Annotated in this window: 104 protein-coding genes and 4 tRNA genes (1 of these 108 running past the window's edge); 55 read left to right on the top strand and 53 right to left on the bottom strand. The window is 43.3% G+C overall.

What is annotated here, in order from left to right; all coding sequences use genetic code 11:
* A protein-coding gene (gene nhaD / locus ABH008_RS07275; protein WP_347989191.1) for a sodium:proton antiporter NhaD crosses the window boundary here: on the bottom strand, window positions 1-344 show its 5' end (the start). Its footprint begins 1,108 nt before the window's first position; 344 of the gene's 1,452 nt are visible here — the first part of the coding sequence; the start codon lies at window positions 342-344; its stop codon lies beyond the left edge, outside the window.
* Between the two features lie 425 nt (window positions 345-769).
* Between nhaD (ABH008_RS07275) and nhaD (ABH008_RS07270) the strand changes: the two genes are divergently transcribed.
* Window positions 770-2,221 carry a sodium:proton antiporter NhaD gene (gene nhaD / locus ABH008_RS07270; protein WP_347989954.1) on the top strand — a complete coding sequence of 484 codons (1,452 nt, stop codon included), beginning with the start codon at window positions 770-772 and terminating at the stop codon, window positions 2,219-2,221.
* A 63-nt stretch (window positions 2,222-2,284) separates the two neighbouring features.
* On the opposite strand, the gene ppdK is transcribed toward nhaD (ABH008_RS07270), so the two are convergent.
* Window positions 2,285-5,017, bottom strand: coding sequence for a pyruvate, phosphate dikinase (gene ppdK / locus ABH008_RS07265; RefSeq protein WP_347989190.1), 2,733 nt, complete (start codon window positions 5,015-5,017; stop codon window positions 2,285-2,287).
* A 308-nt stretch (window positions 5,018-5,325) separates the two neighbouring features.
* Between ppdK and ABH008_RS07260 the strand changes: the two genes are divergently transcribed.
* From ABH008_RS07260 to ABH008_RS07140, 25 genes are all read left to right on the top strand, one after another.
* Window positions 5,326-6,504, top strand: a complete 1,179-nt coding sequence (locus ABH008_RS07260; protein WP_347989189.1) for an NAD(P)/FAD-dependent oxidoreductase — start codon at window positions 5,326-5,328, stop codon at window positions 6,502-6,504.
* 776 nt (window positions 6,505-7,280) lie between these two features.
* Window positions 7,281-8,372, top strand: a complete 1,092-nt coding sequence (locus tag ABH008_RS07255) for a hydrogenase small subunit (RefSeq protein WP_347989188.1) — start codon at window positions 7,281-7,283, stop codon at window positions 8,370-8,372.
* Complete coding sequence (locus tag ABH008_RS07250) at window positions 8,372-10,168, top strand: nickel-dependent hydrogenase large subunit (protein ID WP_347989187.1); 1,797 nt, start codon at window positions 8,372-8,374, stop codon at window positions 10,166-10,168. Before ABH008_RS07255 ends, ABH008_RS07250 begins: the two co-directional genes overlap by 1 nt.
* A gap of 126 nt (window positions 10,169-10,294) precedes the next feature.
* Complete coding sequence (locus tag ABH008_RS07245) at window positions 10,295-10,522, top strand: hypothetical protein (protein WP_347989186.1); 228 nt, start codon at window positions 10,295-10,297, stop codon at window positions 10,520-10,522.
* Complete coding sequence (gene cybH, locus ABH008_RS07240) at window positions 10,519-11,217, top strand: Ni/Fe-hydrogenase, b-type cytochrome subunit (protein WP_347989185.1); 699 nt, start codon at window positions 10,519-10,521, stop codon at window positions 11,215-11,217. The genes ABH008_RS07245 and cybH overlap by 4 nt, the downstream gene beginning before the upstream one ends.
* Window positions 11,218-11,326: 109 nt before the next feature.
* Window positions 11,327-12,010 (top strand): HyaD/HybD family hydrogenase maturation endopeptidase, encoded by a 684-nt coding sequence (locus ABH008_RS07235; protein ID WP_347989184.1) that lies wholly within the window; start codon window positions 11,327-11,329, stop codon window positions 12,008-12,010.
* Window positions 12,010-12,306: a HypC/HybG/HupF family hydrogenase formation chaperone gene (gene hypC / locus ABH008_RS07230; RefSeq protein WP_347989183.1), complete on the top strand. Its 297-nt coding sequence runs from the start codon at window positions 12,010-12,012 to the stop codon at window positions 12,304-12,306. Before ABH008_RS07235 ends, hypC begins: the two co-directional genes overlap by 1 nt.
* Window positions 12,303-12,722, top strand: a complete 420-nt coding sequence (locus tag ABH008_RS07225; RefSeq protein ID WP_347989182.1) for a hydrogenase — start codon at window positions 12,303-12,305, stop codon at window positions 12,720-12,722. The genes hypC and ABH008_RS07225 overlap by 4 nt, the downstream gene beginning before the upstream one ends.
* A gap of 302 nt (window positions 12,723-13,024) precedes the next feature.
* Window positions 13,025-13,870 (top strand): hydrogenase expression/formation protein, encoded by an 846-nt coding sequence (locus ABH008_RS07220; RefSeq protein ID WP_347989181.1) that lies wholly within the window; start codon window positions 13,025-13,027, stop codon window positions 13,868-13,870.
* A complete protein-coding gene (locus ABH008_RS07215) occupies window positions 13,867-14,088 on the top strand; it encodes a rubredoxin (RefSeq protein WP_347989180.1) in 222 nt (73 codons plus the stop codon). Before ABH008_RS07220 ends, ABH008_RS07215 begins: the two co-directional genes overlap by 4 nt.
* Before the next feature lie 2 nt (window positions 14,089-14,090).
* Entirely contained in the window at window positions 14,091-14,552 is a 462-nt protein-coding gene (gene hybE, locus ABH008_RS07210; protein ID WP_347989179.1) for a [NiFe]-hydrogenase assembly chaperone HybE, read from the top strand.
* The gene (locus ABH008_RS07205) at window positions 14,553-15,728 is read left to right on the top strand and encodes a nickel-dependent hydrogenase large subunit (RefSeq protein WP_347989178.1); all 1,176 of its coding nucleotides are present in this window, start codon (window positions 14,553-14,555) and stop codon (window positions 15,726-15,728) included. It abuts the gene before it with no gap.
* A gap of 28 nt (window positions 15,729-15,756) precedes the next feature.
* A complete protein-coding gene (hypA, locus tag ABH008_RS07200; protein WP_347989177.1) occupies window positions 15,757-16,137 on the top strand; it encodes a hydrogenase maturation nickel metallochaperone HypA in 381 nt (126 codons plus the stop codon).
* Complete coding sequence (hypB, locus tag ABH008_RS07195; protein WP_347989176.1) at window positions 16,137-16,937, top strand: hydrogenase nickel incorporation protein HypB; 801 nt, start codon at window positions 16,137-16,139, stop codon at window positions 16,935-16,937. The genes hypA and hypB overlap by 1 nt, the downstream gene beginning before the upstream one ends.
* Before the next feature lie 30 nt (window positions 16,938-16,967).
* Entirely contained in the window at window positions 16,968-17,198 is a 231-nt protein-coding gene (locus ABH008_RS07190) for a HypC/HybG/HupF family hydrogenase formation chaperone (RefSeq protein WP_347989175.1), read from the top strand.
* Window positions 17,195-18,307, top strand: a complete 1,113-nt coding sequence (gene hypD, locus ABH008_RS07185; RefSeq protein WP_347989174.1) for a hydrogenase formation protein HypD — start codon at window positions 17,195-17,197, stop codon at window positions 18,305-18,307. The genes ABH008_RS07190 and hypD overlap by 4 nt, the downstream gene beginning before the upstream one ends.
* Before the next feature lie 46 nt (window positions 18,308-18,353).
* Window positions 18,354-19,400: a hydrogenase expression/formation protein HypE gene (gene hypE, locus ABH008_RS07180; RefSeq protein WP_347989173.1), complete on the top strand. Its 1,047-nt coding sequence runs from the start codon at window positions 18,354-18,356 to the stop codon at window positions 19,398-19,400.
* Entirely contained in the window at window positions 19,400-19,603 is a 204-nt protein-coding gene (locus ABH008_RS07175; RefSeq protein WP_347989172.1) for an acylphosphatase, read from the top strand. Before hypE ends, ABH008_RS07175 begins: the two co-directional genes overlap by 1 nt.
* A 33-nt stretch (window positions 19,604-19,636) precedes the next feature.
* On the top strand, window positions 19,637-20,257 hold the full coding sequence (locus tag ABH008_RS07170; protein WP_347989171.1) for a Sua5/YciO/YrdC/YwlC family protein: 621 nt from the start codon (window positions 19,637-19,639) through the stop codon (window positions 20,255-20,257).
* Window positions 20,258-20,735: 478 nt separating this feature from the next.
* The gene (locus ABH008_RS07165) at window positions 20,736-20,927 is read left to right on the top strand and encodes a succinate dehydrogenase assembly factor 4 (RefSeq protein ID WP_347989170.1); all 192 of its coding nucleotides are present in this window, start codon (window positions 20,736-20,738) and stop codon (window positions 20,925-20,927) included.
* 97 nt (window positions 20,928-21,024) lie between these two features.
* Window positions 21,025-21,399 carry a succinate dehydrogenase, cytochrome b556 subunit gene (sdhC, locus tag ABH008_RS07160; RefSeq protein WP_347989169.1) on the top strand — a complete coding sequence of 125 codons (375 nt, stop codon included), beginning with the start codon at window positions 21,025-21,027 and terminating at the stop codon, window positions 21,397-21,399.
* Window positions 21,400-21,408: 9 nt separating this feature from the next.
* Window positions 21,409-21,786, top strand: a complete 378-nt coding sequence (sdhD, locus tag ABH008_RS07155; protein ID WP_347989168.1) for a succinate dehydrogenase, hydrophobic membrane anchor protein — start codon at window positions 21,409-21,411, stop codon at window positions 21,784-21,786.
* A gap of 2 nt (window positions 21,787-21,788) precedes the next feature.
* The gene (gene sdhA, locus ABH008_RS07150) at window positions 21,789-23,573 is read left to right on the top strand and encodes a succinate dehydrogenase flavoprotein subunit (RefSeq protein WP_347989167.1); all 1,785 of its coding nucleotides are present in this window, start codon (window positions 21,789-21,791) and stop codon (window positions 23,571-23,573) included.
* A complete protein-coding gene (locus tag ABH008_RS07145; RefSeq protein WP_347989166.1) occupies window positions 23,573-24,352 on the top strand; it encodes a succinate dehydrogenase iron-sulfur subunit in 780 nt (259 codons plus the stop codon). The genes sdhA and ABH008_RS07145 overlap by 1 nt, the downstream gene beginning before the upstream one ends.
* Complete coding sequence (locus ABH008_RS07140) at window positions 24,349-24,579, top strand: succinate dehydrogenase assembly factor 2 (RefSeq protein ID WP_347989165.1); 231 nt, start codon at window positions 24,349-24,351, stop codon at window positions 24,577-24,579. The genes ABH008_RS07145 and ABH008_RS07140 overlap by 4 nt, the downstream gene beginning before the upstream one ends.
* A gap of 206 nt (window positions 24,580-24,785) precedes the next feature.
* Here ABH008_RS07140 and ABH008_RS07135 read toward each other — a convergent pair whose 3' ends face one another.
* Both ABH008_RS07135 and ABH008_RS07130 read right to left on the bottom strand, forming a co-directional pair.
* Window positions 24,786-26,378, bottom strand: a complete 1,593-nt coding sequence (locus ABH008_RS07135; protein WP_347989164.1) for a phospholipase D-like domain-containing protein — start codon at window positions 26,376-26,378, stop codon at window positions 24,786-24,788.
* A 21-nt stretch (window positions 26,379-26,399) separates the two neighbouring features.
* Window positions 26,400-27,872, bottom strand: coding sequence for an endonuclease/exonuclease/phosphatase family protein (locus ABH008_RS07130; protein WP_347989163.1), 1,473 nt, complete (start codon window positions 27,870-27,872; stop codon window positions 26,400-26,402).
* Between the two features lie 525 nt (window positions 27,873-28,397).
* Between ABH008_RS07130 and ABH008_RS07125 the strand changes: the two genes are divergently transcribed.
* Window positions 28,398-28,697 carry a PilZ domain-containing protein gene (locus tag ABH008_RS07125; protein WP_347989162.1) on the top strand — a complete coding sequence of 100 codons (300 nt, stop codon included), beginning with the start codon at window positions 28,398-28,400 and terminating at the stop codon, window positions 28,695-28,697.
* A gap of 212 nt (window positions 28,698-28,909) precedes the next feature.
* On the opposite strand, the gene ABH008_RS07120 is transcribed toward ABH008_RS07125, so the two are convergent.
* Window positions 28,910-29,950 carry a glycosyltransferase family 61 protein gene (locus ABH008_RS07120; RefSeq protein ID WP_347989161.1) on the bottom strand — a complete coding sequence of 347 codons (1,041 nt, stop codon included), beginning with the start codon at window positions 29,948-29,950 and terminating at the stop codon, window positions 28,910-28,912.
* 245 nt (window positions 29,951-30,195) lie between these two features.
* Here ABH008_RS07120 and ABH008_RS07115 point away from each other — a divergent pair, with 245 nt between their 5' ends.
* The gene (locus ABH008_RS07115) at window positions 30,196-31,389 is read left to right on the top strand and encodes a glycosyltransferase family 4 protein (protein WP_347989160.1); all 1,194 of its coding nucleotides are present in this window, start codon (window positions 30,196-30,198) and stop codon (window positions 31,387-31,389) included.
* A 107-nt stretch (window positions 31,390-31,496) separates the two neighbouring features.
* Here ABH008_RS07115 and ABH008_RS07110 read toward each other — a convergent pair whose 3' ends face one another.
* A complete protein-coding gene (locus ABH008_RS07110; RefSeq protein ID WP_347989159.1) occupies window positions 31,497-31,814 on the bottom strand; it encodes a hypothetical protein in 318 nt (105 codons plus the stop codon).
* 568 nt (window positions 31,815-32,382) lie between these two features.
* On the opposite strand from ABH008_RS07110, the gene glf reads away from it, so the two are divergent.
* Together glf and ABH008_RS07100 are read left to right on the top strand one after the other, a co-directional pair.
* A complete protein-coding gene (gene glf / locus ABH008_RS07105; protein WP_347989158.1) occupies window positions 32,383-33,495 on the top strand; it encodes a UDP-galactopyranose mutase in 1,113 nt (370 codons plus the stop codon).
* A 19-nt stretch (window positions 33,496-33,514) separates the two neighbouring features.
* Window positions 33,515-34,696, top strand: coding sequence for a glycosyltransferase (locus ABH008_RS07100; RefSeq protein ID WP_347989157.1), 1,182 nt, complete (start codon window positions 33,515-33,517; stop codon window positions 34,694-34,696).
* A 111-nt stretch (window positions 34,697-34,807) separates the two neighbouring features.
* Here the strand turns inward: ABH008_RS07100 and ABH008_RS07095 are convergent, their stop codons facing one another.
* Window positions 34,808-35,431, bottom strand: a complete 624-nt coding sequence (locus ABH008_RS07095) for an inorganic pyrophosphatase (protein ID WP_347989156.1) — start codon at window positions 35,429-35,431, stop codon at window positions 34,808-34,810.
* Window positions 35,432-35,716: 285 nt separating this feature from the next.
* Here ABH008_RS07095 and ABH008_RS07090 point away from each other — a divergent pair, with 285 nt between their 5' ends.
* A complete protein-coding gene (locus tag ABH008_RS07090) occupies window positions 35,717-36,145 on the top strand; it encodes a desulfoferrodoxin family protein (RefSeq protein ID WP_347989155.1) in 429 nt (142 codons plus the stop codon).
* A 494-nt stretch (window positions 36,146-36,639) separates the two neighbouring features.
* Window positions 36,640-37,362, top strand: coding sequence for a DUF445 domain-containing protein (locus ABH008_RS07085; RefSeq protein ID WP_347989154.1), 723 nt, complete (start codon window positions 36,640-36,642; stop codon window positions 37,360-37,362).
* Window positions 37,363-37,436: 74 nt separating this feature from the next.
* Here ABH008_RS07085 and mepA read toward each other — a convergent pair whose 3' ends face one another.
* From mepA to cysM, 7 genes are all read right to left on the bottom strand, one after another.
* Entirely contained in the window at window positions 37,437-38,303 is an 867-nt protein-coding gene (mepA, locus tag ABH008_RS07080) for a penicillin-insensitive murein endopeptidase (RefSeq protein ID WP_347989153.1), read from the bottom strand.
* Window positions 38,304-38,319: 16 nt separating this feature from the next.
* Window positions 38,320-38,934 (bottom strand): DUF928 domain-containing protein, encoded by a 615-nt coding sequence (locus tag ABH008_RS07075; protein ID WP_347989152.1) that lies wholly within the window; start codon window positions 38,932-38,934, stop codon window positions 38,320-38,322.
* A gap of 21 nt (window positions 38,935-38,955) precedes the next feature.
* The gene (locus ABH008_RS07070; protein WP_347989151.1) at window positions 38,956-40,875 is read right to left on the bottom strand and encodes an adenylate/guanylate cyclase domain-containing protein; all 1,920 of its coding nucleotides are present in this window, start codon (window positions 40,873-40,875) and stop codon (window positions 38,956-38,958) included.
* A gap of 77 nt (window positions 40,876-40,952) precedes the next feature.
* Window positions 40,953-41,756: a tRNA pseudouridine(38-40) synthase TruA gene (truA, locus tag ABH008_RS07065; protein WP_347989150.1), complete on the bottom strand. Its 804-nt coding sequence runs from the start codon at window positions 41,754-41,756 to the stop codon at window positions 40,953-40,955.
* Window positions 41,757-41,762: 6 nt separating this feature from the next.
* Complete coding sequence (locus ABH008_RS07060) at window positions 41,763-42,257, bottom strand: L,D-transpeptidase (protein ID WP_347989149.1); 495 nt, start codon at window positions 42,255-42,257, stop codon at window positions 41,763-41,765.
* Window positions 42,254-43,579, bottom strand: a complete 1,326-nt coding sequence (rlmD, locus tag ABH008_RS07055) for a 23S rRNA (uracil(1939)-C(5))-methyltransferase RlmD (RefSeq protein WP_347989148.1) — start codon at window positions 43,577-43,579, stop codon at window positions 42,254-42,256. Before rlmD ends, ABH008_RS07060 begins: the two co-directional genes overlap by 4 nt.
* 203 nt (window positions 43,580-43,782) lie before the next feature.
* Window positions 43,783-44,673 carry a cysteine synthase CysM gene (gene cysM / locus ABH008_RS07050; RefSeq protein ID WP_347989147.1) on the bottom strand — a complete coding sequence of 297 codons (891 nt, stop codon included), beginning with the start codon at window positions 44,671-44,673 and terminating at the stop codon, window positions 43,783-43,785.
* A 111-nt stretch (window positions 44,674-44,784) separates the two neighbouring features.
* Between cysM and ppk1 the strand changes: the two genes are divergently transcribed.
* A complete protein-coding gene (ppk1, locus tag ABH008_RS07045) occupies window positions 44,785-46,854 on the top strand; it encodes a polyphosphate kinase 1 (protein WP_347989146.1) in 2,070 nt (689 codons plus the stop codon).
* 11 nt (window positions 46,855-46,865) lie between these two features.
* A complete protein-coding gene (dnaQ, locus tag ABH008_RS07040; protein ID WP_347989145.1) occupies window positions 46,866-47,597 on the top strand; it encodes a DNA polymerase III subunit epsilon in 732 nt (243 codons plus the stop codon).
* Window positions 47,598-47,929: 332 nt separating this feature from the next.
* Here the strand turns inward: dnaQ and ABH008_RS07035 are convergent, their stop codons facing one another.
* The 3 genes from ABH008_RS07035 to ABH008_RS07025 form a co-directional block, all read right to left on the bottom strand.
* On the bottom strand, window positions 47,930-48,262 hold the full coding sequence (locus ABH008_RS07035) for a hypothetical protein (protein WP_347989144.1): 333 nt from the start codon (window positions 48,260-48,262) through the stop codon (window positions 47,930-47,932).
* Between the two features lie 56 nt (window positions 48,263-48,318).
* Entirely contained in the window at window positions 48,319-49,752 is a 1,434-nt protein-coding gene (dbpA, locus tag ABH008_RS07030; RefSeq protein ID WP_347989143.1) for an ATP-dependent RNA helicase DbpA, read from the bottom strand.
* A gap of 252 nt (window positions 49,753-50,004) precedes the next feature.
* The gene (locus tag ABH008_RS07025; RefSeq protein ID WP_347989142.1) at window positions 50,005-50,691 is read right to left on the bottom strand and encodes a hypothetical protein; all 687 of its coding nucleotides are present in this window, start codon (window positions 50,689-50,691) and stop codon (window positions 50,005-50,007) included.
* 554 nt (window positions 50,692-51,245) lie between these two features.
* On the opposite strand from ABH008_RS07025, the gene ABH008_RS07020 reads away from it, so the two are divergent.
* The 3 genes from ABH008_RS07020 (at window position 51,246) to ABH008_RS07010 (ending at window position 53,991) form a co-directional block, all read left to right on the top strand.
* On the top strand, window positions 51,246-51,860 hold the full coding sequence (locus ABH008_RS07020; RefSeq protein WP_347989141.1) for a tetratricopeptide repeat protein: 615 nt from the start codon (window positions 51,246-51,248) through the stop codon (window positions 51,858-51,860).
* Window positions 51,861-52,288: 428 nt separating this feature from the next.
* The gene (locus tag ABH008_RS07015) at window positions 52,289-52,810 is read left to right on the top strand and encodes a hypothetical protein (RefSeq protein ID WP_347989140.1); all 522 of its coding nucleotides are present in this window, start codon (window positions 52,289-52,291) and stop codon (window positions 52,808-52,810) included.
* Window positions 52,811-52,956: 146 nt separating this feature from the next.
* On the top strand, window positions 52,957-53,991 hold the full coding sequence (locus ABH008_RS07010) for an IS110 family transposase (protein WP_347989139.1): 1,035 nt from the start codon (window positions 52,957-52,959) through the stop codon (window positions 53,989-53,991).
* Between the two features lie 525 nt (window positions 53,992-54,516).
* On the opposite strand, the gene ABH008_RS07005 is transcribed toward ABH008_RS07010, so the two are convergent.
* Genes ABH008_RS07005 through ABH008_RS06990 form a run of 4 tightly spaced genes read right to left on the bottom strand, consistent with a single transcriptional unit; the run spans window position 54,517 to window position 56,004 of the window.
* Window positions 54,517-54,855 carry a nucleotidyltransferase domain-containing protein gene (locus tag ABH008_RS07005; protein ID WP_347989138.1) on the bottom strand — a complete coding sequence of 113 codons (339 nt, stop codon included), beginning with the start codon at window positions 54,853-54,855 and terminating at the stop codon, window positions 54,517-54,519.
* Window positions 54,848-55,258, bottom strand: a complete 411-nt coding sequence (locus tag ABH008_RS07000; RefSeq protein WP_347989137.1) for a nucleotidyltransferase substrate binding protein — start codon at window positions 55,256-55,258, stop codon at window positions 54,848-54,850. The genes ABH008_RS07005 and ABH008_RS07000 overlap by 8 nt, the downstream gene beginning before the upstream one ends.
* A 58-nt stretch (window positions 55,259-55,316) precedes the next feature.
* The gene (locus ABH008_RS06995; RefSeq protein WP_347989136.1) at window positions 55,317-55,766 is read right to left on the bottom strand and encodes a molybdenum cofactor biosynthesis protein MoaE; all 450 of its coding nucleotides are present in this window, start codon (window positions 55,764-55,766) and stop codon (window positions 55,317-55,319) included.
* A gap of 1 nt (window position 55,767) precedes the next feature.
* On the bottom strand, window positions 55,768-56,004 hold the full coding sequence (locus ABH008_RS06990; RefSeq protein ID WP_347989135.1) for a MoaD/ThiS family protein: 237 nt from the start codon (window positions 56,002-56,004) through the stop codon (window positions 55,768-55,770).
* 54 nt (window positions 56,005-56,058) lie between these two features.
* On the opposite strand from ABH008_RS06990, the gene moaC reads away from it, so the two are divergent.
* From moaC to ABH008_RS06975, 3 genes are all read left to right on the top strand, one after another.
* Window positions 56,059-56,556, top strand: a complete 498-nt coding sequence (gene moaC, locus ABH008_RS06985) for a cyclic pyranopterin monophosphate synthase MoaC (protein ID WP_347989134.1) — start codon at window positions 56,059-56,061, stop codon at window positions 56,554-56,556.
* A gap of 130 nt (window positions 56,557-56,686) precedes the next feature.
* A complete protein-coding gene (locus ABH008_RS06980) occupies window positions 56,687-56,869 on the top strand; it encodes a hypothetical protein (protein WP_347989133.1) in 183 nt (60 codons plus the stop codon).
* Window positions 56,869-57,024: a hypothetical protein gene (locus ABH008_RS06975; protein ID WP_347989132.1), complete on the top strand. Its 156-nt coding sequence runs from the start codon at window positions 56,869-56,871 to the stop codon at window positions 57,022-57,024. The genes ABH008_RS06980 and ABH008_RS06975 overlap by 1 nt, the downstream gene beginning before the upstream one ends.
* Window positions 57,025-57,130: 106 nt before the next feature.
* On the opposite strand, the gene ABH008_RS06970 is transcribed toward ABH008_RS06975, so the two are convergent.
* The 16 genes from ABH008_RS06970 to ABH008_RS06895 form a co-directional block, all read right to left on the bottom strand.
* Window positions 57,131-58,393 (bottom strand): Y-family DNA polymerase, encoded by a 1,263-nt coding sequence (locus tag ABH008_RS06970; RefSeq protein WP_347989131.1) that lies wholly within the window; start codon window positions 58,391-58,393, stop codon window positions 57,131-57,133.
* Between the two features lie 2 nt (window positions 58,394-58,395).
* On the bottom strand, window positions 58,396-58,899 hold the full coding sequence (gene umuD, locus ABH008_RS06965) for a translesion error-prone DNA polymerase V autoproteolytic subunit (RefSeq protein ID WP_347989130.1): 504 nt from the start codon (window positions 58,897-58,899) through the stop codon (window positions 58,396-58,398).
* A gap of 118 nt (window positions 58,900-59,017) precedes the next feature.
* Window positions 59,018-59,599, bottom strand: a complete 582-nt coding sequence (locus ABH008_RS06960) for a DNA-3-methyladenine glycosylase I (protein ID WP_347989129.1) — start codon at window positions 59,597-59,599, stop codon at window positions 59,018-59,020.
* Complete coding sequence (locus ABH008_RS06955; protein WP_347989128.1) at window positions 59,599-59,958, bottom strand: YajD family HNH nuclease; 360 nt, start codon at window positions 59,956-59,958, stop codon at window positions 59,599-59,601. The genes ABH008_RS06960 and ABH008_RS06955 overlap by 1 nt, the downstream gene beginning before the upstream one ends.
* A gap of 17 nt (window positions 59,959-59,975) precedes the next feature.
* Window positions 59,976-60,983, bottom strand: coding sequence for a GTP 3',8-cyclase MoaA (gene moaA, locus ABH008_RS06950; RefSeq protein ID WP_347989127.1), 1,008 nt, complete (start codon window positions 60,981-60,983; stop codon window positions 59,976-59,978).
* A gap of 102 nt (window positions 60,984-61,085) precedes the next feature.
* Window positions 61,086-62,711, bottom strand: coding sequence for a POTRA domain-containing protein (locus ABH008_RS06945; protein WP_347989126.1), 1,626 nt, complete (start codon window positions 62,709-62,711; stop codon window positions 61,086-61,088).
* Complete coding sequence (locus ABH008_RS06940) at window positions 62,708-63,499, bottom strand: hypothetical protein (RefSeq protein WP_347989125.1); 792 nt, start codon at window positions 63,497-63,499, stop codon at window positions 62,708-62,710. Before ABH008_RS06940 ends, ABH008_RS06945 begins: the two co-directional genes overlap by 4 nt.
* A 10-nt stretch (window positions 63,500-63,509) precedes the next feature.
* The gene (locus ABH008_RS06935; RefSeq protein WP_347989124.1) at window positions 63,510-65,471 is read right to left on the bottom strand and encodes a putative porin; all 1,962 of its coding nucleotides are present in this window, start codon (window positions 65,469-65,471) and stop codon (window positions 63,510-63,512) included.
* A gap of 97 nt (window positions 65,472-65,568) precedes the next feature.
* Entirely contained in the window at window positions 65,569-66,246 is a 678-nt protein-coding gene (locus tag ABH008_RS06930; protein WP_347989123.1) for a TonB C-terminal domain-containing protein, read from the bottom strand.
* Between the two features lie 15 nt (window positions 66,247-66,261).
* Window positions 66,262-66,666 carry a biopolymer transporter ExbD gene (locus ABH008_RS06925; RefSeq protein WP_347989122.1) on the bottom strand — a complete coding sequence of 135 codons (405 nt, stop codon included), beginning with the start codon at window positions 66,664-66,666 and terminating at the stop codon, window positions 66,262-66,264.
* A 3-nt stretch (window positions 66,667-66,669) separates the two neighbouring features.
* Window positions 66,670-68,460, bottom strand: a complete 1,791-nt coding sequence (locus ABH008_RS06920) for a DUF2341 domain-containing protein (RefSeq protein ID WP_347989121.1) — start codon at window positions 68,458-68,460, stop codon at window positions 66,670-66,672.
* Window positions 68,461-68,933: 473 nt separating this feature from the next.
* Window positions 68,934-79,472: a filamentous haemagglutinin family protein gene (locus tag ABH008_RS06915; protein WP_347989120.1), complete on the bottom strand. Its 10,539-nt coding sequence runs from the start codon at window positions 79,470-79,472 to the stop codon at window positions 68,934-68,936.
* Window positions 79,473-79,704: 232 nt separating this feature from the next.
* Window positions 79,705-81,042, bottom strand: a complete 1,338-nt coding sequence (locus tag ABH008_RS06910) for a transposase (protein WP_347988654.1) — start codon at window positions 81,040-81,042, stop codon at window positions 79,705-79,707.
* A gap of 957 nt (window positions 81,043-81,999) precedes the next feature.
* Window positions 82,000-83,688 carry a hypothetical protein gene (locus tag ABH008_RS06905; protein WP_347989119.1) on the bottom strand — a complete coding sequence of 563 codons (1,689 nt, stop codon included), beginning with the start codon at window positions 83,686-83,688 and terminating at the stop codon, window positions 82,000-82,002.
* Between the two features lie 67 nt (window positions 83,689-83,755).
* Window positions 83,756-84,583, bottom strand: coding sequence for a hypothetical protein (locus ABH008_RS06900; RefSeq protein ID WP_347989118.1), 828 nt, complete (start codon window positions 84,581-84,583; stop codon window positions 83,756-83,758).
* 553 nt (window positions 84,584-85,136) lie between these two features.
* Window positions 85,137-87,197, bottom strand: coding sequence for a tetratricopeptide repeat protein (locus ABH008_RS06895; RefSeq protein WP_347989117.1), 2,061 nt, complete (start codon window positions 87,195-87,197; stop codon window positions 85,137-85,139).
* Between the two features lie 316 nt (window positions 87,198-87,513).
* Between ABH008_RS06895 and ABH008_RS06890 the strand changes: the two genes are divergently transcribed.
* The 5 genes from ABH008_RS06890 (at window position 87,514) to ABH008_RS06870 (ending at window position 89,746) form a co-directional block, all read left to right on the top strand.
* Window positions 87,514-87,972, top strand: coding sequence for a tetratricopeptide repeat protein (locus ABH008_RS06890; protein ID WP_347989116.1), 459 nt, complete (start codon window positions 87,514-87,516; stop codon window positions 87,970-87,972).
* A 6-nt stretch (window positions 87,973-87,978) separates the two neighbouring features.
* Window positions 87,979-89,391 (top strand): glutamate--tRNA ligase, encoded by a 1,413-nt coding sequence (gltX, locus tag ABH008_RS06885; protein WP_347989115.1) that lies wholly within the window; start codon window positions 87,979-87,981, stop codon window positions 89,389-89,391.
* Window positions 89,392-89,422: 31 nt separating this feature from the next.
* A tRNA-Ala gene (locus tag ABH008_RS06880) sits at window positions 89,423-89,498 on the top strand.
* 25 nt (window positions 89,499-89,523) lie between these two features.
* Window positions 89,524-89,599, top strand: a tRNA-Glu gene (locus ABH008_RS06875).
* 71 nt (window positions 89,600-89,670) lie between these two features.
* Window positions 89,671-89,746 (top strand) — tRNA-Glu (locus ABH008_RS06870).
* A 361-nt stretch (window positions 89,747-90,107) separates the two neighbouring features.
* Here the strand turns inward: ABH008_RS06870 and ABH008_RS06865 are convergent.
* A tRNA-Asp gene (locus tag ABH008_RS06865) sits at window positions 90,108-90,184 on the bottom strand.
* A gap of 64 nt (window positions 90,185-90,248) precedes the next feature.
* Here ABH008_RS06865 and ABH008_RS06860 point away from each other — a divergent pair.
* Window positions 90,249-90,896 carry a class I SAM-dependent methyltransferase gene (locus tag ABH008_RS06860; RefSeq protein ID WP_347989114.1) on the top strand — a complete coding sequence of 216 codons (648 nt, stop codon included), beginning with the start codon at window positions 90,249-90,251 and terminating at the stop codon, window positions 90,894-90,896.
* Window positions 90,897-90,913: 17 nt separating this feature from the next.
* On the opposite strand, the gene ABH008_RS06855 is transcribed toward ABH008_RS06860, so the two are convergent.
* Genes ABH008_RS06855 through ABH008_RS06840 form a run of 4 tightly spaced genes read right to left on the bottom strand, consistent with a single transcriptional unit; the run spans window position 90,914 to window position 94,642 of the window.
* Window positions 90,914-91,804, bottom strand: a complete 891-nt coding sequence (locus ABH008_RS06855; RefSeq protein WP_347989113.1) for a 5'-nucleotidase — start codon at window positions 91,802-91,804, stop codon at window positions 90,914-90,916.
* Window positions 91,805-91,823: 19 nt separating this feature from the next.
* On the bottom strand, window positions 91,824-93,557 hold the full coding sequence (locus tag ABH008_RS06850) for an SPOR domain-containing protein (RefSeq protein WP_347989112.1): 1,734 nt from the start codon (window positions 93,555-93,557) through the stop codon (window positions 91,824-91,826).
* Window positions 93,558-93,599: 42 nt separating this feature from the next.
* Window positions 93,600-94,334: a class I SAM-dependent methyltransferase gene (locus ABH008_RS06845; protein WP_347989111.1), complete on the bottom strand. Its 735-nt coding sequence runs from the start codon at window positions 94,332-94,334 to the stop codon at window positions 93,600-93,602.
* On the bottom strand, window positions 94,331-94,642 hold the full coding sequence (locus ABH008_RS06840; protein WP_347989110.1) for a DUF1244 domain-containing protein: 312 nt from the start codon (window positions 94,640-94,642) through the stop codon (window positions 94,331-94,333). The genes ABH008_RS06845 and ABH008_RS06840 overlap by 4 nt, the downstream gene beginning before the upstream one ends.
* A 188-nt stretch (window positions 94,643-94,830) precedes the next feature.
* Between ABH008_RS06840 and ABH008_RS06835 the strand changes: the two genes are divergently transcribed.
* Genes ABH008_RS06835 through ABH008_RS06815 form a run of 5 tightly spaced genes read left to right on the top strand, consistent with a single transcriptional unit; the run spans window position 94,831 to window position 97,247 of the window.
* Window positions 94,831-95,145: a hypothetical protein gene (locus ABH008_RS06835; protein WP_347989109.1), complete on the top strand. Its 315-nt coding sequence runs from the start codon at window positions 94,831-94,833 to the stop codon at window positions 95,143-95,145.
* A 23-nt stretch (window positions 95,146-95,168) separates the two neighbouring features.
* The gene (locus tag ABH008_RS06830; RefSeq protein WP_347989108.1) at window positions 95,169-95,711 is read left to right on the top strand and encodes a septation protein A; all 543 of its coding nucleotides are present in this window, start codon (window positions 95,169-95,171) and stop codon (window positions 95,709-95,711) included.
* Window positions 95,711-96,013 (top strand): YciI family protein, encoded by a 303-nt coding sequence (locus ABH008_RS06825; RefSeq protein WP_347989107.1) that lies wholly within the window; start codon window positions 95,711-95,713, stop codon window positions 96,011-96,013. The genes ABH008_RS06830 and ABH008_RS06825 overlap by 1 nt, the downstream gene beginning before the upstream one ends.
* Window positions 96,010-96,291: a BolA family protein gene (locus tag ABH008_RS06820; protein WP_347989106.1), complete on the top strand. Its 282-nt coding sequence runs from the start codon at window positions 96,010-96,012 to the stop codon at window positions 96,289-96,291. The genes ABH008_RS06825 and ABH008_RS06820 overlap by 4 nt, the downstream gene beginning before the upstream one ends.
* The gene (locus tag ABH008_RS06815) at window positions 96,288-97,247 is read left to right on the top strand and encodes a peptidylprolyl isomerase (RefSeq protein ID WP_347989105.1); all 960 of its coding nucleotides are present in this window, start codon (window positions 96,288-96,290) and stop codon (window positions 97,245-97,247) included. The genes ABH008_RS06820 and ABH008_RS06815 overlap by 4 nt, the downstream gene beginning before the upstream one ends.
* Before the next feature lie 194 nt (window positions 97,248-97,441).
* Here the strand turns inward: ABH008_RS06815 and ABH008_RS06810 are convergent, their stop codons facing one another.
* Together ABH008_RS06810 and ABH008_RS06805 are read right to left on the bottom strand one after the other, a co-directional pair.
* Window positions 97,442-97,726 (bottom strand): Lpp/OprI family alanine-zipper lipoprotein, encoded by a 285-nt coding sequence (locus ABH008_RS06810; RefSeq protein WP_347989104.1) that lies wholly within the window; start codon window positions 97,724-97,726, stop codon window positions 97,442-97,444.
* A 250-nt stretch (window positions 97,727-97,976) separates the two neighbouring features.
* Window positions 97,977-98,414 (bottom strand): regulator, encoded by a 438-nt coding sequence (locus tag ABH008_RS06805; protein ID WP_347989103.1) that lies wholly within the window; start codon window positions 98,412-98,414, stop codon window positions 97,977-97,979.
* A gap of 198 nt (window positions 98,415-98,612) precedes the next feature.
* Here ABH008_RS06805 and ABH008_RS06800 point away from each other — a divergent pair, with 198 nt between their 5' ends.
* Complete coding sequence (locus ABH008_RS06800) at window positions 98,613-99,977, top strand: histidine kinase (RefSeq protein WP_347989102.1); 1,365 nt, start codon at window positions 98,613-98,615, stop codon at window positions 99,975-99,977.
* On the top strand, window positions 99,974-100,633 hold the full coding sequence (locus ABH008_RS06795; protein ID WP_347989101.1) for a response regulator transcription factor: 660 nt from the start codon (window positions 99,974-99,976) through the stop codon (window positions 100,631-100,633). The genes ABH008_RS06800 and ABH008_RS06795 overlap by 4 nt, the downstream gene beginning before the upstream one ends.
* A 101-nt stretch (window positions 100,634-100,734) precedes the next feature.
* Here ABH008_RS06795 and ABH008_RS06790 read toward each other — a convergent pair whose 3' ends face one another.
* From ABH008_RS06790 to ABH008_RS06770, 5 genes are all read right to left on the bottom strand, one after another.
* Entirely contained in the window at window positions 100,735-101,244 is a 510-nt protein-coding gene (locus ABH008_RS06790) for a hypothetical protein (protein ID WP_347989100.1), read from the bottom strand.
* A 117-nt stretch (window positions 101,245-101,361) separates the two neighbouring features.
* Window positions 101,362-103,812: a PAS domain S-box protein gene (locus ABH008_RS06785; RefSeq protein ID WP_347989099.1), complete on the bottom strand. Its 2,451-nt coding sequence runs from the start codon at window positions 103,810-103,812 to the stop codon at window positions 101,362-101,364.
* Between the two features lie 195 nt (window positions 103,813-104,007).
* The gene (locus tag ABH008_RS06780; RefSeq protein ID WP_347989098.1) at window positions 104,008-106,587 is read right to left on the bottom strand and encodes a chemotaxis protein CheB; all 2,580 of its coding nucleotides are present in this window, start codon (window positions 106,585-106,587) and stop codon (window positions 104,008-104,010) included.
* A gap of 844 nt (window positions 106,588-107,431) precedes the next feature.
* A complete protein-coding gene (locus tag ABH008_RS06775; protein ID WP_347989097.1) occupies window positions 107,432-108,061 on the bottom strand; it encodes a response regulator in 630 nt (209 codons plus the stop codon).
* Between the two features lie 240 nt (window positions 108,062-108,301).
* Window positions 108,302-110,632: a PAS domain S-box protein gene (locus ABH008_RS06770; protein WP_347989096.1), complete on the bottom strand. Its 2,331-nt coding sequence runs from the start codon at window positions 110,630-110,632 to the stop codon at window positions 108,302-108,304.
* Between the two features lie 414 nt (window positions 110,633-111,046).
* Here ABH008_RS06770 and ABH008_RS06765 point away from each other — a divergent pair, with 414 nt between their 5' ends.
* Window positions 111,047-111,382, top strand: coding sequence for a hypothetical protein (locus ABH008_RS06765; protein ID WP_347989095.1), 336 nt, complete (start codon window positions 111,047-111,049; stop codon window positions 111,380-111,382).
* Window positions 111,383-111,930: 548 nt separating this feature from the next.
* The gene (locus ABH008_RS06760; RefSeq protein ID WP_347989094.1) at window positions 111,931-112,638 is read left to right on the top strand and encodes a PEP-CTERM sorting domain-containing protein; all 708 of its coding nucleotides are present in this window, start codon (window positions 111,931-111,933) and stop codon (window positions 112,636-112,638) included.
* Window positions 112,639-113,213: 575 nt separating this feature from the next.
* Here ABH008_RS06760 and ABH008_RS06755 read toward each other — a convergent pair.
* The 4 genes from ABH008_RS06755 to ABH008_RS06740 all read right to left on the bottom strand — a co-directional run bounded on the left by ABH008_RS06755 (window position 113,214) and on the right by ABH008_RS06740 (window position 115,308).
* Complete coding sequence (locus tag ABH008_RS06755) at window positions 113,214-113,750, bottom strand: NADPH-dependent FMN reductase (RefSeq protein ID WP_347989093.1); 537 nt, start codon at window positions 113,748-113,750, stop codon at window positions 113,214-113,216.
* Window positions 113,751-113,826: 76 nt separating this feature from the next.
* On the bottom strand, window positions 113,827-114,228 hold the full coding sequence (locus ABH008_RS06750) for a GFA family protein (protein WP_347989092.1): 402 nt from the start codon (window positions 114,226-114,228) through the stop codon (window positions 113,827-113,829).
* A gap of 198 nt (window positions 114,229-114,426) precedes the next feature.
* Window positions 114,427-114,774 (bottom strand): antibiotic biosynthesis monooxygenase, encoded by a 348-nt coding sequence (locus ABH008_RS06745; protein WP_347989091.1) that lies wholly within the window; start codon window positions 114,772-114,774, stop codon window positions 114,427-114,429.
* 117 nt (window positions 114,775-114,891) lie between these two features.
* Window positions 114,892-115,308 (bottom strand): cupin domain-containing protein, encoded by a 417-nt coding sequence (locus ABH008_RS06740; RefSeq protein WP_347989090.1) that lies wholly within the window; start codon window positions 115,306-115,308, stop codon window positions 114,892-114,894.
* Window positions 115,309-115,343: the final 35 nt, after the last annotated feature.

Here is a 115,343-nt window from a genome sequence, read left to right as displayed (position 1 = left end):
ATAAACAGAAATAATTCTGCATATGCCGATAAATTAGTCTGAAAGATGGCAGCAACGTTTTTTGCATGACCAAAGTGCAAATAATAGTATACAAAAATAGCAAACCAAATTAAGGCCGAACCTAATACCATGGGCTTAGCTTTACTCAGTTGATGCAGATCTTCCGTCATAGCCGCCGCATAAACCAGAATGGTAATGACAATCGCAAAATAGCCAACGAAATGATTTTTCAGATCTAACTGAGGAACTGCTAAAGCTTCCTCAGCAAAACTTAAAGAAGGCAACAGCAGCAAAACTGCTAATAAGGCCACATGACGGCATTTGATAAGTTTGAGTATATTCACTTGATCTCACTTTCGATCATAAATTAATGGTTTATTACGCGCTTGTCATTAATCAACGATATCAAACCGACACTAATTAGCTTGACATAAACGAGGTGTTAAAAATCGACTAGCACTGTTCGATGAAAGTTGGATGATAAAGATTACGAAATAAAGATTTCGTTAAGTTATTGCTTTATTTTTGAAACAGACTATTTCTAATATAGAAACAATCATAAGTTATAATCACTAACTTAGTTGTCATTTTTATAAAAAAATCTCATTTTTTCAAATCGTTGAAGCGATTTTTATAAAAAATTTATTTAGCCAAAATATCATGTTTTTACTATTAGCCATCCATTCACATGGTAGTATTGGTTTACAATAGCGGGCTTTCTAGCCTGTGTATTGATTGGTCACAGATTTTGAATAGTCTTACGGAGAAAATAGTGCGTTTTGGATTGAATTTACTGGGAATATTGGCGTTTTTAATCCCCACATTGGGATTTGCAGAAGGAGAAACCGTAACAACTACACTGCATCAGCTAGATTTAACAAACCATTGGGCTGGATATATCTCGGTTGTTGCCATGATCATTGCCTATATTTTCGCCATGTTCGAAGAAGCAACGGAATTGCGAAAATCCAAACCTATGTTACTGGCCTCTGCTCTGGTTTGGTTTGTTATTGTGCTTGCTTATCAGCAAACCGGAAACGATCTACTGGCAGTAGCCGCTTTCAAAAGTAATCTACAAAGCTATATCGAGTTACTACTATTTATCATGGTCTCGATGACTTATTTAAACGCCATGGAAGATATGCGCGTTTTTGATGCCCTAAAAACCTGGCTGGTACGAAAAAACTTAAGCTATCGGCAACTATTCTGGCTAACGGGTATTCTGGTATTTTTTCTTTCCAGTGTGATTAACGGATTAACCGCCGGACTACTCATGGGCGCAGTGGCAGTGGCAGTGGGGAAAGACAGCCCACGTTTTGTATCACTGGCCTGTATCAATATTATTGTCGCCACTAATGCTGGGGGTACTTTCAGTCCTCTGGGCGGCATATCTACACTCTTTGTTTGGCAACATCATATTTTATCGTTTACCGAATTTTTCAAACTGTTTCTCCCTTGCTGGGTGAATTTTCTGATCCCCGCCCTTGCTATGAGTTTTGCTATTCCAAAAGACCGACCTACCATAGAATTAGAAAAGGTTAATCTACCACGGGGAGCAAAACGTGTTATTTTTCTGTTCGGTGTAACCATCAGTCTGGCAGTGGCTTTTGATATGACTTTGCACCTACCCGCTGCCGCAGGCATGATGGCGGGTTTATCATTATTACAATTTTTTTATTTTTTCCTGCAAAAAAGTGGAAAAAGCCGCGAGCGTCATCAAGCGCAACTGGATTTATTTTCCAGCAGTAGCCATATCAATTTAGGAATATCCGAAACGCGTAAACTCGATATTTTTGAAAAAGTGGGGCGATTGGAGTGGGATACTCTACTGTTTTTCTACGGGGCCATGATGGGCATAGGCGGCTTGGGTTATATTGGCTATCTGGACACTATTTCTCACGTGCTATACGGTCAATTAAGCCCCACTATTGCAAACATTCTGATAGGCTTGTCTTCAGCCTTTGTTGACAATGGTACCCTGATGTTTGCGGTATTAACTATGGACCCTAATATCCCACCAGGACAATGGTTACTGTTAACACTGACATTGGGTGTAGGCGGCAGCCTACTGGCAATAGGCTCGGCTCCCGGTATCGGTTTAATGGGACAAGCAAAAGGACTGTACACCTTTAACAGCCATATGAAATGGTTTCCGGTGATTTTACTGGGCTATTTCGCCAGCATTGGCGTACATTTTTTGGTAAACGCAGAGTCTTTTTAAAGCCTAGTTACGCGGCAATCGCAAACCGGGCCAGCCAAGCCCGGTATAACAACTATTCAAACTTTAGTTTTCCAACAATTTAGCATGTGCCGCAGCCAACCGCGCCACCGGAATACGTGGCGCTGAACAGGACACATAATTTAAGCCTATATCATGACAAAAGCGGATAGAGCGTGGATGCCCACCGTGTTCACCACAGATGCCTATACGTATATCCGGACGTTGCGCTCGACCAAAATCTACAGCCATTTTCATTAACTTACCCACACCGAGTATATCCAGTGTTTCAAACGGATTGTCTTGTAGCAAGCCAGAATCTTCGTATAAGGGTAAAAATTTATTTTCTGCATCTTCTCGAGAGAAAGAAAAAGTAGCCTGAGTAAGATCGTTGGTACCAAAAGAAAAGAAATGCGCAATTTCTGCCAGATGATCGGCACGGGTACAGGCTCTTACGGTTTCTATCATGGTGCCAAATTTGAATTTAAGTTTCAGTCTATATTGATCTTCTACCTCAAGTTGAATTTCGTCTACCCATTGTTTCACTTTTTTCAACTCTTGTGCGGTAATGACTTGTGGCACCATAATTTCCGGCTCAATCAAAATTCGCTGTTTTACACAACGCGCAGCCGCTTCCAGAATAGAACGAATTTGCATTTTGTAGATTTCCGGATAACTCATCCCCAAACGTACACCGCGATGTCCCAGCATGGGGTTTACTTCGTACAACTCAAAAACCTTGGCCAACATCATTTCTTTTTTGGCAATGGCACTCAAAATGACTTCTTCATTGAGTTGACTGAAAGGCGGAGGCAATTCACTGGGGTTAGCCAGTGTTTCCATTACCACTCGCTGCCCTTTAACAATGGTAAGATAATGTTTGAGCGCATCAATTTCTTCTACCAATTGATGCTCGTTAGGCAAAAATTCATGCATGGGCGGATCTAACAGCCTTACCGTAACTGGATGAGGGGTCATGGCTTCGAACAGCTGCTGAAAATCATCGCGTTGGATGGGAAACAATTTAGCCAACGCCGCTTCACGCTCTTCAGTATTATGCGCCAGAATCATATCGACAACCAGCGGCAAACGATCAGAGGCGTTGAACATACGTTCGGTACGACATAAGCCTATGCCTTTTGCACCGTAACTGACTGCCAAACGTGCTGCTTCCGGGGTGTCGACATTGGCATGTACCTGTATACGAGCCACATTATCGGCCCATGACAATAAGGTTTTCAGCGATTCAGAAAAAACTGGCGCAATGGTCGGGATGCGTCCCATATAAATATGCCCGGTACTGCCATCAATGGTAATCAAATCGCCTTCTTTTATGTGAATATCGCCCACGATTGCCAAACGCGCACGCACATCAACTTTAATATCTTCAGCACCTGCCACACAAGCTTTCCCCATACCACGCGCCACCACCGCCGCATGCGAGGTTTTACCGCCGCGACTGGTCAAAATGCCTTGCGCAGCAAAAAATCCATGAATATCTTCGGGCTTAGTTTCTTCTCGTAACAGAATAATTTCCTCACCGGTTTTAGCTAAACGTACAGCAGTATCGGCGTCGAATACACATTTGCCGCAAGCAGCCCCCGGTGACGCAGGCAAGCCTTGAGCAATGGCCGCCTGATTATGTTGGGGGGCCAATTGAGGATGCAGTAACTGTTCAAGTGATTCAGGATGGATACGCAGTAATGCTTGAGCCTTGTTGATCAGCCCTTCGGCCACCATATCAATAGAAGACTTCACCATAGCAGCGGCATTCATTTTGCCATTTCTGGTTTGTAAACAATACAGCACACCCCTTTCTATAGTGTATTCATAATCCTGTACTTCCTGATAATGTGCTTCCAGTTTATTTCGCAGCTCTTTTAATTGTTGATACTGTTCAGGCATTTCCTGAGCCATAGCCTGTACCGGTTTTGGGGTACGAATACCCGCGACCACATCTTCACCTTGAGCGTTAACCAAATATTCGCCGTACATTTCGTTTTCACCTGTACCGGGATTACGGGTAAAACCCACACCAGTGGCGCAGTCATCGCCCATATTGCCAAATACCATCGTCACAATATTAACGGCAGTACCATTAGCCATATCCGGTGTGATATGAAATTGTTGACGATAATCGATTGCGCGCCGACCTAACCAAGAGTTAAATACCGCCTGTATAGCAATTTCCAATTGCTCGTAGACATCTTCAGGAAAGGGGCGACCGGTTTCTTCGTAAACAACGTTTAGAAAAAGCTCGCTGATTTCCTGCAATTGATCGCTGGTCAAGGCTACATCGGCCTTAATACCGGCATTACGTTTAACCGCCTGAAAATGCGCGTCAAATTTTTCGTCTTCAATACCTAGCGCCACTTTGCCAAACAACTGGATAAAACGCCGATACGCATCGTAGGCAAAGCGGGTATCGTCTGTGACTTCAATCAATGCAAGCAAGGTCTGCTTGTTCAAACCCAAATTGAGTATGGTATCCATCATACCTGGCATAGAAATCGCCGAACCAGAACGTACCGAAACCAACAATGGATCAGTACTCCCGCCAAAAGTTTTACCTGTCAGTTCTTCTATATCGGCAATTTGGCTGCGCACTTCGTTCATTAAGCCATCTGGCAAGCGTTTATTTTCCAAATACTGAATACAGGTATTGGTAGTAATCACAAATCCTGGAGGAACATTCAATCCTAACTGGGTCATTTCACATAGATTGGCACCTTTACCACCTAGTAGAACTTTGTTTTTACCATCGCCAGTGTTGAATGAGTAACAGAAATTTGTATCCATAGTAGCCTGAAGAAAAGGTTTAGATAATAAAGCCAGGGTAGCCCGCTTAATAAGATACGGTCTACGCAATAGGGTGTGTAAACATGGATTTTTACTGCGTTTTGTAATGTTTTTCAAGAGTTATATTAAACTTGCTGATTTGTTTAAGGTAAAATTTCAATTACCGTTCAATGTAGCCTCGATGCAGCGCAGCGGAATTGAGAGTGTCGACTACGAAATTTATCAGGCACACCAAATTTGATTTTATTTTTTGGGGTCACTAAATACTTACCCCACCCTACTGATAAATTAAAACCAAAGAACTATTCATGCAAAATCCAGAAGTAATTATTATTGGCGCAGGCGCTTCAGGTTTAATGTGCGCCATAGAATCCGCCAAGCGTGGGCGCAAAACGCTGGTGATTGACCATGCCAACAAAGCCGGTAAAAAAATCTTAATGTCGGGTGGTGGACGCTGTAACTTTACTAATTACACGATTGAAGCAGGGAATTTTATATCTGCAAATCCGCATTTTTGTATATCCGCCTTAAGCCGCTTTACACAATGGGATTTTTTGGCAATGGTAGAAAAATACCGCATACCGTTTCACGAACGACTGCACGGACAATTGTTTTGCGATGATAGCGCCAAAGATATACTGAATATGCTATTGGACGAATGTAAGCATTATGGTGTAACAATACTGCTGGAATGTACATTACAGGCACTGGAGCGCACTAGCGGCGGCTTTGCCTTACAGACCAGCAAAGGCCAGTTTCACTGTCAATCTCTAGTCGTGGCCAGTGGTGGCTTATCCATTCCCAAAATGGGTGGCAGTCCACTCGGTTACAAAATTGCCACGCAATTTGACCTTCCCGTTAAAGCCACACGAGCAGGCTTAGTACCCCTAACCCTGCAAGATTCCGACAAAGAGCAACTAGCCCCCTTAAGCGGTATTGCTGTTGCAAGCCAAGTGAGCTTTCAACAGCTAAGCTTTAAAGAAAACTTGCTGTTTACCCACAGAGGTTTAAGTGGACCTGCCATTTTGCAAATATCCTCTTACTGGCAACCGGGTAGCAGTTTAAGTATTAACTTATTACCCGCAATTGATTTACTGTCTGAATTAAAACAAAGCCGCGCTCAGGGCAGTAAATTAAAATTGCAAACCGTATTGTGCGACTTATTACCCAAACGTCTGCTGCAAACCCTACTTTCCGAAGAGTTGCTAGATTTACCAATGGCAAATTGTGCCGATAAACATTTGCAACAGGTGACTAACAGTTTGCAAAACTGGCAAGTAAAACCAAATGGCAGCGAAGGTTACCGCACCGCAGAAGTAACGGTAGGCGGTGTTGATTGTAGCGCCATATCGTCTAAAACCATGGAAAGCCTGACAGTGCCAGGCTTGTATTTTATTGGTGAAGTGCTGGATGTAACTGGCTGGCTGGGTGGCTATAATTTTCAGTGGGCTTGGTCTTCTGGGTGGTGTGCAGGGCAATATGTTTAAGTTGTTGCGAAAAGTTATAACATCGACTTCAAGTTGATCGGTAGAGTCAAGATTTGCCGAGGGGAGCATTAAATCGATAAATCTCTGCTTGAGTGCAATCCCCAGCTTGCCTAGCCATCACTCAAATCTGTATGTATCAACATCCGAGAAATTCTGACCATCTACCATCGATTCCTAACCAACCTTTAGAACTAAATTTTTTTGGTATTGATGAGACGTATTCGATAATCAATCTTACTGGTCGATGCTGGCAACTCCTGTCAGTTACTGGGTAAATAATCCATTTCAGCTTGCTTTTGCCTCACTAAGTACCCTGTTATCTCCTATCTCAAGAATCGCTGACTAATTGCCCATATCGAAATTGACTATCTCGCAATGAAATGTCGATATTCAAACAAAACCACAATTTTAATGTGATTTTGTTTAAAAACCAACAGCAGCCTATTAATTTAAAAAAATCTTCATTTCTTAAATTTATTGATATTAGAAAGGTTTTTGGGGGGATTGTTATTTAGGCATAGATTTTGTTACCAATTTTAGAGCAGGTTTGGTGGAAAAAGTGCCGTTTACTGCAATATAAATAATAAATAGAAATTAAGCGCTTCCAACGACTGCTTACCTATCTGACTAAATAGTTGTACCGCCAAGTGCAGTTCAACTGAGAAAAACATTAGCTAAGATTGTTTCGGTAGCGTGGTCTTGAAGACTAATCATGCCCTAGAGATAGGGCCAAGCTGTTTTTCTTCAAATAGCCATACAACAAACCAGGAGTTTCCATGACCGAAACCTTTTACGAAGTGATGCGCAGGCAAGGCATCACTCGCCGCAGTTTTCTGAAGTTTTGTAGCTTGACTGCTGCATCCTTGGGACTTTCACCCGCTTTCGCACCGAAAATCGCCCACGCAATGGAGACCAAACCCCGTATTCCAGTGTTATGGTTGCATGGTTTGGAATGCACTTGCTGTTCGGAATCCTTTATCCGCTCGGGCCATCCGCTGGCCAAAGATGTGATCTTGTCGATGCTGTCTCTGGATTATGACGACACCATCATGGCCGCAGCGGGGCATAACGCAGAAGCTATCGTTACTGAGATCGTCGAAAAATACAAAGGCAATTACATACTGGCTGTGGAAGGCAATCCACCGCTGGCCGAAGACGGCATGTTCTGCATCATCGGCGGTAAGCCCTTCGTGGAACAACTAAAATACGCTGCAGAAAGCTGCAAAGCCATTATCTCATGGGGTTCGTGTGCTTCCTGGGGTTGCGTACAGGCGGCAAAGCCCAATCCGACTCGTGCTACACCGGTTCATAAAGTCCCCGGATTGGCAAAAAAACCCATCATTAAAGTACCCGGTTGTCCACCAATTGCCGAGGTAATGACTGCGGTGGTGGCTTATCTACTAACTTTCGACAAACTGCCGACGCTGGACAAACAAGGTCGGCCGCAGATGTTCTACAGCCAGCGCATCCACGACAAATGCTACAGAAGACCGCATTTCGATGCAGGTCAATTTGTCGAACATTGGGATGACGAAGCTGCTCGCCAAGGCCATTGCTTATACAAAATGGGCTGCAAAGGGCCTACAACTTACAACGCTTGTTCGACGGTGCGGTGGAACGAAGGTACTTCATTTCCGATTCAATCCGGTCACGGCTGCATCGGATGTTCCGAGGACGGTTTCTGGGATAAAGGTAGTTTCTACGACCGTCTAACCGACATCAATCAGTTCGGCATCGAAGCTAATGCCGATGTGATTGGTGGTACCGCTGCGTCTTTAGTGGGTATCGGCATCGCCGCACATGCCGGGTTAACCGCTCTGAATCGCGCCAAACAATCCGGTGATAAACAACCTGGAGCAGAACAATAATGACAGTTAGAAATACACCCAACGGTTTTAACTTAAACGATACTGGCCGCCGTGTGGTGGTCGATCCTGTTACTCGTATCGAAGGCCATATGCGTTGCGAAGTCAATATCGACCAAGACAACATTATCCGCAATGCGGTTTCTAGCGGTACTATGTGGCGTGGCTTAGAAGTGATATTGAAAGGCCGCGATCCGCGCGATGCTTGGGCATTCGTGCAACGCATCTGTGGTGTCTGCACGGGTACCCACGCATTGACCTCTGTCCGTGCTGTCGAGAACGCGCTGAAGATCAAAATTCCAGAAAATGCTAATTCAATACGCAACCTAATGCAGCTCAGCTTGCAGGCACAGGATCACTTGGTACATTTCTATCATCTGCATGCGCTAGATTGGGTGAACCCAGTTAATGCCTTGAAAGCCGATCCTGTTGCAACTTCGGTCTTGCAACAATCGATTTCGCCACACAATCCCAAGTCCTCACCCGGCTATTTCCGTGACACCCAAAATCGATTGAAAAAATTTGTCGAATCCGGACAACTTGGACCGTTCAAGAATGGCTACTGGAGCAATCCGGCTTATTTATTGCCGCCGGAAGCTGATTTGATGGCGGTTACCCATTATCTTGAAGCTTTAGATTTTCAAAAAGACATTATGAAAATCCGCACCATATTTGGAGGTAAAGACCCGCATCCAAACTGGTTGGTGGGTGGAGTACCATGCGCTATCAATATAGATGGGGTTGGTGCTAATGCTGCGATCAATATGGAGCGTTTGAATCTGGTGTCGTCACTGATAGATCGCACCATCGATTTCATCGATCAAGTCTACATCCCGGATTTACTGGCGATTGCCAGTTTCTACAAAAGTTGGATGTATGGCGGTGGCATTTCCGGCCTAAGTCTACTGTCTTATGGTGACATTCCCGACAAGGCCAACGATTACTCTGCCAGCAACTTATTGATGCCACGCGGCGCGATTATTAATGGCGACTTGAACAAAGTTCACGAAGTGGATTTGACTGATCCTGAGCAAATCAAGGAGTTCATACCGCACTCCTGGTACAAATATCCCAACGAGTCGGCAGGGTTACATCCTTGGGACGGCATTACCGAACCCAATTTCAAGCTAGGCTCTAACACTAAGGGTAATCGCACAAATATTCAGGAGCTGGATGAAGGCGCGAAATATTCCTGGATCAAAGCACCACGCTGGAAAGGTCATGCGATGGAAGTCGGGCCATTGGCGCGTTATGTTATCGGTTATGCGCAAGGCAACAAAGAAATCACCGAGCAAATCAACTTTGTACTAAAAACATTGGATGTACCGGTGACTGCTTTGTTCTCGACCTTGGGCAGAACCGCCGCTCGAGGTCTGGAAGCGCAATGGGCAGCAGGCAAGATGCGCTACTTCATGGACAAGTTGATTACCAATGTTAAAGCTGGCGATTTATCCACAGCCAACGTCGAGCGTTGGGACCCAGAAACCTGGCCTAGCAGCGTCAAAGGCGTTGGTTTTACCGAAGCACCTCGAGGAGCCTTAGGTCACTGGTTGAAAATCGAAAATACCAAGATCGCCAATTACCAATGTGTAGTGCCAACAACCTGGAACGGCTCGCCGCGCGACGAGCAAGGCAACATTGGTGCCTTCGAAGCAGCCTTAATGAACACCAAGGTTGAACGCCCCGAAGAACCGGTGGAAATCCTGCGTACTCTGCACAGTTTTGACCCTTGTTTGGCCTGCTCGACCCATGTGATGAGTATAGACGGCAAGGAATTAACCCAAGTTAAAGTCCGTTAAGGAGTCGTGCTGCGACAGGCTCAGGACGACAGTAAATAACTGATTCCGTTTGTGCTGAATCCTGAGCTTGTCGAATTTTCACCCTTATCGGTATTTAGCGTTGAAAAACTCCCAAAGGAGAAACAGATGAACAAATATTTTACACTAGCCAGTTTATTGGCAATATCTGCTAAGGCGGATGCTCACTCACATCCCACAGTGGATAGCCTGACTCATAGTCTGGAACATTTGATAATCACTTATCATGCCTGGTTACCCTATCTTCTGGGTTCTAATGCGGTATTGGCACTTACGATAGTCTTGTACTACAGGTGGAATCGCCGTTCAGGAACATCAAAACGGAGAGTGTTATGAGCGAGTCCACACCGTCGCCAGTCTATGTTTACGAAATCCCTGTCCGGGTTTGGCACAGCCTGAATGCTTTGTTGATCGTTGCCCTGATTACGACTGGTTATTTGATCGCCGAACCATTAGCCTCTGTGACTGGCGAAGCCTCCGAACACTTTTTAATGGGCTATATCCGTTTCGGTCATTTTGCCGCGGGCTATTTGATCGCCATTGCTTTGGTGTTTCGTGCCTATTGGGCTTATGCCGGCAACGAACATGCACGGCAAATTTTTTTGCCGCCGTTGTTGAATGCGCATTTCTGGCAGGGTGTCTGGCACGAAATTCTCTGGTATACCTTTTTGGTAAAAGAGCCACGCCGTTACATTGGCCATAATCCATTAGCGATACTATCCATGCATTTCGTATTTGTATGGGGATTACTGTTTATGATAATCACGGGATTTGCATTATACGGGGAGGGAGCTGGTGCCAACAGTTGGGCTCATGTTTTATTCAGCAGTTGGGTGTTGCCGTTGTTTGGCGATAGCCAGAGCTTACATAGCTGGCATCATTTGGTGATGTGGATAATAGTGTGTTTCGTGCTAATTCATATTTATGTCGCAGTGAGAGAAGACAAATTGTCCGGGCAAAGCCTGCTGTCTACGATAGTCACAGGCTGGCGCACTTTCAAGAGTGATAAACCAGTGGATGATGCACATTGAAACATACAAAAACCTTTCGAGCTAAAAAGGGACACGGTTACTCTACAGCGTATCAATCACCACCGATTTGCTTTATTGCGTTAAGAACCTATGGGGAGGATTTATTCTTGTGACTTCATCACCTTCTATTTTATTGCTTGGTATAGGCAATGTACTTTGGGCTGATGAAGGTTTCGGTGTCAGGGTGATTGAGCATCTACAAAAATTCTACCGCTTTCCAGATAACGTCAACGTGCTGGATGGCGGTACGCAAGGCATGTATCTGGTCGAGCATGTGCAGGCAGCGCAGGTATTGGTGGTATTTGATGCGGTTGATTACGGCCTGCCACCGGCTACCCTTAAGCGGGTTGAAAATGATGACGTTCCCAGTTTTCTCGGTGCTAAAAAAATGAGCCTGCATCAAACTGGCTTTCAGGAAGTATTGGCTACGGCACAAATGCTGGGTCAATATCCGCTACATCTATTACTGATTGGTGTTCAGCCGGAAGAGTTAGATGATTATGGTGGCAGCCTTAGACCTAGTGTCAAAGCGCAAATTCAGCCAGCTATAGATATGGCCTTAAATTATCTGCAAGGATTCGAAATTCGTGCAGAAGCACTTGAAAAAGCGGTTGATTTATCAGATCAAGCCTTAGACATGCAACGCTACGAACAAGAACGCCCACCTGCCGAGTTGGCCTGCCGAGTAGGTGACGAACGCATCCTGCAATCGGATGCATTTGAAGTCCGCCTGCCGCAAGTAAACGACCGGCCTAGTCTGCAAGTTGATATTGATTACCGAGGAAAATATTAATGTGCATAGGAATACCGATGCAAGTGGTCGAACGGCGTGGTGAATCAGCCCTCTGCGTTTACCGCGGCGAACTACACCAAATCGACATGATGCTGGTCGGCGAACAACCGCAAGGAACTTGGTTGCTGGTGTTTCTGGATGCGGCGCGGGAAGTAATGAGTTCCGAGAAAGCACAACAAATTACTGATGCGCTGGAAGCTATGCGCTTGGCTATGCAAGGTGAAACCGACCTAGATCATTTATTTGCCGACTTGGTTGACCGCGAACCCAAATTACCGGAGTTTTTACGCACATGAGTCCAATCTTATTTGAACAACTACAAACCCGTTACGGTTTGCCGCTACTGAATGCCGAAAATTACGATTTGTTTGTCCACGGCCATCACAACGTGGTACTGTTCTTTGCCAATGATCCGATAATGTTTCCGGAAAGCCATGACGTGGCGGTAATTCTTCCGGAGTTATTGAAAGTGTTTGCCGACAAGCTGCAAGGCGCGTTGATCGCCCAATCCATCGAGCGCGAATTGCAAGCCAGATTCCGCTTTACCAGTTGGCCATCGCTAGTATTTCTAAGAGATGGCGAATTTCTGGGCATGATTACCGGCATCAAGGATTGGGCAGAATACGGTCAGGAGTTTGCCCGCATCTTGTCTGCCGAGCCTAGTCAGCCACCGAAATTTGATCTGGAAAAGATTTGCGGTGGATTTGCTTAGTTTTAAATTTTTGTAATTACTCAACTTAGGGTTGGTTAGATGTGCTATTTGAAATACTTATAAGCATTGCTGGCTTATACACGCATCGTAACCTAACCGAGCATAAAAAACTGCCACCTAGTACTAAGCTAATGGGTGTCCGAGTATTAAGAGGAGTAATTACCCAATTTTTAGCTTGGATTCACCTAAAGACATAATTGCGAAATATAGAGTAACTCAGCCTACGTTGCCAGTAATGAGTTTTTTCTCGAACCCAATTCAAAAAACCCGATAGACATACTAAATACATAAATACTCAAACCATGACTTCAATATCCCTCCCTATTTTTGGCCAAGGCAGTCAACCTGCCGAGGAAGACGGCGTCGAGCTGGAATATCTGGCGATGCCTGAAGAAATGATTACTTACCGAATGCCGCAGATTTCGTCGGACTTACACACCGCGGATTTGGCGCAGGCTAAAACCACGTTTCTGCAATTGGAACAGAATCTGGCTGATTACCCGGCAAATAGCCCTGCAATCGATCTAATTACACTGGACCAAACTAACCGCCGCTTTGTTGATGAATTACTCGGCGAAGGCGAAGTTAGCATGATTTGTGGCAGTGTGCAGAAATTGCGCATTCAGGAATCGGTGCTGGCTGGCGTATGGCGCTTACAGCAGTTGAATGGCAAGCAGATCGTATCCGATGCGTTGGATGTGGGCATTATTCCGCACCAAGTCGCCCAATTGGCTTTTGCCGATGCCTCCTCCCGAATAGACACCGATATGAGCGCATTGCCCGACGGAGTGATGAACGCTCCGCCGTTGCTGGCTGAACTCAATGCTAAGATCACAAAATACCAACCTGGAGACGAGGCGCATATTATTAACCTAAGCTTGTTACCACAAACCGAACAGGACTTGACATTTTTGCAGCAAAGACTGGGCATGGGAGTGGTAACTATCTTGTCGCGCGGTTACGGCAATTGCCGAATCACAGCAACCAGCACGCGCAATGTTTGGTGGGTACAGTATTTCAATTCGCAAGACACCTTAATTCTCAATACATTGGAAGTCAGCGATGTGCCAAGTGTGGCTTGTGCCTCCCCAGAAGACATTACCGACAGTTATCAACGCTTGCAGGAAATATTGAAGGTTTATCTATGAGCGAGGCGTTCTTCGCAGGTGTTTATGGCGTTGATGACTCGCGTTTGCCAGCTGAAGCAAAGTTGGAATGCAAAATCTGTTGGCATGTGTACGACCCAACGGAAGGTGACCCAGTTTGGCAAGTGTTACCCGGCACGGCGTTTGCGAATTTACCAGATCACTGGACTTGTCCGCAATGCGGTTCGCCTAAACAGGATTTCTTGGTGATGGAAGACTGAGAATGCTTTGGCAAAATGGCGAACATATCAGATTGGTTCTTGAACAGACCTTTAACTACATCCTAACCTCGCGCATGCAAGATTTGCCGCTGTTAAATTCGGTACTGCGGGTGCAGGCGGTTGGCTTCATGCGTGTCAATCAAGATTGGCTAGGAATATTGATAACGCCATGGTTCATGAATCTGCTGCTCATGCCTGGAGCAGATAACGCTGGCATCACGCAGTTGCCCGGCAGTAAGTTTGAGCGAGCTTTTCCCTACGGTAGCTTTGAATTTACCGTTGCCCACGAGGCTCAGTTGGGCAATTATGGCGTGTGTTCTCTGTTTTCACCAATGTTTGAGTTTGAAAATCAAGCTGCCGCGTTTACCGCCGCGCAGTCGGCCTTGCAAAACTTGTTGGCTAATCCCTCTCCAAGGGCGATCAGCCGCCGCGATTTGTTGCGCGGCAATCTTGGTGGACCTTGAATGACTCTCGCTGGCGCCATTCATATCGAGTTGTTTCACCATGCCGGTGACGCGAACGGCGCTCGGATAGTCTCGACTAGACCTGATGCCGCACGGGTCTTGATAGGTAAAACGCCAGAGCAACTGCTGTCTACCTTGCCAATGTTGTTTTCGCTGTGTGGTAATACTCAAGCCTATGCATCATTACTGGCTTGTCGCGCCGCGATGGGATTAGATGCCGAGCCTGAAGCAGATGCCGCACGTGAACTGCTGGTGCAACTGGAAACCTTGCGCGAACACGCTTGGCGGATAATGCTGGATTGGCCGGGGTTATTCGGTCAACAGCAGGATAAAAAATCTGTTGCGGCCCTACTGAAATTCGATGCTTTGTTCAAACATTGTTTATTCCGCGAGGGGAATGCCTTTAACCTAGATAGTCGCTTGGATTTTGATGGAAAACGGCTGAGTGTTTTGATAAACGAGGTTAGCGCACTGATTGATAACGCTGTTTTCGATGGTGGCATGCTTAAGTTTCAAAGGCAAAACAGTGAAGAGCAGTTGATTGAATGGCTACAGCAAAGTAAAGCATTGTCTGCACACATGCTAGGCAATTTGTATCTTTTGGGCTTGCAGGCTGTAGGTAGCAACGAGGTAGCTTGTTTACCAACGCTTGATTGTCAAAGTTTACATTTGCAATTGCAACAACAAGATTTACAGGCATTTTGTCTTGCACCGCAATGGCAAGGGCTATGTTACGAATCGACGCCGTTCGGTCGGCAAAATTGGCGGCCTTTGATTGCCGAATTGCAAAGTCGTTACGGCAATGGCTTGCTAGTGCGCTTTGTAGCCCTTTTGCAGGAAGTGGCGGCTTACGTGCAGAAACTCAGCAGATTCGGCGAATCGACAATGGAGCCAGCATCATCGGCTTATGGCTTCGAAGGAATAGGACTAGCGCAAGTGCAGGCTGCACGTGGATTATTGATGCATAATCTGGAGTTTTGCCAAGGTAGGGTTTACGATTACCGTATCGTCGCGCCGACCGAGTGGAATTTTCATCCTGATGGCGTGGTTGCTAAAGGGTTAACAAGTTTGCATGCGGCTGATATGGATGGCTTACAGCGGCAAGCTGAATGGCTGATTAATGCAGTTGATCCCTGTGTTGCTTACGATTTAATGCTCGTTGATGGGATGGCTTAACTTAACGTTATAGGCTGCGTACACATCTTTGCATCAGAATGTCGAAAATATTACCTGGGTATTCATCATGCATGAAATGTCACTCTGCGAGAGTGTTTTACAAATTATAGAACAACAAGCGCAGGCGCAGCAGTTCCACAAAGTTAAAACCGTGTGGCTGGAAATCGGCGCACTATCTGGCGTCGAACCTGATGCGATGCGTTTCAGCTTCGAGGTGGTGACCAACGGCTCGGTGGCCGACCAAGCCAAACTGGAAATTATCCATATTCCTGGTCAAGCATGGTGCATGCCCTGCGCGCGCGAGGTATTCGTGGAACAGCTTTATGACGAATGCCCGCACTGTGGCAGTCATCAATTACAAATAGTCGGTGGTGATCAAATGCGAATTAAAGAACTGGAGGTAGAATAATGTGTGGCATCTGCGGCTGCGGCGAGGGTCATAACCACTCGCACGAAGAACAACACGATCATGAGCATGCTCACGATAGTCATGGTCATTCCCATGCTGCCGAGCATTCTCATGCGCCAGGGCTAACTCAGGCACGAATGGTGCAAATAGAACAAGATATCCTGTCCAAGAACAATCGCTATGCCGACGAAAACCGCCGCTATCTTAGCGAGCGCAGTATACTGGCCTTGAATTTAGTCTCAAGTCCTGGTTCCGGCAAAACCACCCTACTGACCGAAACCATCATCCGATTGAAAGAGGAATTAACTATTGCGGTGATCGAAGGCGACCAGCAAACCGCTCGCGATGCCGACCGCATCCGCGCCACTGGTGTCCAGGCACTGCAAATCAATACAGGTAAAGGCTGTCATCTGGATGCGCATAGGGTTGGTCATGCCTTACAAAGTTTGCATCCGCAACTGCACAGTTTGTTGTTTATCGAAAATGTCGGCAATTTGGTCTGTCCGTCGGCCTTCGATTTGGGTGAAGCACACAAAGTGGTGATCCTCTCGGTCACTGAAGGCGAAGATAAGCCAATCAAATACCCAGATATGTTCCATGCCGCAGATTTAATGATCTTGAATAAAACCGATTTATTGCCGCATCTCGATTTCGACAGTGAGCAATGTATCAAATATGCTAAACAGGTTAATCCAAAAATCAAAGTGTTATCCTTATCTGCTAAGAGCGGCGAGGGGATGGAGAATTGGTTAAAATGGTTGAGGGTGGAGTTGGAGTTGCAAAGGATAGCTTATGATTAATAATAGCCGCTGCAAAACGAGAATACTAATATGTGCCTAGCCCTTCCAGCCCAAATTCAGATTATCCACGCCGATACCGGAATGGCTACCGTGTCCGTTGATAATATCAAAGTCGAAGTCTCGCTAGCGCTGGTTGACGACGTTCAAGTTGGAGACTATGTACTAGTTCACGTCGGCTATGCACTGAATAAGATCAACGAAGACGAGGCCATTAAGACACTGGCTTTATTCGCCGAAGCAGGTTTAACGACGACGCCATGAAATACATTAGTGAGTTTCGCAGGCAAGATCTGGCCAAGCTATTGGCTCAGACTATCGCCCAAACCGTCGATCCCAAACATCATTATCGGCTGATGGAGTTTTGCGGAGGACATACCCATGCCATTTTTCGCTACGGTGTACAGGACTTGATGCCAAGCAATGTCGAATTTATCCATGGCCCTGGTTGTCCGGTCTGCGTGTTGCCCATTGGTCGCATCGACAATGCAATTCAATTAGTGGAACGACATGACGTTATTCTTTGCACCTATGCCGACCTGATGCGGGTGCCAGCGACTGGTCGCACCAATTTACTGAAAGCCAAGGCTGCTGGCGGTGATATTCGCATGGTCTACTCAACTCAGGACGTGTTGAAAATCGCCCGCGACAATCCGCATCGACAGGTAGTATTTTTCGCGATTGGATTCGAGACCACGACGCCAGCATCGGCTGTTGCGATAAAAGTGGCCCAGGCTGAAGGATTGACCAATTTTTCGGTATTCTGCAACCATGTGCTGACGCCATCGGCGATGCAGGCAATTCTAGATGCACCTGAGCCAGTTGCCATAGACGCCTTCCTCGGGCCATCGCATGTCAGCTCCGTGATAGGCAGCAAGCCTTACGAGACTTTTGCCGATCATTACGCTAAACCGATCGTTATCGCCGGCTTTGAACCGCTGGATGTAATGCAGTCTGCGTTGATGCTGATTCGCCAGATCAACGAGGGTCGACATGAAGTGGAAAACGAATATAGCCGGGCGGTAACCCGCGATGGCAATCTAAAAGCGCAAGGTTTGGTTAATGAGGTTTTTGAACGGCGGCCTCAGTTTGAATGGCGCGGATTGGGTTTAATTCCCAATAGTGCTTTGAAATTGAAAGCCGAATATGCCGCTTTCGATGCGGAACGGCGTTTCGAGATGCCCGCTATTCAGGCCAGCGAAGTCAAGGGTTGCGAATGTCCAGCAATTTTGCGCGGTGCTAAAAAGCCAAAGGACTGCAAATTACTAGGCACAGTCTGCACCCCGGAAAATCCGATGGGTTCCTGTATGGTATCGTCGGAAGGTGCTTGCGCTGCGTATTGGTCATATGGACGGCTTAGAGAGAACAATTAGTAATATTGCCTTTCTTCAACATACCAGTAAAACAAAGCATTAACCAATGTCTATGAAACCATATACCTCTAAATTGGATCTATCCACGGGCAATGTCGACCTAAGTCACGGCGGCGGCGGTCGAGCAATGGCTCAGCTGATTGACGAATTATTTATCAAACATTTCGATAACGACTTGTTAAGACAAGGCAATGATCAGGCTATGTTCACTACAAAGGCGGGGCGGTTGGTCATAAGCACGGACGGCCATGTTATTTCGCCGCTGTTTTTTCCGGGCGGGGATATAGGCTCGCTCGCGGTATATGGCACGGTCAATGATGTAGCTATGTCTGGAGCGAAACCGCTGTATTTGGCGGCAGGCTTTATTCTTGAAGAAGGATTGCCACTGGCAGATCTGGAAAGAATTGTTATCAGCATGGCGACTGCTTCCCACACTACGGGCACGCCTATTGTAACAGGTGATACTAAAGTCGTGGAACGCGGCAAGGGTGATGGTGTATTCATTACTACCACTGGAATAGGATTAGTGCCGGAAAGAGTCAATATCTCAAGTAATAGAGCGCGACCTGGCTACTCGATACTCATTAACGGTTCGATTGGTGATCACGGCATCGCCATTATGGCCGGACGCGAAAATCTGCAATTCGGTACCAGCATCGTCTCTGATTCTGCCGCGCTGAATACCCTGGTTGAAGTTATGGTTGCCGCTGCGCCTGCCGATATCTATTGCTTGCGCGATCCAACTCGTGGTGGTTTGGCGACTACATTAAATGAACTGGCTCAGCAATCTGGAGTTGGCATGCTGATTGATGAAGCCAGTATTCCAATGAAGCCGGAAGTGAAAGCGGCTTGCGAAATACTTGGACTGGATCCTCTTTATGTTGCCAACGAAGGTAAACTGGTATGCATTTGCTCAGCGTCCGCTACCGACCGTTTATTGGCAATTATGCGCCAACATCCATTAGGTCAAGACGCCATGAAAATTGGTGTAGTGATCGAAGATAAACATAGACTCGTGCAAATGACCACGGCTTTCGGCGGACGGCGTATTGTCGATTGGCCAGTTGGCGAGCAGTTGCCGCGCATTTGCTGATGCCCGATAAGGCGATTTGGATACGTGGGGTTGTGCAAGGGGTCGGTTTCCGGCCAGCAATTTGGCATCTCGCCAAGCAATACTCTGTGACAGGGGAAGTTTGGAATGATGGATTTGGGATGATGATTCATGCGTTCGGCACAGAGACAGACCTAGATGCTTTTATTCGTCAAATACCGCTACAATTACCGCCTCTGGCTTGATTAGACAGCATAGACGTACAAACGCTGGACGAAATGCCGCATAGCCACGCATTTCGCATTATCGATAGTCAGCATAGTGATGCAAATACACCCATAGCCGCTGACGCGGCTACTTGCCCGGATTGCCTTCTCGAAATTTCAAACCCCAACAACCGCCGCTATCGCTATCCGTTCACTAATTGCACTCATTGCGGCCCCAGACTATCTATTATTCGCCAAGTGCCGTACGATCGCTGCTATACCAGTATGGCTGAATTTGTGATGTGCCCGCACTGCCAGGCAGAATATGAAGATCCCGCCGATCGACGCTTTCACGCCCAAGCCAATTGCTGCCCAGACTGTGGTCCAAAATTATGGCTGGAGGATCATAAGGGTCAAACACTTGATAGCGACGATCCGCTTAATTTGGCTGCCAGCCTAATTCGACAAGGTTATATCATAGCCATTAAAGGGTTAGGTGGTTTTCAACTGGCATGTAACGCAACCGATGCTGATGCCGTCAGCAAATTGAGAAAACGCAAGCACCGCTATGCCAAACCATTTGCGCTTATGGGTCGTGATGTCGATATTATAGCCTGTTACACCCAACTGAATGCGACCGAAATCCAAGCGTTAGTGGTGTATTTCAAAACCGCTTACTGCTCGAATCACTAACATAACAATTGGTTCAGCAAGGTAAAACAGTACTATCGTCGGAACGCTATCCAATGAACGATGGAGGATTGGCGCTGGGGCAGGCAGTAATTGTAGCGGCTGGCCAGCTTTAGCTTCCCCATTTTAGAGACAAACCACGATTAAAATTTTACTTATCAAAACGATGTAGCTGAATGGCAATCCAGAATTGAATAAAGACACAAACTTTAATGTGCTTTGTTTTATGTCTGTAAATTTTATTGTCGCTGTCTATCAAGGATATTAAAGCAAAGTAATACTTACCCGCCAAGCTGAGGAAGCTTAATTTGAAAAACCAGCCAAATTATCATACAAGTATCCGAATTATAAGCTAATATTGTACAGTGTCTTATTGTTAATGCGGCGTTTAAAAGCACGACACAGAATTGACTTAATTAACCCTTTTTTCCGATATCCCCCGCCCTGATGTTGGTTAACGTTTTTGTTACAGAACATAACTATGACAGACACTCGAAAACCTGAAGAACTCACTATCACAAATAACACTGAAACTGCAAAAAACCTTAGGATTCAGGAGCAATTTTCAACAACAAAGTCTATAATGCTAATACAGGAAGTGAATGGCCCCAAAGGCCTGGAACCAACCCGTTACGGCGACTGGGAACGTAAAGGCCGTTGTGTGGATTTTTAAATAGACTGTGCGCCAACCCTTGACATTAATTCTGTGATCAGGCGCAAACAGCCTTATCCAGAGCGGAATAACGGAACTAAGGAATTAAATATAGACTATGACTAGCAAAAACCGACCGCTTTCACCGCATTTACAAGTCTACCGCCTGCCTATTACTGGCTTGATCTCTATTACCCATCGTATTACCGGCATTTTTTTATCTCTAGGACTCATCGGGTTCGTTACCATACTGATTTGCATCGCCAGTGGCGAACAAACCTATATGGCCATGCAAAGCCTTATGTCCTTCTGGTTTTGTCAATTGATTTATTGGGGTTTTATTTACGCTTTATTTTTTCATCTATGTCATGGCGTCCGACACTTACTCTGGGATGTGGGCGAAACTTTTGAGCGTAAAACCCTGAACCGCTTTGCGATTTATGAGCTTATTGCCTCCGTTGTTTTATTTGTGCTGACTTTCATTATTTTATAAGGCGGATGTATGAGTTTTAACGAGATAGGCGAAAAAGCGGCCGAGATACTCACCGTAAAATCTGCCGTTGCACATTGGCGTTACCAGCGTTTGACAGCCGTCGCTCTGGTTCCGCTTAGTATCTGGCTTTTACTTCTACTGAACAAGGCATTACACGCCCCTTATGCAGAAACTTTAGATTGGTTGGCTGCACCGCTAAATACCTTTGCCATTTTGGCCTGGACTGTGGCAGTCATCTATCACGCCGCACTTGGTGTGCAAGTGGTTCTGGAGGATTATATCTCTAGCCTGACCTGCCGACACACTGCAATTAGAGCAAGCAATCTGGCTTTTCTGTCAATTGGTATAGTCGCTTTGATCTCCATCATTCTTATTTTCTCAAGGTAAACATGAGCCAGGCATATAACATCATAGAACACCAGCACGATGTGGTTGTGGTTGGCGCTGGCGGCGCTGGCTTGCGGGCAACGTTTGGTATGGTTGAAAAAGGCCTAAAAACCGCCTGTATCACCAAAGTATTTCCCACCCGCAGTCACACTGTTGCAGCACAAGGAGGCATCAGCGCTGCCTTGGGAAATATGGGAGAAGACGATTGGCGTTTTCATATGTACGATACCGTCAAAGGTTCGGACTGGCTGGGCGATCAAGATGCCATCGAATATATGTGCAGGGAAGCCATTCCCGCCATTATTGAACTGGAACATTACGGCGTACCTTTTTCGCGCACCCCAGAAGGCAAAATCTACCAACGTGCATTTGGCGGCATGTCTACACATTACGGTAAAGGCCAAGCGCAACGTACCTGTGCAGCAGCAGATGTAACCGGGCATGCCATATTGCACACTTTGTATCAACAAGCTTTAAAACATAAGGCCGAGTTTTTTGTTGAATATATTGCGTTAGATCTGATAATGCAAGACGGCGTGTGCCTTGGCGTATTAGCTTGGTGCCTGGACGATGGCAGCATACATCTGTTTCGTGGTCATCAAACCGTATTGGCAACTGGCGGTTATGGCCGCACTTATTTCTCCTGCACCTCGGCACATACAGTGACGGGTGACGGCAACGGTATGATATTAAGAGCCGGATTACCTCTACAGGATATGGAATTTGTGCAGTTTCATCCCACCGGCATTTATGGTGCTGGGTGTTTAATGAGCGAAGGTGCGCGTGGCGAAGGTGGCTATTTAACCAACTCAGAAGGCGAACGCTTTATGCCTCGTTATGCGCCGAATGCCAAAGACTTGGCTTCACGCGATGTGGTTAGTCGCGCCATTACCGTTGAAATTAATCAGGGACGTGGCATAGGCCCCAAAAAGGATTTTGTACATTTGCATCTAGAGCATTTGGATCCTGCGGTGTTACACGAACGCTTACCCGGCATTTCCGAAACCGCTCGAATTTTTGCGGGCGTTGATGTCACTAAACAACCCATACCGGTACTACCCACCGTGCATTACAACATGGGTGGAATTCCAACCAATTATAAGGCGGAAGTCGTTACCTTAAAAGACGGCAACCCAGACTACGTGGTACCGGGCCTGATGGCTATCGGCGAAACTGCCTGTGTTTCCGTGCATGGCGCTAACCGTTTAGGTTCAAATTCACTGCTTGATCTGGTGGTATTTGGACGCGCGGCAGCTATCCGCTGCACAGAACTGATAAAACCCGGACAACCGCACAAAACACTGGCAGCGGATGCATGCGACCAAGCCCTGAGCCGCTTCGATAAAATCCGTCACGCTAACGGCAACTTGAAAACGGCTGAAATCCGACTGGATATGCAAACCACTATGCAATCCAAAGCTGCAGTATTCAGAACTGAAACCACTTTACAGGAAGGCATTAGCCGCATGGCAGAAGTTGCTGCATCGTTTACCGATGTTAATGTAAGTGACAAATCACTGATCTGGAATACAGATCTAGTAGAAACACTGGAACTGGATAATCTACTAGGACAGGCACAGGTGACCATCAATGCCGCTGGAAATCGTCAGGAAAGCCGAGGCGCACATGCCCGCGAAGATTACCCACAACGTGATGATAGCAATTGGTTAAAACACACACTCACCTGGCGGCAAGACAATCAAGTCAGTATCGACTACCGACCTGTACATTTATACACCCTCACCGATGAGGTAGAGGTGGTTGCGCTTAAAGAGAGGGTTTATTAATGGTTGAATTTACATTACCGCAAAATTCGGTGGTCAAAACCGGAAAAACCTATCCTGCTCCGGGTGCGACTAATATTCGTTTATTTCAGATATATCGTTGGGACCCAGACACAGGTGAAAATCCGCGCATAGACAGCTACGAAATTGATATGGACCACTGCGGCCCCATGTTGCTGGACGCCATACTGAAAATCAAGAATGAAATTGACAGTAGTTTGGCCTTTCGTCGCTCCTGTCGAGAGGGGGTGTGTGGCTCCTGTGCGATGAACATCAATGGCAAAAACACACTGGCATGTACTCAAGCTATCAGTGACTATACTGGCACTATCAAGATTTTCCCGTTACCACATATGGCCGTGGTCAAGGATTTAGTCGCCGACATGACTCACTTTTTTGAGCAGTATGCCAGCATTAAACCCTGGTTAACTAACGATACACCCGCCCCTGCTACCGAGCGTCTGCAAAGTATAGAGGAGCGTGGCAAACTGGATGGTCTTTATGAATGCGTGCTGTGCGCATGCTGCTCAACCAGTTGTCCGAGTTATTGGTGGAACAGCGATAAATATCTGGGTCCCGCGGTGTTGCTGCAAGCTTATCGCTGGTTGGCAGACAGCCGCGACGAAAGTGACAGCGAACGCCTGGAACAACTCGACGATTCCTTTAAGTTATATCGTTGTCATACCATTATGAACTGTACCGATACCTGTCCAAAAGGATTGAATCCAGCCAAAGCCATTGCGGAAATTAAAAAAATGTTGGTCAATCGTCCGAGCGAATGAACGAACTAAACAAACTGCGCTGGCGATGCCGGCGCGGTACTTTAGAACTGGACATTCTACTGCTGAATTATCTGGAAAACCATTTCCCTCAAGCCAATGCAGACACCCAGCAAGGGTTTTTGCGCTTATTGGAGCTGGAAGATACTGAGCTGATGCAGTATTTACTGGGAGAGGCAGTACCCAAAGATACAGTACTGGCTGGTTTGACGTCCATGATGCGCATTTAATGACCTAACAGGTGTCCGCCTAGCCCTAAAACTAATATCTTATTGCGTTTTTTTGCAAAAGTACTTGCCGATTAAACCAAATTTTATGATAAAACTCGATTTATACATTTTAATTTGTGATTGTAATAGCAAGGTTAATCCTGACTGGTTGCGTATCCCCCCTTATTAAGTTAATCAGGCTACAAATTTAAAATTGCGTATCCGAATTAATAATAAACTCTAAACAATCGCTGAATCTGCTCAAACTCATATAAATAAGGTTTTGCGACCTCGTGATTTGCAGCCACCACAATTAAGTCATGCGAGAACACGGAAGTGTTATACCAGTTAAAACTGCCTTCTATAACAATATAATCATCAATCACACAGTATTTGGAATGTATCGGTGAATACGGTACTGGCAAATCATCTTGTCCGTAAATCAAACCAACACTGATACCGGCATCTTTCAAACGTTGAATGGCGGGCAGTAAAGGCCTTGCCAATTCTTCCTGCATACTACGCTCTACGCCAATACGACCTTGCCTGGCCAGATGACCGTTAAACAGTATTTGTACAAAAACACCCCGCTGTTTTGCTTGTATCAAGGCCGTGATGACGCTGTCGTGATGATCGCTCACCAATTCGCCAATTAAAAATAGACAGATTTTAATGCTATGGCGGGCACGATGAATTTCGGCCAGAATGGCATGCTGGGGTCTATATACCTTACCATTTGCCATGGTATGCCTACCAAAGGTATACAACAGATTAAACGGACTGAGCGGATCTATACCGTATTTCTGAATAACACCACCGCGCTGACTTTGGAAAATATTATCCAATAAGCGGCACACACCTTTGGAATGAAAGCTCATGCCCGATTCCCAATTAGCCCACCAACGATCAAAGGTAATATTGAAAGACCCTAATAGACAGTCTTCATCATTAAATATAATGAATTTGGTATGCATATCCGGCTCAACTTCTATCAAATGATGTTTAGGCGTACAAAAAACCCCTATTAATTCAATACCAGCACGCTTCAAGTTTGCATAGGTGTGACTATTAGTTAACGTCATTTTTCGCCAGTCGACAATACATTGTATTAATACTTTTTGCTGACTAGCATGCAACAAATGATTGATAAAATCATGATCATCTATGCAATCTACACTGACTTTTATCGTACAGAGCCGTTCTGGATGTTCATGTTTGCTGCGAATGGTTTTATCAATATGATCATGTATGAAGCGTTTCGGATGATACGGATGATACTGCTGGCCTTTAGTAAACTTGGGGATCAAATGCAAATCGTCAAAGTGATGGTTATACCAGTTAACATCGTCTTGTAACTCACCACTATTAAGCTCGTAACTACGATAGTAATTAGGCGTGGCATGTTCTGCTGTAATATTATGTTGCGGCTGGTTAATATTTTGTAATTGCTGCCAGTCCAGCGCAATATATTCTTGATGAGAGGCTATAGAGTGTTCGCCCAAATGCACAATAAAGGCAAATTTTATGCAATTTATCCTACCAAAATGTGTGGAATCGGGCAGAACAAAGAAATCGCGAGTACTACGTTTATGCCGATCCCAATGAATATCATAGGCATCGGTATCGACAATATAGGTTTCACAAATGTTGGCGCGGTAGACTTTGAGAACAACTTTCAAGTTAGCAGAAACGCCATGAAATATTTCAAACTCTATCCGTCCCCAGCGCAAATGAAAAATCTCATTAAAATCGTTGCGGCGAGTAAAGTACCCGCCCAGTTTGGCAGAAACCGGTTTAGCGTAATGTTCAGCAATTTGCATAGGTCGTGGTCTATATAACTGTTATTTCGGTTCAAAAGTCATGATGTATCCACAGTGATCAGAGACACGACCATAGTCTTGCTCGGTAAACAATACTTTAGCGGAACTTACTCGCCAGACACTGTGTTTATGCATAAAGATGTAATCAATTCGATAATCTTCGGCAAATTGATGCTGCCAGTGGCTATCATTAACCCGATAAATTTGTGCAAACAATCCTTGGGCATTGGCAGCCAGATATTGATCTTGATAGGATTGAGTATTGACTACCTCTCTATAACCCTGTGAGCCAAACGTGATATTAAAATCGCCACACAGTAAAGTCGTGTTACGTAAAGGCTGATTTAAACTGTCGGCCCAGCTACACAGACGTTCAAATTGTTGCTGAAAACCGTCTTCCCACCAACTTAAATGCGCGGAAAAAATAGTCATATCGCCCATATAAGGCACCGTCATTTGTGCCATCACCACTTTACGAGAATGTATGTTATAGATGTCATGGCTTTCTGATACATAACGCGACTGCTGATTGAACATCGGATAACGCGATAATATAGCCACGCCTTCACGATACTTATCAAAACCTATATGAGACCAATCCGTATAAAGATGGTAAGGTTGTTGCAATCGCTGATTGATGATATTGGCAGCATTCGTTGCCCAGTCACCATACCCCTGATTCCAAAATTCGGCCACTTCCTGTAGACAAACTACATCGACATTCTGCTCTTGAATGGCTTTGGCGATTTGTGAAAATTTGTGATCTTGCTGATCTTCCTGATAACAATGCAGATTTAGAATTAATACCGTCAGCGGCGCATGACTGACAGTATAATTTTTACCTTTGTTATTGTCCCAAACCAAAAGCTGCTGATGTTTACAGCTGATAGCATAATGTAGACGAAATGTAGCACCCAACTTTATTCGGGCAGTCCAGATCTGTGTCTCTGCATTGGAAAGCCTCTTATTTAAGCGGCAGGCAGTGTGATGATCGTGCTGCCAACCATCGTTTGTCCAATGTACATTGACCTTTTCAGCGGCAAAACTGGTTTGTACCGCCACTTGAATCCTTAGCCATTGCTGCTTATCCAATAACTGGGTAGAAAAATTGAGATTTTGCAGAATCCTGTGTTTATCAAGCCTAATACCGCTATTGGCAACACTGATAAAATTGACACCGTGATTATTATCCCAATATTCTTGCTGCTGACAGCGCAAGCGCAATGCAAACTGTATATTACCGGGTAATGCTGAGCCATTCAGCGTTCGGACCGTGAGCTTAGCCTGCCAATATTCCTGTTTTTCTCCGCAGCCTAGCAAAAATTTGGCAGCTAAAGTCTGCCAGCGACCATCCTCTCCACACCAGCACACCTCAACGCATTTATGATAAGTCAGACTAGCAATCAAGATATGAAATACCAGTGTCTGTTCTGTAGGCTGACGTTTACGATTGGTGGTGTTTTCAACTGTCAGCAGTTGAATAATTTCTGCCATGTTAGCTTATCCATTGATGTAAATCGATTCAGATGCTTTCTGTAAATTATGACGACAACCTGTTCTTAAGCTCCTCCCAATTGTACAAGTAACTACGCTATACAACGCTTAGTATGTTCGCGGATAATTCAGTCTAACCCTGAGCATAACGTGTGACGATTTGCGGTCAGTACTTGCCATTTCATACCTTAGAGTTTAAAGCTTAATCTTCAAATTACCGTAATAATTGCATAATTTTAATTTTATTAATAGCGGCTAATGTTCTGGCGTTTAATTTTCAAAAAATCAGGTTTAACCAAAAATAGTCGCTATGCCTATGCTGCTAGGTTTTTTTCAGGTGTGGAGGCTAAATCGACTTTATCAAACCAAACCAGCGACTAAGATCAAAACAACTTATCTGTTAAACATATTTTTTTGAACCTCTCTCCCAATTTAAGTAATGTATTGTATTTTGACTTGCTTTTTATAGTAAACTCATCGCATTTACTTTTATCTATATTCGTTGTTTTTATCCGGGAGAATCTAATGTTAAATATTGACGAGAAACGCGACTTTATTCGTATGGATGTTGATTGCGATATTACTTATAAGCCCGCTGATAGCACCATGAATAAAACAGGCCGCTGCACTACCTTGAGTGGCGCAGGCCTCTCATTCATTGCTGAAGAGTTATTTGAGGTAGGTTTGGCAATGGAAGTTAGTATTTTGCCTAAATCAGCTCTAACTCCGCCAATGACGGCTTATATCGAAGTCGTTCGCACTACTGACTTAGCTGATGGCAAGTATGAGATTGCCGCTATCATCAAAAGTATAAAAGGCAATTAACAGCAGACAATCATTGACTCCTTTAGCCGACGGCTCAGGTGGCGTTTTTATTCTTTAGCCATTCTATAAGCGGAAAGAAAAATTCCAAGTTTATCACTGTAAACACCCATATAGCTTTGTATACCTACAGAGTAGACGCGTTATGAAAGGGAAGCTCGAATACTAAAACCAGATTTTTCGAGCCTCCCTGAAGCATTAAATCAGCCCAAAATTTACAACGAAAGTTGATCAATTAAGCGATACAAGGTATCAAAATCATCAACCATAAAATCAGTTTTATTTTCACAAGACTGGCAAACATAAAAACCATAGCGCCTGCCAATGGCCTCCGCAATACCTTTATGCACATTACAAAACCGGTAAGGCGGCTGTAGAACCAACAACGCTCCATTCAACGCCATTGGATAGAGTGCATGGTTAAAAGCACTCCCTTCCACCGAAACAACCAGAGGTGCATTCCATAAACGTTGGAATAACGCCTCAACTGTCATTTGCTCTGGGTTTAACACGTCAAACCCAATCGACACCAGTTTGTTTATAACCTCGTCTTCGTTAATCAAATTTCTGACCGTACCGGTATTGCCTCTGCAAAGATAGACACCCGAATATTTTATATCTACTGGATTGAGTTTATGTTGCATACGAGTACGCAATGCCAGATAGCGCTCGACCTTATAGCTGTTTTGCGAAAAATCAGTTAAAAGCCATAAGTTTTTTACTTTTGCACGACTCACATAAATCTGCTGATAATCGGTCAGACTGGAATAACCATCTAAATGCTGATACTTGGGTTTATAAAGCGTAATAAAAGGTCGGGATAGGTCACCTATCAGTGCAGAGGAAAGATCATCTCTCAACCAATGACCAAAAAAGAATGCGCCATAATCTGAAAGCGAGATAATTGCTTCGTTCATATCTTGATAGGGGACAGAATCTTCATGTGTGTTATGCAGATTCAGATATTGCATTTTTTCAGCTAAAATCATTCCAGAATAAATTTTAGCTGCTCCCAGTGCATACATCACGGTAGGATGATGCGTGATTATCTCTTTCCTGATCAAACTTGTTTCATAATCGAGTTTGGCATACTGACTACTACCCTTAATTCTTTCAATATGACTACTGACAAAAATTGCTGGTTTAACAGTTTGAGTTTCTTCTGCACACAAAACTCGTGAACACCCAAAGTGCTTGGTAGGTGTAAAACGAGAACCAATCAGCTTATATAAAATTTTATATCCTAATTTAATCATCTGGCCTAGTATTTTCTAACTGAAATAGAGATCATAAGCGTGCATATCGCTAATAAAATTAGCCATACTTTTGCGTATTTCCATACACAATTTGTATTTATCCCCATGCAATGATAAGCTTTTAATTTCAGCGTTTTACTGAAAAACTGCGCCATTTCAAAAATATGCAGCATTTTTCTTTAAAAGGCATATATCATTTTTAATCTAACTTTAGATTTTAACTTGCCAAATATTCTTAACATACTATGATAAAAAAATCATATATTAATTTTATTAGTATTCCAATTATAAAGACGCACTCAGGTAAAATCTATTGTGATGAATTATGGGCAAAAGACTTAAAACTTCATTTGGAGTATCTTTCAGACTTTCGACTTTGTTGTCCAGTGGTTTACAGTGAAGATATCGAAGGTCTTATCGATATATCAGATTATGCTATTAAAAATATTTATGCCTTAAAAAAAGATTTTGGCTTAATGAGTGTAGTTAAAAATATATTGCCCAATGCTTTGGGGGTGATACAAGCACTAAAGCACGCAGAAATAGCCCATTCGGGTTGTGCAGGCTGGGCATTCCCTTTGTCATTCTATATTTTTTTTCTTAAACCATTTTTTTCTTTTCAATGGGTTATTGTGATGGAATCATCATTTTGGATGATTAATAGCCATGAAAAAAATAGTTTAAGGAAGCTAATTGAGCATTTTGTTTACAAAACAATTTTAACACTCGCCATGCGTGTAGCCGATGCCCGAATATTTACCCAGTCATTTTACCGGACCTTCTTTTTAAAGACAGAAACAGATAGAACTTTAATTAATCCTGCCATTTGGGTAGATCAAAAATATTTATTATCACCTGAAATAGTGACTGACCGTTATTTACAACGTAAAAACAAAGTGCTGGAAATAGTTTATCCAGCCCGTTTGATTGAAGACAAAGGTGTTTATGTTTTATTTGATGCTATCAATTTATTAAAAAAATCTCAAGTAACTGTTAATATAACTATTATTGGCGAAGGTGATTTACTTGGGCAATGCCAAGAATTTGCAAAGAATGATTATGGCAATGTAAAGGTTTCTTATCGCCCTACGGTAAAGTATGGCAATGAGTTTTTTAATTTACTATGTAATTATGATTTAGTCTTAGTTTTAAACTTAAAAGAAGAACAACCCAGAATTATATTCGATGCATTCAGTCAAGGTTTAAGTATCATTGGAAGCAATACCTCAGGCATATTGGATATTACTGTTAACGGCGAGAACGCATTGATATTTGAAAGAGGTAATGCTGAAAGTTTATGTGGCGCTATCACTGATACAGTAAAAAATCCTGATCGACTGTCCACCATGGGCATAAATGCACTAAGGTTCATGCAAGGTAAAACACATTGGCAAATGCATAAAGATCGGGCTTTATTCTTGGAATCTGTACTAAAATAGCGGTTGCTAATCCCCAGCCGTCCTCAGTTAAGTCTATCGGCTTAGATGGAACCCTAGCGTTCAGCGTTTAATTAATAAACACTGATCAAGATTAAAACCCTCTACACCTAAATACTGACGCTACTAATACCATTACTATCTGCGGCCCAGCGCACACAATCATCTTTGTAACTGCCATAAGCCACCAGCGGAATTTTCAAGTTTTTCCACAAAGCTTCAATCACTTTTTTCTCTATTTCCATTTCCGAGCCAATAGCGGAGTCGGTATTAATTTTAACCAAATATGAACAGTTCCCACTATTATATTCAATCACTTTATATTCACTGAAATTGACCGAAAAACCAACCCACTCCTGAAGTCTGCCAAGCATTTCATCTGCAATACGTTCATTAAAAAAAACATCAAAATCAATAGAAAGTCTCATTTCACCCAACCTTGATTATTACTATGAATCTATTTCGAGCTGAATCTGTATAAATATTATAGACTGGTTTACGCTTCCTAACTGATTCAGCCTGTTATCTATACCACTTTGCTAGCGTGACATTAAAACCGTATCAACAATTTACAACCTATTTGTTAAGAATAGTGTAGCTGCTATTGATAAAAATAAAAGCTATAACGACCTCATTTCGATTTTAGCACGCTGATTTTTTTCACAACTTCCCTACCTGACACGCATAGGTAATTGCAATATCCAAAAAAAATTTGCCAAGCTCCACAAAAAATCTAAAAAGAGATTGGTAACTATACCATTTAAACTACACTTAGTGCTTCTAGAGCGCAATTTAGGACAGTAGTATTACAGCATTGCACCTGATAGACTATCTATTTCGTATTGATTCTTAATTCTTGAAGCTTCGAGTAAGTAACCGCTTTAGTAGTTGATACCGACAAAAGATTCCATCTTCAATCACTTGCAATAGACCACTTTGAAATCTAAATTGCCTAATCAATTAACAATAACAACTCAGCTAGCGGGTTAATACACCATGGAAAAATCGCTCGCCATTGTTGGAGCAGGTCTTTCAGGCGCGGTCATTGCCAATCAACTTGCCCAAGCGGGTCATCAAGTAAGTGTTTTTGAATCACGCAGCCATATTGGCGGTAACTGCTATACGGAACGTGATAAAGACACAGGAATTATGCTCCACCGTTATGGACCGCATATTTTTCATACCAATAATCAACAAACATGGGACTTCATTAATCGTTTTGCTGAATTTGTACCGTTTACAAACCGTGTAAAAGCCATTGTGAATAATAAGGTTTTCAGCCTACCTATCAACCTGTTAACCATTAATCAATTCTTTGGTAAAACGATGGGGCCAAATGCCGCACAACAATACCTTCTCTCTAAAACAGATAATTCGATTACCAATCCAATCTCTTTCGAAGAACAGGCGTTACGTTTTGTTGGAAAGGAATTATATGAATCATTTTTTAAAGGTTATACAATAAAACAATGGGGATTACATCCTCGCGACTTGCCTGCGAGCATTCTAAAACGTATTCCCATTCGCTTTAACTATGACGACAATTATTATAATGACCGTTACCAAGGTTTACCTCGTAATGGATACACAGATATAGTGGAGCGCATGCTAGACGTACCCGGTATTACGGTATATCTAAACACTTCTTTTGCATCCGTTGACAAGTCAGACTACCATCATGTCTTTCAAAGTGGTCCAATTGATGCTTGGTTTAACTACTGTTGTGGCCGTTTAGCCTATCGCACCCTGGATTTTGAAATTATTCGTAGTACAGGCGATTATCAAGGTAATGCTGTAATTAATTATTGCGATCAAGTTATACCTTATACCCGTATTACTGAACATAAACATCTTGCTCCCTGGGAACACCACGAGCACACTGTTTGCTACAAAGAGTATAGCCGTGCCTGTGGCGATAGAGATATTCCTTATTATCCGCTAAGACTGAGCAATGACAGCCTGCAATTTCAGAACTACTTGGATTTATGTCGACAAGAAACAAACGTAACCTTCGTGGGACGCTTGGGTACTTATCGATATTTGGATATGGATGTCACCATTACAGAAGCACTTGCAATTGCTGACAACTATATCAAAACTCACAGCTAATAATAGTGTGAAGAATTATATGAATCTACGTTTAAGACGTATCAAAACTGCATTTAAATTCAGGGTATTAAACCCGCTGCGCTATCTATATGACGAATGGCTGTTAGCAATACAAAGTAACAAAGAATGGCAAAATACTACTTATCCGACTAGCTCTAAGCCGGTACGTCTACTCCTGTTATGCGATAACGGCAATTACACCAGTGATCAACAATTTAATGTATTTCAAAAACACCGCCATAAATTACGCAAAAAACTACGTCTAATATCAGTTAACTTATTGATTGATGATGTGCAATCACTGCATAAAAGACTACTAACACCTTTTGACATTATTGGCATTAAATTATCATTTAATAAGTCTCCCAGCGAAGCTGAGCGTATTGTTAGTAGTCTTTCTGATATGTTTCCTACCCAAAAAATCATTTATTTCGATGGCGATGATGATTTATGTGTGCAATGGCCTGCACTATTAAAATATGTAACTACTTATATTAAAAAACATGTTTTTAGTGACCGTTCTGAATATCAGCGCAGCTTTGTAGGCAAATCAAATCTAACCGACTATGTTCATCATCTACATGGGGTTTCGTTCTCTGAAAACATGATTCCGAATACTTTACCGGTTCCTGTTGAATATCAGAATAAAGTGATTCTTGGCTATAACATTGCGATGGATGCAAAAATCGAAGAGTTGTCGGACATGACTAGTAATCGGTCCCTAGAAACAGCAAGGCCCTATGACATTGCGTGTCGCGCATCAATTCCATCGGATTGGACGTATCAACTGCGAAATGTCACGCCCTTACTAGAGGGTATGAAAAATCGTTACCAAATATTGGCCCCAGTTGAACGCGTTTCTCAAGCTAAATATTATGAAGAAATGCTATTCAGCAAAATTTATATCAGTCCGTTTGGTTATGGTGAAATCTGCTGGAGGGACTTTGAAGCAGTACTGTGCGGTTGTTTATTGATAAAACCTGATATGAGCCATATTAAAACAAATCCAGATATATTTCAGGCAGGTATCACTTATATACCTATTCGCTGGGATTTTAGTGATTTAGAAGACAAATGCGCTTATTACCTAGATCACGAAAATGAAAGAAAACAAATCGTATCCAATGCACGCGCAGTTCTCACCGAGTTTTATAACAACGAAGGCATTATAAAAATCATTGCTGATATCGTGTGCCTTTAAAACCCGCCTTTTCTGGCTGCTAAAACTGCTTATAAAGCATCCCCTATAAGCAGTTTTACACCTATAAACATTGCCAAAAAACGCTTATCAAGTGGGTTTATTCATTCTCAATTAACCTACATCCTGACAACCAAAATGGTAATGATAATCTGCCATAGCGCGGACAATAACTTCATGTGCTTCTTCACGTCCGTAGACATTGGTAATTTCACAATCGTTAACTTCAGAAGGTAAATGTTTATAGGTTAAAAAATAGTGCTTTAGTCGATTGATATAAGATTCTGGACAATCTGAAACATCGCGCCATTGTCTATAGAACTCATCACCTTTCATGACCGCTATAATTTTGTCATCGGCTTCGCCACCATCCAGCATGCGAAAACCACCGATAGGAATCGCTTGTAACAAAATATCACCGTGGGTGACGCTACGCTCACTTAACACGCAAATATCTAAAGGATCACCATCGCCTTTCAACACCCGCCTCCCTGATTTTGATTCGGCAAATTCAGCGACTTTTTCTGCGCAATAAGTGCGTGGAATAAAACCATATAGCGTGGGAATCATATTAGAAAACTTTTGTGGTCTATCAATTTTTAAATAGCCACTTTGTTTATCTATTTCATATTTAACAGTATCCGAGGGTACAATCTCAATGAAAGCGGTAACAATAGAGGGTGCACCCTCTCCCGGTGGAATGCCGTGCCAAGGATGAGCTTTATGTAAAATATTCATTTAAATTTAGTTATATTGTATTAAAAGTTGTGCGTATATCGCCAAAAAGCTTAGTCGTAAAAAAGGAAAATTCATTATTTTCTAACAATGTAGCATTACCACCACACTTGCCCAATATCATCAAAAAAATTGGCATTAAATGCATTATTTCCTATTACTACACCAATATTGTTTTGAGTCCGTCACGGGCAAAACAACATGGGTGGACTACTAGTTCATTTATACTATATTATGAGTCGTTAATTTTAACCAGAATAAAAACCATTATTTTTTTAAGGAGTTACTATGGAACGTCGCAATTTTATACGTTTAAGTGTTGCAAGCACCGCCGCGGGTCTTTTGGCTCCTGTTATCAGTCAGGCAGAAGCAGGAAAACCAATTCCTCCTGCAGCAGACATTTACTTCACCAAAGAAGCGCCTGGTCGCTGGGCTGGCAAAGAAGCAACGCATTTACCGTCTGTTGAAATAAGTAAATCAGGCAGCGAAACCAGCATTAAAGTGGTGACTCCGCACGAAATGAAAGGCTACGAACATTATATTGTTAAACATGTACTGTTAGATAAAAATTATAAATTTCTTCAAGAACATATGTTTGATCCCACTAAAGACTCCACTGCTATTTCAACATTCGTGCTTAAAGACTATTCTGGCACTGTTTACGCATTAAGCTTATGTAACAAACACGATCTTTGGTTAAGCAAAGCCGAAGTATAACTTTAGCGGCATCTGCAGTCATTAACAAGAAGCGTATATCCGTCCTGATTGAATTAAGCAGGACGGCATCTTATTGGCATTTTATATCTATTAAGAATAGTTAGGGCGACTGTATGATTAAATTTACAGTTGCAATTAGCTCTCCATATTGTTTACAAATGCTATATACCTACAAGCTGTGCAATTGTATGATTGATGAGCAGCAACACACCCTATTACAGACTCAAACTAAATAACGATATGCCAAACATTTCCTAATATTTAAGGATATGGCAGATGTTATAAATATAGATATGTTTATATTTTAGCATCAAGCGCCGACATTGAATGAAAATTCATAGCCATTTAAAGTAATTTCTTTATTGTAAGTAAGCCAATTACCCTTGAAAATTTACATTAGCATGCCTACCTTATTCAAACTATAACAATTCTGCCACAGAAATATTCAAACAAGCTATTTCATCCTCCACCACATTTCACAACTTAAAGAATTTATGCAGACTTCAATCGACAAGAGCCTTGTAACCAATGCAGTAGCAGTGTTCATTATTTTATTGGGTTATACCAGCCCTGTGTTATCTAGCACGCTAAAGTCCATAGGTTATTTTGCATTTTCTGGTGCGATTACCAATTGGCTGGCCATTCATATGTTATTTGAAAAAGTGCCCTATTTGTATGGATCGGGGGTAATACCCGAACGTTTTGAAGAATTTAAAGCATCCATTAAATCTTTGATGATGAAACAATTTTTTACCGTGGAAAATATTGAACAATTTATCGAAACAGAGGAACAGGAAGGCGGTAAGTTACTCAATATGCAGCCATTACTTGCCGCAGTAGATTACGACAAAATATTTGCAGGTTTAGTGAGTTCTATCATGAATTCGCAATTTGGCGGTATGTTGTTAATGATGGGCGGTGAAGAAGCGTTAGTGCCACTTAAAGAACCGTTTACAGAAAAAATGCGCATCACTTTACAGGAAATGGTGGAATCAGATCAGTTTAAACTGGCTTTGCAGCACGGTTTGAATGCCCATAAAATCGGAGAAGATTTAAGCACTAAAATTGAATCGGTCATAGACAAACGTCTAAGTGAGTTAACACCGCAATTGGTTAAAGAAATGGTGCAAGCCATTATTAAAGAACATCTGGGCTGGCTAGTGGTGTGGGGCGGCGTCATCGGTGGAGCGCTAGGCTTGTTATTTGGAATTAGCTAAAAGTAAATTGCCATTGGCCTGCTGTTGACATTAGACAAAGAAAGCAACAGCAGGAGCGTATAAAAACCCACGCGTTATTTTTCTAGCAATAGTTTTTCACATTGCGCTGGCAATGGTGGCGTAATTGCTGGCGAGGTACTTGCGCCTTGCTTTGCTTCTGCTGTAAACCACCAACTCAAACTCGCATCACAACCATCTCCCGCAGGTAATTCCTGTTGACTTTCACACAGCGTATTTTTAGCTGGGCATTTCAATCTTACGTGAAAGTGGTCGTCATGCTTCCACCAAGGCCGAATTTTACGCAACCATTCCACGGTTTCAGGTGATTTTTGTTCACAAAGCGCTTGCTTGATACTGGGATTTACAAAAATGCGATCAACTTCAGGTTGACGTGCGGCGGTTTCCAGGATTTTTGCATGGGCAGGCGTCCATTGTTTAGAGTCCACCACATTGGCTTGCGCATCAACCATCGACGCAGCGCTCCAGATTTCTCGTTCATCACTCGTCAAAATTCGCTCATTGGCATGGCTGGATAATAAAAACCAGATATCAACATCCAGGCCATTTTGATGGCTACGATGTCCATACAGCATGGGGCCGCCACGGAATTGACCCAGATCACCAATCAACAAGGTGCCTAGTTTAGACGATACAACACGACTGCCTAGTTTTTCAATGAAATCAATCAAAGTAGGATGACCAAAATAACGTTGGCGCGAAACACGCATGACTTGATAGCCATTGCCAAGCAAAGGTAAAGGCATAGCTCCGCTAATACAACCATTGGTATAGGAGCCTATGCTTTCACTGACAATTGGTGTGTTAAGGGATGCCAAACCAGTCACCGAATTAAGCCTTTTATCTTCCGCATTACCCACATTACTGAGAATGACAAAAATAAATAAAGTCAGATATAGAATACGATCTCGAAGATTTTTCACAGTCTAAGTTAAACTTTTATTCCCAAATTGGCACTACAATACCCGCTTCAGCTAGCCAATCATCCAGTTGCGGTGAATGCGTTTCTATCAATTCCTGCAATACATCATACCAATAGCCCGCAGCAGCTAATTCCTCGAGACTATCAATAGGAATACTTGGAAAACTGTAGCGTAATGTAACATAGGTCTGGTTTGATATAGCTTCACCGGCATTCTGTTCTTCATCATCAACAGCCACTGACCACCGATAAACAGACCCTTCAAGCAAAAAGAATCGGTAGTCAACCAGCCGCACACTATGCAAACCTTGGGCAGGCTCATTATCCAGATGCACTTGTAATGCAGGCTGATCATCCCCTTCTTTAGTGATGGTCAGCAATAGTTTTTGGGGTTTGGGTAGTGAACTATACCAATATAATACCGGCTGTGACTTAGACGTTAATCCAGTGTGCCTGGGGGCCAGGATTTTAATAGGGATTTTTGCTCCAAAACTACGCGTGCCGCCACCCGCCAGTGTCATAGGCGAACCGGTTTTGGGTGGATTATATTTTAATAAACCTTGACTATAAGCATAGCTCGAGATAACTAATAGCAAAGCAACACTCAGTCTTTGCATGAATTTTTTGTTCAAAATATCACTCCAGTCAAGTCACTAAAAGCTACGCTCTGCACCTAAAACTTGAAAAATCTTTAAAAATTTATTTTTCCCTTTCAACTGAAACTCCCCCACTATTTGTGTGGGATAAAGCTCACTCACATAGCTCTGTGTTGTTTCCCCAATTAACACCCTACAGGGATGTTCAGGCGTGGGTTGAGCTATGTTTTTATCAAAACTTTCAAGCCGCGAAGCAATATTTACTGTATCTCCAATCACAGTAAACTCCATACGTAGCGAACCGCCAAAACTACCTGCCACCAGCGAACCCGTATAAACACCAGCACGCATGGTAATACTAGGCAAACCTTGCTGCTGCCAATGCTGATTCAGCGTGCGCAAGCGTTCTGCAAATTGCATTGCACAATGTACCGCACGCTGTGCATCGTATGCAATAGCGGCTTCGGTTTCGCTTTTAATGGGCACTCCAAACACTGCCATAATGGCATCACCAATGTATTTATTAATGACACCACCGTGTTCAATGATACAGGCACTCATCACTTCCATATACTGATTTAACCATTTCATTAACACTATGGGTTCCATATTTTCCGCAACTGAAGTGAAATTGCTTAAATCAGTAAACATGACAGTTGCGGTGAGTGTCACAGGGCGCACCCCTCCTTCATTAAAAAACTGCTCACGATCTTTCCATAATCTATTCGCAACTTCTTTCGACACGTGACTAGCGAATAGTTGCATCAATTGACGTCTTTCTGCCCTTTCACGACTGGAAAAATATAACACACTTAGTGCCAAGGCACTGCCCCACCCCACTAAAGGGGCAATGACCGGTATCCACCAGCCATTTCGCATCAGTATCACATCGCAGACTAACAACAACAGAAATTCAACAACAATGATCAACAACAGCCAGATTAAGCTCAAGCGGCGTAAGCCTGTATATGCACCAACTAAACACCAGCAGATCAACCACGCATTTTCTCCACTATCTGCCCATGCAGCGAATGGCAGTGTGTGTTCCAGTGCCGCATTCAACAACTGACTAATAAAATAAGCGTGCTGCTCTACACCATAACGTCTAATTTCATTGGGCAGTAGACGGTAATCATGTAAGCTAGGGGCGAAGCCACCGAACAAAACTATTTTATCTTGTAGTGCCTGTGCTGGTATTTTACCATCCAGTAAATCGCCTAAGGTAAAAAAGCGATAGGATTGAGGCAAGCCAGGATATTGCAGCATAATTTGATAGCCATTGGTATCTATATGCCGATAAGCACCAAAATGTGCATCAATTCGAGGCAAACTTACCGTATTTAATTTAAGCGCGCCCTGCTCATCATTTTCAGCACCGATATTCTCTTTTGCCAAATATTGCAGAGTGATCAGTAATGGGAAAGAATAAAAGCTATTGCCATCCACCTCTAAAAACAACAAACCACGTCTGCTGACATCATCGGCATCCAGAATAATATTGCTAAACCCGATTTGTTCAGGCTTTTCTAACAATGCGGCAGGTGCAGTGATGGTATCTGTTTGTTGGTTACCAGCAAAAAATACCCAAACAATATTCTGATAATGCTGTAATAGTTTTTGCAGAGCTTCCGCTCCTGGAGGTGCAGGCCTGTCACGGTATTTATCAACACCAATCACTCTAACGCCTGCATTTTCCACAATTTGCAGGGCATCAGCAAATACCTGATCCGGTATAGGATGGCCATAGCGACGAATATCCGCTTCCGTTTCACCAATCACAGTAATGCGATCATCAAGCTTAGTCGTGTCCCTAAACAACAAAAGTCTATCATAAGCACTTAATTCCAGCCCTTGCAACACGCCTAGCGACTGCAAACCTAAACAGCCTGCAATAGTGATCAAGCTTACAATAAAACAAACAACTACCGGTAAGCGCAGACATTTGTATATTGCTGCCAGGTAGAGAGAAACATTCATTGATAACCTCGAAAAACTGCATTTTGGCCAACTACCACCCTCACAGACAGCAGAGAAATATCTACAGCAGCAAACAATTAATCAAAACGCCGTACATCTTTTGGCAGTTTATCAAACACCGGGTGTTTGTGGATAGCATAGCATTCTGGATAATAAACAGCCCCTAAGTGCAAGCCATGAGGTGGAGCGGTAACCCCCGCTTGCGCACGATCTTTTATGTGCAATAAATGCTGTGTCCAATTTTCCGGCTGCCGTCCCATACCAATTTCCATTAAAACACCCGTGATATTTCTAACCATATGGTGTAGGAACGCATTGGCACAAATATCAATAATAACCTGCTCATCTCGCCGATACACATCGATGAAATGCATCATGCGCCAAGGGCTTTTTGATTGGCAGCCTTGCGCTCTAAATGAACTGAAGTCGTGTTCGCCAAGCAAATATTGTGCGGCTCTATGCATCTTATCTGCATCCAACTCCTGATAACACCAAGTAACCTGCGATTTGAATAAAGCGGATTTCATGGCTCGATTCAGAATGACATACCGATAAAAACGGGCAATAGCACTATAACGGGCATGAAAATCCGCTACTGCAGGCTGCGCCCAAGTAACGCGCACGTCGTCAGACAAAGCACTGTTTACCCCTAATACCCATGCCTTAATATCACGATCCGCCTGTGTATCGAAATGTACCACCTGCTCTAATGCGTGAACGCCCGCATCGGTGCGGCCAGCACAAATGACACTAATTTCCTGATCGGCAATCTTGCTCAATGCAGTTTGCAGTTCGCTTTGCACAGTACGTTTATTGGTCTGCCATTGCCAACCAGAAAAGGCACTACCATCATATTCAACACCTAGAACAATACGCGTCATGACTAACTACTCATGAATAAACACCCGACAACCGACATTAACCCAGTTATACAGAGTAATCACATCACTATTTAGCATACGAATACAACCATGTGAGGCAGGACCAGCCAATACAGTGTCATCGGGGCTACCATGGATATAAATATAACGCCAACTGGTGTCTACATCTCCATAGCGGTTTATACCGGCTTCTAAACCGCCCAACCAGAGAATACGACTCAATATCCAATCACGATCTGGCTCTGCAACAGCAAGTTGCGGCGTGTATATCTCACCCGTTGCACGGCGACCGACAAAAACGCTATTAATGACAGCATTACCACCAATTTTTGCACGAATACAGTGCCAGCCCAGCGGTGTACATTCACTGCCTTTACGTTGACCAGCACCCTTTTTAGCCGTCGATACTGGAAACGTTTGGCTAATTTCACCCATTTCCAGCACCGCCAAGCGTTGTTCAGCTATAGAAATATCTATATAACGCTCAATTTCTAGCTTCATGCTTTTACAAACAAGGCAATTGATTCTACATGTGCTGTTTGCGGAAACATATCCATCACCCCTGCTTTAACTAATGTATAACCCAATTCATTGACCAATATGCCTGCATCTCTGGCCAGAGTAGATGGATTGCAAGATACATAGACAATACGCTCTGGCTGCCAGTGCTTAAAATTGTGTAATATTTCCGCTGCACCTGCTCGCGAGGGATCAAGTAAAATTTTATTAAATTTTTGTTGGCTCCACGGCTGCGTACTCACATCTTTAGTTAAATCTGCCGCATAAAATTCGACATTATCCAGATTGTTTAAACGCGCATTTTCTTTAGCATGATTAACCAACGGTAAATCACCTTCTACACCCACCACCTCCCCAGCCTTAGTGGCTAAAGGTAAAGTAAAGTTACCTAAACCGCAAAACAAATCCAGTACTCTATCCTGCCTGGTCAGTTCCAATGCGTCCAAAGCCCGATTGATCATCTTACGGTTAATTTCGTAATTAACTTGTGTAAACATGGCAGGCTTAAATTTAAAGGTCAACCCCAGATCCGGTAATACATAATAAGGTGTTATTTCAGCCTCTCCGTCTAAAGGCACTATGCTGTCAGGACCTTTGGGTTGCAGGCAAATGCTTACCCCATATTTATGTGCAAACTCACGCATGTGTTGTTTATCCAGCAGCGTTGGTGGCTCTAAAACCCTAAACGCCAACACACAATCCTGATCACCAATCGCTACTTCTATTTGCGGAATTTTATCTTTAATAGTTAAACAGGCAATCATTTCGCCTAAGGCCAATAAATTCTCACCGACCAAGGGATGCATCACTTTACAGCTATCGATTTCCGCTAAATAAGGATGACGGCGCTCCCGAAAACCTACCAGTACTCTGCCTTTTTTTGCGACATATTTAACGCCCATTCTGGCTTTGCAACGATAACCCCAATGTGGACCCGTCAAGGACTCCCATATGTTTGGGATTTGCAATTTACCGATACGGCTAAACTGTTCTTTGAGCAAGCCTTCTTTGATGATAATTTGCTCAGCATCCGCGACATGCTGAAAACTACAGCCTCCACAAACACCGTAATGAGCGCAACCCGGCTTAATGCGTTGCGCAGAGGGATTAAGGACATTAACCACTTTACCTTCCGCATAATCTCGGTGACTATCGGTGTAAACAAATTCAACCTGTTCACCGGGTAAAGCTTCATCAATAAAAACCACTTTGCCATCAACACGGGCTACGCCGCGTCCATCGTGCGATAAAGATTCAATAGTAACGCTGATTGCTTCCTGTGGTAATTTTTTCTTATATGCCATATGTTGTTCAATGTTAATTATGCCGCCACAGTGTTACTGATGGCTCTGCAAAAATGCGCGTGTCTGGTTGGCCCTGAGGGCATCAGTTCGCATGAAACTTATGCTCTACGCATATCAAATTTCAGTAGGCTTGAGTTTTTACTCTGCGAGACTGGCAGTAAACCTAAAATTTGATGTATGCAGAGTTTAGTTATTCTGTTCGGTTAATCTGGAAACACTCCAGTAGATAGATAGCGGTCGCCCCGATCACAGACTATCGCTACAATCAATGCGTTCTCGACTGTTTTTGCGAGTTCCAAAGCAGCATAAACGGCTCCACCGGAGGAAATTCCGGCAAAAATACCTTCTTGTGCAGCTAAAGCCCGGGTCGTATTTTCTGCTGACAGTTGATCGACTTCTATGATTCTGTCCACTTGGTTTGCATCGTATATTTTGGGCAAATATTCTTGTGGCCAACGGCGAATTCCCGGAATTTTTGACTGGCCTGCTGGCTGCACTCCCACAATTTGTACAGCAGGGTTTTGTGCTTTCAAATACCGAGAAGTACCCATAATGGTACCTGTAGTTCCCATTGAACTGACAAAATGCGTAATTTTACCCTGCGTATCTCGCCAAATTTCAGGACCTGTAGACTCAAAATGTGCGAGTGGGTTATCTGGATTGGAAAACTGATCCAAAATCCGGCCTTCGCCATTAGCCTCCATAGTCTTAGCCAGATCGATAGCAGCCTCCATACTGCCAGTCGCAGGCGTTAAGATAATATCTGCGCCGTAAGCTTTCATGGATGCAATCCGCTCTGAACTCATATTATCCGGCATTATCAAAGTCATTTTATAACCTTTGATAGCTGCGGCCATGGCCAAGGCAATTCCTGTGTTACCGCTGGTCGCTTCGATCAGGCGATCACCAGGCTTAATTTCACCTCTTTCCTCAGCATGTTTTATCATGCTCAGTGCAGGACGGTCCTTAACCGAACCTGCAGGATTATTACCCTCTAATTTCACCAAAATGGTATTATTAGTCGTTAAGCTTAATCGTTGCAAACGAACCAAGGGTGTATTACCGACAAATGACTCTATGGTAGGAAAATTCATGGTGCTCTATACTGATTACTATTCGAATTTAAATTATATCAAATCAGGATTTTCTCAGCTTAACGGTCTTCACTTCCTTTTCTAACCTAATCAGTTCAAACACTATTTTTTATGGAACCTTTTGATCTTAATGCGCCTGAACTCTACATTAACCGTGAACTGAGTCTGTTAGAATTCAACGTTAGGGTTTTAGCCCAAGCGCTGGACGAAAGACTACCGCTACTGGAACGCTTAAATTACTTGTGTATATCCTGTTCCAATCTTGATGAATTTTACGAAGTACGGGTTGCCAGTCTGTTACAAATGGCAGAAATGGACCCCAATGTTATCAGTACTGACGGATTAAACATTAAAGAACAACTGGAAAAAATTGCGATAAAAGCACACCGTCTGGTCGACGAACAGTACCGGGTTTTAAATGATATATTAATTCCCACCCTGGAAACGGAAAATATCCGCTTTTTACGCCGTGATCGTTGGAGTGCCTCGCAAAAAAACTGGTTGGAAAAATATTTTAACGAAGAATTATTACCGATACTCACACCAGTGGGATTGGACTCAGCCCACCCTTTTCCGCGCATTCTTAACAAAAGTTTAAATTTCATCATTTCTTTAACCGGAAAAGATGCATTTGGCCGCAACAGTGGCCGCGCCATTTTGCAGGCTCCGCGTGCTTTACCACGTATTATTCAATTACCACCCAACGAAACCGATAGTGGTGCCAGTGACTTTGTATTCCTGTCATCCATTATTCATGCCTTTATTACTGAACTGTTTAATGGCATGACGGTAAAAGGCTGTTATCAATTCAGAGTCACCCGCAATAGCGATTTTTTTGTGGATGATGACGCCATAGATGATTTACTGTTGGCGGTGGCCGGTGAGTTGGCGATGCGTAATTATGGTGATGAAGTGCGTTTGGAAATTGATGCCAATTGCCCGGAAGAAACTGCCAATTTCTTGCTGTCTCGCTTCGATCTGACCCAAGACCGCTTGTTTAGAGTCAATGGCCCGGTCAATCTGAGCCGTATTCAGGCACTGTATAACATGATAGAGCGGCCCGAATTAAAATTTCCATCGTTTAAGCCCTCAGTACCCTCGGCATTTGGCCGCACCAAGGATTTTTTTGCCAGCATCCGCAAACAGGATATTTTACTACATCATCCCTATGAGTCTTTTAATCCGGTGGTGGATTTTATTCGTCAGGCGGCAGTTGATCCAGATGTCATCGCCATTAAACAAACTTTGTACCGTACCGGTGTCGATTCTCCTGTGGTGGGTGCCTTAATCAAGGCTGCTAAAGCGGGTAAAGAAGTGACGGTAGTTATCGAACTACGCGCCCGTTTCGATGAAAAAGATAATATTGGCCTGGCCTCTAAACTTCAGGAAGCGGCAGCGCATGTGGTTTATGGTGTAGTAGGCTATAAAACCCACGCCAAAATGTGTCTGGTACTCCGCAAAGAGGGTGATACTTTACGCAACTACGTGCATTTAAGCACCGGCAATTATCATCCAAAAACCGCCAAACTGTATACCGACTACGCTTTATTTTCCAGTGAAAAAGAGCTGGGAGAAGATGTAAGACGCATTTTTATGCAACTAACCAGTTTAGGAAAAGTTAGTAAGCTTAACAAACTATTACAGTCGCCATTTACCCTGCATCATGGCTTAATAAAACTCATCGAGCGTGAGATAGAAAATGCGCAGAAAGGCAAACCCGCACAAATCATTATTAAAGTGAACGCGGTGGTGGAAGAACAAGCCATTCAAGCCTTATATCGCGCCTCTCAAGCCGGAGTAAAAATTCAGCTGATTGTACGTGGTGTGTGTAGCCTGCGCCCAGGCATACCGGGTGTCTCTGACAATATTGAAGTACGTTCTATCGTTGGCCGTTTTCTAGAACACACACGCATCTATGCTTTTATGAACGGTGGCGACTGGGCAGTGTATGCCGCTAGTGCCGACCTCATGACTCGCAATATGTTTAGACGCGTGGAAATTTGCTTCCCAATCACGGATAAAAAAATCAGTGAGCGTATTATGGGTGATTTGGAGGGGTATTTAAAAGATAACTCTCAAGCTTGGCTACTTCAAACAGATGGACAATACTTGCAAACAAAACCTGGCGAATGGCCGATTTATCAGGTGCAATCGGAGTTATTAAACGCCTATTGTCAATAAGGAAAATCAGCATGCAGAAATTGAAAGATGTGCGCCAAGTAGTGCTTGATACTGAAACGACAGGTATTAACCCTAAAGAGGGTCATAAAATCATCGAAATTGGCTGCGTGGAACTGATTAACCGGCGTTTAACCAAAAAAAACTATCATGTTTATTTAAATCCAGAGCGGGAAATTGATGCGGGTGCCATCGAAGTGCATGGCATCAGCAATCAATTTTTAAAAGACAAACCCAAATTTAAAGATGTAGTCGAAGACTTTATGACGTTTATCGCCGATGCGGAATTAATTATACATAATGCGCCTTTCGACGTCGGCTTTATCAATCATGAACTGGGGCAACTAGCCTCTGAAACCCGAACCATAGAAACACATAGTACCGTGTTCGACACCTTGGCCTATGCCCGGCAAAAACACCCTGGCGCGCGTAACAGTCTGGATGCCTTGTGCAAACGCTACGGCATAGACAATAGTAAACGCGAATTACACGGCGCCTTGCTTGACGCGGAAATACTGGCCGAAGTTTATCTGATTATGACGGGCGGACAAGCGTCCTTACTGGATGATGAACAGCAACCAGACGGCGGCCACGAACAACCGCTTATCCGCCTGCCAGTAGACAGGCCACCGCTTAAAATCATCAAATGCACCGAGCAGGAAGAACAGGACCATCTGCAACGGCTGGCAAAAATCAATAAAGCCAGTGGCGGAGAGTGCTTGTGGGAAAAGTTAGTAAATTCGTAATTATTTAGCGTCGTTTATTTGCAATTAAAATCAATGGCTGTAGGGTGTGCTGAACGAAGTGATGCGCACCAGTGCTATAGCTGTACTTTCTGTTGCGGATATATCTTACAAAAATTGACCATTACGGTGAATAGTTACTAAAATTCTATTTTATTTCTGACAATTTAGTATATCAGTTTCAATCTGATCCTAAAGTGAAGAGTAAAGATCGACCCTAAGCGGAAGTTCGTAAATTTAACTTGAATGTCCGGTAAAAAGCCAAAACTGTAGGTTGGGCAGAGCAACGCGAAGCCCAACATTTCGAAGCAGATTAGCATATAATTATCATATCCTTAAATACTACCTGATATTATCAGGTTTATAGCTTCAAACGTTGAAAGAATGCCAACAATCATAAGCCAATACCCAAGCAGATAAACATTTGCCATGGTTGGCGACATTACCTTTGTGCCGAAAGAAACGGCAATGCCTTTGGATATTACAAAAGTTTTGGCAATAAGAAACAGCATAAAACCGGCAATAGTAATGATAAACGCGTATGGGGTTGGGACTATGCCTCGAAAAATATTGAATGCGCATAACGAAGTAGCCATAATCAACGGTAGATAAGCGGCCGCCTTACCAAATATAGAAAACTCGTTTTCGTGGAACAGACTATTTTTCATGGCATATATCGTAGAGCTATACGGAAAGCTGAATAAACAAAAGCCTTACCCCCTACTTATCCATCTTTAAGTATCCACACCTTAACCGCCCTGCCCTTCACTTTACCTGCCGCTAATTTGCGCACCGCTTCGCGGGCAATGTCACGCGCAACGGCAACAAAGGTGGTTTGCTCTGTCACATTAATTTTACCCACCTGCTCCTTGTTAAAGCCGGCTTCCCCCGTTAGCGCGCCCAAGATATCACCCGGACGAATTTTATCCTTGCGCCCGGCTAATATCAGCAAAGTTTCCATCGGCGGCAATAAAGGCTGAGTTTGTGCGCTTTGCAGCGAATTTAGCGTATGCCATTCTGGCTCTATATTCATCATGTCCGCAATTTGCGCCACGCGGCGTTGTTCTGACGGACTGCATAAACTTAACGCCCAGCCATTTTCGTCTGCGCGCCCGGTGCGACCAATACGATGAATATGAACTTCTGGATCGGGCGTTATTTCCACATTGATTACCGCTTCCAATTGACTGATATCCAGCCCACGCGCAGCAACATCGGTAGCCACCAATACCGAGCAACTGCGGTTGGCAAAGCGGATTAACACCTGATCGCGGTCGCGCTGTTCCATATCACCATTTAGGGTAAGCGCATGAAAACCCTGGGCCTGCAAATATTGCAATAATTCCCGGCATTGCAGCTTGGTGTTACAAAATGCCAAAGTGCTGACTGGACGATAATGCTTCAGTAACAAGGCTACGGCTTTTAAGCGATCGGAATCCTGTACTTCGTAAAAACGCTGGCGAATTTTACTGTCTTCATGCTGTTCCGCTAATTTAACTTCCTGCGGATGGCGTAAAAACTGTGCGGCCAAACGCGCAATGCCATCTGGATAAGTGGCAGAGAACAGTAATGTTTGCCGGCCATCTGGACATTGCTTGGCTACAGAGGCGATATCGTCGTAAAACCCCATATCCAACATGCGATCAGCTTCGTCTAACACCAGCGTATTTAAAGCTTCCAACGTCAGGGTGCCGCGACTAAGATGGTCCATGATACGCCCTGGAGTGCCAACCACTATATGAACACCATGATCTAAACTGGCGGCCTGCGGTCGTAACGGCGTACCGCCACACAATGCCAGTATTTTGATATTGTCTGCATGACGCGCTAAACGGCGTATTTCTTGAGTTACTTGCTCGGCCAGCTCCCGAGTGGGACATAACACCAAGGTTTGTACCGCAAAGCGACGCGGATTAAGATTATTAAGCAATGTCAATGCAAAAGCGGCGGTTTTACCGCTACCGGTTTTGGCCTGAGCAATCAGATCATGCCCAGCCAATGTAATCGGCAAACTGGCTGCCTGTATCGGCGTCATATTCCGATATTCCAGTTGTTGCAAAGTTGCCAGCATGGCGGGTGACAAGGGTAATTGGTTAAAGCTGCCGTCAATAGGCGTTGCTTCAGAGAGTGGCATAGGCGTTTCAATAGTATTTTTCATAGCTTATTATCCTTAGCTATGCAGTGACTGCCTAGAAAAATATGTGTGATGGGATAAATTAATTTAATTAACCAAGTTTATACTATTCAATTTGATCAGCTGCAATCCATAGGGCGTCAATAGGCGATAGCTGTATTGCGCCGAAAATAGCAGATAACATAATTCACCATTCAATTATCAGCCTAATAAAACCCTCTCTTTGGTTCATTGCACCTTATACATTCTTTTTAATGGAAGGGTAGTGTGGCGCTGTTACGCATTTTTACGAACAGCCATTCCTAAACCTAACAAACCTAAAGCAAACATTGATAGCATTTCTGATTCTGGCACACTGGCTGCATGAGAACTCAAAATAAGGGTGCCATTATCGATATTGGAAAGTGTATTATATTGCCATGTTGGCCCTATTTCACCGGCAGGGTAACTCACTGCTTGTGCGTTTAAAATAATAGTATGCCATTCATAAGTCAATAATAAGCTGCTAGGTAATGAATCACTTCCAACTGTAAAAGAGTTAAAAGAAGCATCGTTAATATTTACCGACTGTAAAACATCTTCCCGATACTGATATAAATTGGTTCCTAAAGTAGTTTCAGTCAGACTTAAAACGACATCATACCCACTAGAAATATTATTTTTGGAATCCAAAGCGATACTATTTGGCCAGAAAACTATAGGATAAGCAGGTGCTGCATTTATAACATTCGACTGTATGATTGAAGTAGTATTTTCGTTAAAATTTATATTGTTTATAACATAACTGATGTTACTACCCGGTAAAGGTGGAAAACCGAATGGAAAATCCAACGATAATGTACCGGTAAGTTGACTGATGCCATTGGAATTACTGAATGATGAGTTATTATCCAGCGTATAAGTACCCGATTGAACATTGAAGGAAACTAAGAGCCCTAAAAAAATCTGTAGTTTATATTTCACGAATTTAATCCTTTAATACGACAGACAACAGTTAAAACCTAAAAGTCTAACGAGCTAAATTAGTCTCGTCAACTAACAAAATTAAAATACGGCGTCAAAGCCCGACTAACTATCATGAAAAATATCTTGCTATTTCAGCCATACTTACAGGCATCCCAAACACCATCAAGCTATTCAAAAACGATTATTTCCGCACTCTAAACCCACGATCAGCTTTATAAGTTATCATTGCTCATCACCTATTTTCGTGCCTACGCGTCAAGTAATCTGTTACCATTTTACCCGCAAAGCTTGATACTCGGCCTGTGGCTAGCAGTTACCGAGACAGGATTTTCACCTACTAGAATATGCGCATTGCTCAGCCGCTAATGTGAATTGAACCCGTTATTTTAGTCTTATTATTTACAAACACTTACATTAAAACCAGCAAACCACTTGCGCCCTCATATTACATAATTACTTTCTTACCCATGCCCAACCTGATTTCAACCTTAACACTGCGTATTCTATTCACATACGGACTATTACACTGCGCCCTATTACAAGCAGACCCCATGGCAGAAGCGCCGGATGCTGTCGAACAGTTTTTCAATAAACCTCAAAGTCTGGATGCAGCAGAGTTATTTAAACGCGGTAAACTGTATGATAAAGGCGAAGGCATGCCGCAAGATAAGGCTAAAGCGCTGGATTTGTACCACAAAGCAGCAGAACTGAATTACGCAGAGGCACAATTACTGTTGGGTATTATTTATGACCAAGGCATAGGCGTCACTCAGGATTATGCGCAAGCACTGTCCTGGTATCGGCGAGCTGCCGAGCAAGGCTATGCCAAAGCGCAATTTAATTTGGGTGCTATGTATGACGAAGGTTTAGGTGTTCCACAAGATTTTACCCAAGCCGCCAACTGGTATCGCGCTGCTGCCGAGCAAGGTTATGCCAATGCGCAGTTTAATCTGGGTGCCATGTATTTAAATGGCGAAGGCGTTGCGCCAGATAATATTGAAGGCTATATGTGGTTAAAACTGGCGGCCGATCAGGGCTTTGCCGCCAAAGTTAAAGCATTGACCAGCCTGGTTAAGTCGCTGACTCCTGCGGAAATTAAACAGGCTAAAAAACGTGCCAAAGATTGGCAAAAAAGTCATGCACATATTGCATTACCAAGCGAGTAAGCAGGGTTTTAGCGACTTGTTATCTCCGCAATGAATTCTGGGAGTATACATTCCCACGATTACGCTGACGCTAATCGTGGCTAAGCACTGTTTTTTTTGATAAAAATCAGATTGACAATGACGCATTAACGCAGTAAAAAATAAATTAATTGTGTAGGTTTGGTTAGCACGGCAGAGCGTAACCCAACAATGAAAGCTATAGCCCCTTGCAATAATTTAGCGTAGTTTTTTGAAATTAAATCAATAAACTATAGAATGTACTGAGCAACATAAAGCGCATCTGTCGCGATTGATGCGCCTCCTTTCGTCGGCACATCCTATGCAGGCTTACTTTTACGGTAAATAGTTACGCTTTTTTAAATTAAAAACCAGCGTAGCCACACAACAAAATCTTACCGCCCATTTCTGCATTTATTTGGAGAACCACTATGCAACAACAGCAAGCTTATCCTGATGTCGCTAATCAACCGCTAGTGTCTATTGTCAAAGGTGTGGATAAGGATGTGGAACACGGCGAAGACATTATTATGCTGGGTTATGGCTTGGTATTGGCCGCCCCTATGTTCGCGCCCATTGCGCCACCCCATATATTGCTACCTTTGATGGCTCTGGCGTTTTTGGTTTCGGTTTGTGTCGCCCGCCACCATTTTCATGCTATTCAGCACAAACTAAAACTATCTATGGCGCTACGGCAAGATTACGATTTTTCACGACTCAAACCCATTTTGGATGTATTTGCCGAATATCCCAAATTTACGCTAACCCATGGTTTTAATCCGCTAAAAAATTTACTACGCACCGCTAAAAGCGTACTGGGCGCAATGATGATCAATCCATTCTGGATGCCGATTTTTTATCTATTAGGGCTACAGTTTGTAGAAGAAAAACAATTACAGGTTTTAAACCAAGCGGTTTTAAAATTGGAACAAAAAACTTCGGGTTGCGATTAAATAGTAAAACGCAATAAACCTATTTAAAACCGTTCGTAACTATTCACCGTAAAAGTAAGTCTGCATAGGATGATGGCATGGACTTCTCCCCACCCCTAACGGTGTCATAATGCACCTGGCAAATAAACAAGGGTAAGGAGAAATCCATGATCAAGAATAACGTAATTGGTTTAGATTTAGCAAAAAACATTTTTCATCTGGTGAGTTTTAATGCTGAACTGAAACAGATTAAAAAGAAAGTAAAGCGAGCGGATTTATTGTCGTACATAGCGAACTTGCCAGTCAGTATTATTGGTATGGAAGCCTGTGGAGGCTCGCATTATTGGGCGCGAGAAATCAAGAAACTGGGGCATGAAGTGGTATTGCTGAATGCCCGTTATGTGAAAGGGTTTGTGGTGGGCAATAAAAATGATTATAACGATGCAGAGGCTATTTGGACGGCAACACACCAACCGAAAAGACGAACAGTTTCGCTTAAGACGCTTGAGCAGCAAGATATTCAAATGCTGCATCGATTGCGTCAAAGTACAGTGGATGAACGGACGGCGGTGGCGAATCGAATTCGGGGTTTTTTAGGTGAGTGGGGAATTGTGCTGCCTATAGGCATCAATCAGCTCAGAACGCACCTCACTGAAATTATTGAAGATGCTGAGAATGGTTTAAGCGTGATCAGTCGAAATCTGTTTGCCAAACAGCTTGAAAAATTCAAGGAATTGGATAAAACGATCAAAGAGTATGATAAGCAGATTGATCAACTCTGTATTCAGAGCGAATTATGTCAACGATTTGTAGAGGTTCCAGGTATAGGAGCCATTACGGCTACTATGGCTGCATCGGATATAGGGGACGGTAAAGGCTATACCAAAAGCAAAAATTATGCAGCCAGTTTAGGCATTGTACCCAAACAGCACACGAGTGGTGACAAGGTGGTGTTGTTGGGTATCAGTAAACGAGGTAATGGCTATCTGCGAACTTTACTGATTCACGGCGCCCGATCAGTCTTGAAAAACTGCCAAGGTAAAACAGACACGCTAAGTCGATGGTTGCAGGCGCTAATTGAACGACGTGGTTTTAACAAAGCGGCCGTCGCACTGGCCAATAAAAATGCCCGAATTTTGTGGGTAATGGCTACACAAAATAAGAGGTATGAGGTTAGGTCCGCCGATGTAGTCATGTCGTAGCGTGTAGGCCGGGTTATCCACGCCTTACCCAACACCTACACGTGATAGAAGGGTTCCGGTGTTGGGTAAGGCGTGGATAACCCTCAGTTGATATGATTAAAAGTGAATGGTGTAACACAGAGTAAAACAGATTGCGGAGGCAAGTAAATCCAATTGATGATAACAACAGGTCAGACCGGTGCTATTTATCCCGTTCAAGCACATAGATTTTAAAAATCGTTAGGATGTTTGTGGAAATAGCGCGCGAATACGTTCATCAAGGTTCAGTGGTTAAATTAATCAACCTCTAATTGAAACCGAATATATGGCGGCAATCTTGATTACTTTTGAAATCATTCATTTTGGTAAAATTTGTCTTGCAATAGGGGGGAAGTCCATATATGTGCCGACGCCAGGAGGCGCATCGATCGCGACAGATGCTCTTCAAGTTGCTCAGCACATCATTCGTCCTTAGGCTATCGAAAGAAACTTTCGTAACAATAGTACCTAATACGCTTTTTCCAGATTACTCAACGAAGGCTTTAACTACAACTGCTCACGCTGATAAAACACCTGTCCAACGCGCTGAATATGCTCCAATAAATCGGCATTATCAATATGAGTGTACAAAGACAAATCCACAGCATATGGCAGCAGTAAATCATCAATTTCCGTTTCAATGCGTTCAAGCTGGTTGTACGTTAATGCTTCGCCGCATAAAGTTAAATCAATATCAGAACCGTTTCGATAAGTACCCTTAGCCCGAGAACCATACAAAACGGCTTGCTTAATCTCCGAGTAGCGGGCAAACACATTCGAAATTGCGCTAATGGTATGCTGTTTTAAGCCAAACCGATCCTCGATTGATGTTTTTGCGTTAGTCATCGCCACTCGCTAAATTACGCAAGGTACTCTGTAGTTCAACAAACAACCCAAAAAAACGTTGTTTAATATTGCTGGCGATTGCATCGGCTGTTTCTTTATTATAGGTATGACTGGTACGATTTCGGTCCCGAATCATATCCATCCAGCTATCACCATCCCTGATTAAATCCAGCCTGAATGCTACACGGGTTGCATCTTTGGAGCCATGGATATTTTGCTGACCTTTTTCCAGTAAATAATCTCGTAATACATTCCACGCTAACTCATGCGTGTATTCAAACGCCTGAATCAAGCCTTGCTCTTCAAGTTCGTTGAGTTCACCTTTATCAATAAATTTTGTTAACTGGGTTAACGCGCTTTGATAATTCTTAAAGCGTTGTTTCCAGCGGATGTCTTCATTCATGATCTTTACGCTTTTTTGGTTTGAGTGGAATGTTTCAAGATAGGCATCTGTATAGCACCTAGTTGTCCTGATACCCCGCACTGTTTTTTTCTACCCAGCGCTGCTGACCAGATGCCAGGGTTTCTTTTTTCCAAAACGGTGCGCGGCTTTTCAAGTTTTCCATCATGAAGCGGCAGGCATCAAAAGCATCGCCGCGATGCGCCGCCCAAACCGCAACCAATACCAGAGTATCATCGGGAACCACTTCACCCACTCTATGTATTAACAACGCATCGATAATGTGCCATTGCTGCTCCGCTTCTGCAACTATGTGTAACAATTGTTTTTCTGTCATACCCGGATAATGTTCCAGAAACATACTGGTGACACTATCGCCCTGATTAAAATCGCGCATGGTGCCGACAAACACGCTGGTTGCGCCATATTTGCCCTGCGGCATTTGCTGCTGTTGATAGTTAACGATGGCCTGCCACGGATCAAAAGCCTGCGCACTGAGCTGAATAGCCATCTTAACCTCCGGTTACTGGCGGGAAAAACGCCACTTCGTCGCCCTCGTTAACCGCAGCATCCAGAAGCACATAGTCCATATTAACCGCTACCAGCAACGAGGCAGGCATGGGTAAAGACGGGTTTAACTGCTGCCAGAGCTGACGCACAGTCAACGCGCCGTCTATAGCGAGCAATTCATCGCCACTACGCCCTACAATTTCTTTTAAATTTGCAAAATAGCTTACTTTAATCGACATCTCTATACACCAGATAATACAATGTGCAGCCTTACTAGCTGCTGGATTTTCGTTATGCAAAACGCAACGCTGACACATTTTAATGCCGCAGGCGAAGCACACATGGTTGATGTGAGTGATAAACCCGACACCGCCCGCACTGCTGTTTGTGAAGGTTATATTAGTATGCAAGCAGTAACCTTAGCCTTAATTATGGCCGGAAATCACAAAAAAGGCGATGTATTAGGCATTGCACGTATCGCCGGCATTATGGCCAGTAAAAAAACCGCCGAGCTAATACCGCTATGCCACCCGCTCAGCATCAGCCATATAGAGATACAACTAGCCACACATAGCGAACAAAATCGCGTACATTGCCTAACTACCGTCAAAACCACCGGACCCACCGGTGTGGAAATGGAAGCCTTAACCGCCACACAAATAGCCCTACTGACTATTTACGATATGTGTAAGGCGGTTGATCGAGGCATGGTGATTGAGGGTGTGCGTTTGCTGGAAAAGAGTGGCGGTAAGTCGGGGGATTGGCAAAATTTAGATAGCGAAACCGTCTGACGTTATACGTCGCCGTTTTGCAGCAGGGTGTAATAATTTTGAACAACACTATAAGCATCTTGTGAATGACTGAGCATTTTATGACAACGCCTGTCAAGAACCCTTACTACATGCTTGGGGAGAAAATTAAATGAAAGCATCGGAATTGATATTAGCAAAAAACCCGGACTTGATTGCCTCGCTGGCCGCTATAAAACGCGCAGCGCAAATGGCAAGACAAATTGCAATACAATCCAATACTGGTATTGTGGTGATTAAGAGTGGGGAAATTTGCAAAGTTTCTGCTGACGAGCTTAAGCAGCAGCTATCCTAATGGGTCAGAAAGTATTGCAAAGCATAGCGAGTCGCTTGAGTTTACACGCTCCACAACGTGATGGAGCAGAACATCCTGAACTTGCAGTTAATGTTTTCATGGAAATGCTCTACCGAAAAATTCATTATAGCCAATTAAATGGGTGCTTTTGTTGAAAAAGCGTGGCAGCAAATCAGGGCATTGGCAGAACACATAAACTCAAGCCATTAAGCACTTTATCCCTAATGCCGCCCAACTTACACCAATACCTATGTCATTAACTTAAATACAAATCGTCAACACCTCCTGCCAATTGGTTGTATAAGACGGCGACTTGAACTGCTGGCGTCTCCGCCAATGCTTGCTTAGCAGTTCGTTGCCATAACAAATAGTTTGTTTGCCATGTTTGCGATTAATACTATCCAGGGCCACCATCAGATGCTCTGAACGCTCAGACAAAGCGCTGTCTTCAAATAGCGACATTTGCGCCACACCCACTGGCAACAAATCTGGCAACAGGATTCCCGCCCGTTGATAGCTAAAGCCTGTTTTAAAGATTTTCTGTAACCCCCGCTGCGCTGCCTGTATCAATTGAGCGGTATCGCTGGTGGGCAGATCAAACACATGGATAGCGCTATTAGCATATTGCGATTGGCTATCGAAGCGGCTGGTTTCGACAAACACTATTAATGCCTGGGTTGCCAAGTTTTGCTTGCGTAATTTTTCAGCTGCCCGTGTAGCAAAATGTGTAACCGCTGCCAGTAAGTCTGGATAAGAGGTAAGCCTTACTCCAAAGCTACGCGAAGTCATTATTTGCTTATTAGGTTGCGGTATATCGGCAAGAGATATACAGGATATGCCGCGTAATTCGTTGACAATCGACTCCATAACCACACCAAATTGCTGGCGCATATGTTTGGGTTCTGCGTCTCGCAAAGCACGTGCGTTGTTAATGCCTAAAGCCATTAGTTTTTTAGACCAACGTCGAGAAATGCCCCATATATCATCCAGAGCCATTGTTTCCAGCACTGCTGACGGGTTGTCCAACGTTTGCCAATCCAACACCGCGCCTTGCGCCGACGCTCCCTTTTTTGCCAGCCGATTAGCTAATTTTGCCAGCGTTTTAGTGGGAGCAATGCCAATGGAAATAGGAATGCCAGTCCATTTTTTGACTGTGGTACAGATGTGTTGACTATATTCGCTTAAATCAAATGGCAGTCCGCTAAAATCCAGAAAGCATTCATCAATGGAATACACTTCTACGCGCGGTGCAAATTCCGCTAAAACCTGCATAACCCGCCGCGATAAATCGCCGTATAAAGCGTAGTTGCTGGAAAATACCGTAATACCTTCCTGTTGCGCGTATTTCTCAATTTTGAAATATGGCACTCCCATTGCCACCTGTAATCGTTTTGCTTCGTTACTTCTGGCAATGACGCAACCGTCATTATTGGACAGCACCACAATGGGTTTACCGTTTAAATGCGGCTGAAATACCCGTTCACAGGATGCGTAAAAATTGTTGCAATCAGCAATGGCAAACATGCTTACAGCGTATGGATGACATGCGCCACCACCCCCCAGATGTGCAAATCCATAAAGTCTTTAATAACGATAGGCTGATAATCTGGATTTTCCGGCATTAACAACACTCTATCAGGCTCAATCAGCAAGCGTTTGACGGTAAGTTCGCCATTGACAACAGCAATGACAATAGCACCGCTTTTGGCTTCCAGAGAACGGTCAACCACCAGCATATCGTTGTTGTTAATACCCGCGCCGATCATGGAGTGGCCTTGCACACGCACAAAAAACGTAGCGCTAGGGTTACGCACATACTGCTGATTTAAATCAATACTGGCTTCCAGATGATCGTCAGCTGGCGAGGGAAAACCAGCCGGAATTTTTGAGCCAAACAGAGGGACCGCCATTGCAAGTGGCATCTGCTGCAATGGCAGAAAGGGTAAATGCAAACTATCCGACCTTAAGTCTGCATAGGCACTCTGATATGAATATTGAAGCTGTGGTAACAATAGTGATGCGCTGTTCATCAATACACCTGATAATGAATTAGGCCGATGATGGTACAACAAAACTCAAACTAGTTCTTAATTTGTTCTTATTTTTGTGCAATCTGCAACAGGAATCAAATCGTCAGGCGTGTTGTTGCTATAACGAGGGAATATCCAAAAGCTGCACTTCAGCATGTCGAAAACAATCCACCGTATGGTCATTAACCATACCTACCGCCTGCATATAGGCATAACAAATGGTTTTGCCGACAAATTTAAAACCGCGTTTTTGCAAATCTTTGCTCATGCGTTCAGATTCCGGTGTAAAAGCCGGAAGCTGTTGATGAGTCTGCCAGTGATTTTGTCGGGTTTGGCCATTCACAAACCCCCAGATATAGGTATCGAAACGACCAAATTCGGCCTGCACATTTAAAAATGCCTGTGCATTGGCAACGGCAGCAGCAATTTTTAAGCGGTTACGGATAATACCGGTATTTTCTGCCAAAGCAGCCAGCTTGTGTTCTGTATAAGCGGCTATTAATGTTGCATCAAAATGGTCAAATGCCTGCCGATAGTTATCGCGTTTATTGAGTATGGTGCGCCAGCTTAAGCCGGCTTGCGCACCTTCCAGAATCAGAAACTCAAACAGTTTATGATCGTCGTGTAAAGGTACCCCCCACTCCAGATCATGGTAGTGTTCTTCGTTAGCACTGGCTAAGGCCCAACGACATTTTGACATTATTTTTTCTGCAGCATGTCTTTTAAATTGGCAAACGGGTTAAAGGTACCGGCCTGCGCTTTAGTTTCTACTACGCTTTTACTGCCAAAACGGCTTTGTTCTTCGTAGCGTTGGTGTTCGTTATCGTGGCAATACAAGCACAATAGCTCCCAGTTACTGCCATCGGCGGGATTATTGTCGTGATTATGATCAACATGATGTACGGTCAGTTCGCGCAAATTTTTAAGATCAAATTCGCGTGCGCAACGCCCACAAATCCAGGGATAGAGCTTTAAGGCTTGTTCCCGATAGCCTTTTTCACGCTCTTCTTTATTACGCCGCGCTTCGGCGACAATTTGCTGGGCTTTGTTTTGGGTCATAGTCTCCTCCTCGGCTGCTAGCCACCAGTAGCGCTCATGTGACGCATGATGATCGGTTGTTCGTGAATATTAAAATGATGTTGCTGGGGTTTAATTTGCATGGCCGCAATAATGGTTTGCTTTAATAAAGCCATATCGCCCGGATGCTGTCTGATTAGCGTTTTTAAATCGACCGAATCTTCATTACCCAAACACAATAATAGCCTACCTTCGGCTGTTAAGCGCACCCGATTACAACTGCCACAAAAATTGGCGCTATGCGGTGAGATAAAGCCTACTCGAGTTTCGGTGTCTGCAACCTGAAAATAGTCGGATGGCCCACCGGTTGCATAGGGTACAGCATTCAGCGTAAAACGATTTTGAATATCACGTTTTATTTCGGTGCTGGGATAATAACTTTCGCTACGTTGCCGTCCGTCAACCAAACCTAGCGGCATTTCTTCAATAAAACTAATATCAATACCGCGTTCAACAGCAAATGCCACTAAATCACACACTTCGTCATGATTGCGGTGTTTCATGATGACACTATTCAGCTTAAGATTCTGGAATCCGGCAGCACGAGCGGCATTAATACCGGTTAGAACTTGCTCCAGATCGCCAGTACGAGTCAGGGCTTTAAATTTAGCCGGGTCTAAGGTATCCAGACTAATATTGATACGCTTAACGCCTGCCGCTTTGATATCAGCAGCCATACCGCCCAACTTTGAGCCATTACTGCTCAATACCAGTTCATTTAAGCCGGATAAACCGTGCAGTTGTTGTAACAAACCTACGACACCTTGTCGTACTAAGGGTTCTCCGCCAGTAATGCGAATTTTATTCACCCCAAGCTCAACAAAAGCCTGGCAGATATAGTAGATTTCTTCCAGCGATAAAATATGTGTACGCGGCATAAACGTCATGTTTTCCGCCATGCAATAAACACAACGAAAATCACAACGATCCGTTATGGATACGCGTAAATAGTTGACGACACGTCCAAAACGGTCGATTAGTTGAGTTTGAGGGTGCAATTCAGGCATAAGTCACACACGAAAAAGGGTGCAGAATCATACCATATTGTCAATACTGCGTTGTAAAGCTATTGTAAAATATGAGAGCCTCTTAAGCATTTCATGATTAATTCAAAAATCATATAGCATTCTAAAGTCTACCCGCTGCTCACCTACCCCCACATTATTTTGTTGATACAGTGGATAACTCCAGTCCAGCTCGCCAAGTAAATGTTTAAACCACAATGAGCGCAAACCCACACCAGTCGAAGCCAGATGAGAGATGGGCGAAGTAGGCGCAATGGGAGCCATCGTCCATAAATTGGCCCAGTCAAAAAAGGTCAATAGGCGCAGATTCTGTACTTCATCCCAATTATCCGGCACTAAACGCGGCGTATGCAGCTCGACCGACAAATTGATACCGTGATCAGCCAATACTTGCGTTTGATGATAGCCTCGTACACTCAACGGCCCACCAGCCATAAACTGCTCGTTACTAATTAAAGGGGCCATGCTTGCCTGCCCCTGAGTACGGGTTTGCAGACGAAAATCAAACGGCAATACGTGCTGATGCCTGAGATCGCCAGTAAAATACAAAAAATTATCGCTAGCACCAGCGCGTTTGTTTTGAAATTGTACCGGGTCGGTACCCACGCCACGAAAAGCAAAATGATTCGCCACATTCAGAGTGGTGATTGAGTCTTCGTTACGCCAGCTGCCATCGTAGCCTCCCATAAACGAAGCATATTGGATGGAGGTGGTTTGTTTACCGCCAATCGACAAGGTTTGATCGAAACTTTTATAGTCAAAACCAGCAGTCAGATTCTGGATAACACCTGAGGTAGTGGTTAACGGCTTAACCAGACGTACACCGTAGATAGAACCAGCACCAGCCACTGATTCGCCACCAATACTAGTGCCCAAAGTACCACCCAACTGAGTATTGGAACTGATATCGATAGCGTACATAGCCAAGCGTGTATTGAACCATCCAGTAGGCATAACATACGTTCCCGACCAAACACTCACCTGCGAACTGTCTTGTGGGGAGGTTTGATATTGCAACGAGGCACTATGATATTTTTGCCACAGGTTGTCGTAGCGTACCGAGCCAATCAAGCGACTATAGGAGGTATTATTGGAACTGCGGGTGTTCATTTCCACGCTGCCATGCAAGGGTAAATCATCTTTCACGCGCATTTCTACTTCCATCTGTCCCGGCGTTGATCCTGCTCTGAATATGGGGGTCACGTTACGATCCGGCGCTTGTTGTGCCAGCGCGGTCATTTGCTCTTGCACCGTAGGCATATGCGGCACTTGTCCTTCTGCCAAGGCTGGCACAGTATCTCGAATTTTGCCTAAAGCGTAGTATTTTGCACCGGTAATATGCACTGTTTCGATTTTACCTTCCAGTACTTCAATACGCACCTTACCTTCATTCACATCTTGCTCTGGAATTGCCACCACTACCGTAGGATAACCCGCCTTTCGATAAGCATCTTCTAACGCTACTCGGGCTTTTTCGACGTCATCCACGGTTCTATTCGGCCCCATAAAAGCATAGACCGCTTTTTCCAGTGTTTCATCGTCCAGCACAGTATTACCGTCTATTTGAAAATCGAACAAATCGAAAGTCGGCTTGGCGTCAGAATCTGCCACAGGTGCTTGACTGGCGGGTAAGGCCTCATCAGCAGCTGCGTAACTAGATACGACAGACATCATAAACCAGCCAGCCGCCAGCCAGTTTCTGCCATTCATGGTTTAGGCTCCGACTTAACCCCAGCACTATTTTCAACCGCATCACCAGGCTGACCAACTTGTTCTGTAGCACTTGCCGGCGCCTCAACTGGATTATTCGTCGAACTTGCCGCTGGCGCACTGTCTGTCACAGGCTGCTGCGAAGGTTTATAGGGTGTTATTTTCAGTTGTTGTAACTTATAGCGATAGTCTTCAATAATTGATTCAGTTTCAACTTGTCCAATACCGGTAAATGGCTCTAATTCACCTATTTGCTGCAAAAGACCTTTTTCCCGATATTTGCCAAGAATATCCAGATTAACCTTACGCAAATCCTGATTATGCTTGCTGCATTGCTCTATCCATTGTTCACGTTCACGAACTGCCTGTACCAGTAATTGATTATCGGCGTTGATGGCATTGGCTTTGACTATCATGTCATTATGTTTTTGCAACAGCGCTTGCCGACTCTGCCGCTCTTGACCCAGTTGACTTTCCAGAGTGGTTTTCACCGTTTCCAGGCCTGTTTTGTAGCGTTCAACCTCGGCCGGCAAGGGTTCCAGTTTTTTTAGCTCTTCTTCCCGACTTTTCAATTTGCTTTCCAGTGCAGTCTTTTCGGTTAGCCAAGCTGTTTTCTCCGCTTCCAAAACAGATTTTTCCTGGCTGAGCTGCCGAATCAAGCCCTGTGCTTTTTTTATGGCTACACCACCATCACCCGCAGCTTTTGGCTCGGCACTGACTACCGAAACCGCACTCAACAGACTAACTATTAACACCAGACCGGCGGCCTGGATTTTTGCATATTGCATCGATCCCCCGTCAGAAACGTGTATTCAGGTCGAAATTAATGGTATCGACATTATAGGTCGGACCATCAACCGTTTGTGTGCTGTACCAATGCACATCCATCCAGGTATTTTTAGCCAAACCATATTGTGCAGCCAATACCCAGCCTTTAGCATTGGTACCACCATTATGGAAAATAGAATCGGTAAACGCATCCAGTACGGAATCGCGTTGTAAATACCGATAGGCAAAACTCATATTCCAATCACTGCGCCGCAACACTCTGGGGTGCCCTACATCCAAACGCATCTGATAAGCAGTAGTGCGCGGATTAGAATTAGCATAATTCACAATACCGCTGACAAACTGACGATTAATTTCCTGCTGATTATAACCAAGGTTTCTTGCATAGTCGGCTGTTAGCAATACATGGGTTTGTCCGTAAAACAGGTAGTCGTATACCGCTGTGGCATTAAAGATTCTAAATTGTGAAGCCAAACCAAATAAACAGCCGGTAGCATCGAGACAAACATTATTAGCTGTATTTGAATTGGTAATCGCCACCATGGAGTTACCTTGCTGCAAGAATTGTGGTGCCGTCCAATCGTATTGATGACCGCTACCGTTAGCACCATTATATTGAGCGGTAATATTCTGATATTCGTAATAGGCCACACCCACATTAAAGCGTGAATCATCAAATACTAACCAGTCCGCCCCAAGCTGCCCCGCATACAACCATTTAGAGGTACTGGAAAAATTGACATTTTGAATCGGAAAGACACCCAGTGTCATAAATAGACTGTCTGGGGTTTGTTGCCCCTGATTAATACCCACCCGACCCGTAGGGCTAGCAGCCTTATAACCCGACACGCGCGCATTATTCTGGTTCATATGGAAACGAAAACTGGTGGCAAAGCCTTCGAAACTGAGATCAGGATCAAACACCAAATCAGTCGACAGAAAGGGATTGATAATACGTCCGCCATAAGCACTAAACCAACTGGTTTTCTTGTCATCCAGATAATCATATTGCAAATAAGAACGATCAATAGCGAACTGATAAGATTGTCCGGTATTGCCCAGGCTTTGATCGTTGGAAACCGGACTATAGGTGTTACTGGTTGCCAAACGCACACCGGCTTTCAATCCATCGACAATGTCGGTCTCAAAGCCAAGACGAAAACGCTCTCGCAACAACAACTGGTCTTTGGTATTGTTATTAAATGCATATCTTGATGAGGTTGGAGATTGAGCCGTTGCCCCAGAAAAACCCGATGTTTGTCCAGATGTGTAAGAACTGTTAACATTTAAATAATTTATAGGCCCTGGAAAAAGATTACTTACAGAATTACTATTCGTACTACCAAAAAAGTTATCCTGAAATCGTAAACGCATATCCATACTAGGATGCAGTGCGGCCACCCAGTCAGGCAAGGCGGCGGGTATACCCCAGCCTTCGTTTTTGGCGTCCTGCTTCACATCATTCACTACTTCGGCTTTTAGTTCAGCACGCAATTGATCACGCAGTTCGTTTTTGACAAATTCAGGTACGTATCCAACATGCTTGGTTTTAGGCGCGTTTTTATCAGCCCCGTTGACAGAATTGGTTTCGGCAACTGCCGGAGCAGAATTAGTCGTTGCGGTATTATTAGTTGCCGGCAGAGCCTTGCTTTCTGCGGCGACTGCCGCAGACTCCTGCTCCGCATTACTGACTAAACCTCCCGCTTCATCTTGATTAATGACACCGCGTTTGACCAATAAATCAACTAGATTCACAAAAGTCGATTTCTTGACTTTGATAATTTCTTCATTCTGATCAGCTGCCTGCGTCAGCAGCGGACTGCCCAACAAAACCAGCAAAAAAGTAGTTAAGTACGGCTTGATTGATGTTTTTCCAACTTTCAACCCTTGAGACATATTTGCCGGATATGCATGAGCACTTATCTTTCGATAGCTGCCGGAAGAATTTAAAATTTTTTTATTTATATTCATATGCTTAACTAAAATAATAATCGTAATTCCACTTACCGACATTGAACAGCAAGCTTTCAATGACGCTTGCCCAGTTCCAGGCCCATCTCCCTATCGTTCAAACCCTTGAGTTCAATCGTATTTTTATAGGCTGCGGCATATTTTCGGGCGGAGGTTTGCCAATATCAGCTTTCAGCCTGGTCAGTGCATTGCGTATAGCGAGATCGACATCTGCTTTACCACTGCCAGTGGTCATTTCACTACGATTGATACGACCATCCTCACCCACCCATACCTCAATAATGACGTTATAGCCTGCATGCATAGCCGGGGTATCCACCAATAAATTCTGTAAACCATCTTCCAATCTGTTTTTAATCTGACCGCCATACCAAAGTATGCTACTGCCGCCAGTACCACCCAGAATGGATTTGCCGCCTTTTCTAGCAGCCAAACCAAAACCATCGGCACCGGCTGCACCATCCGCATCCAAACCCAATTCGCCAGCAGGTGGCTCATCCGCTTCTTCAGGAGCTGGTTCGGGTTCTTTTTCCGGCTCTGGCTCCTCAATTTTTTCTTCTTTCACTTCGGGTTCCGGCGGCTTCATTTCCGGCGGTGGGGGGGGTGGCGGAGGTGGCGGTTGGATCATGGTGATCTGCTGCACAACCTTTTTGCTTTGCGGTGGTTTTTGAAATTTGTCTTTGAAATAGCATACCGCCAGTACAATCAATAGACTAAAAATCACTCCTACCACCACCGGCAAACGCCGTAGTAACCATGCGTATTTTTTATTCATTACCGATCGTTAACGCTATTTCACTAATTTCTGTGTGACTAAACCCAACTGTGTAATCTGTAGCCGCGTTACCACATCCAACACCTCAATGACTTTTTGGTATTGGACACTGGCATCGGCTTTTACCACTACGGGTAAATCAGGCACGGCGGCTTTAAATTGTCCCAAACGGGTTTCCAGTTCCTGAATAGACACCGGATAAGTATCCAGATAAATAGTGCCATCTGGAGTAATGGAAATAGCTTTGGTTTTGGGTTTTGATAAAGACGGTGTGCTACTGGCTTTAGGCAAATTGACCGTAATACCCTGCACCGTAGCCGTGGTCATGATGATAAATATCAGTAACAACACATAGGCAACATCCAGCATAGGTGTGATGTTAATATCGTCGTATACCTTTTCTTCCGATTCGACTTTCATAATTTATTCCCCTTTTGGCAACTGCGCGGCCCGCATCGATAATAAGGCCAGTAACTCATCGGAGAATATGCGCATACTGGCCGTAATATCCTTGATTTGCGTGAGCAGATAGTTGTAGGCAAACAAGGCGGGAATAGCCACCGCCAAACCAGCAACGGTTGCTAACAATGCAGCGGCAATACCGGGCGCAATGGAATTGATGTTGACATCGCCACTGGCAGCTATCGCCGCAAAAGTGATCATTACCCCCACCACAGTACCCAGCAAACCCAAGAAAGGTCCACCAGCAATAGCAATGGTCAACAACACCATGTTTTTATTCAATTGCTGATTTTCAATAACAATGCGGGAATCCAGTTTTACATGTAAGTAATTCCAGGCTTGTGGACTGATAGCTAACTGCACATCTCCCTGCAATTTTTGCAATTCGTCGATAGCCAGATGATACAAATGATAAAGCGGAGAGCTTTGAAAATGATCATGCTTGCCGATTACAGCCTGTAGTAATTCTGAATCGGCTAATTCTTTCTCATCGTCAGTTTCTGTCTGATTCAAGGCACCTAATTGACTTGGATCCAGTTTCCGATATTGATCAAGGAACAAGCGATTATCTTTACTGATGCGATTGATCACCACGGTCTTACTGATAATAACCAGAATGGCGATAACCAGCATAATGCCGGTTAAACCAATAATGACCCAGCCATCTAATGTCACATTTTGCACGATAACCATAAAATGGCCCTCGTTACCGCTACTGTTCGATTCGTCTTGCCCGAAGTTAAGCACCGAAAAATCCGGGCTTTGGCTACGATAAGAGAGTTTGATCCAGTCTGAGCTACGGGCAATAGCCGCTATTTGTACTTCATCAAGCAAGCCAAGCAATTGATTGCCCAGCTGAATAGTCGGATTGACCGCCTGCAACTGTATAGCGGCACTACCCGCAATGACGCCATCCACATACACTTCCAGTTTATCTGCTTTCACCAACAAGGTCAGATATTGCCAACGGCCTAATGTCAGATTAACAGGTGGAACATCCACTATTGCTCCCCCCTTCTGCCAATGCGCGCTTAAAGTCGTTCCTTGTATCCCTAAGGAAATATCGCTTGCACCTTCCTGCGCATCAATTACCTTGGCGTTAGTTTGTGGCTGATCAATTTTTATCCAGCTAGAAAACGTCCAGCCTTTGTCTGGGGAAATAGCCAGTTGTGGAGCAGGATTAACCGTGATTGGGCCATTGCCATTAAATTCGGCTGCCGCGCCTATCCAACCAGCATTAAGTATTTGTGCTTTTGAATCAGTAGCATGACTGAGATATGCTGTAGCATCCTGCGGCAAGGTTTCGCCATCCTGAAAGTGATAAACCAAACTTTGCGCGGTGTCATACAGACTTTTGCTGTCAGAACCATCCGGCGCATTGCCATTACCGTAATACATCCAGAAATTATCGGTATCCACGCCACCTCTTAGTTGTGGCAAGCGCACCCAAATCAAGCCTATTTCACTAAGCGGATCGAGTTGCTCTACCTGATAATGCAGCGGAGTTTTATCATCTTTCAAAAAACGAATATCCCGACCTTTATCTGCCAAATCAGCAAAATACCCAAAGTTTCCAGCATGTAAGCGAATCAACACGGGCACATCAACTAAGGTTTCCTGTATATCAGCACCGGTAGCTGCAGCATCAACACTAATCTGACGCCGGGAACTCCAATCATCGTTCCACCAGGCCAGCGCTAACAGTGGAAACAAAAATAAAGCTAGCCCAACCGAGTAATATGTTTTTTTCATGTTCAGTTAAATAGTAGGTTATCCAGAGGGCATGTTAAAAACGCTTGTTACTATGCCATATACAACAATCGATATATATTATTATATATACCGTATCCATCTTGCAAATAAAGCGCGTTATCCCTCTATCAGTCACTCAAATAAATTAAAGCTGGGCAATATAGCCAGACAAATTACCGCTTTTTAGTTTTCGCTTTTCTACACGCAAAAAAATAGCCGACATCTCTACTTGTCAGAGAGATTGTCAGCTTCCGATGGTTCGGTCAGCAAAATCAGGTCATACCCCATCCACAATAAAGCAATATATATGCCAGAACTAAAGCATCTTAATATTAGTAAGTTAAAAACTAAGCTGCTTATTTGCTGCTGATTTACCAACAGCAATTGCTGGTTTGCTGTTGTTATATCAACAGTAAACCAGCAGAGCTAAAGACTAAATGCAGGATTATCGAAATCTCGATACGCATTTTGAGCTAGGAACCACAACCATTGACGCCACTTTTAACATCACCAACACTACATTTACCATAGCCAACCACATCAGTCGTCAAAATACTCACGGTATTTTTTTGCTTGGTATCCGCAGAGTCATTATTGCTATTGTTATCAGCCAATGAGGTTGCCGCACTGGACTTGGTAACCGCCGCCGCAGCACCATCCGCACCTGTTACTGGCGGAGACACAACCGCGGTTGGTACACCGGAAGTGGAACCAGATGCCGAAATATTACTAGCACCAACCACCGCTGTCGCTGCAATAACGATATCATTACCACTAATACCTGCTTCGCCAGCATTCACCACCCCAAAAGGCGCCGCTAAATAGACATTACCGCCACCCACGGCCTGAATACCACTACCGGCAATAGTCGGCGAAAAGCTGGTTGTGGTTTGTCCATCGGGGCTAACCACAGTAGTGGCTTGTGCCGCAGCCAAAGCACTACGCGCTCCATTACCCGCATCAATACTGCCTTGGGAAGACCATGCAGTCACCGCGCCGCCTCCCTCAGTAAACACTCGGGACTGATTAACATTCATATCGCCTTGCGTAAGAATATTCAAAGCGCCTTGCTGTTGTACCAGAATACCCAACTGATCAGCTGTCTTTTGATTACCACTTTCTGCGCCAGCCAATCCCACATTAATACCACCACCCGGTGTCACCAAATTAATATCACCACCCATTTCAGTAGTAATCTGGCTAAACACCATATTCAAACTACCTGAGTAAGTCGCACTGGGGAATAAGGTATGAATGGCATCAAAACCCTGCTGATAAAGCGCATAACGCTGATTTTCCGGCGCAGCTGCTGCCGCAGAGGAAGACAATCTGATTTCCTGAAACATCACATTCAACAATTTACCCAGATCTTTTTGCGGTTGTAGCGGATCAAGCCCCTGCAATTCAGCACTGTAAGCACTTTGATTTTCGTAAGCCTTGATAAAGCCAGCATAATCAATCTGCCCGGAAACACCCGCAAATACATCAATAGTGGCACCCGCGGCACTTAAAGCAGGATTATAAATATTGCCTATGGAATCTATACCCTGCGAGTTTCCCAGATTGATATTTTTTCCAGCCAGCACTTGCAATTCACCCGGCCCGGCAATAGTGATTCCAGGAGAAGGACTCTTTTGGGTTTGAAAACCATTATTATCATAACTGGTATCAAAATTAATACTGTTACTCGCCTGTATCAAACTGACATCATTAGCGGATTGATTCTGCAGTGCTACGGTAAAATCGTTAATATTCCCACCCGCAATAATATTGGCCGAAGTAGGTAAATTAATACTGGCATCTAAAGCACTTGGAAACGCAATATTACCGGTGTTAGCAACGATAAGCGCTGGTTTTTGCGAACCTGGCGCAATCAATTGACTGGCGGTTAAATTACTAGTCCCCCCAAAAACAATGTTATAAGCATTCAAATAATTTTGCAGCGTAGCCCCTGTAAAGCTACCTACTGGGTTTTGTACGTTTGCTATCAGATCAGGATTAACATCAGACATAGTGATAGTTAACACATTGCCTGTAGACAAAATAGGTGCAGAGGGATCAATACCAATATTGCCATTTGCCAGTAATTGCAATGATCCGTTTGCTGAGGGAAACAAATTCATCGAGTTATCGATATTAATATCACCCGCAAAAGCCACCGCACTGAGTATGCCTGGATAATCGGTTAACTCAACTGGATCGTTGCCATTTGTAGCAAGATTTTCCATGGTCTGAATTGCAGTATTATCATTTAGTAAGGTCACATTTCCTGCAATTGACTGCAAATTAACCGCACTATCTGTACCGTAACTAAAAAATGCGGAAGTCGTTGCTTTTGTTTTAGACGGTACAATCACCGTTGGATTTAATGCGGTTTCCAGATTAAGATCATTCCTTGCCTGAAGCGTAAAAACGGCATTGCCAACATCCAAAATAGTGCCTATGCTAGTCGAGGTCGGGTTGTTAGTATCTGTTGCAAAACTACCTCCAGACACTAGATTGGCGACACCCAAACTAGCCACGCCCTGACTGGCAGCAGCAGACGCAACATAATACTGACCAGCAACAATGTCGTTGCCTGCTGTCACTTGCAGAGTACCACCACCATTAACGTAAGCTGTGCTGTCTGTCCAGTTAATGGCATTCTGGCGTCCGTAGGAAGCGACACTACCCAAAGGCTTGGCTGTATTGGGAATCATCACAGACAAATCATTGATATTTGCACCTGCTTGTATAGTGACATTTCCACCACCCAAGGCACCCACATTTTGATTAAAATTATGATTATTAGCATCGGCACTGGTATTTCCACCGCTTAAATTAATACCCCAATAGGTGAATGTAGTTCCCGTAAGCTTATAACCACCAGTGACTAACCAATTAGAGATTTGCTCGCCCGTTTGTTGACCCTGAATGTTACCACCCGCTTGCAAACTGATATTCCCCCCCTGAGTGGGCGACTGAGCAAGAGGATAGATACCTCCCACACCAGAAACTGGCAACAACCCATATTCCAAGACTTGATTTTGTTGTGCTGGGGTTAAGCTATTTAAATAAGCCAATGTAGTTTCATTAGCATCAGTTGGCGCAGGCAAATCAGGAAAGGCTGCCCGTATTTGCTGAATAGTACTGCTTGTTGATAGCTGTGCAGATGAGCCAACTGTATACACGGCAGAGGCATCATCACTCACCCCCAAGTTACCCGACGTATCGATATTGAAATTAATGTCCTTTCCAGACTGCATCTGAATAGCACCGGTACCGGTACGCACCACTAACTGAGTATCTACATTGTTTGCATCATAGTACGATGAAGCCAGATTGATACTACCGCCAGCAATCAAATCATAACTCCAGGATGAACCCGATTGTATGCTGTTGTTTACCACACCATCACTGATACTGGCCTGTACATCCAGATCTCCGACCGCTCTTAAAGTCAGAAAACCGGGCAAACTTTGGGTACTACCATAGCGCCAGCCGCTACCCGAAAAATCCCAGGGAGCAGTAGAGGCCAAGGCCAAACTGCCCGAGCTACGCACTTCAATCCCTGGCATCAATTCAACCAAGCTACCACTGTTATTCACCAATTCAGGTGCATTTGCCATAAAACTGGCCGTATCGCTTTGCCACTGATTGATATTGTCTGCGGTAATGATGTTAGCATTTTCAGTACCGGAATTAATATCCGCATAGACCCGGGTAGCCTCAAGCTTTGCACCTGTGGCTGTACCACTGATCTGCGTGTTGATAGCAGTTACTGACACAGTATCATTTGTATCGTTACGCCCTGTGCGTAATAACACAGACCCGCCCGTGCCACCCGCACCAGCTGCCACATTTATGGAACCGCTATGTGCAGACAAATCCAATTGACCGTTACCCGCATCATTACCATTTCGCGCCACACTATCCAGCGTAACACTACCACCAGCATTACCAACACCTGTAGCGTAGGCATTAATGCTACCCGCTAAAGTAATACCGTTTTCCCCATAAATTGAGACATTACCGGCAGTGACTCCTGACGCATTAATACTACCGTCAATTGTGACAGAACCTTGATCTGCTAATAGCTGAAAAAGATTGGCATTAACCACATCCTTTGTTGCTATGCTGACATCCCCTTGCTGCTGCTCCAAAATCAGCTTATTTCGAAAACCGGCTTTATAGGCCAAGGAATTGAGTGCTGAAAAACCAACCAGCGTATCATCCTTAAAATTATCAAAGCTTTGTACATTCATCTGTAAATTGCCCGCATTCACACCACTGGCTAAGACACTGGAGCCACCTGTAGCATCTATAACACCATTCCAGTTAAATACAGCCGCCTGCACATTTAAACTACCGGCATTGCTAACCTGTTGCTTAACCCCATTATTGACCTGCACAGCACCTGCCAGATTAACACTGGTACCGTTTTGCACATTAACAGTACCTGCATTGGCAACCAAAGTCAGATTACCACCTGGCGTATATTTGTTAGCGTTAGCAAAAGTCACGCTACGTCCGGACAAATCGATAGCTGTACCGGTATACAGATTAATATCACCCTTGCTGGCATTAAGGTTCAGGCTACCAGAGGGTAAATCGAAGCGAGCCCCATTCACGATCTGCGTACTGTTAGCGCTTGGCAGAGGCGGAGCGCTACCACTATCAATCTCAGCAGCGTTTATCGTCCAACTAACACCCAAACCAGTTGACAAAGCGGCTGTATTATTACTAGCAGGACTTTGCAGCGTGACATCGTAGTTTCCAGTATTAATGGTAGTGGTCGCACCATTTCCACCGCTAAAATGTGCTGCAGTCATCAGCAGATTACCCGCCACAGATAATACAGCTGGGGCAGCCGTGCTACTTGTACCAGTGGCTGTATTTATCGCTGCACCTTGGCCATTAATGGCATGTGTAGCAGTCATAGTGACATTGTCAAAACCGGTTATGGCATAGTTTCCACTGCCCAACTGAATGTCTTCGGCTTTCAATACCAAACTACCACTTTTGGGAGTAGTATCGCTATGATATAAAGACACCGCACCATTACTATTAGACACATTTAACTGTCCAGTTGCGGTAATTGTTGATGTTTTACCATTGTTTCCAAAGCCATTTATGTCTGCTGCAGAAATACTGACGTTTTTAGCGCCAAAATTAAAGGAACCATAGATATCCAGATTGCCGCGACTATTCAGCACTAAATCACTAAAATTACTTGGCAAACTGGCTAACACCAATCCTGGTCTGGAGGCGTGTATATCGCCCAGACTGATACGACTGGAATCCAAAGTTAACGCGCCACCACTATTTGCATCAATACTGCCTTTAAAAATAGTATTTTGTGTAGCATCCAGCAGCATTGAGCCTTTTGCCAGCAAAGTTGCCCCCTGGTCCACCTCTAAAACCCCACCGGTTCCAGTTAAGGGTAAATTTCGATTCACCACCACTTGCCCGGCAGAAGAAACACGTAACAAAGCACCATCACTGCTGGTGCCATCGCTGTTTTCCACTCGAATAGTACCTGCAGCGACACCTGTGGCAGCGCCTGTACTGGAAACTTGCGCCCCACTTTCAACCTTAACCAGATCAGTAGCTGCCAATAAAATTTCCTGGCCTTGTAATGCGTTATCATTCTTAACATCACCCAAGACAGTCACCGTTTGTGCAGTCGTGGTTAGCACTTCGCCATTATTAAAGTTACGCTTACCGCCTAATAACAAACTGGGCGCATTAAAAGTATTTAACTGACTGACAAGTAATCCTACTGTTCCGGAAGGAAGAGTCGGCAAATCTTGTGCGCTGCCAACCACTTCCAGCTTATTGGCACTGATGTCGACCTGACCACCCAAACCATTAGCGGCAGGACCTGCTAATAAAGTAGCATCTAAAGTTAATGCTGCCGCTGCGGCAAGTTGTAAACCGCCACCATCTTGTGGTAACTGTGGCACACTGTTTCCAAACTGCGCAGCCATTGAAGCGATAGAAGTACTGGCAAGATAGGCATTAAACTGGCTAGGCGTGTTGACATTGGTATTGGTGACAAGATTACCGTTAGCATTATAGGAAAGCGAACCGGTAAAAATTGAACCTGATTGCACTTCAAAACCTTGACTCAAGGCATTTTGGATAGTAGTGCCAGCCACCCCATAATAACCTGCAACGATTGAAGCGCCTGCCGAATTGGTAGTCGTTTGCGTTTGCCCCAAGGTTCCCGCTTCCGGCGTAATCAGATAGGCTCCGGGCAACAAGGCGTAATGGGCAGGCAAGATAGTATACCAACCCGCTGCTAAACCACTGGCAGCATTAAGATAAACACTCTGTCCCATGGCCGTCAGTCCAGAGCTACTGTATTGCTGCGGATCGTATGGAGTAAGAATATTATCAATACCGGGTACCACGGCAAACTGGTTACTCACTGTTGTATTTAACACATCAGTACTACCACCGGCACCGGCTATAAATTCGTAGGCATACAGATTACCACCGCCTTGCAAATTTAGCGTAGCACCTGTCTCCAAGTTCACGGTATTGCCTGTCAATTCTAATAATTTTTGCGGCAAATTATTGGTGCCTTTATCGTAAATAACCAGATTATGCTGACCATTAGCATTCAATGGATATTCCCATAGCGAACCACCCGAACCAACACCAAACGGCACCACCGTACCCAAACCGGAAACCGAGGTAACACTACCTGCTTGTAAATCCAGTATGTCACTAGCATTAAGGCTTAAAGTGCCAAAAGGCACTTCCAGATTTGTTTGCTGATAAATATCAGCGGCATTGACTGTCAAATTGCCGCCCGCCGTTAATAACGGGCTAGTGTCGGTACCCGTAGAGCCAAACGTGACAGTTTGGGATACATTAATGGTGTAATCTGTCAGGGTAGCTGGATAAATGCGCTTGGCATTGATAGTCAAGTTACCGATTAGATTGAGTTCGCCCAAATACTGCTGATTATGATATTCAGGATCAAGATCACCGCGCATGCGCACATCACCCTGACTGTTCAGCGTCACCTGATTGAAACCATTAAAGCTCAAACCACCGATCAAGTCGATGCCTTGCGCGTAACCTAGGCCATCCTTAACCGTTAAATGCCCCGTACCACCGGTCGCTGCAGCGGCCAAAATATTGGAAGCAATTGCGCCATTATTCACCAAACTAGAACCCAAGGCCACATAAGGCGCTTCCAGGGTAATTTGTTGATTGGCAGCATCAGTTTGCAACATCGGACTATCGAGAATAATTTGCTGACTGGCTACTAAATCGACATTACCGTCAAAAATAATGGCATTACTGGTAAGTGTATTGGTCCGCTGCGCATCCGTTTTTAAGGTCAGCGAAGCAAAACCACCCGTATTCAATACACTGGTTTTTAACCAGGCCTGATCCGCCATTGCCGAATTAACTGCATGTCCCTCTAAAGGGGCGTTGTTAGCATCTGAGGTAGTTAGATATAACAAACTGGGCAAATTTGGATAACCGCTAGCCGCTGCACCGGAAGTCGCCGGATTAATAAGCACGCTGTTTATATTCACCAACAAACTGCCACCCGCCGCATTTCCTCCACCCGATTGGGCTTTGAGAGTGCCATCCGCATAAATACCTTCACCACTAACCAAACTAATGACACCACCTGCCGAGGGTGTCTTCTGCGCAACGCTGACTATGCCATTGCCGTTGCTTTGCAAGATATTGCTGACTCCCGAACTACCGGAAACATCTATCAGTGCCGCAGAAAGTTTAGGTGTAGTTGCCGTAGCAGCTATCTCCGCCTCTGTAAAAATAGAGCCCCGTGTGGCTTGTAACGACACATTACCGCCAGCATAGATAGTGCCGCTGTTCAAACCATTGGCATTGGTTTGTGATACATAGGCACCGCGTGCTAGCAACTGACTACCTGCTCCGAGCCAGATCCCCTGAGAAGCGACATAGCCTGGATCGATCGGTGCTATTTTGGTATTTAAACTAATATTGCCCGCTGGCGCATTGATAGTGCCATCAACATAAATAGAGCTATTAGAGGTTAACGTAACATTTGCCAGAGGGTCCGTCTGTATTAAAGCACCGGCTCCTACGGTTAAATCCTGTTCTATGCCGTTATAAGTATAATTACCCGCATAGGTTAGACTTAGATTAACAGGCGTACGTAAGCTGTCTGCCAACTGATGCGGTGTAGTTATAGCCGTTAATTGCGTTCCAGTAGCGGCAAAACTGGCGGCGGCATTAAGTTGTAGATTGGTTTGTTGTAAATCCAGGGTAAAGTTTTTTTCCACATTCAAACCATAGAAGGTCGAAGTCAGGTTATAACTGGAAAAACCGCCCGATTTGAAAAAATCAGTACCTAGTAATAGCGGATGGCCCGAATTATTTACGGGCAATTGATCGCCAATAACGATTTGATCCGCCTGTATAGCCAGACTACCATTCTGCGTCAAGCCAAAAGCCGATAACTGACCATTGCCGTTTAAGGTAAGCGTTGCAAATTCACCACCGGCATTCAAACTAATTGCGCCACCCTTACCACCAGTGACAGCTCCAGTGTTTTTCTCCCAAGCGCCACCATTAGCGAGTATGCTACTACCCGCAGCCAAATTAATTGAACCACCTGTCAAGTTAACAGTACCGCCATTAATAGCCACCTGGCTTAATGCATGTTGCTGAAATCCATCCAGCCAGTCGTTAATCCACACACCACTGACATTGATGCTGGCATCACTGCCGAAATTAATCTCACCCGAAGGCGTAACGCCGTTGACTTGCGTTGGCGTGTAATTTAAGTTAACTGTTCCCGAAGGCGCAACAATACTGCCATCAACTGTAAAATTTGAGGCAGTCAAATTAAGTTTGCCTGCATCCGGTAGCACTAGATGTGTACCTGCATTAATGGTAAGTTGACCCGTAGTGTTAAGCGTTAAATTTTGCACCCCAGAGTTATTCAGCATACTGGCATTCAGATTTAAGGCCACTGGATTGCTAGTAGTCCCTTGCAAAGGTAGTTGATTGCTTACATCCAAAGTCAAACCACTATTGGTTTGGCTGAACACCACATCCTGTTGCGCCAGCGTTGTACTTTCTAGGGTGATATTGACATTACTGCCTGCAGCCCAGCTACTCGACTGACGTTGCTCTGCTCCTGTGGTGGTGTGACCTTGCAAAGTTGCATCCAGCAAAGCCGCGTAACCCGTAATATTTAAACTACCTCCGGCCGCACCTTGTACATAGCCTGATTCATAAACAGTGTGATTAGAAATACCGGTGTAAATTAGATTGGGACTGGCTGTACCTATACTATATATCTGGTTGTTAGACACTAACTCGGTCGTCGTTACATAACCACTTTGGTAGGCAATGGAGCCGCCCGAAAAATTAAGCGTACTTCCCACATTTAATACGACATCCCCCGAAGAGTTTAGATTAATGGTTCCACCCGCCGTACTGCGCTCAGCAATATTGCTGGTAACATTCTGTACAGAACCAATAATATTAGCGATAGGCACCGTAGCAGCATTTATCACACCATTCAAGTAGCTCATACTGGCATCACGGGTATCGACATATACGGTTTGCCCATACAGCAGACCATTGCGCTGCAAAGGCGAATTGCTTAACTCATTGGATTGCAGCTTAATACTGACGATATTCTCAGCCACCGATTCTGCTACATTCTGCATCCCGGATACATCAATATTACTACCGGCTTCCATATAAATCTCACCATTACCGGCCGGCAATGTGAAAGAACCATTCGCATTTGACAATGTTTGCGGCGTTTCCCAAGCTTCTATATTGACATTTCCGGCTCGCGCCTGAACGGTAGAACCCTTTAGCAAATCAACATTATGAGCACTGATTTCGATATAGGATTTAGGCTGTGTCTGCCCAGCGATAACACGACCACCAGAATCATCCAATTCCACGGCGGTAATACTTTTATCATGCAAAGTTACGGTGGCATTGGTGGCTAAACCATCAGCCAATGCCACGCTACGTTGGGTGCTAAGGCCTTGCAGTACACCGGTACTGGTTGTACTTACACCCTCTTCTGCCATCAGACGCACCGAACCATTTAAGGCCACTGACGTGGTAGCAGAGACAACACCACTCTGGTTAACTGCAAAACCAATCATACTGACATTGCCAGTCTGCGCCAGAACTGTTCCCGTATTGGTTACCGACCCGCCCGTACCCACTTCTACCAACATACCACGTACATTAGGATCTTTGCTATCCTGTAAATAGACTTTGTCCTGTGCGGCAGCCATAATCACCTGACCATGATCTGCAATCACAGTACCGTCGTTTTCAACTTTATTACCCGCCAGCAAAATCAAACCACCTACTGCGTTAGTTTTTATCGTGGCTCCGGATTGTACGGTGATATCGCCTATGGTAATCGGGATCTGATTACCGTTACTATCCAATATATAATTACCGTGGCTATCCTGTAGATAATTTTGTCCATTATCCTGAGCCTTAAGAGCAGCAATAGGATTGCTACTGCTAAATACATTGGCAATACCAGTTTGCAAGGTCTCAGGACTAATACCCAAGCTAGTGGCGACCAAAGTATTGGCATTTACCTGTGAGCCATGCTCAAACACAATACCGTTATGATTGACCAAATACACTTGTTCATTGGCCGTTATCGTGCCATAAATGGTGCTAGCGTTTTGATCACCAATATTGTTTAAAACAACTGATGCTGCAGAAGCACCATGGAAATCGACAGTATAGCCAGGATTAATATTGAACGTGGACCAATCCAGAACAGTGTGATTACTCTTAGAGGTATCAACTGTTAAAGTATGTCCATTGTTACTTAAAGTCTCGGTTGCACTTCCAGAAACCGTTACGGGTCCCGTAGGCAAATTTTGGGTACCATTTGCCATCACAGGGGAAACACCTGCACCCACTACAAAACCACTGGCCAGCATCGCACGAATGGCAATCACCAACGGTTTTTGTTGGCTATAGGGTGGTTTGGCTATGGGTAGTATAGATTTATGCATAGAGTGGTGTTTTTCCAAAATCAAATTAAATCAATCTTTTCTGCATTGCATGCAGCATTAACATTACATGTAGACTAGCCAGCATAAAAACTGACTTGCCTATATAAATTGTTGTGCTGCGAACAACTATCAGAAAAAAGAATTCTAGGAAGAATGTTTCGCAATTTTCATGCCTAGCTACCAGCTATTGATTTAATAGAGTATTTATAAACTGAAGTTTCTAAGAAATTCATCAAGCGACCATGCGTAACAACACGGCCACGAGAGAATTTTTCGGTGAGTTGCTTGGTTTAGGGCAAAGCCTATCAAAATCCTCATCAAGTGCGGCTTCGGCGATAATGCGCCGGACATCCGAAAAGGCAAAACTGGTTCTGCCCTTCACTTTATGCCGTCGCTGCGGGTCAGCTTTTAACCGATCCGCATAAATCCAGGTGATGGTTGAAGCCATCATACAGAAGTTCAAGTGATTCAGCACCGCCTGAGCATTCCGGCACTGACTGGACTGGCTACCGATATCTTGCTTGAGCTCTTTGAACCCGGATTCGATTTTCCAGCGAGCCCCGTAAAACTCAATGATCTGCGTCACCGATAAGGTCAGATCCGTGGTAAACAACGCCACCCATTGCGTTTTCCGGAATACCCAAACGACCCGCACAGGACATTTGAGTGTTTTCAGCATCACCATCCGCTCATAGGCGCGAACGTCACGTTGTTTGCCATAGAGATTAACGGTGTAGATCGTTGCCAATGCCTGATACGCCTGCGCCATTTCAGCCGTTGATCCCAGGCGGCTACCGTACTTAGGCCGACGGCCGCGCTTTCCTGGCTGCGGTTCACCCAGTTGATCATACAAAACGTTATTGCTACGCAGCCTGGATAGCATATTGAACCGCGCCCCAAACGCTTGCCGAACCGGTTGCCACAAACTCTCGTTGCCAAACCAGCTATCCATCACGGCCAGTACGGGTGTCGTAGAAAAATGCTGTCCAATGCCGATGAGCATCTGCCCGGCTTGTTCCAACTTGGTTTGAAAAGGAACGACCTTGCCTTTGATTTTAGCGGTTCTTTGTTCCGCTTCAATGGTTTTCTTGGCGAAGTAAAAGCGGAAATCTAAAAACAAGCAAGCCCACCGTCCTTTGATTTGTTTTAACAAGCCGACGGCGACGATATTTTGCGCCCACGGATATTGGCTTTGATTCGCTTTAGCGGCATGATCGAAAATCGTATCGCAAGCAAAGATGTTTTTCCCGATTTTGGGATTGATGGAATCGTCCAGCGCCACCAGCAAGCGGCCATCGGTTTCAGGGGAGGGTATTAATCCCCAAACGGTTTGCCAAAGACGCCGCCACGGCAAAGTCGTAGACGCCATGAAGGTGTAGAACCGATGGTCTTCGATCTCAATTCCAAACAAAGTCACCAGGCAGCGAAGACAATTTGAGGTGATAGAAGACGTAAAGGGAATAATAATCGACAGGAGCGTATAGACAAATAAAGAGGCACGTTCCTGTCCGAGTTTGGTATCGGAAAATGGGGCTTGAAGTGAGTGTGAAAGATCGCGTAAAATGAACATGAATGAGGTCTGTTTTGCTGTAGAATCAAAGACTTAACACCTTGTATTATACAATAAAACACGAGCTCATTCACTATCAAGTTATTGATTTTTCAAACAAATATCCATCACTAACATATTAGTTAAGCCGACAACGGCTAGCTCTCAAGATAAGCCGCCTTGAAATTAGCATTCTGAATCTAAAATTTCTGGGAAACTTCAGTTTATAAAGGCAGGCTGAAAATGTGCTGCCCTAGCAACAGGCGGTGTTGATTTGCTGTTGAAATCTCAGCAGTTTTTGTACATACCCAAGCAGCTTCAGGGTACGCAACTATTTTATCCAGATTAAAACAGCGGCTGTTTCAGCGAAGCTTTAAGCAAAAGCAACGATAAGATTCACTATTGATAACAAAATAATTAATAGTGATTGGGTTTTGACCGTTTTGTATAAAGTAAGAAATCGTCTATTCATAGCATTCTCCATAAAATAATCCTTATTCAAACTGATACAGGCTTTGCACCTCAATCAGTTTATAAAGATATCACCGACTACCTTGCGCAGGTTCGTCGGCGACACTTTTCCATTATCCTTTCGGCTACTCCCTAACTCCTTTCAGCCCATCCATTTTAACCTCCTTGTCAAGCCAGAATCCTTTGACTTAGCTAGACCAGTCATATGCAAGTTAATCTGCATAAAGGAGACTTTTTTTAGCAGATCACTCACCTATAGCCAGGCCTTTTGGGTAAACTACTCGACCGCTCACCCGATGTATATCGTCCTTATCCTGTTGATCGCTCCCACTCTCCCTCCGATCTTTCTAGAAAATCCGTCTACTACGAGCCCAATTTGATTAAAATCCATTTACCAAACCAGTCACGTATCCCATCATCCTAATGCTGGCAATCAACCTGATTACCTGATTAATCCATCCCTGGACAAATTACATCCATGTGCTTATTAACCAACTTTAACGCGTATTATTTCAAAATAACGTTTGGGTTACCGTCTTTAGCAGCGTCAGTTGCATAAGGTACAATGCCCAGAGAAGTAAAGCCTGAAACACCATGGCTATACGGTACAACCGGCTGAGAAGCAACGAAAGGCACATTAGCAAAATTGGTTACTGTAGCATCAGAGTTTACTGTAGCAAAAATACCGGACTGGCCATAAGGTTCAGTAAGTGAAGCATCAACAACACCAGCAAGTGCTGCGCTGCCTAACGCCTTACCAAAATCTTTCAGAAATAGTGATTCTGAAGCGGTAGCATGCGAACTGATTAACACTTCGCCTTCTGCCCAAACAGGATAAGTACCATTCGCTATATTGGGGATAGTTGGTGCAGCGCCGTCAATTTTGATGTAACGATAACCCAAAGTACCTGTATTGTTACGATCAGCCGTTTGTATGGCTAAACCCCAAATACGTTCGTTGGTAAGAGAAGTAGGGTCGCCAGATGTTACTGCAGTCACATTGTTATGACCAGAAGTATTATCACCAAACTGCCAATCATTCAACAAGTTGTCGGTATCAGTAGCGCCTGTAGGCGCTTTAACCAATGGTGCAGCCGCAAATTCATCAGCTGAAGTATCAGCTATAGCTGTCGGTGGCGCAGATGCATTTGGCACATACGGATATCCTAAGAATTTAGCATAACCAACAGCACCAATTGCCGCACCGGCGTTACGAATACCTACACCAACTACATTATTAGCTGGCGCTGTTACGCCTGCCGCAGATGCGTAAGAAGTTAAAGGTGTAGAACCAAGAGTTGTATCATTTACCAGCACATTGGCCCAAGTTTGGACATTACCGGCTAACAAAGCAGCGACAAAGTTACGACTTAAACTTGGCAAATCTCCATCTGAAGCATAAGAACCAATTGCGTGTCCAGCGGGTAAAGTCAGACTACCATCAGCAATTTGCGCAGCTTGCAGAACTTTGTAAAGATCCGTAGTAACCGCAATACCATAAGTTTCACCACCAGTTGGTATACGGGTAATACCTTTTGCTGTCAGTGAAGCAGCTGTATAATTGGTGGTAAAAGGAGCAACAGGAGCACCCGTTGATACTTCATTTACAGGCAATGGATAGTTATAGCCACCCTGCAACAAAGCAGGTGCATCCACACCGGTGAAACCACCATGCGAAGGAACTTGTGTCAGATAAGTGCTAGCATTGGCTTGGGTAATAGTAGCAAGATGGGTTTTACCAGCTCCGCTCCAGTTGGCTGCCGTAGTCGCTGTAATGTTCAGGTTATCCAAGTTTGAATTATCCAACAATGGAACCACACCGTAACCAGCAGAACCTAAAGTACGTTTTACCAACAGAATTTGTTTTCCACGCAGCGCAGTATCAGTCAGGCTATTAGAACCTGTAAAATAATAAGCCGTAAAGTTACCGCCATTAGTAGTTACAGTGGTTAGCGTACCATTCACCCGTTGTTGGGATGACGTGGTATCCTGAAAAATATCCAATGTACCAGAAACCGAAACCTGCGCGCTTTGAATCGCAGCGGTAACGGCTTTATCTTGCGCAGAGCCACCGGATGTATAAATGGTGATAAAAGGTGCGCCATTAGTCCATGGTGTTAAGGCCATGGCCGCTTGAGAGCCAGCCAATAAAGATACGGCCACTGCCAATTTATTAAGTGTGCTTGGTGTTTTCATAAGTTAATCTCCAGATAAAAAGTCCTTAAGTGCGATTCCGGTTCAGTCCCTGGAATCGCAACATGATTTAGATCGCTGTTGTTATAGCGTTTTGACGGCGTTTAAAGCCTAACACGCCCACTAAGCCGGACAGGAACATCCAGATTGAAGTAGGTAGAGGTACCGCACTTGCAGAAGCAGAAGTGAACGTTAAAGTATTGCCACTCAGAGTGAAACTACCTAAATTAGTCACCACGTTAGGTGTGGCAAGCGAAGCTTTAGTAGCAGTATTAGAGTTTTGAATCAAATCCAGCGCGATTGTATTGCTATTTACCCCACCCTCGTTAGCATAGATACTACCGGCATTTTGTAAAGAACCCAGATTAGCGATATTAGTAAGACTGCCAGCCGCGATAGCACCCACGTTTGTATTAGGAACCCCCAGCGCATTATTTACATTAGTAAAATAAATGGGAATGCTATTAGATCCGGTCGCGAGAGTAAGAGCAGCCACAGATGTTGCAACAGCAGGTGTAGTCAGCGTTGTCAAAGCACCCCAAGCAGTCTTATTAGTGAGGCCACTATTCAGTGATTCACCACCTAAAACATTCCACTGCAGTTGACTGTTATCCGCAGCAAAAGCAGAGAACGCTGCATTTTGTGAAAGATCCCAGCTTAATGTACCTTTTGTACCTTGTGTACCATTGACAAAACTGCTGAAGTTAAGACCCGCATCTCCCAGCGCCAAATCATAAACGAAAGTAGCCCCGTAGTTTGCAGAGGACGTATTTTCATCGATAGCTGAAAATATTATGGATGAACTATTACCACCCGCTGAAGAAATAAAATCCGCCGACGCAGTGCTAGCCGCCAAAGCCAACGACATAGCAACTGTAATCTTGCTTAATTTACTCATATAAACACCTCAAATATTAAATTAAAAGGAAAACTAAAATTTGTGGAAAAAAAACAACAAAACTCCCACATATACACTGATCGCAATTTTTATGCCTACTTTTAAAGCATTGTTTATAAAGAGTTTTATATAAATTCTGTATAATTTTCTGCTATAAAATCAACACTAACTGCTGATATACTGCTGATATATCAACAACCCTTAATCCATTAACTCGCCACCACAGACTTGACAAACAATCAGATCAGGTTTAATCACATCCTTAATCTTTACTACATTACAAATAAAGCACTATACATGCCAATACATAAGTCATTGTTTTTAATGAATTAGAAACTAAATTTATACTATTCACTATTTCTATAACAACAGACGGAGTTGTAACGCTGCTGCTTTAGCAACAGGTTTAATGGGGCTTGTATTCTCAGAGATAACGTCTTGCTAAGAGGCGTAATGCATACATGCAAAACATCTAAACAATGACTTTTGTAAATGATTAGATTTTGGGTGGAACAACCTGTCCCGGTTTTTTTAATAGAACGAAAAACAGGCGCTAGATGGCTTGTAACCTTTCCTGCAACAACGCTATCACACTCTGCCAGTCACCCATCGCTGGCTGCCGAAATAAGATGGCAGTGGGATACCAGGGGCTATCCACTCTATCCAGCAACCAGCGATAATCGGGCGCATAAGGCAATAATAACCATAAAGGCTTACCTAAAGCCCCGACCAGATGCGCCACGGAAGTATCAACAGAAATCACCAGATCCATAGCGGAGACCAGAGCTGCGGTAGCCGCGAAATTCGACAAATCTTTCTGATGAATATGCAATTGTGGATAGGCTGTCATTGCCTCTTGATCAGCAAACCGAATGTCTTTTTGTAACACGTGAAATTCGTAAGGAAGTTGCAACAAAGGCTCTAACAACGAAAACGACAGACTACGGTTATGATCATTTTTATGCTCTATGGAACCTGACCAAACCAAACCCACTCTGGTTTTTGTTTTAGCACCCAAACGTCTGGACCAGACGCTTTGATTTTTCGCATCGGCGTAAAGATAAGGCACATTCGCAGGCACATCTTCCAGAGTCGTCTTGAACGCATAAGGGAAGCTCATGATCGGACAATAAAGATCGTAATCAGGCAAAGACTCGCCCTCTTCAACCAAGCTAAAATGCCCTTTTAGGCTGGCAAGCAAATCTTTTAATACCACGGGGACTTGTATAATAATGTTTGCACCCAACACATCCAACCTAGGCACATAGCGGCAGAATTGAATAAAATCCCCCAAGCCTTGTTCGGGAACAATCAATAACGTCTTTCCAGCGATATTTTGTTCACCATGCCATTGTGGTTGACTAAACCCCAACACTTGCAAATTACGCGCGGACCGCCAGCGCCATTCGTACAATTGCCACCCTTCTGCATATTGACCTCGCAAAATTTTAAGCAAGGCTTTATTCCAATAAGCATTGGCATAAGCAGGATCTAAACTTAAGGCTTGATCGTAACTGCAATCAGCCTCGTCCAGTCGATTCAATTCCTTCAGTGCATTGCCTCTATTATTATAGGCAACCGCATCATGCGGGGCTAAAGCAAGTGCTTTATTGAAAAGCTCTACAGCTTGCAGCGGTTGATTCAAACCCAAAAGAGCATTTCCCTGATTACGCAGAGCTTCGTTATTCTCAGGCTCTAAGCGAGCTGCCTGCTGAAAATCATTCAAAGCCAATGTATACTTACCCAGCTCTATCAGCGATAGAGCTCGATTATTATAGGCAGCTGCGTACTCGGGCTTTAAGTCCAGTGCGGTTGCAAAACTGTTAACTGCGGCACTATATTGCTGTAATTTGTGTAAAACAATTCCATAATTATTATGCGCTTCCGCAAAAGCAGGCTGCAAATCGATAGCTTGTCGATAATTTGCCGCTGCTTGCTGGTATTCCCGCAGTTCCTGATAGGCCAGGCCACGATTCAAATAAATTTCCACATAATCAGGCTTAAGCGCCAAAACCTGATCATAACGAGTGATTGCCGACCGAAAATCCCCCTGCCCATGCAAGCCAATACCTTGCTGAACAAATACATCGACATTTGACTCTAGGTATGGCCCAGCTGAATTTTCCTTAACCGCCTCAGCTTCTAATATATGCAGCATGTTTTCACGCCTTTTATAAGCCTCATCAAAATCTGGCTTTAGTTCAACAGCGCGTTGATAACAAACCAGTGCGGACTGAAAATTGTGTTTTGCCTCCCAGACCAACCCCTGATTGTAATAAGCTTCCGCATAATTGGGCTGCACAGCAATGGCAGCATCAAAACTCAGCAAAGCCTCATCTAAACGCTGTAAATCCTTTAGCAGCAAACCCAAATTGTTATGTGCAGTTGCATAATCTGGCTTTAATTGAATCGCTAGCTGATAACAAAGCTGTGCGTCAGACAAGCGATCAAGATTGACCAAGGCCACACCCCGATTGCATTGCGCAATTGCTTGTTCGGGATAGGCTGCAATAGATTGCTGAAGAAATTGTTCGGCCTTACTGAAATCACCTTTCTGCAATGCAATGGTTCCCAACCCGGTTAACAATTGCGGATGGCCAGGCAATTTTTTCAACAAATTTTTGTAATGCTATGCAGCTTCAGACAATTGCCCAATTTGATGCAAATAAACTGCGTGTTGCATTAATTCTGCAACTGGTGTGCTTTTTTTAAATTTCATAGGAACGAAAGGGTTCATCCGCTTAATGGCAACGAATGTAACGTATGGCTATAAATTTTCAAAATTGCAAAAAACGATATATTTATCTATTCTGCGGCTTTACCATACTCTTAGCACATGCATAGATAGACTATTTTTAAGCGCCTTTTTCACTAAAACCCCTAGGTCATGAAATAATGTAGAACTTTGACTTAATTTGTGGAGAAAGGGCATGTACAAAATTTTAGGGTTTTGTTGGCTGATTTTGCTATCCAGCACTGCATTTGCTCAATCGGCAGAGGGCATACATATTAAACAACTGGCCGAACAAGGAGACGCCTTAGCACAAGCAAAGCTGGCATCTTTGTATTTATTAGGCCGAGACGGCTTGGAAAAAAATGAACCGCAAGCTGCAGACTGGATGGAAAAAGCGGCAAAGCAAGGCTTGGTTGATGCTCAAGTAGCTATAGCCGCCATGTATGATAGAGGCATGGGTGTGAATGCTGATCGAGATAAAGCCACTGCCTGGTATGAAAAGGCTGCCGCTAAAGGCCATGCAACTTCTTTGGCTATCCTTGGTAAGAACGATGCCGCCAAAGGCAGTGTACAATTTAATTATCAAGCCATGCGTCTAAGTGCTGCGAAAAGCATACCCAGTGAATACGCAAAAAAATTTTTAACTTCTAAATAATAAAAAATGACTATCAGAACCCGCTTTGCGCCTAGCCCTACCGGTTATTTACATGTTGGCGGTGCTCGCACCGCATTATTTTCCTGGCTATATGCCCGTAAACATGGCGGCCGCTTTATTTTACGAATTGAAGATACTGATCTGGAACGCTCCAGCCAAGAATCTGTGAACGCCATTCTAGAAGGCATGACCTGGTTAGGACTGGAATACGACGAAGGTCCATTTTATCAAACCCAGCGTTTTGATCGATACAAACAAGTTATTGAACAACTACTGGCTCAGGGAGACGCTTACTATTGTTATTGTAGTCGCGAGGAACTGGACGCTTTGCGTGAACAACAAATGGCGAACAAAGAAAAACCGCGCTATAACGGCAAATGTCGGCAAGGCGCTGAAAATAGCGGCGAACGTGTAGTACGCTTTAAAAATCCAGAACAGGGTGAAGTTGTCATTGATGACTTGGTGAAAGGCCGGATTGTGGTGGCCAATAAAGAACTGGATGATTTAATCATTGCACGTTCTGATGGCACGCCTACTTACAACCTGACCGTGGTAGTGGATGATATGGATATGGGGGTTACACATGTAATTCGCGGTGATGATCATGTCAATAACACCCCTCGGCAGATTAATATCTTACAAGCCCTTGGTGCCCAGTTACCGATTTATGCGCATGTACCAATGATTTTAGGTTCTGATGGCGCACGACTCTCGAAACGACACGGTGCAGTGAGTGTAATGCAATATCGAAATGACGGTTATTTACCCGAGGCACTGCTAAATTATCTGGTACGTCTGGGCTGGTCGTATGGCGATCAGGAATTATTCAGCCGAGATGAAATGATACAGTTATTTGAGCTGGAAAAAGTGAATGTATCCGCCTCAACCTTTAATACCGAAAAGCTGTTGTGGTTGAATCATCAATATCTGATGAATAGTGATCCGGCATTGGTTGCACATCATCTCAGTTGGCATATGGGCGAACTGGGTATTGACCCAAGCACTGGCCCTGACTTAAGTGAGGTAGTTAAAGCACAACGCGAACGCTGTAAAACACTGGTGGAGATGGCCACACAAAGCGTCTATTTCTACAAAGACTTCAACTCTTACGAAGAAAGTGCAGTAAAAAAGCATTTTAAAACGGGTAGTGACACGGTTTTACAGCATTTACTGACTGAATTTAGCAGCGTCGAAAACTGGGAAGCGGAAACTTTGCATCAAATTGTGTTGCATAGTGCTGAACAATTACAATTGGGACTCGGCAAAATTGCCCAACCTTTACGTATTGCTGTCTGTGGCAGCGGTGTATCACCTGCTATTGATATTACCCTAAGCTTGTTAGGAAAACAAAAAACCCTAAACAGAATTGAGAAGGCGCTTGAGTTTATAAAATCAACAATTATCACTGGACAATCATAAAAATATCAGTATAATTATTGGACTCAACTACGGGGCCATAGCTCAGCTGGGAGAGCGCTTGCATGGCATGCAAGAGGTCAGCGGTTCGATCCCGCTTGGCTCCACCAATTAGTTGTATGTTTTAAAGTCTTAGTCCCCATCGTCTAGTGGCCTAGGACACCGCCCTTTCACGGCGGTAACGGGGGTTCGAACCCCCCTGGGGACGCCAACTTTATTTATGGAAATTTTTCATAAAAAAACTTGCAAACAATTGGCTGTAAAGTATTAAAAAACGTCTTAGTCCCCATCGTCTAGTGGCCTAGGACACCGCCCTTTCACGGCGGTAACGGGGGTTCGAACCCCCCTGGGGACGCCAATTTTTATCACATCACTCTGGCTTGAGTTAGTCAGCAATCAACCATCTGGTTGATTGAAGCATCGACTTAACAAAAAAAGACAAGCCAGATGTTTTATCTATATAAAAGCCAAAAACAGCCGCGCCCTTACACCTCTAAATAAAGCTGCCAATTACTTTCCAACGAATCTTAGCTATCGCTTCAAGCAAAGCATTACGTGAGCGCTTATGACTATTAAGGTAACCATGCTAATATTTCTAAACGATCTTAAAAGCCATCACTTTTAAAAAAGGTTAATTAGAATAGAAGAAATTGACTGTTGCCAATATTACTGCAGAAGAGGGTGTGAATTGAATACAGCTCTAAATTAAGCTGTATAATTGGCGGAGCGGACGGGGCTCGAACCCGCGACCACCGACGTGACAGGCCGGTATTCTAACCAACTGAACTACCGCTCCGCAGCTGGAAGATGGGCATTATACAGCAATTCAACTATTAGTCAACAATATTCAACAGTAGCGTATGACACAGCATTCTGCATGCCCGTTATGTGGAGAAAAAAACAGCAGCGACTTTGCTCAGGACAAATTTCGCAACTATCTACGCTGTCAAACTTGTTTGCTGGTGTTCGTACCTGTACATCAACACTTGGACCGCCTAGCAGAAAAAAAAATCTATGATCTGCATCAAAATACTAGCAACGATCCAGGTTACCGGAGTTTTTTATCTCGTTTGGCGATTCCACTACTGGCAAAACTAGCCTACCCTGCACATGGACTGGATTTTGGCTGCGGCCCTGGGCCACTATTAGCAGAATTGTTTATGGAAGCCGGGCATCAGGTTGATTTGTATGATCCCATTTATGCCAATCATCCTAACTATTTAAGACAGCAATATGACTTTATTACTTGTAGCGAAGTAGTCGAACACTTTCGTCAACCCGACGTGGAATTCGCAAACCTTTTCAGACTATTAAAACCGCTCGGATACTTAGGTTTGATGACGAAAATGGTGATTGATGCAGCAGCATTTAAACACTGGCATTATAAAAATGACTTAACTCACATTTGTTTCTTTTCCAGACCCTGTTTCGAATATCTGGCTCTACACTATCATTGCGGTATTGAGTTTATTGGGGCAGATGTGATTATTTTTAAACGCCTGGATTAAACATTGGCAACCTAAACTTACTGATTTTTCACACCATGCGGCACATGCGCGGCAGCCACCTGATGTAATTGTGCAGATTCGCAATGCCCAGTTTGATCATCGAAGAATATATCCGCACCAAACGCTTTTAAAAACGGCCCTTTCGGCATACCTCCCAAAAACAAGGCCTCATCAATACGTATATCCCATGCCCTAAAAGTACGCACCACTCGCTCATGCGCGGGAGCAGAGCGCGCGGTGACTAAAGCGGTTCGGATAGGCGACTGCTCAGCATCAAAATGGCTTTGTATGCGGTACAAGGCGCTCAAAAAAGCTTTTAATGGCCCATCAGACAAAGGCTTATGCGCCTGTAAACGTTCATTATCCGTAAATGCCGTCAAGCCATGCTGTTGATAAATACGTTCGGATTCATCCGAAAACAGTACTGCATCGCCGTCAAAAGCAATGCGAAGTTGCGCTGACGGCTTAACAGCCGCACCCGAAACGATGGTAGCTGCGGCATAACCCGCTTCTAACGCTTTTCTAACATCTTCTGCGTTGGCAGATAAAAACAAGTGCGCACCAAATGCTGGTATGTATTCATAAGGAGAGACGCCACTAGTAAAAGCTGCACGACTGATCGCTAATTGATAGTAATTGATGGCATTAAATATTCTTAAACCGGTATCGGCACTATTTTGTGAAAGTAAAATAATTTCAACCAACGGAGCTGCCGGAAATGCCTGATTAATATCCAGAAATTTTTTAACCAGAGAAAAGCCAAAACCTGGTAACAGAATCTCATTTTCGTGTTCAATTTGATAACGACAGAATGCGGCCTTGCCCTGTGTTTCAAAAATTGCATGCGACTCATCCAGATCAAATAATGCCCTGGAAGAGATGGCGACCACCAGTTTTTCGTTTTCCATTCATCTGCTCATGTTAATTCTAGTCAGCGTTTGCAGTTACCCGTGCCACCCATACTGAATCCAGATTAAGTGATTTTTTTATTTTAGCTGCATAGCCAGCTGCTTCATATTGGCTTTTAAAACCATCAACACTTAACCTATACCAGACTTCGCCCTTGGACTCGGACTTACTTACTTTTACAGCAACGCCCTTACTGGCATATTCTTCAGCCTTACGTTTAGCATACCAATCCTGTCTAAACGCAATCAAATTAACGGCCCAGTTTTCTTCAACCACTACTGGTTTTTTCTTTTCTAGCTTGGGTGCTGTAACAACGGTTTGCAGCTTACCTTTTTCAAGATTACTGACTTTTGTTTCCAAAGATTCAATAGCGTTTCCCATCTGCATAATTTGCGTGGACAATTCAGCTAATTTTTTACCGGCATCACCCGCCGCTTCGCCACTGGCCTTGGCGGAACCTGTTTCACCAGACAGCATTTTTTTAATCTCAGCCAACTGGTTACTGGTTACACTATCAGCAAGCGCTAAACCATCCAATTCTTTGCGTAACATTTCTTTATCGGCAGCTTCGCTGGTGGGAGCCCCCGTAACCTGCTCTTGCAACTTACCAATAATTTGTAAAACTTCAGTCGCCTGAGTTTTGGCAATATAGTTCTGAATGGCCAAACCAGCGCCCAGCAACAGTGCTACAGCAGCCAAACCATTAGCAACATAGGCTGAAACAGGCTTTTGCTGACTAAACGCATCAACGCTACGTTTGGTTTTCTTTTGTTCCGTTTGCAAACTCTCGATTGAACCCAAACATGTCACCAGCTCTTCCTTGCCCGCTTTTTCCGTCATTTCCTGTTTAAAAGCCAATTGCTGTTTTTTTAATACCATTAATTGATTATTGAGCGTTGCACACTGACTCGTTAGAGCCGCCAACTCACCACTATAATCAACTGCCGCCACATTTGCTTGAACTTCAGGAGCGGCTATTTTCGCTTCAGGCAGAGGCACATTTTGAGGTTCTAACTGCGGATTAGGTTCCTGAACCACATCACCCTCTGCAAAAATATCTATATCGTCTAACGATAGGTCAGAGAGAGTATCGTCCTTAAACAAATCTATTTCAGGCTCAACACTAATTTCAGGTTTGGCTATTATTTCTGGTAAATCAGAAACATCCACGGGTGTTTCGGGTTTTTTTACCGGCTTAATATCATCATCGTCTGCGGATATATCAAACTCAGCCAGTAAATCATCAGGCACGCGTCGATTTACAGCCTCATTAGCCTGAGCAATAACCACATCAGGCTCATCAACACTTTCTGGAAATAAGTCGGCATCCTCTGCAAATACCAACGGTTCAGCGTCTATTTGATGAGCGCTAGACTCATCCCACTCTTCCTGGTCGTCAAAATCAAAACTTTCTACTTCATCCCTCTCGTCTTGCTTAGTATCCTGTTCACTTATTTCTGCAGCATCTGCAAACTCATCAATTTCGTCAACATCGATGTTCATTTTAGTATTTTCATCAATATCATTTGCCATATAGACATCAAATTCGGCAAATTCATCCCCATCAAGATCAATAGCGTTATCTTGAAAGTTGTCTCCCATCAATAACCGGTCTATAGCATCATCATCGTCGGCATCAATCATCTCCACATGCTGTGAGGTATTCACATCACTCGTATTCAGCATGGCATCTAAGTCATCAGCAAAAGAATCTTTATTTTTTTTATCACTACCTTTAGTAACATCTGCCATAGTTTTTCTCACAAGTTAAGCGTACCCAGACAGCAATCCCGACTATTTAACGGCCTTGAGCAAGGCATTAACATCATGTCGCTGTGATACATTAATCTGTTGAAAGCCTGCCTCAACCAACTGTTGAACGGCAAGAGCTTCACGCATAATATGATTTTCGGATTCATCATTAAATAAATGAATAATCCATTGTTCCAGTAAATCCAGACGGTTAAAGCTCGTTAAAACCTTAAAGTATCCAGCTACTTCCTGTTGAGTACAACGCGTATGTGCCGATACATCATCTAGTGCGTAACGATCACCATTAATCAATTGTCCTGCTGGCTTTAATACCCTATAAATTTCGAAAATCACAGCTAAGCGATAATCTGCTTGAAAGTTATGCAAGGTATAGGCTGAAGCCAGTATATCAACACTTGCTGTCGGCAGTGCACGCAAAGCAGATAAAGCATCATCAGCCGAAAACCTTAGTTTATCGGCAATCACCCAATTCTGAAGATGATGTTTGGCTTGATTCTGCATAATAGGTTCATTATCCACACTCAATAGCTTAAGATTAGCAGCCGATGACAAAATTGATAAGGTAGTAATGCCCGTACCACCGCCTAATTCAACAATATTCACTATTTGCTCGGATTGCTGACAGAATTGCCCGACCGCCTCACCCACCAGACGACTCATTTCCACCGCGTAAGGACTGATCAGCTTCAACATCTGATTATCCTTACCGATTAGCCCAGAAAACATGGCGTCAAAAGGTGTTATAGTGCCAGTCATGATGACTGATTTTGTTTTAATGCTTGTCTGGCTGCATAAGTAGCCAGCTGCTCTGGACTCGCCTCAAGTTGATTGTTTTTTTTCCATTCCGCATAGGGCATACCGTAAATCAATTCACGCGCTTGCTCATAATCCACTGTAACATCACGCTCCGCAGCGGCAGCCACATACCATTTTGCCAGACAATTTCTGCAAAAATCGGCCAAAATCATCAGATCGATATTTTGTACTTCGTTATGCGCTTGTAAATGTGCCAGTAAGCGTCTAAATGTTGCCGATTCCAACTCGGTAGTCAAATCAGTTGCCATCAAATTCCTCCAAATTTTATATTTTAACAGCAATCAACCTGAGTAGCGTCACAAGCCACATAAACGGGTAATCACCCAGTAATTTGCCTGCTTATTGACATCAACACATCAGAAAATGGTGTTTTTGTATACAATTTCTTTTCAAGATCATACAATGTCAAGTCGTTGCTTGCTGCGTGATTAATTTCGTGAACATAATACACAGTTCATCTTTGGCTTATAATCCTGTTGCTTATACCAAGCCTCAGGCAGAGAACACTGATGCCCAGCAGGCAAGGGTAAGCAGTTCTCAAACCACGGGAAATGGACTAACAATACAGGCATCAAGCACTAATCACATTCAAAACGTATTAAATGAGGCCGGACTGTCAAATGCTAATCAATACAGTCAATCTAACAACACATGGACACAGAAAGCAGTGAATGCATACATTCAAAACGACAAACTGATAGCTCAACTTAAAATTTCTGAATCGATTTCAGGTATTGATCTATACGCCTGACCAACCTATTTCAAACACTCATCATGAAACCGCTCTTAGAATTTTTTCCTATTGTTCTGTTTTTTATCACTTACAAACTTTACGATATATTTACTGCTACTGCAGTAGTAATTGCCGCTACCATAGTGCAGATACTTGCCTATTGGTTGATATACCGCAAGGTAGAAACCTTGCAATGGATCACCCTGGGACTGGTGGTGGTCTTGGGTGGAGCAACACTTTATTTACAAGACGAACAATTTATCAAATGGAAGCTTAGTATCATCGAATGGTTGTTCGGAATCGCATTCCTGGCCAGCCAGTTTATCGGCAAAAAAACCTTTATTGAGCGCATGATGGGCAGCAATATTGAGCTGTCAGTCAAACTATGGAAACGCCTGAATTTAAGTTGGTCGCTATTTTTCATCAGTGTAGGCTTTCTAAATCTTTACGTCATGTCTCATTACAGCACAGATGACTGGGTTAGCTTTAAAACCTTTGGCGTTCCTGGCCTAATGCTCATTTTTATTGTGGTGCAAATGGCATTTTTGTATAAGCACGTACCTGGCCCAGAGACTAAAAAATAATGCTGTACGCCATTATCGCGGAAGATATTCCAAATAGTCTGAATAAAAGATTGAGTGTACGTGCGGAACATTTACAAAGATTGACTGTCTTGCAAGATCAAGGTCGTTTAGTTCTTGCTGGTCCACATCCCAGCATAGATGCCGAAAATCCTGGCGAGGCTGGCTTTAGCGGCAGTTTAATTGTGGCAGAATTCGACAGCTTGACAAGCGCCCAACAATGGGCAGAAATGGACCCCTATAGTATCGCAGGCGTATATGCCCGTGTAATTGTTAAACCTTTTAAACAAGTTTTCCCAAAATGATAACCGACCAGATCCGACAAAAACTGAAAGATGCGTTGAATCCAGATTTAATTGAATTAATTGACCAAAGTGCTAGCCATGCAGGACACGCTGGCAATCAAAAAGGCGGTGGTCATTACTATGTAACCATTGTAGCTGAATGCTTTACAGATAAATCACTGGTACAACGCCATCAAATGATTTATCAGGTGCTGAATGAACTGATGAAAGAAGACATTCACGCCCTTGGTATAAATGCTTTAACCCCATCTGAAAACTCAAAAGGAAACTCTGAATGAAACTGAAACTCATCCCGTTAATCTTGGTTACTAGCTCCTTGCTTAGTGGCTGTTTTGAAGAAAAGCCTAAAACACCTGCTACAGATGCTGCGTTACCTGTTGTAACAAAAGCAGATGCAGTAGCCTCTGTCAATGGCGTATTCATCAGCAAAAAAACTCTGGACACTTTGGAAAAAGAAATTTCTGAGCGTAGCCAAGGCCAAACTTTTCCTAAACAACAGTTACTGGAAGAATTAATTCAACGCGAACTGTTAATTCAACAGGCGCTGCAAAAAGGTTTGGACAAATCACCAGAAATTGTTGAACGTTTGGCAACGGTTAAAAACTCCTTGTTATCACAAGCAGCATTACAGGATTATTTGAAAGCAAACCCTGTTACGGATGAAGAAATTAAAGCCGAATATGATTCAAAAATGGCTAATCTGGGCAATGAATATAAAGCCCGCCACATTTTGGTAAAAACAGAAGACGAAGCCAAAAAACTGATTGCTGAATTAGACAAAGGTGGAGATTTTACTGCCCTGGCTAAAAAACATTCAATTGACCCTATGGGTTCTGAAGGTGGTGATTTAGGCTGGTTTACTGCGGATAGAATGGTTGCGCCTTTCTCAGAAGCGGTTATTGCTCTTGAAAACGGAAAATATACAAAACAACCCGTACAAACTCAGTTTGGCTGGCACGTAATTCTGAGAGAAGACTCCAGAGCGTTGACACCACCACCATTAGACGCAGTAAAAGAACAAATTCGTTCTATGTTACAACGCCAAAAAGCACAAACCATGATGGAAACCTTGCGCAAAACTGCACAGGTAGAAGTTTTACTGCCACCTGAAGCGCCTGCTGCAACAGAAAGTGCTCCAGCAGCAGCTACTCCAGAACCTGCAGCTGAGGCTCCAGCACCTGCATCTGCGGCTCCTGCTCCAACAGAATCTTCACCTGTCACAGCAAAGCCGTAAGCTATAAAACAGGGCGGGAACCCCCCGCCCTGTTATCCTACATAAAGCCTAATTTAAACCTATACGTGCAACTAATTTAATTTATATTATTTTGCTAAACTGCATCATTGAAAGCTGCTTTTATCCCGCACGTTAAACATAAATATTTCAACAACATACCGCCCTACCCTCACGCTAGCACTACAAACCAGCCACTAACAATCCGCCCCACAATTTCGTTTAATAATGACATTCAATTTAGTATTGGTGTCTTCCGCAAACGCTGCCGCGCGATTAGCTGCTGCTTCTGCAGCCACTGCTTTTACTGCAGCATCTGCTGCAGCCTCTTTAACAGCAGCCACATCAACTGCCAATGTTGACATCTTCTCCTCTAGTACAGTTACACGCGCCTCCAGAGCATCAACATCGGAGGATTTTGCACAACCATTGAGGCATGAAACGGCGATAGGTAGTGCTAACAATAAAATAACTTTCTGCATGGCTTAGCCTTTATGGGGATTAATTAACTGTTCAGTTGAGTGTTTTAAAGTATCAACTTTTCCAGTATAGAGAAAATCCATAAACTCTGAAAATTAAAATCACTACAAACCTCAATCTCAGCCATCCTGTTGCACTGTTATATTAAAAATGCACAAGACCTTGCTGTATCTACCAAAACTGACATTCCTGAAAAAAGGCACTACTACCTAAACAGGTATTTAACTCAGTAACACAATTAAACTTAAACAGCTAATGCGCACGTTGCTTATGATATAAATCGACAAAATCTTGCATGCCGAGTGTAGCGATAACATTGAATTCCGCATCGAGAATTTCATACAATACACCAGAGCTACCGCGAATACTGAACAACACAATGACATCAATATCCCCGCCACCTTCCCGATGTGGATCCTGACTGGCTTCGCTACTGGTGTAACTGCCTACAGCTCTCACTTCCTTTAATTGACCATCGGCATGATAGAGTATATGTTCGCCTTGAATAACAAATGTTTTATTTAAAACCTTGTGCCGATGTAACACAATCTGCTGACGGGCTGCAAACTTGAATAGCACATCAATAATATTATGCTGTTCATCAATATCGAGTATCGAATAGTGCAAATGTTCAATTCCAGCTAAGGTTTGCCAAGCAATGCGGCTATCATCAAAAAGATTGGGTATCATAATAATTTCCTGTTTAAATATTGATAAAACTAGCCGTTTCGGGCTGTTCTGGCAACCAATATTAGTGCGTAAGGCAGCTGCCGTAAGCTGATATTTGCCTGTTAAACTCGGGCAATTTGCCTGAGTTAGGCGATTGAGCTTGCTCTCACCAGTCCAGCATTTAAAATAGTATTTATCCCTAATCACACGCACAGGCTGATGATGAATCTACAAGTGCATTTGTTGTCTCGTATTACCCTGGTTGCTGTACTTTGCCTATTGGCAAATGCTGGCTTTATGCTCTACCAAAACCACCGACAGGCAGAACAAAGCAGTCAACAAATGGCCGAAGCTCTGCAAAAACAACTAGAAGCGCAACTATTGCTACGTAAGGCGGGAATTGGTCAGGCAAATATATTCCCGGATTTTGAATGGTGGAAACGATCCGGCAGTCAACCAGGCGTGTGTATAGACTATACAAGTAGTGATCAGGCCTTATCACACAGCCTGTGTAGTGGAAGCAAACCTTTAGTGACTGATTGGCCGACTGTTTTTGCAATGGTGTATAGGCAAATATTTAAACCTGGCCAACCTGAGGTACGTTCGATTGCAACACCTGATCACGTATATGGCACCTTAACCATCACCCCCAACCCAGAGCAGGAAATAGCCAACGCATGGACCCATTCACTCAGTCTGATGACATTATCCAGCGTGACAATTTTAGGTGTCTGTCTACTGGTATACCTAAGCATCAGACGCACTTTGCAACCCGCAACCACCATTATTCTGGGTTTGGCACAAATGGACACCGACCAATTTGCTTATCGGCTCCCTGAATTTGAACTTAGCGAATGGCAGCGAATTGCTGAAGCAATTAATCAACTAGCCAGCAATCAACAGCATCTTCTGGAAGAACGTCAAACCTTGCTGGTAAAACTAATGACGCTTCAAGAAGAAGAACGGCGCTATTTGGCACAAGAATTACATGATGAACTAGGGCAATGTCTTGCAGCTATCAACGCTGTTGCCACCTCTATTCAGCAAACAGCCAGCCAACAATGCCCTATACTGATTGAAGATGCTCAACATATTAGCCGCATTACCACCCACACCCTGGATTGGGTAAGAGGAATGCTTGGTCGTTTACGACCGCCAGAGTTTGACGCTCTAAGCTTGGCAATCAGTCTTAACAGCTTGATAGCTGATTGGAATGAGCGCAGTTTTGGTAAAACTAACTATGCGTTAAACATGCTTGGTGATAGCCATTTATTGTCATCACAACAAGCCATCGCATTATTCAGAATAATACAGGAGTGTCTAACCAATATTGCCAAACATGCTCAGGCAACACAGGTTAATATCAAGCTAAGCATTGATCCAAACTATGCTGCACTGTCTGTAAGCGATAATGGCATAGCTACGCAATTACCTTTTGCCCGTTGCTGTGGCATTGGCTTAGTGGGCATGCGTGAACGGGTAGCCGCTTTGCAGGGAAAACTAAAACTGGCCATTGCTGATCCACACGGTTTAATCGTTGCCGTAAGCTTACCTATGCCTATCAATGCCGAACAACCATCATGACAAATATCAGCCTTCTGCTGGTGGATGATCATGCCATCGTTCGAGCTGGATACCGGTCATTATTGGCTAAACAGCCCGGTTTACAAGTATTGGCAGAGGCCAGTACTGCGGCGCAGGCCTATCCGCTTTTTCAGCAATACCAACCAGATTTAGTAATTACTGATATTAGCCTACCCGGCAGCAGTGGTCTGGAGTTGATTGCCCGTATCAAACAGTATCAGGCTACAGCCAAAATTCTGGTGTTCAGTATGCATGAAAACCCCAGCTTTGCACTACAGGCCATTCGTGCCGGTGCAGGGGGCTATGTCAGCAAAAGCAGCTCTCCTGACTGCTTGCTGCAAGCAATTCAAGCCGTACATGCTGGACGCTATAGCCTAAGTCCTGACATTGCTCAGTTATTGGCACTGGAAAAGCTTGGTAACGCACAATTTGCATTGGAAACACTGACGGTACGGGAATTTGAAATTCTACGTTTACTAGTGACAGCACACAGCAATACTGACATTGCCAAAACCTTAAACATCAGTATCAAAACCGTCTGCAATAGCCATTATCTGATCAAGCGCAAATTGGGCGTAAACAGTGATATCGAATTAACACGACTGGCAATCAAACTCAATGTACTAAATATTTTAGACTTGGCGATTTCTCCCTAAGCTTATTATCTCAGCCTCGATTTGCAGGGCTAACTGCCCTATTTCAGGAAAAAGCAAACGCTGTGTGCTTTACAGTGACAGCCTAGCCATTGCAAACAAAATTATTGACCGTTTTGCTGTTCTCCAGGCAAAGGACCTACGTATTTTTTATACGCTGCCTGCCAGTCACTAGCAATTTCTTGCTGCGCCTGTGTAACCGGAAGCTGATCTGCACAAATCAATTCATGCAGTTTGTTTTCCAATTGATCTTTGACATGCGCATTGAGTGGTTCAGTCACAAAAGATTCAGGCCACAAATTTTTAATTGAATTTGAGCCACCCAGTTCCAGACTAATCAGATGATCAACTTCATATTCACCAGGTTGCCTACTGGTAATACCGTAGCTGCTATAAACTTGTTTTTTAACTGTTTGCCGTACATTTCGCACTGTTTTTGCATAACCAGGTACACAAATTTGTTTTGCATCTGTCGTTAATACATCGCCTGGGGTCTTTTGTGGATCGGGTACCAGTGGCGAATCATCTGCCAAACATACAGCACTTAAAAACAGGCAATTCAGTAAAAAAATACGGGCAAAGTTAACGGATTTGATCAGTAAACGATAATACATAGTCTTTTTCCTTTTTTAGTCGTTTCTAAGTGTGGCGGCATTGTCAATTCAGGCAATCGAGTATAAGTGGAGCATATGTCTTAACGGATTATAATCTTTTCTAATGACAGAATTATCTCAATGCGCCACTACAATACCGGAGCCCGCATTTTGTTTACAAGGCAAGGTAAAATAAAAAGTAGAACCTTTTCCAACTTTGCTATTAAACCGCAAAACACCTTGATGAGCCTCAATGAGCGTTCGACTAATGGCAAGCCCCATACCCATGCCAACAGCCTTGCTGGTATAAAAGGGTTTAAATATTTTCAGCTGTTGCTCCTCACTCATGCCAAGCCCAGTGTCTTTTACTCTAACCTGAAGTTGATTGTCGGTAGTCATATAAGTCTGAATAGTTAATTTGCGTTGTGCATATCCGGTATTGCCTTGCATGGCATCAAGCGCGTTCAAAATCAGATTAATCAATACTTGTTGAATTTGAATACGATCAACAAACACAGATAACAGATGTTCCGAAAAATGACACTCCAGATTGATATTATTTTGCTTAATTTCGGCAGCACAGATAACAACGGTTTCGTTAATTAACTGATTGATATCCACTGTTGAAATATGTCTGGGACCCGCTTGGACAAAATCCCGCATGCGATGAATAATTTGGCCCGCCCTTAAAGCCTGTTGTTGAATTTTATTTAAAATTTCGGTAAGGCTAGGCAAATTGACAGGTGCATTTTCGATCAAATTTAAACTTGCCTGTGCATAGCTGGCAATGGCCGTCAGAGGCTGATTGACTTCATGCGCAATACCAGAAGCCATTTCCCCCATCAAACCCAGTCGAGTGATATGCGCCAGTTCGTCAATATGTGCTTTATCCTTTCTTTCACGTTGTTTACGTACACTGATATCACGTACTACACTCACAAAATAACAAACATTATTATTAATATAATCTATACCTGAAACTTCCAGATACAAGGTTGAGCCATTTTTATGCTTACCTTCAATTTCCTTAAGATCGACACTACGAGCAACCTGGTTAGTATCCTTAAAATGCGGAATACTGCAGTGTTGATTTTGACATTTGGGTAAAAAGGGCATGAGCATATTGATATTGCAGCCCAACAATTCTTCCGGTTCATAACCAAATATTGTTTCTATGGCTGGATTGGCAGAAATAATATTGCTGTAAACATCATAGGTAATAATGCCTTCCACCGAGGCACTAAAGATGGCGCTAAGTTGGGCTTCCGTTTTTTTACGCTGAGTTAAGTCCCGGTAAAAGGCACAATAACGTTGAAATTCTGACAGAAAAGCAATCGATATTTCCATATCAATAACATGCCCGTCTTTATGCCGGTAACGGCATTCTGAGCGTTCACAACATTGTTGTTTAACTCGAACAAGATTAGCAGAAATACGCTCCTGATCTTGATTAATATCTAACTGACTGATACGCATAGAGATTAGCTCCTCCACCGCATACCCCGTTATTTTTGCGCAAGCCTCATTGGCCTGAAGGATATTACCCTCTAAATCTAGCTCTAAAAACCCATCCAGAGAAACCTCTAACATGGCTTTAAGCAAATTGGGGATGCGCTCGGCTTGCTTACGTTGTGTAATATCTTCATGGCTGATCACTGCACTATAGCTTAAAAACTTTAAGGGCGTTACGACCATACGAAACCAACGATCTTGTTCAGGTGAATGACAGTGATATTCTAAGGTAAACAGCGTCTGCTTCCCCGACAATACGGCGGAAAGCCCCATAAAAGCTGAATAAGCCTCCTCACATAAAAATTCATTGTTGTTATTTTTACAAGCCTCCAAATAATTATATCCAAGCAAACTCTGGCCCGAAGCCAGCAATCCATTTTCACTACCAAATTTAATCCACGCATCGTTAACAGCCATAATGATTCCATTAGTATCCACTATGGCTATTTGCGAATTTAATGAGTTAAGAATACTGGTAAAAAATTCATTTCTTTCAATCAGATACCTCTCATTCTGCTTACGTTCACTGATATCCAGCATTGCCACCAGACATTTGTCTGGCCGGGTTTGGTGGATTATTGCCTCAATCGCAACATCATAGTTGGCATCGTCAATTTGCAGGGTAATATCGCATTTTTGCTTATTTTTCGTAACAAACACCGTCTCAAGCAACTTTATAATATTGTGTCTATCCTCATTTAGCACAAACTGCATAAAATTCTGTCCTACTAGCTTGGATCTTGACACGCCCAGCACGCTTGCTGCAGATAAATTACTGTTTTGAATAAGACCATCTTCTCTAAGGATAACGTACGGTATTGGGGCAAAATCAAACAGCTCTATATAACACTGCTTTGCATCTTCCAAATCCAAGCGATTTTGTTCAATAAGCGCATGAGCCTCTTGTAAGGCTTCAACCTGCATTTCCAGTTCAATTTGATGTACTTGTAATTCATGCAATAACTGTTTTTCATTCATTATCCTTTCCATATCCAATAATGGTTCAGTAGGCAATTGCTGTTCAGCGTGCTGTCTAATTGCTTCAAGACTTAGTGTATGCTCCAATGGCTTTTTCATGTGACATCCACCCCTGCAAGTGCATTTCATGACCGCAGTAAGCTAAGAGATTAATCTAATCGAGTACACCCGCCCTGTGGTTCTGGGTTTGTTGTTTGTCGATACGCAAAATAGAGTGTGTATCGACATGAATTAAGAAGCTACTTACTTTTCCTTGCTGAACTAAACCCGTTAGAGCGCTCTCAAACGCCTAAGTTATGTAAGCTTAGCGCGTAACTCAGCTTCTAGACTTTTGATTTCAGAAATATCAATAAAGGTCAGCACCACACCATCAATAACATTTTCCTGAGTTCGATAGGGCATTATCCGCACCTTGAAATAACGCTCATCGTTGGTTTTGATTTGTTTCTCCACAAAAACCAGGGTGTTCAATACTTCCTGTGCATCTGTATGTAATTGCGGATAATCAAGATCTGTTACGATATCCGATAAGGGACGTCCCACATCGCCGGTAATCAACTTGAAAATATGCGTAGCATGACTGGTAAAACGGCGAATATTAAGCGCATTATCCAAAAATACGGTAGCAATTTCCATACTGTTAAGTAAATTCTTCATATCATTATTGACCCACGACAAATCAGTCACTTTGGCTTGCAACTCGGCATTGACAGTCTGCAATTCTTCATTTAGCGATTGCATTTCTTCCTTGGAAGTGGTCAGTTCTTCATTAGTCGATTGCAATTCCTCGTTGGTGGATTGCAATTCTTCGTTTGAAGACTTAAGTTCTTCCTGCGAGGTTTGTCGCTCTTCACGCATGGCCTGTAGTTCTTCACGTGTCTGTTGCAATTCTGCAAGTAATTCTTGGCATTCAGCCGTGGTAGATTTCCGATTACGTTTGCGTAATGGTGGTGTCGGAACATCACTAAACAGAACAATGGACATACCACTTAACTCCTTGGGTGTAGTAATCCTCTGTACAATAACATTAACGGTCTGTGTGCTGCCATTGCTACCAATTGATAAGCCTTGCAGATGAACAGCCTCAGTTTGATTGCGTACTTTATTTAAAGCAGTGGCTAACTCATAACGCAAGCCATCTCGTGCCATGGCATGAATATTCAAATTTGCTTTACCTGCGGCAGGCTCCAGATATTTACCGGTACGGCCATTAATATAAAGAATATCGCCCTCGGCATTAACCACCACTGCGGGTGGCGAATACTGGTTCAGTAATACCTGATCTACCAGGCTTTGCAAGTTAACAGTGGAGGTGGTTGTTGCCGATTCATTCTGAGTCATAGAATTTGCAGAAAAATACTTGGTTGGGAAATCAATATCTACATAGGGTAAAGCTTGATCTTTACGTTGGTACATTCGCGAATGAGTATCCAGACTGGCAAACTGGGTAGTAAAATTACCAACCGTTTCCGCATTTCCCAACAGCAGATAACCATGAGAGGTCAGTGCATAATGAAACAGAGGAATCATTTTTTTTTGCAACTCCTGACCAAAATAAATCAACAAATTCCGGCAACTGAGTATATCGAGTTTTGTAAACGGCGGATCCATAGTAATATTCTGCTGGGCAAAAATCACCATTTCCCGTATTTCTTTGTTTATCCGATAACCCTGATCTTCAGCCACAAAAAAGCGCTTAAGCCGTTCAGGCGATACATCAGCCACTATATTAGCTGGATAGTACCCTTTTCTGGCTTTATCTATGGCATCCTGGTCGAGATCTGTGGCAAAAATTTGTAACTTATAGCGTTGTTGCAACTGACATTGTGTTAATGCTTCTTTGAAAACCATGGCCAGAGAATAGGCTTCTTCGCCTGTAGAGCAAGCCGGAACCCAGGCGCGCATTTCTTTACCCGCAGGATAGTCGGCAAATAATGCGGGCATAATCTTGTTTTTAAGTTGTTCCCATATGGCAGCATCGCGAAAAAAATTGGTAACCCCTATTAGTAACTCCTTGAACAACAAATCCAACTCTTGCGGATTCTCACGTAAATAACGCACATAATTAGCAAGGACATCAATTTGGTGTAACCCCATACGGCGCTCAATACGCCGATAAATGGTGTTTTTCTTATACAGCAAAAAATCGTTACCGGTTCTCTCACGCAATAAAATAACAATTTGTGCCAAGTTGCTATCCGTTTTATCTTTCAGTTCTGGCTCAGACACAGTGAACGAATTATCTTGGCATTGATGCTGAACACAGCTAAGAATCCGCTCCCAAAGCTCTTGGGGCTTAGCCACTATATCCGCCAATCCAGCATCAATAACACTGCGCGGCATGGAATCGAACTTTGCAGAATCTGGCGTTTGTGCAAAGGCCAAGCCAGCACTCTCTTTAATCGCCCGCAGGCCTAAAGTGCCATCAGAACCCATCCCGGAAAGAATAACGCCAATGGCTCTTTCATGTTGATCGTCTGCTAAGGCCCTAAAGAAAAAATCAATCGGTAGTCGTAATCCATGCGCCACCTGGAACTCAAACAAATGCAATCTGCCATGCAAAATAGATAAGTTTTTATTGGGCGGAATAACATAAACCCAGTCTGATTTGAGTTTTAGGCCATCTGTTGCCTGCACCACTTTCATCTTCGTAAAGCGTTGCAACAATTCTGGCAACATGCCTTTTTGAGTGGGATCAAGGTGCTGAATGACAACAAATGCCATACCGCAATTAGCCGGAATAGGGGTAAAAAACTGCTCCAGGGCCTCTAACCCGCCCGCCGAGGCACCCACAGCGACAACCATCGGAGTATTATTAGCATTAACAGCAAATCGACCGGGCGAATCGCTATTTGCGTTATTAGAAGTAGCCATTATTATTTTAGGCTAAGCGGGAGCTACTTTATTCATGAGTGATTTTAATTAGCTTAAATATAATATGATTTTAACACCATATCATTTAATTTGCTTAATGCTTGGAGCCAAAGTATTTTGTGAATGAGTCTATTCCTGTCACTGTATCAGAGTATTACTGATCAAGAATTAATTCAAGATTCTCGCAACTAATAATAGCTTGATGACTTTCTATAAAGTAATTTTCCCACTGATTAATGGCCTGATTCTGATAACAGGCACAAAATCCATGTTAGCGTATTTTGCTTGGATAAGCATCGCCAAGCAAGCAGTATGATTACTTATAGTAATTTTACCTATTGCGCCAAGTTACCGGATGTATTGAAATAATTGTGCCTGGTTTTTATAGGCTACAACTTGAGAGTGATATTAAACAAGTTTTTTGATTACCAATAGATAGAGGATTACTTTTGCCATGAACTGCAGCCAAGTACGCGAAAGCCATCTCTATACTTTAGTATCCAAACGTTTCGAACTCGAGATGCAAAAACGAGAAAGGCACCATGCTTAAGGCATCTTAAAAAACGCCCAAACTGCCTATATGGTAAGCCATATTATTGTACATTGAGTATTGGCGCAGTTCTATTTTGTGATAGCCTACCTGACATTGATGAATTGATTAAAAAAGCCGATGCAGCCATGTATCATGCAAAAAGGTCAGGAAAAAACCGTTTATGCTTTTTCGACCCTAAAACCCCAAATGCAATTAATCACAAGTGCTAAAATTCAATAAAAATTAAGCTTAAATCTAGCTCTACCATGGTTTATGTTATTAACGGCTTCTGAAACCCTAATGTGTTAACCATTAGAATTCAAATAACTCGCGACAATATAAAGCCTTTGCAACCAGTTCCACCACGTTATTTGCTTGCATTTTTTCCATAATTCTTGCCCTATGTGCATCAATTGTACGTGGGCTGATATCCAATTGTCTGGCTATTTGTTTACTTGAATTGTGATCAATTAATAGTTTTAATACTTCCTTTTCTCTGCATGTCAATCGATTAAAATTAATGTACAGATGTTCGTTTTTAAATTTTTTATTTCTGCTCTCAATATCTTTTACGATAGCCTCGTGTAAACGCTCTAAAAGAAGCTGATTATCAAAAGGTTTTTCAAGAAAATCCAAGGCACCGGCTCTAAAGGCTTTTGCGGAGTCGGGTATATTTGCATTACCACTAATAAATATGATGGGTATCTCTATGTTTTCTTTTAACAGCAGCTCTTGCAACTCAAGCCCGTTCATAACGGGCATTCTGACATCTAAAATTAAACAACCAGGCTGCCTATTATCATAATTTGCTAAAAAGCCTTCAGCAGAATTAAAACATTTTATGTTTAACCCGGTCGATTCTATAAAACACTTGATGGAATCACAAATGACGGGTTCATCATCAATTAGGTATATTATCGCGGAACTTATATCAATAGACATTGGTATCGTTTCTTATTGCTATAAAAAAACTCAGAGAGGTTAGTCGTTAAAATATACTGCTTTACTGATAACGACTATAGGTAAATCTACCTATATGCTGATCAATGTCGTAGCCAGCTCCACCCCAAAGCTCTAGACTTAAGAACTAGCGCCTTATCATTTATGCAAAAAATACATAACCAACTGTTAACTATTAAATTTTGCACTAGACTATCCATTAACCGCAGAGTACTTCCTTCCTTAAACTTTTTTGAGTCTATTTATTGGCAACGAGAAATAAAAAGTACTGCCTTTTCCCACCTTGCTATTAAACCGCAGCACACCTTCATGGGATTCGATAATTGAGCGACTAATGGAAAGCCCCATGCCCATGCCTTCTTCTTTAGTAGTATAAAATGGGCTTAATATTTTAAGTTGTTCGTCCGTTGGAATACCAGGGCCATTGTCCTTTATCCTAACTTCAATTTCATGATTATCCGTTATCACCGTATCGATAGATAACAAACGCTGTTGATTTGCAGGCAACAATTGTAATACATCAATACTGTTCCGAATTAGATTGATGATCACTTGTTCTATTTGAATATTATCAACATTAACCATAGGTAAATGGTCTGCAAAATTCAGTACTACGCTGATTTTATTATCCCTAAGATCGGTGGTACAAAGGCTGACAGCCTCGTCAATCAAGACATTAATATCAATAGTAGATATATGTTTTGGGTTAGCGCGAACAAATTCGCGCATGCGATGTATGATCTGTCCGGCTCTAACCGACTGCTGTTGTATTTTAGTTAAAATATCGGTCAGATTATGCAGATCTAGCGAGTTCGACTTAATTAGATTGATACTGGCTTGCGCATAACTGCTGATGGCGGACAACGGTTGATTGACTTCATGCGCAATACCGGATGCCATCTCTCCCATCAGACCCAAGCGAGTAACATGTGCAAGTTCTTTTAAATGCTCTAAATCCTGTTTCTCACGTTTTTTTCGTAAACTGATATCACGAATAATAATGGTAAAAAAACATTCGTTATCTATTGAATAAGCCGATTTTGACATCTCCAACGACAATTTGGCGCCCTGTTTGTGCACACCATCAATCTCTATAGCTTGATAAATACCTTTTTCTGATTTAGATAAGCAGCTATTGCAATCGAATATGTTTTTTGACAATGTTGGGATAATTTTTCCAATATTGCAGCCTAAAAGTTCTTGGGCTGGATAACCAAAAACTCTAACTGACGCATCATTAGCTGACACAATGTTTCTAGAAATATCATAGCTAATAATGACATCAGTGGCGGCATGAAAAATAGAATTGAGTTTAGCTTCAATCTGCTTGCGTTGCGTAATATCATAAAACACCAGCAGATAAAGATTTGACTCCTGGGTTTCAATAACGGTAAAAGAAACTAACACCGTTTTATAAACATTATGTTTACAATGAATGACCAGTTCCAAAGCCTGAGTAACATCTGATAACTGATGAACATTGTGACGCGCGGCGTACCAACTTGCTTGTATGGATTGTCGATATTCGTGATCAGGAAACGCCTTTTGCCACCAATCCTCCAAAGTGGGCAAATCGCTTAAATCATAGTTAAACAATCTAATAAATGATTGATTGATAGAAAGCATATTTAATTGATCATCATGCAAAGCCATAGGTATGGGTGAAGATTCAATAATTGCACGCATTCTTTTTTCGTTACTTTTTATTTCTTCTTCAACACTTTTACGTTCGGTAATTTCTTCATGACTAACCACCACCCCCAGTTCAGAATCCTTTAAAGACGACACCACTATACGAAACCAAAATTTATCATCCACCCAGTGACAGAAGTATTCCATGGCAAATAAAGGTTGCTGACCTGATAATACCGCTAAAATACCCTTGTACATGACAAGTGCTTCATGACATTTAAATCGGTTATAAACGGCGAGACATTCATCCAAATAATTGCTACCCAGAACAGTATTCCTCGACACTAGCAAACTAGAATGTTCTGCAAGTTTTAACCAGGCATCGTTAGTAGTGATAATCATGCCGTGGCGGTCCAGCACTGCAATTTGTGCAGAGAGCGAATTAAGAATACTGGCCAAAAAGTCTTTGCTTTGGTACAGACTTTCTTTTACCTCTATCAGCGGTGTAACCTTAACCAAATTTAACAAACACACATTTTGCAGTTTGTCTCTTGTGGCGTAAATTTGCACACTGTAACGACTCGCATTCAATTTTAATGTAACCAGACAATCAATGACTTTATCAGTTAATAATAAGGTTTTTAGATAGTGTGCAAACGACTGACGATCTATGGCTGGTAAAAAATCTGCAAAATTATGCAGGGACAACTGTTCTGAGCTAATTTGCAATAAGCTTAAGGCGTAATGATTAGCTTTAAGAATAACGCCCTCACCACTTAGCACCAGGTACGGGAGTGGCGCTTGAGAAAATAAATCGCTTATATACTCATTTTTTTTGTACTTAAGGACGCAGTCCTCCTCCACTGCGGATTCTTCGTCTTGCAGTGATTTGGATTGAGCGTTATCGACTGATTTATTCAAACGACCCTCTCTACATATGGTTGGTAGCAATTGCGACACGCCCTTAGTCGCTCAAAACACAATAACTCAGTGCAGCATCCATTCGATTAAGTTTTAAATACGTGGTTCAATCAGTTATCCACTTACACTCAGCCTATTGACGTAGCAAAATCCAGTATTTTTGAATTTTCCAAATTGTATCGATAGCTAATTATCGCTCTTTTAGTTACACAAAACCAACATGCTATCCTCGTAATGGCTGAATTTAAAATTCCAACCCCCTTAACCTCATTAAATTGGTTCAAATAAACCAGTCATCCGGAATTTATTTAACACCAATTAAGCTAACTATTTATTAATTAAATAGTTTTTAATGTTGGCCTAGCGAATGCTTTATATAAGTCATCTAAACAGTTTATGCCACAAGGAGGCAATATGTTCAGGTATATAAAAATTGCAGCGATCAGTTTTATGTTTATTTCATCTACAGCATTCGCAGATGCCGATGATTGGGGCTATCGCCCATATGTTGAAAATTATCAATATGCCCCCGTAGTTCAAGAACAATTTATTGTTACTCCACGCGGTATAGTGGAAGAAGAATTTATTGCTACTCCGCGCGGCATTGTAGAAGAAGTTATTTATATTCCAGAGCGGGTAGTGGAATATCAATCTGTGCAGCCTAGGTATTCTGTACCTGTACAAAATTATTACAATTCCACCCAGCCTGCGCCAATGTATGGTCGTTTTGATAGAGATGATCGGTGGTAAGTAATTATTTAGCCGATAGTTGTGTAAATTTAATACAAACGATGTCGATACTGTCACTTATGGCAATTAAGGCAGTTAGTTTCTCAGCATATACTTTACAGCACATCTATCTATTTTAATTACAACGGTTCAATTACAAACCCCTCATTGACGGATACCGGAATTCCGTCAATTCAACATTCATTTTCATGATAGGTTTACCGTTATAAGCCTAAATAATTCCCCGTAAAGAGATACTTACCAAAGGCGGTTAGTATCTCTTTTATTCAAGACTCAGTATTTCTACCTAAGTGTTTTCACGAATAGCCTCTTGATACAAGATTATTGATAATCCTAATCGCTAGAAAAATATTGAACTACCTCTAAACACTTTAAAAATTTGTTGTGGGATTTTTCATGTAGTTATGGGGCCAAGCTGGCATTTCAAGCATGACTAATCGTATAACCATCTGAAACTATTAGCAAAGTATAGACTTAAAGTAAAGCTTCGTCGTAACAGATGTTAGACAAAATGTTACTTAACTTGATAACTATTTAAGGAAATGATAATGAAATTAAAAAACATGATTAATACGCTACTGGTTACCATAACCATAGGCGCTAGTGGCTCTGCTTCGGCAGGTGCGTTACCATGGGGTTGGTCTGGCTCATTGCAAAACTGGGAGACTTTGGGTTCCGTTATAGACAAAAACCCGCCTCTACCTTCGGTTGGTACGTCTACTCCCGCAGGAACAGGTGACGGCGATACCACATTCACCTATTTGAGCAGCAACAATTTTGACGTTCTTAACACCTCTATTGGTTTAACCGAACAGGAAGTGGGTGGTGTGGATCTCTATAATTTGGGCGTTGGTTTCGTAACAGGCCAACTGGCTGGTTCTATTGCCTATCAAATAAGCACTACAGAGGCAGCGGGGCTTAACCTAACAAGTTTGGCGTCTTTGGTCACTGTTGGTGGCAACGGCGGTGAAGTTAAAGAAGATATTTACGACCATAAAGGGGGAACTTTACTACTCTCTCTTGATAGTAAAAACAATGCTGTGGTCCCAGCTTCTGGCTTGGCTGCTTTTACCGGACAAAAATCGGTATATGTTGTGGATACGATTGCTAGCAATAGTGGACCCATACAAGATTTTCACAACAACTTCAGTTCATCAGTTCCAGAACCTGAAACATTGGCAATGTTGCTAATTGGATTACCCATGTTAGGCTGGAAATCTCGCCGTAAACAGGCTATTAACGTAGTCATTGCTTAATATATTTTAACGCAGATCACTTTATCGGATTTATTGAATTTGATAGTGGTCTGTGTACTTTTCTATTTTTGAAGTGGCCGGAACAGCTTTATCTGTCTAAAAACTTTAAATGGTTTGCCATGAATTTTTGCGAAATTTATGGAAATATAACTGATCCTCATGCACTAAAAACCATATAACACTTTGAATTTATTATCCACATACTATAAGCACATAAAGAATTAACCTTTATCGTATTAGATGTCTGAGAAATTTTTAACGTGAAATAATTTAAGGAAACAACACGGAATTAGGATCAAAAATGACGAAGTAATCAAATGCAATTGCTTTAAAGCGCGGAGAGGTTTGCTCCTGCGCATAGCCTTGAGAATTTAAAAAAACTAAACAAAAAATAACGAATAGTCTATTAATTGAACGAAAGCTTGTCATAATTTTCCTTTTGAGGATATTCTGTCGCGAGTTTAATTTTTCCTCGGAATAACCGTCACGCAGTCAACTGAGTCTATGAAGTTCAAGCCTATAAAATTAATTATATATGCTTTTAATCTTTGTTTACTCAAATTGCCCTGCGTAATTTAAGTGTTAGTTTTTATATTATCGACTGCTGTTTGCAGAGCGCGTAAAGCATAAAGTAAGGCCACACAAATATCTGGATCAATGATGATTCCAGACTCATCAAACTGCGAACCGAGTATTGGAACAGTAATCGACGCTTCCTTAACTATTATGGCAGCCATCACCGTCAAAATTTCTGTCAGTGAAGCTTGAGCATGAACCGCTCTGGGTGAAGCGTTTATCAAGGCAACCGGTTTGTCAACAAATCCAGAACGCCCAACCATCCAATCTAGCGCATTTTTCATAGCGCCAGTAATACCGTGAGCATATTCCGGGCAGGCAATCAATACTGCATCTGCCACTAATAATTGAGCATGCAGGCTTGCCACTACCGGGTGACTGACTTCCTCAATATCGGGGTTAAACAAAGGCAAACCGCCCAACTCAGTAAATAGATCGACTGATATTTCCGGCGGAGCCAAGCGCGCCATTGCTTGCAGCAGAGCCGTATTAAGCGAAGCGCAACGCAGACTGCCGGATATAGCTAGTATTTTCATGATAGCAATCGCTGTTGGTTCCTCACGCGCAATTCTTCATGGTGATATCGCTTTAGTAAAGCGATGGAACCCAGAATTAATTATCAACGCGCTCAGTATACTGAGGCAACGAATCATGGATTTCATACCAGTCAGCTTTTGACGAAACAAAAATATGAGCTTCCAGACGCTCAGTGATCGGCGTATCCAGGGTGCCGAGTCGCAGACGAAATACACCCGGAAAGCTATCGCGCTTGCTAATGATAGGAGATCCGCAAGCAGAACAGAAAATCCGGTGCACACCTTCCGCCGTGCTAAACATTTTGAGAGACTCTGCACCCTGCACGATTTTGAAAGAGTCTTCGGCCACAGTCGCATTTGCTGCAAAAGCAGAACCGCTTGCCTTACGGCAGCGTACGCAGTGGCAATAAACCGCAGCACCAAGCTCTCCTTTAATTTCATACTTCACTGAACCGCACAAACAACTGCCTTTGTACATTTCGCTTCCTTCCCAAAATTAGGTTTAACAAAGATTATAAGGTGTTTGTATATCATCCTTGATTGCCGCTTTCCAGGCAATAAGCGCAGAAACTTTATCTTAATCCGGCAGATAAATATTGGGCACTTATTGTGATATTGTTTTTAGCGAAGCGGCAAACAATGGCGATCCGCTGAACGACATGGCACCACTGCTTTTTCATACAGGGTTTCGCCAGAATTCTTGGGCTCGATTTTCCATGATCATTGTGTAATGTTCGACGATTGGAAATGGATCATAGAAATGATGCAGTAACGCCCGCCATTCTTGATATTGGACAGAGCCACGAAAACCGTGGGTATGATCTTCAAGCGAAACCCAGTTAACCAAAAGAATATATTGGCTTTGATTTTCAATGCAACGCTGCAATTGATGACAAATATATCCATGCGTTTCTGCGATAACTTTTGATGCCTGATGGAAAGCGGCCTCAAATTCTGCCTCTTTGCCAGTAACGACATTAAGAACTGCAACTTCCAATATCATTTTTACCTCAATTAACTTCATATAGCCATGCTTTCTTTCTGCCAGCTGAAAGCGTTGATAAATCGTCAATATATAGCAATTATAATTAGATTTATTTGCATGTCGCTTTGATTCACAAGACAACATGAGAAGCCAAACTCAAAGTGGTTCCATAAAAGACTTACCCTTTGTTATTTTACAGGCGATTATGAACCGAAGCGTATCTGTTTTGCTGATATTTCTAAATATCAAATGTTTTTTATTATCCAAGTCTTGATAGGATTCGCCTGAGTGAAATGTTTTCAAATCCTCGCCTTCATATTGCGATTCCACAGAGCCGTCGATAATGTAGTTAAGCCCTATCACAGGATGAATATGCGCAGAACTTTCATATCCGGGAGGGAACTCGACAAGCATAAGCCTCAGTTCCTCATCGCTACCGGCTATGTCGGTTCTCTCAATGATCTTGCGAGATACATCATTACTTTTAGCTTGTAATAATTCTGCGGAAACAGCCAGATATGAAATCTGGGCCAGTATCACAAAACATATAATCTTCAATAGCCATTTTCGCATACTATAAATCCTATATTTAGAATGGGGGGCAAAAT

It is taken from the genome of Methylomonas sp. AM2-LC, from assembly GCF_039904985.1.
Lineage (GTDB): Bacteria > Pseudomonadota > Gammaproteobacteria > Methylococcales > Methylomonadaceae > Methylomonas.
Note: the sequence above shows the minus strand (reverse complement) of the source record. Positions and strands in the feature narration are given on the sequence as shown.

Bases quoted from the DNA above. Each gene is read 5' to 3' on its own strand.
- ppdK (WP_347989190.1), bottom strand. From the start codon at position 5,017: ATGGATACAAATTTCTGTTACTCATTCAACACTGGCGATGGTAAAAAC.
- ABH008_RS07260 (WP_347989189.1), top strand. From the start codon at position 5,326: ATGCAAAATCCAGAAGTAATTATTATTGGCGCAGGCGCTTCAGGTTTA.
- ABH008_RS07255 (WP_347989188.1), top strand. From the start codon at position 7,281: ATGACCGAAACCTTTTACGAAGTGATGCGCAGGCAAGGCATCACTCGC.
- ABH008_RS07250 (WP_347989187.1), top strand. From the start codon at position 8,372: ATGACAGTTAGAAATACACCCAACGGTTTTAACTTAAACGATACTGGC.
- ABH008_RS07245 (WP_347989186.1), top strand. From the start codon at position 10,295: ATGAACAAATATTTTACACTAGCCAGTTTATTGGCAATATCTGCTAAG.
- cybH (WP_347989185.1), top strand. From the start codon at position 10,519: ATGAGCGAGTCCACACCGTCGCCAGTCTATGTTTACGAAATCCCTGTC.
- hypC (WP_347989183.1), top strand. From the start codon at position 12,010: ATGTGCATAGGAATACCGATGCAAGTGGTCGAACGGCGTGGTGAATCA.
- ABH008_RS07225 (WP_347989182.1), top strand. From the start codon at position 12,303: ATGAGTCCAATCTTATTTGAACAACTACAAACCCGTTACGGTTTGCCG.
- ABH008_RS07220 (WP_347989181.1), top strand. From the start codon at position 13,025: ATGACTTCAATATCCCTCCCTATTTTTGGCCAAGGCAGTCAACCTGCC.
- ABH008_RS07215 (WP_347989180.1), top strand. From the start codon at position 13,867: ATGAGCGAGGCGTTCTTCGCAGGTGTTTATGGCGTTGATGACTCGCGT.
- hybE (WP_347989179.1), top strand. From the start codon at position 14,091: ATGCTTTGGCAAAATGGCGAACATATCAGATTGGTTCTTGAACAGACC.
- ABH008_RS07205 (WP_347989178.1), top strand. From the start codon at position 14,553: ATGACTCTCGCTGGCGCCATTCATATCGAGTTGTTTCACCATGCCGGT.
- hypB (WP_347989176.1), top strand. From the start codon at position 16,137: ATGTGTGGCATCTGCGGCTGCGGCGAGGGTCATAACCACTCGCACGAA.
- ABH008_RS07190 (WP_347989175.1), top strand. From the start codon at position 16,968: ATGTGCCTAGCCCTTCCAGCCCAAATTCAGATTATCCACGCCGATACC.
- hypD (WP_347989174.1), top strand. From the start codon at position 17,195: ATGAAATACATTAGTGAGTTTCGCAGGCAAGATCTGGCCAAGCTATTG.
- hypE (WP_347989173.1), top strand. From the start codon at position 18,354: ATGTCTATGAAACCATATACCTCTAAATTGGATCTATCCACGGGCAAT.
- ABH008_RS07175 (WP_347989172.1), top strand. From the start codon at position 19,400: ATGCCCGATAAGGCGATTTGGATACGTGGGGTTGTGCAAGGGGTCGGT.
- ABH008_RS07170 (WP_347989171.1), top strand. From the start codon at position 19,637: ATGCCGCATAGCCACGCATTTCGCATTATCGATAGTCAGCATAGTGAT.
- ABH008_RS07165 (WP_347989170.1), top strand. From the start codon at position 20,736: ATGACAGACACTCGAAAACCTGAAGAACTCACTATCACAAATAACACT.
- sdhC (WP_347989169.1), top strand. From the start codon at position 21,025: ATGACTAGCAAAAACCGACCGCTTTCACCGCATTTACAAGTCTACCGC.
- sdhD (WP_347989168.1), top strand. From the start codon at position 21,409: ATGAGTTTTAACGAGATAGGCGAAAAAGCGGCCGAGATACTCACCGTA.
- sdhA (WP_347989167.1), top strand. From the start codon at position 21,789: ATGAGCCAGGCATATAACATCATAGAACACCAGCACGATGTGGTTGTG.
- ABH008_RS07145 (WP_347989166.1), top strand. From the start codon at position 23,573: ATGGTTGAATTTACATTACCGCAAAATTCGGTGGTCAAAACCGGAAAA.
- ABH008_RS07140 (WP_347989165.1), top strand. From the start codon at position 24,349: ATGAACGAACTAAACAAACTGCGCTGGCGATGCCGGCGCGGTACTTTA.
- ABH008_RS07135 (WP_347989164.1), bottom strand. From the start codon at position 26,378: ATGCAAATTGCTGAACATTACGCTAAACCGGTTTCTGCCAAACTGGGC.
- ABH008_RS07130 (WP_347989163.1), bottom strand. From the start codon at position 27,872: ATGGCAGAAATTATTCAACTGCTGACAGTTGAAAACACCACCAATCGT.
- ABH008_RS07125 (WP_347989162.1), top strand. From the start codon at position 28,398: ATGTTAAATATTGACGAGAAACGCGACTTTATTCGTATGGATGTTGAT.
- ABH008_RS07120 (WP_347989161.1), bottom strand. From the start codon at position 29,950: ATGATTAAATTAGGATATAAAATTTTATATAAGCTGATTGGTTCTCGT.
- ABH008_RS07115 (WP_347989160.1), top strand. From the start codon at position 30,196: ATGATAAAAAAATCATATATTAATTTTATTAGTATTCCAATTATAAAG.
- ABH008_RS07110 (WP_347989159.1), bottom strand. From the start codon at position 31,814: ATGAGACTTTCTATTGATTTTGATGTTTTTTTTAATGAACGTATTGCA.
- glf (WP_347989158.1), top strand. From the start codon at position 32,383: ATGGAAAAATCGCTCGCCATTGTTGGAGCAGGTCTTTCAGGCGCGGTC.
- ABH008_RS07100 (WP_347989157.1), top strand. From the start codon at position 33,515: ATGAATCTACGTTTAAGACGTATCAAAACTGCATTTAAATTCAGGGTA.
- ABH008_RS07095 (WP_347989156.1), bottom strand. From the start codon at position 35,431: ATGAATATTTTACATAAAGCTCATCCTTGGCACGGCATTCCACCGGGA.
- ABH008_RS07090 (WP_347989155.1), top strand. From the start codon at position 35,717: ATGGAACGTCGCAATTTTATACGTTTAAGTGTTGCAAGCACCGCCGCG.
- ABH008_RS07085 (WP_347989154.1), top strand. From the start codon at position 36,640: ATGCAGACTTCAATCGACAAGAGCCTTGTAACCAATGCAGTAGCAGTG.
- ABH008_RS07070 (WP_347989151.1), bottom strand. From the start codon at position 40,875: ATGAATGTTTCTCTCTACCTGGCAGCAATATACAAATGTCTGCGCTTA.
- truA (WP_347989150.1), bottom strand. From the start codon at position 41,756: ATGACGCGTATTGTTCTAGGTGTTGAATATGATGGTAGTGCCTTTTCT.
- ABH008_RS07060 (WP_347989149.1), bottom strand. From the start codon at position 42,257: ATGAAGCTAGAAATTGAGCGTTATATAGATATTTCTATAGCTGAACAA.
- rlmD (WP_347989148.1), bottom strand. From the start codon at position 43,579: ATGGCATATAAGAAAAAATTACCACAGGAAGCAATCAGCGTTACTATT.
- cysM (WP_347989147.1), bottom strand. From the start codon at position 44,673: ATGAATTTTCCTACCATAGAGTCATTTGTCGGTAATACACCCTTGGTT.
- ppk1 (WP_347989146.1), top strand. From the start codon at position 44,785: ATGGAACCTTTTGATCTTAATGCGCCTGAACTCTACATTAACCGTGAA.
- dnaQ (WP_347989145.1), top strand. From the start codon at position 46,866: ATGCAGAAATTGAAAGATGTGCGCCAAGTAGTGCTTGATACTGAAACG.
- ABH008_RS07035 (WP_347989144.1), bottom strand. From the start codon at position 48,262: ATGAAAAATAGTCTGTTCCACGAAAACGAGTTTTCTATATTTGGTAAG.
- dbpA (WP_347989143.1), bottom strand. From the start codon at position 49,752: ATGAAAAATACTATTGAAACGCCTATGCCACTCTCTGAAGCAACGCCT.
- ABH008_RS07020 (WP_347989141.1), top strand. From the start codon at position 51,246: ATGGCAGAAGCGCCGGATGCTGTCGAACAGTTTTTCAATAAACCTCAA.
- ABH008_RS07015 (WP_347989140.1), top strand. From the start codon at position 52,289: ATGCAACAACAGCAAGCTTATCCTGATGTCGCTAATCAACCGCTAGTG.
- ABH008_RS07010 (WP_347989139.1), top strand. From the start codon at position 52,957: ATGATCAAGAATAACGTAATTGGTTTAGATTTAGCAAAAAACATTTTT.
- ABH008_RS07005 (WP_347989138.1), bottom strand. From the start codon at position 54,855: ATGACTAACGCAAAAACATCAATCGAGGATCGGTTTGGCTTAAAACAG.
- ABH008_RS07000 (WP_347989137.1), bottom strand. From the start codon at position 55,258: ATGAATGAAGACATCCGCTGGAAACAACGCTTTAAGAATTATCAAAGC.
- ABH008_RS06995 (WP_347989136.1), bottom strand. From the start codon at position 55,766: ATGGCTATTCAGCTCAGTGCGCAGGCTTTTGATCCGTGGCAGGCCATC.
- ABH008_RS06990 (WP_347989135.1), bottom strand. From the start codon at position 56,004: ATGTCGATTAAAGTAAGCTATTTTGCAAATTTAAAAGAAATTGTAGGG.
- moaC (WP_347989134.1), top strand. From the start codon at position 56,059: ATGCAAAACGCAACGCTGACACATTTTAATGCCGCAGGCGAAGCACAC.
- ABH008_RS06980 (WP_347989133.1), top strand. From the start codon at position 56,687: ATGAAAGCATCGGAATTGATATTAGCAAAAAACCCGGACTTGATTGCC.
- ABH008_RS06975 (WP_347989132.1), top strand. From the start codon at position 56,869: ATGGGTCAGAAAGTATTGCAAAGCATAGCGAGTCGCTTGAGTTTACAC.
- ABH008_RS06970 (WP_347989131.1), bottom strand. From the start codon at position 58,393: ATGTTTGCCATTGCTGATTGCAACAATTTTTACGCATCCTGTGAACGG.
- umuD (WP_347989130.1), bottom strand. From the start codon at position 58,899: ATGAACAGCGCATCACTATTGTTACCACAGCTTCAATATTCATATCAG.
- ABH008_RS06960 (WP_347989129.1), bottom strand. From the start codon at position 59,599: ATGTCAAAATGTCGTTGGGCCTTAGCCAGTGCTAACGAAGAACACTAC.
- ABH008_RS06955 (WP_347989128.1), bottom strand. From the start codon at position 59,958: ATGACCCAAAACAAAGCCCAGCAAATTGTCGCCGAAGCGCGGCGTAAT.
- moaA (WP_347989127.1), bottom strand. From the start codon at position 60,983: ATGCCTGAATTGCACCCTCAAACTCAACTAATCGACCGTTTTGGACGT.
- ABH008_RS06945 (WP_347989126.1), bottom strand. From the start codon at position 62,711: ATGAATGGCAGAAACTGGCTGGCGGCTGGCTGGTTTATGATGTCTGTC.
- ABH008_RS06940 (WP_347989125.1), bottom strand. From the start codon at position 63,499: ATGCAATATGCAAAAATCCAGGCCGCCGGTCTGGTGTTAATAGTTAGT.
- ABH008_RS06935 (WP_347989124.1), bottom strand. From the start codon at position 65,471: ATGAATATAAATAAAAAAATTTTAAATTCTTCCGGCAGCTATCGAAAG.
- ABH008_RS06930 (WP_347989123.1), bottom strand. From the start codon at position 66,246: ATGAATAAAAAATACGCATGGTTACTACGGCGTTTGCCGGTGGTGGTA.
- ABH008_RS06925 (WP_347989122.1), bottom strand. From the start codon at position 66,666: ATGAAAGTCGAATCGGAAGAAAAGGTATACGACGATATTAACATCACA.
- ABH008_RS06920 (WP_347989121.1), bottom strand. From the start codon at position 68,460: ATGAAAAAAACATATTACTCGGTTGGGCTAGCTTTATTTTTGTTTCCA.
- ABH008_RS06915 (WP_347989120.1), bottom strand. From the start codon at position 79,472: ATGCATAAATCTATACTACCCATAGCCAAACCACCCTATAGCCAACAA.
- ABH008_RS06910 (WP_347988654.1), bottom strand. From the start codon at position 81,042: ATGTTCATTTTACGCGATCTTTCACACTCACTTCAAGCCCCATTTTCC.
- ABH008_RS06905 (WP_347989119.1), bottom strand. From the start codon at position 83,688: ATGAAAACACCAAGCACACTTAATAAATTGGCAGTGGCCGTATCTTTA.
- ABH008_RS06900 (WP_347989118.1), bottom strand. From the start codon at position 84,583: ATGAGTAAATTAAGCAAGATTACAGTTGCTATGTCGTTGGCTTTGGCG.
- ABH008_RS06890 (WP_347989116.1), top strand. From the start codon at position 87,514: ATGTACAAAATTTTAGGGTTTTGTTGGCTGATTTTGCTATCCAGCACT.
- gltX (WP_347989115.1), top strand. From the start codon at position 87,979: ATGACTATCAGAACCCGCTTTGCGCCTAGCCCTACCGGTTATTTACAT.
- ABH008_RS06860 (WP_347989114.1), top strand. From the start codon at position 90,249: ATGACACAGCATTCTGCATGCCCGTTATGTGGAGAAAAAAACAGCAGC.
- ABH008_RS06855 (WP_347989113.1), bottom strand. From the start codon at position 91,804: ATGGAAAACGAAAAACTGGTGGTCGCCATCTCTTCCAGGGCATTATTT.
- ABH008_RS06850 (WP_347989112.1), bottom strand. From the start codon at position 93,557: ATGGCAGATGTTACTAAAGGTAGTGATAAAAAAAATAAAGATTCTTTT.
- ABH008_RS06845 (WP_347989111.1), bottom strand. From the start codon at position 94,334: ATGACTGGCACTATAACACCTTTTGACGCCATGTTTTCTGGGCTAATC.
- ABH008_RS06840 (WP_347989110.1), bottom strand. From the start codon at position 94,642: ATGGCAACTGATTTGACTACCGAGTTGGAATCGGCAACATTTAGACGC.
- ABH008_RS06830 (WP_347989108.1), top strand. From the start codon at position 95,169: ATGAAACCGCTCTTAGAATTTTTTCCTATTGTTCTGTTTTTTATCACT.
- ABH008_RS06825 (WP_347989107.1), top strand. From the start codon at position 95,711: ATGCTGTACGCCATTATCGCGGAAGATATTCCAAATAGTCTGAATAAA.
- ABH008_RS06820 (WP_347989106.1), top strand. From the start codon at position 96,010: ATGATAACCGACCAGATCCGACAAAAACTGAAAGATGCGTTGAATCCA.
- ABH008_RS06815 (WP_347989105.1), top strand. From the start codon at position 96,288: ATGAAACTGAAACTCATCCCGTTAATCTTGGTTACTAGCTCCTTGCTT.
- ABH008_RS06810 (WP_347989104.1), bottom strand. From the start codon at position 97,726: ATGCAGAAAGTTATTTTATTGTTAGCACTACCTATCGCCGTTTCATGC.
- ABH008_RS06805 (WP_347989103.1), bottom strand. From the start codon at position 98,414: ATGATACCCAATCTTTTTGATGATAGCCGCATTGCTTGGCAAACCTTA.
- ABH008_RS06800 (WP_347989102.1), top strand. From the start codon at position 98,613: ATGATGAATCTACAAGTGCATTTGTTGTCTCGTATTACCCTGGTTGCT.
- ABH008_RS06795 (WP_347989101.1), top strand. From the start codon at position 99,974: ATGACAAATATCAGCCTTCTGCTGGTGGATGATCATGCCATCGTTCGA.
- ABH008_RS06790 (WP_347989100.1), bottom strand. From the start codon at position 101,244: ATGTATTATCGTTTACTGATCAAATCCGTTAACTTTGCCCGTATTTTT.
- ABH008_RS06785 (WP_347989099.1), bottom strand. From the start codon at position 103,812: ATGAAAAAGCCATTGGAGCATACACTAAGTCTTGAAGCAATTAGACAG.
- ABH008_RS06780 (WP_347989098.1), bottom strand. From the start codon at position 106,587: ATGGCTACTTCTAATAACGCAAATAGCGATTCGCCCGGTCGATTTGCT.
- ABH008_RS06775 (WP_347989097.1), bottom strand. From the start codon at position 108,061: ATGTCTATTGATATAAGTTCCGCGATAATATACCTAATTGATGATGAA.
- ABH008_RS06765 (WP_347989095.1), top strand. From the start codon at position 111,047: ATGTTCAGGTATATAAAAATTGCAGCGATCAGTTTTATGTTTATTTCA.
- ABH008_RS06760 (WP_347989094.1), top strand. From the start codon at position 111,931: ATGAAATTAAAAAACATGATTAATACGCTACTGGTTACCATAACCATA.
- ABH008_RS06755 (WP_347989093.1), bottom strand. From the start codon at position 113,750: ATGAAAATACTAGCTATATCCGGCAGTCTGCGTTGCGCTTCGCTTAAT.
- ABH008_RS06750 (WP_347989092.1), bottom strand. From the start codon at position 114,228: ATGTACAAAGGCAGTTGTTTGTGCGGTTCAGTGAAGTATGAAATTAAA.
- ABH008_RS06745 (WP_347989091.1), bottom strand. From the start codon at position 114,774: ATGAAGTTAATTGAGGTAAAAATGATATTGGAAGTTGCAGTTCTTAAT.
- ABH008_RS06740 (WP_347989090.1), bottom strand. From the start codon at position 115,308: ATGCGAAAATGGCTATTGAAGATTATATGTTTTGTGATACTGGCCCAG.